Below are 113521 nucleotides of genomic sequence, written 5' to 3'. Positions count from 1 at the left end.
CGCGGGGCTGAACTCCAGGCATCAGTCCACGGCCACGACCGCCTAGGCCTGCCCAGCCGCTACCTTTCCTTACCCGCCCAAACCATCAGCGGCCTGACCAGGCGTCGCCGAGGCCCGTTGCCGCCCGCGCGCCGCCCAGGCAAATGGCCCTGCTCGCGTCGATTCTCAGCTCCTCCAGTTGCCTGTCGCCGCCCCGTTGGCGCCAACAATCGCAACTTGACAGTCCCTCGATAAAAGATAAAGGTAAATCTCCTTTAAATAACTTTTATCGAATGGAGATAACAATGAGCGACATCCTGATCGATATCCAAGGCGCGGTTGCGGTCATCACGCTCAACCGCCCCGCCAAACTCAACGCCTGGACCACCCCCATGCGTAACGAGATCATCGACGCGCTCGAACGCTTCGAGGCGGACGACGCCATCCGGGCCATCATCATGACGGGTGCCGGTGACCGGGCCTTCTCCGCTGGCCAGGACCTCTCCGAAGCGCACGACTTCGACGGCGAGCGCGCCGTCGCCTGGGTGGGTGAATGGCAGCGCTACTACGCCGCCCTGCGTGGCCTGTCCAAGCCGCTGGTGATGGCCTTGAACGGCACTGCGGCGGGCTCTGCCTTTCAGGTGGCCCTGCTGGGTGACATCCGGATCGGTCATCCAGGCGTGCGCATGGGTCAACCCGAGATCAATGCCGGGATCGCCAGCACGACCGGCCCTTGGATCATGAACAGCATGCTTGGCATGTCCCGCACCATCGAACTGACCCTGACCGGCCGTCTGATGGAAGCCGACGAATGCCACCGCATCGGCCTGATCCATCACCTCGTCCCGGCTGAGGAGGTGTTCGCCAAGGCCTTGGAAGTGGCCGAAGCCCTGGCGGCGAAACCGCCGGTGGCGATGCGCCTGGACAAGCAGCGTTTCCGGGAAATGACCGAAGCCGGCTTCCAGGACAGCATCGAGGCGGGCACCCGCATCCAGCGCGAGGCCTACGAATCCGGCGAACCCGCCCGGATGATGGAAGCCTTCTTCCAGCAACGCGCCAAGTAAGAGCGCGGCCGCCCCTGACCGGGAACGCCACCCCCCACGCCTCGCCCACGAGGCCTTCCGCTATCTCTGCCGACGACAGGGGTTCACCGCTGCCGGGCGTTTACGGCACGGCACGACCTGCAAACGAGCTTTCGTTGCCAAGGAGTCAGTCCAGATGAGTCAATTCCAGAATCCAGGTCGCCGACAGGTGCTCAAGGCCGGCGCCCTCCTGGCCGCCGCGGCAGGCCTGCCGCGCATCGTTTTCGCTCAGGATCAGCGCCTCGTGGTCTCGGACCCTGGCGGTCCCTATACCGAGGCTTATCGCCGGGCCTTCTACACGCCCTTCGAGCAGGCGACCGGTATCAAGGTCATCAGCGTGGCCCGCGAATCCCAGCCGGTCGCCCAGTTCTCGGCCATGGTGCAGACCCGCAACTACGTCTGGGACGTCACCACCCTGACGATTTCGGCAGACATTCCCTTTCTCGAGGAAAAGGGCTTCCTGGAACCCATCGGGCTCAAGGCGGAGGACTATCCCGATCTCCTCCCCGAGGCGGTCACCCCCAACTGGCTGGGTGTGGACGTCTATTCCACCGTCCTCGCCTACCGCACCGACACCTTCGCACCCGGCAAGGGCCCCCAGTCCTGGCGCGATTTCTGGGATGTCGAGAAGTTTCCCGGTCGCCGCTGCCTGAGACGCAACCCGCTGGATACCCTCGAACAGGCACTCATGGCCGACGGGGTCGCCATCGACGACCTCTATCCGCTGGACGTGGACCGTGCGTTCAAGAGCCTCGATCGCATCAAGCGCCACGTCGACATCTGGTGGACCTCCGGTGCCCAGGCCATGCAGGCCATCCAGAGTGGCGAGGTCGACATGATCTCCACCTGGAATGGTCGCGCCCAGGCGGCCATCGACAATGGCGCCCCGGTCGAGATCGCCTGGAACCAGGGCCTCTACTCTATCGAAGGCTGGGCGATTCCCAAGGGCACGCCGCGCGCGGACCTCGCCAAGCAATTCGTCCGCTTCTGCGCAGATGCGCAGCGCCAGGCCGAACTGACCAAGACCCTGGCCTACGGTCCCACCAACCGCAAGGCCTTCGACAGCATCCCCGCCGAGCGCGCGCGCCTGCTGCCCACCGAGCCGGGCAACCTGCAGCACATGCGGCTGCCCAGTCCGCAGTGGTGGGCGCAAAACCGCGCCGCGGTGACCGAGCGCTTCAACGCCTGGATTCTGTCCTGAGGGGAGCTGGAGATGGCCATGAAATTAGCAACCGTCGGCCTCGGCAAAACCTATGGGGACGCCGTTGCGCTGCAGCCCACCGACCTGACCGTGCAGGACGGCGAATTCCTCACCCTGCTCGGCCCTTCCGGCTCGGGCAAGACCACGCTCCTGCAGATGATCTCGGGGCTGGTCCAGCCCTCGATGGGTACCTTGCTCATCGATGGCAAGGACGCCACCCGCACGCCGCCAGGCGAGCGGGGGATCGGCCTGGTGTTCCAGAGCTATGCGCTGTTCCCGCACCTGAGCGTGTGGGACAACGTCGCCTACGGGTTGCGCATGCGCAAGCGGAGCAAGGTCGATACCGCGAAGGCGGTCGACGACGCCCTGGACATGGTGCGGATGCGGGACTTCGCGCGTCGTTACCCACAGGAACTCTCCGGCGGCCAGCAGCAACGCATTGCCCTGGCGCGCTGCTTCGTCTACCGCCCCTCGGTGATCCTGCTGGACGAACCCCTGGGCGCACTGGACAAGAATCTGCGCGAGCACATGCAGCTGGAGATCCGCCATCTGCATCGCGAGCTGGGTGCCACCTTCATCTATGTCACCCATGACCAGGAAGAGGCCCTCACGCTGTCCGATCGCATCTGCCTGATGAATCAGGCCCGCATCGAACAGCTGGGAACACCCGAGGACCTCTACGACAGACCGGTCAGCCGCTTTGCCGCAGGCTTCATCGGCCACTCCAATCTGCTGGAGGGCCGCTTCGTCGGCGAACGCAGGCTGCAGGTCGAAAACGCCACCCTGGACCTCGACGCCCATCAGGGATACGAGGGCAGTGAAGGCCTGCTCCTGGTCCGCCCGGAAGCCGCGCGGCTGACGGCGCCAGGGGATGGACTGCTGCAGGGTCTGGTGGACGAGTGCGTCTTCCTGGGCAGCGATCTGCGCGCCCAGGTCAGATTGCCCTCGGGCAAGGCGTTCAACGTCAGGTGCCCGCGGCAACTCACCGTCAGACCGGGTGATGCGGTGGGCATCACCTGGGACGCGCGCCAGGCCGCGCTGCTGCCGGCGGAGATCCGCCCATGAGCCTGCGTCGAGGTCTGCTACCCGCACTGCCAGCCCTGCTGTTTCTGGGCGCCTTCTTTCTGCTCCCGGTCGCCGAGATGCTGGTGGGCAGCGTTCAGGGCAACGCCGGCGAACTGACCCTGGCCAATTTCGAACGGATCGCCTCGACGCCCATCTATGCCCGAGTGCTCTGGATCACCTTCTGGATTTCCGCCCTGACGGCGGTGCTCGCGGTCCTGCTCGCCTACCCCATCGCCTACCTGCTGTGTCGCCTGTCGCCTCATGGGCGGGAACGTTGGCTGCTGTGGATCATGCTGCCGTTCTGGACCAGCTATCTGGTGAAGACCTACGCCTGGATGCTGCTGCTCAGTCGCAAGGGTTTGCTGACGACGATTGCCGCCAAGGTCGTCGACGATCCATCGGGACTGGTGCCGGCGCTGTCCGGCACCCTGATCGGCATGGTCCACGCCATGCTGCCGCTCGCGGTGATCACCCTGCTGCCGATCATGAGAACCATCGACAAGCGCCTGATGCCCGCCGCGGAGACCCTGGGCGCCAGCAGGACGATGAGTTTCTTCAGTGTCTTCCTGCCCCTGTCCGGGCCCGGCGTCGCCGCGGCGAGCCTGCTGGTCTTCATCACCAGTCTCGGCTTCTTCATCGTGCCGGCCCTGCTCGGTTCGCCCCGCGAAATGATGGTGGCGCAGCTGGTCATCTCTTCCGTACTCGACCTCTTCGACCTGCATTTCGCCGGCGCCCTGTCGGTCGTGCTGCTGGCCTGCTCGCTGCTGGTGTTCTGGCTGTTCGATCGCGTGGCCGGCCTGTCTTCACTCAGCGGCGAGGCGCCGAAGAATCGCCGCGCCGGGGTGTCCCAACGCCTGCTGATCGGCCTCGGCCATGCCCTGTCGGGATTGATGCCGCGGCGGTACGGCCAGGGAGACAGCCTCATCCTTACCGGCTACAGCGTGCTGCTGGTCGCCCTGCTGATCCTGCCCGTCCTGGTGGTGATTCCCCTGGCCTTCACCAGCGCACCCTATATCGCCTTTCCACCCAAGTTGTTCAGCCTGAAATGGTTCGCCGAGTTCTTCTTCTCGCCGGTCTGGCAGGCGGCGCTCTGGCGCTCGCTGAGCGTCGGGGTGCTCACGGCGCTGCTCGCGGTGGTCCTCGGCTTCGGTGCGACGCTGGCCCTGACCCGATTGCCTTCACGCTGGAACAAGCTGCTGTTCGCGCTGTTCATCTCGCCGCTGATCGTACCGCGCATCGTGATCGCCCTCGGCCTGCTCTATCTGTTTTCGCGCATCGGCCTGGCCGGCCGCGACCTGGGTCTGGTCATAGGCCATACCGTGCTGGCCCTGCCCTATGTGGTGGTCACCCTCGGTGCCGCCTTCAAGCAGTACGACTGGCGGCTGGACGATGCCGCACGGATTCTGGGCGCATCCCCGCTGACGCGCCTGCGGACAGTCACCCTACCGCTGATGTCGAGTAGCCTGGTATCCGCCTTCCTGCTGGCCTTCATCACCTCCTTCGATGACCTGACCATCGCCATCTTCGTCAGCGGCGGCATCAACACGACCCTGCCCAAGCAGATGTGGGACAGCATCCAGCTGGCGCTCTCTCCTACCCTGGCGGCGGTCTCGACCACGCTGGTCGCCTTCATCGTCGTCTTCGCGCTCCTCGCCCGTTGGGTGTCGTCGCGCGCTACCGCCAAACTCCAAGGACGCTGATCCATGCATCCCCATACCGATTTCTTTCCCGCGCGGTCCACGCAGGATCGCCTGGACGTCATCCCGCTCCTCCATGAACGCCTGACCGATACCTCCAGCCGGATCCGCATCGTCTTCGGTGAGCAAGCGCTGGACCGCGAGCCGCTTCGCGCCCGAGTCGCCGCCTTGCAGAGCACCCTGGAGGCGCGTGGACTGAGGGTGGGCAGTCGGATCGCGACGTTCCTCGGCAACAGTGCCGATCAGGTCGCCCTGATCTATGCCATGACGCTGAGCGGCATCACCTGGATCCCGATCAACACCAAGCTGCGGGGCCCGGGACTCGACTATCCCTTCGAACATGCCCAGCCCGACCTGGTGATCAGCGAGCCTGCCCTGCAACCGCTGCTGCAGGCGGGAGCTGCCCACCGCCTGCCCCTGGTGACCCTCGCAGACCTCGTTCGCGAGGCTGAAGCCGTGCCCGCTGCCGAGCTTCGTCCAGAGCAGGTGGCCTTCGACCACCCGCTGTGCATCATCTACACGTCCGGCACGACCGGTCATCCCAAGGGCGTGATCTTTACCCATCGCATGATGCGCATCGCCGGCGAGTCGGTCATCCGGGTGGCCGACGTCCAGCCGGACGATCATCTGCTGATCTGGGAGCCGATGTGCCATATCGGCGGCGCCCAGATGCTGATGGCGCCCCTGCTGACCCCCTGCGAGTTGCACATCGTGCCGCGTTTCTCCGCCAGTCGCTTCTGGGATCAGTGCGCTGCCGCCCAGGCCACCCAGCTGCACTATCTGGGCGGCATCATCGACATCCTGATGCAGCAGCCGCCAGCGGCCTGGCCTGCCCGCCACCCGCTGCGCGTCCTGTGGGGCGCAGGGGTCAGCCTGAATCGCTGGGCAGACACCGAAGCGCGCTTTGGCTGTGCCCTGCGCGAGTGCTATGGCATGACCGAATGTTCGAGCTTTGCCACGCTGAACGAACGGGGAACGCCGGGCTCGGTGGGACGCCCCCTGCCCTGGCTGACCGTCGAACTGCTGGATCCGCACGGTCAAACGGTGGCCGACGGTGAACTGGGAGAAATCGTATTGTCGAGCGCGGTGGAAGGCGCCTTTCTGCCAGGCTATCTCGACAATCCCGCGGCGACCGCCGCCACCCTTCGCGAGGGCCGCCTGTTCACCGGCGACCTGGCCCGGCGCAACGCCGCAGGCGAGCTGTTCTTCGTCGGCCGGAAAACCGACAGCATGCGCGTTCGTGGCGAAAACGTCTCGGCCTGGGAAGTGGAGCGGATTTTCAATAGCCATCCGGCCGTCCATGCCAGCGCGGCGATCGGTGTCGCCTCCGCGATCGGCGAACAGGAAATCCTGTTGTACGTGCAGGCCAAGCCTGACACCGCGCTCGACTTCGCCGCCCTCGCGGCCTGGTCCGCCGACAAGCTCGCTTCCTATCAGCGACCGACCTTCTATCAGGCGGTCGACGCCTTCGACCTGACACCTAGCGAGCGCATCAGAAAGCATCTGCTGAGCCGCTCGACGGCAGACGCCTGGAGGTGCTGAGAGAGGACGCAGGACTGGTTTTATCGAACTGCGATAGAAAAATAGCGCTGGCGACCCGATAATTCGCGCCCCCCAAGCAGGAGTCTCTCCATGAGTGATCCGCGACGTCCGCGCAAGGACCCCACCGCCTCTTCGCTTTACGTGCAATCCGTCGAGAAGGCGATGAAGGTCCTGACCGCGTTCGATGGCAGCAAACGCCATCTTTCGCTCTCGGAAATCGCCGGGCTCGCCGATATGGACATCAGCGCCGCCCAGCGCTTTACCCATACGCTCAGTACCCTTGGCTACCTCACGAAGGGCGCCGACAAGAAATACGAGCTGTCACCCAGGCTGCTCGACTTCACCTTCCACTACCTGTCGTCCAGCGAACTGGTCAATCGAGCCGCACCCTACCTGCAGCAACTCGGCAGCGAGACGGAAGAAGCCACCAACCTGACCGTCATGGACGGTACCGACATCGTCTATGTCGTACGTATCGTCAGCCGCCACGTGTTCAACGCCAACGTCATCGTCGGCAGTCGGCTTCCCGCCTGGTGTACCGCACCCGGACTGGCGATTCTTTCCACCTATGCGGATGACGAGGTCGACGACATCCTCGATCGCAGCGAGCTGATCGCCTATACCCCGGCGACGGTCACCGATCGCGACAAGGTCTGGGAAAACATCCGGCAGGCTCGCCAGCGGCGCTACGCCCACGTCGAGGACCAGTTCTTCTACGGTGATACCTCGACCGCGGCAGCGATCGTCGATGCAGCAGGCCGCGGGATAGGGGCGGTCAACGTCGCGGTGACCCGCGCGCGCTGGAATGCCGAGCGCGACGAAAAGCGCATGGCGGACCTGCTCATTTCCACCGCGGCGGCGATCTCGGCCAAGCGCAAGGGCTAGCGATGGATAGTTGTGGGCAAGCCGACTCCAGTGGCCTCAGACCGAAATCCCAGCTGACGCCAGCGCCTCGGGCGACAGCCTGATCATCGGGCGATCGAGGTCACCAGACACCCTCATTCCAGCAACAGGCGGATCGCCCGCTCGATCCGCTCCGCCGCCTGCGCCTGCAGTCCCTCTGGATCATCACCCAGCAGCGCCCGCAACTGATGCGGCGCGAAGACCAGATCGATGAATCCCTCCAGCAGCCGCTCGACGTCGGCCGGCCGATCCGGGCCCGCCTCGATGGCCTGCCGCACCCGCAGGCGCCCTGCCTCCCAGCCGATCCGCGTCGCCTCGGCCGCCACTGCCGGAAAGCGATCGGCGGTGGCGATCACCAGTCGCATCATCGCCAGGGTCTCCGGTCGCGAGGCGTGTTCCAGCATGTCCTGGCCGGCCAGCCGCAGGCGTTCCGCGAGCGGCAGGCCGGAGGGCAAGGGCTCGAGCTGCGGCAGTGTTCCCGAATGACGGCGGATCACCGCCTCGAATAGCTGATCCTTGTTGGCGAAGCGGGCATAGAGACTGGCCTTACCCGCTCCGGCCTGTCGCGCCACCGCCTCGCAGGAGGTCCCGGCAAAGCCTTGGGCTAGGAACAGTTCGAAGGCGGCGTCCAGCAGGCGACGATCGACATCGCCCGCCTCTTCGCGGCGCGGTCGCCCACCGCGGGGTTTGGTTATCTCGTTCATGGGCGAACCTTAAGCGGATTGACAGACCCTGTAAACTGAACGATAACGTTCAGTTATCTGAGTTCGTCCCTTCACTGCGAGAACTGCCATGACAGACCTCATCCAGCCCTTCCCCATCGACGTCCCGCAAGCCCAGCTCGATGACCTGGCCGTACGCCTCAGACTCACGCGCTGGCCCGACCGCGAGACGGTCAGCGATGGCAGTCAGGGACCGCAACGCGAGCGTCTGCACGCGTTGGTGGAGCGCTGGAGCAGCGGATACGACTGGCGGGCGGCCGAGGCCCTGCTGAACGGTTGGGGCAGCAGCCGCACCGAGATCGACGGCCTGGGCATCCACTTCCTGCATGTGCGCTCCGCCGAACCGGCGGCCACGCCACTGCTGCTCACCCACGGCTGGCCGGGCTCGGTGCTGGAATTTCGCGAGGTGATAGGTCCACTCACCGATCCGGTCGCCCATGGCGGCGAGCCCGCCGACGCCTTTCACCTGGTCATTCCCGCACTGCCCGGCTTCGGCTTCTCGGACCAGCCCCGCGAGCCCGGGTGGGGAGTGGGCCGCACCGTCCTGGCCTGGGTCGAACTCATGCGCCGACTCGGCTACGGCGAGCTCTGGCTGGCCCAGGGCGGCGACTGGGGCGCCGCGGTGACCACGGCCCTGGCGCACATGCGTCCGACTGGCCTGGCCGGCGTGCACCTGAACATGGTGATGTTCCAACCCACTGCGCAGGAGGTGGCCGAGGCTACGCCGGCCGAGCAGCAGATGCTCGCCGACGCCGCGCGCTACGAGCGCGAATACGCGGGCTACATGAAGCTGCAGACGACCCGTCCGCAATCGGTGGGCTTCGCCCTGGCCGACTCGCCCGTAGGCCTGGCGGCCTGGATCTACGCCCTGTTCCAGGACGTCTCGGACAGCGCGGGCGAACCCGAGCGCGTCCTGGCGCTGGATCATCTGCTCGATGACATCATGCTTTACTGGCTGCCCAATACCGGCGCCAGTTCGGCGCGTTTCTACTGGGAAGCCATGCGCGAGTTGGCGAACGGCATGCCCAGCGCGCCGCTGCCCCTGCCCGCGGGCGTCAGTATGTTCCCCGGCGAGCAGCTGCGGCTGTCCCGCCGCTGGGCCGAACGTCGCTTCGCCGATCTGCGGTTCTTTGGCGAAGCCGAGCACGGCGGCCATTTCGCGGCGATGGAGAATCCGCAGCAATTCGTGGCGGACCTGCGCGAGACCTTTCGAACGCTGCGCTGAGGGCGTCCGCTCCGAGGCTGCGCCCTAGCAGCCTGGCGCAAAGGCCCTGGGCCGCGCTTTAACACTTGTTTACAAGCGTTCAGGAAGTTTTACACGCGGCCTTTCATCGCTCGATACCCTTAACCCCCGGCGATCATTCACTGAATGCTGTTTCGCGTAGAGGGCTACTGAGGTGAAGCTTGTGGTGAAGAGTATCGGCGCTATCGCGATGCTACTGGGCTTGGCGGCCGTCCTTCTGGGATGGCTGATCGATCCCTCCCTCTCCCTGCAGCGCGGCATAAAGCTCGCTTATATAAGGCGCGAGTTCCTGCAGACGGACCTCTTCCTCTGGGGCGCCCTGCTGTTCGCTGCCGGGTTCAATGGCTATGCGCTGCACACCGACCTCTGACGGCCGCCGCAGGGCCACTGACCAGGCGTAGCCAGGCTCGCCGACGATTGTCTTTTCGCTCGCTTCACTGCAGGGTGATCCGCCCACGCTGACCGGGACGCCTGCCTTGCCCCCTACCCTCCACATCGCCGCCGCCATTCTCCTGAACGATCGCCAGCAGCTGCTGCTGGTGCGCAAGCGTGGCACCACCGCCTTCATGCAGCCGGGCGGCAAGGTGGATCCGGGGGAGCAATCTTTGGAAGCCCTGATCCGCGAACTGCAGGAAGAACTTGGCCTGGTCATCACGGCAGAGGCTGCGACCTTTCTCGGCAATCACCAGGCGCCCGCCGCCAACGAATCCGGTTTCAGGGTCGAGTGCGCGCTGTATCAGGTCGCCATGCGCGCGGGAGACCAGGCGGTGCCAGCCGCCGAAATTGAAGAGGCGGTGTGGATGGCAGTGGACGAACCCGACGATCTGCCGCTGGCGCCCCTGACCCGCGACGTGATCCTTCCACTGCTGCGGCAGAAACTGCTGACCCCTTAACAAGCGGCCTCACCCCCTTGATCAAGAAGGCAGCTTTGCCATGCCAGGCCGCCTGGAGTATCGGGCAGCCTGGCGCCAACAAGCGTCAGACCCTGGGCAACGGCTGCCACCCTCCGGCCGTGCGCACCTCAAGGCAGGCCGGCAGGCCATACAGACGCAGCAGGTGCAGCCAGCCGTTGCGCACCAGATCGCGCACGACGGTGTGGTTGGCGACCACCTGATCGATCATGGCGCGCGGCGCCTCGATCACCACGTGCAGACGCAGCGGACGATGCATCCACTGCTGGCCATCGTGCAGCGACTGGCGCGCCAGACCGATGCGCAGATCGCCGCCGTTGCCTTCGAACACGCCGATAAGGCCGCCCACCACGTTGTGCAGGAGCTTGTTGCCGCTGCCGAAGCGCAGGTTGTCGGTGGTCGAGGTGAAGTACTGCAGGTTGATCCAGTGCGCCACCACCATGGGTGCCGTCATGATCAGCTCCAACACCTTGCCCTCTCCGTCCTGCCGCCAGTCGTAGTCGTGCAGGAAGGCGCGGCCCTCCAGGTCCACCGCGCGGGTACGCGCCCGCGGCGCGGCGATAAAGGCCGTGTTGCCGGCGAGGCCCCATTCCGGCCGGGTCTGCGCCCAGTCCCGAGCGCGCCGGCGCAGCTGGCCGAGCAATCTTTCCGGCTGCGCCGGCAGCGGTGCCAGGCCCAGTTTGCCCGCCCGCTGCCGCCGGACCTCGGCGCTGGCGCTGTCCAGTGCCAGCCGCAGGCGCCGCCAGCTGGGCTGGAGCTCTGCAGGAAGCGCCTCGTGCCCGAAGACCTGCACCTCATCCGTCGTGGTGTTGTGCAGCCCGGCCAGCACCTGGCAATGCGGCGGCAGGACGAGGCCGCGCACCCGCAACCCGTCGCGTACCTCGGGATCGTTGAGCAGGCCGGCCAGCAGCCGCGCATTGATCTCGCCGCTCTGGCCACAGCAGGCACCGCAGTCCAGACCCGCTGCCTGAGGATTGTTGGCGCTCTGGCTGCCATGGCCGAGCAGGACCAGCAGGGGCGGCACCGACCCGTTGAGCCCCATGGCCTGGAGAATGCGCTCGGCCAGGTCGACCTGCTGCAGCCGTGACAGCGCCGGCAGCTGGGGTTGCAGCTGTTGCCGTTCGTGGCGACGCCAGGCGCTGAGTTCGGGCGAAGGCGCGCCACCGGCCAGGCCATAGGTCCGTCCCAGCAGCGCACCGGCATAGCCCAGCCCGACGCTTTCCACCAGGGTGAAGGTCGACGCCGGCAGCCGCTCGAACAGCCGCCAGCGGCCCTGCCGTGCCAGGCGCGCCTGACGCACCTCTACCAGCTGCCGGTCCAGGTCGGCATCGCCACTGCCCTCGCTGACCTGCAGGTGCGGCGCGAGCAGGCCCGGCAACTGCGGGCGCGTGGCCTGGGTCCCCAGCGGCGTGAAGGCGATTGGCAGACCGAAGAAGCCGGCGAAACCGCCGGTTTCCAGTATCGGGCAGGTCTGCTCCAGGGCACGCCTGAGGGGCTCGGAGCGTACGTCGATACAGAAGAACAGCTTGGCCAGCGGCGCCGGGGGCAAGGCGGCCGGTATGCCCCGGCACAGCGCCTGCTGCAGCTGCTCCTGCCAGGCCAGCTCGTCGGCGCGTTGCCACAGCTGCAGGGCCTGCCAATTGGCCGAGGGCGCCTGCTGCAAACCCTCCTGCCAGGCGGCTCGCCAGCACTGCCAGCGGCTATCGGCATCGCGCCGACGATCATCCACCAGCCACTCCCAGGCCGCGCGAATGGCCAGCAACTCCAGCAAGGTCTGGTCGTCCTCTCCCTGCAACCGGGCCTGCCAGCGGCGATAGGCGCACCAGGAAGCCCAGCCCAGGTTGCGCAGCAGCAGGCAGTCGAACCAGGCGGCCCAGTCTCCCTCCGCTAGCCCCAGGCGTTCGACCGCCGCCTCCAGGGCCGCCTCGGGTTGCGCCGGCAATTCCACGATCCGCTGGTGCAGCTCGCGACAACCGCGGAGCACGCTCAGGCCACGGTCCGCCAGCAGGCTGGTGCGCCAGGTCTGATAGAGCCCGCCACCCTCTGCCGGCCGCCAATCCGCCTGTTCGTGATCGAACCAGGCCGCGCAACTCTGGCCGATCTGGTGGGTGATCAGCGCCGGCCAGCCCGGAAGCGGAATCCCTGGCTCGGCCAGGTCTTCCAGCAGCGGTAACCCCTGGCCGACCTCGGCGGGGGTGTCCAGCGCCTCCAGGAGCCGGGTCAGCGTGCAGGACACCCCCGGCTCGGCCAGCGCCGCCTGCAGATGACGCTCGGCGATGCGACCCTCCCGCCAGGCCTGGCGATAGTCGGCCGCGTCCAGGGTCAGGCGGCTGCCGGCCCGTTGCCAGAGTTGCGCGGCCACGGCCTTCCAGGCCTGATCGCGCCGCTCCCATAGCGGGTTCACAGCGATCATGCGATCCAGCGGCCAGGTGGGCGCGATGCGCGCACAGGCCTGGCGGGCCGCCGCGTGCAGCGCCGGGTGCTCAAGGCTGGAAAGCGTTTCAAGGGCGGTCATGCGCGGTCTCCAAGGGTTGCGTTCAGGGGCTGGGGCGCACGCGCCGGCCACAGGTGAAAGGTCAGGCGGGTGAAGTGCTCGTCCAGGTAGAAGCCGGCAAAGGCCAGGGGGTAGAGCCGTTGTGCCAGGGCGCCGCGCGGGCGCGCCAGCAGCATGCCCTGCACCAGGTAAAGGCCGACCAGCATGACCATCGCCACCACGGCCAGCGGCAGCGGCGCCGTGGCGAGGTGCTGGTCGAGAATCCAGCCGGCCGCCTGATGCCACAGCAGGTAAGCGCCGAGCAGCAGGCCGAACATGAGCAGTCCATAGGCGGGCTGGTCGCGGCGCAGAGTCCAGGGCGCCAGGCCGATCGCCAGCAACGTCAGGGTCACCAGGGGCAGCTCATGGCTGGGCAGCAGCCAGCCCCAGAGGCCCTGCAACAAGAGCAGTGCCAGCGCGGCGAGCAGCAGCGCGCGCAACAGGCCGCCCAGCTCGAGCGCGGGTGCCGGCGGCTGCAGGGCATGCTGGCGAGCGTGGGCCACCGTCTCGCCGGCGGCGAGGAAGGCATGGGCCTTGTAGAGCGAGTGGGCCAGCAGGTGCACCAGCGCCAGTTCGTACAGCCCCAGACCGCATTCCAGCAGCATCAGGCCCATCTGCGCGCAGGTCGACCAGGCCAGGCGGACCTTGATGCTGATGCGGGTCATCATCACCAGCGCGGCCAGGACCGCGGTCAGACCGCCAACCAGCACCAGCAGGCTCTGCGCCGGTACCGCGGCGGAAAACAGCGGGGCGAAGCGCAGCAGCACGAAGCCGCCCAGGTTGACCACCCCGGCATGCAGCAGAGCCGAGACTGGCGTGGGGGCCTCCATCACCTGGATCAGCCAGCCATGCACCGGCAATTGTGCCGATTTGAGGATCACCGTCAGCGCCAGCAGCAGCGCCGCGCCCTGCCATTCCCAGCCGAGCGGCCCTCCCGCCTGCACCTGGGCCTTCACGGCGGCGAGGATCAGCGAGATCTGGCTGCTCCCGCCGGCTTGCACCAGCAGCAGGGTCGCCAGCAGCAGACTGACATCGGCCAGGCGGCTGGCGAGGAATTTCTTGTGGGCGGCGACCACGGCCTGGGGCCGTTCGCGGTAGAAGGTCAGCAGCAGATGCAGGCACAGACTGGACAGGATCCAGGCGCCTGCCACCAGCACGAGGTTGCCGCTGGTGACCACTGTGGCCACCGCCGCCAGGGTGCCCAGCAGCGCGAGCACATAGCGCCGCTGCCCGACCTCCCCCTCCAGATAGCGCCAGGAATACTCGATGATCACCAGTGCCAGCAGGCTGATCAGTCCGGCCATCGCCAGGCCCAGGCGGTCGGGGTGCCGGGCGTCGTAGAGCGTCTGTAGCCCGGCCGCCAGCACCAGGAAGACGCCCAGGTAACCCGCGATTCGCGCCGGTACCCAGAGGCGGCTCGGTGAAGTGAGGAAAGCCGCGGGCAACAGCGCCAGGGCATAGACCCAGGGCAACAGGGGAGCCAGGGAAAACAGCAGGCTAGACATCGTGCACACTCCATGGACACCAGATACCGATAGTGTCCGGATGTGTACGAATTATTTAAAATAGATTGATCAGAACCTAACGTTCACTTTTGAAGAACGAAGCATGCGCCGACTCAATTTTCATCATCTGCACTACTTCTGGGCCGTGGCCAAGGAAGGCAATCTCACCCGCGCCGCCGAGGCGCTGCATGTCTCCCAATCCGCCCTCTCCACCCAGATCCGCGTGCTGGAGGATCAGCTCGGCCATCCGCTGTTCATCCGCTCCGGACGCAGCCTGCGGCTGACCGAGGCCGGGCAGCTGGTCCTGGACTACGCCGAGACCATCTTCGCACTGGGTAGCGAGTTGCAGGACACCCTGCAGAACACCCAGGAAGCCAACCAGACACTGCGCATCGGCTCCGTGGCGACGCTCTCGCGCAACTTCCAGGAAAACCTGCTGCGTCCCTTCCTCGGTCGTGAAGACCTGGTGCTGACTCTCGAATCCGGCAGCGTGGACGAATTGCTGGAGCGCCTGGCCCTGCACAAGCTGGACGTGGTGCTGACCAACCAGGCGGTGAGCGCCGACAGCCAGCGCACCTGGCAATGCCGCCTGCTGCATCGCCAGCCGGTGTGCCTGATCGGCCCACCGCGCCAGGACAGTCGCCCCTTCGATCTTCAGCGCGACCTGCAACAGGCCCGCCTGATCGTGCCCGGTCGCAGCAGCGACGTGCGCAGCCAGTTCGACGTCTATTGCAGCGGCCAGGGGCTGACACCCCGCATCTGCGCCGAGGTCGACGACATGGCCCTGCTGCGCCTGCTCGCCCGCGACTCCGGCGACATGGCCCTGCTGCCCGCCGTGGTGGTGCAGGACGAACTGCGCAGTGGCGCCCTGCAGCTCTACGCCGAAGTCCCCGAAATCGCCGAGCGCTTCTATGCGGTGACCCTGCAGCGGCAGTTCAGGCTGAGCATTCTGGAGGAGTTGCTGGGACAGCCAGCGGTGCCGGAAGCCGTCTGATGGCCAGAGGCGCTTGAATCTGCGTCAGGAGACGCGGCCTGACTCCGCCATTGCGGTGGAGTCAGGCCGCTGTGCAACGCGGAAGCGCTAGCCGCATTGAGTGTTGAAGCCCCGCGTCACTCGCAACGCCGTTGCGCGCGCAAGCGGAGCGTCAGCCCAGGGTGACGGGCCGCGATGCCAGCACCGGCTGCCGTTTGGTATTCGCGACCGCAGGCGCCGTTTCCGGCATCCGCAGCGCACAGAGCGTGGAAATGACGCCAAGCGAACTGAACAGCAGCGCAGGCCCCATCCAGCCCACCACCGCGAACAGCCCGGTCGCGAGGAATGGCAGCAGTCCGGCGATCATGGAGGCGCCGTTGTAGCCCAGGGAAATACCCGAAGAACGCACATTGGGCGGGAACTGCTCGGTGAACCAGCTGGCTTCGACGGCAAAGATCGGATCATGGCTAAGCAGCAGGGACAGCGCCACTGCAACGATGACCATGACGAAGACCCCACTGTTGATCAGCAGGAACAGCGGTATCCCGAACGCGATGGTGAACAGGGATCCCAGGAGGAACACCGGCTTGCGCCCGATCCGATCGCTCAGGGCACCGAACAACAAATGGCTGAGCAGGCCCAGTGCCGACCCTATCATGGTGCCCCAAAGCACGTTTTCCTTGGTCGCAACGCCTGCCAGCAGGACGTAGGAGAGCATGAAGCTGGTCGCCAGGTAATAGCCGCCGGTTTCGGCAAGGCGCAGACCGATGATTTGCAGAATCTTTCTCCAGTCGTTGCGAATCACCTCGAGCGCCGGCTGTTTGACCAGCTTGTTCTCCGCCTTCATCTTTTCGAATTCCGGGGATTCGCTGACACCCATACGGATATACATGCCCACCCCGACCATCACCACCGATGCCAGGAATGGCGCTCGCCAGACCCAGTCACCTTCGAATAGCGCCCCGGAGGCCAGGAAAGCACCGTTCGCCATCAACAGGCCCAGTGGGATACCGATCTGCGGCACGGCGCCAAAGAAACCGCGGCGATGCGGTGGAGAGTGCTCGCAGGCCATCAGGACGGCGCCACCCCATTCGGCACCGAAGCCGATTCCCTGGATCATCCTGAGCAGGATCAGCAACAGTGGCGCGACCACGCCCGCCTGCTCGTAGGTCGGCAAGGCGCCGATCAAAACCGTGGCGCCGCCCATCGCGATGAGCGACCAGAGCAGAATGGCTTTGCGTCCGATGCGGTCTCCGTAATGGCCGGCCAGATAACCACCCAAGGGGCGCATGAAGAAGCCCACCGCCATGGTGGCGAAGGCGGCAAGGATACCAACGATGGGTTCAGTCGTATGGAAGAACACGCTACCAAACCAACCGGCGGCGGCCGTCCCGTAGATGAAGAAGTCATAGCTCTCCACCGCCGAGCCGATCATGGAGGCGAAAGACACTTTTCCGGCACTGTCCCGGGCCGGCATGGCCTTGCTATCTGAAGGGTGCATGGATAACTCCGCTACCTATTGTTGTTGTAATGAGGCAGGTGTCTGCCTCTGGTGGTGAAGCCGAGAAACTATGAATTGTCGGCGCTAGCACCAGGTCTCGATGACGCGACTGTCATCTCGCTGACCAAGTCCCGCTGCGGCTGCTGCCTGGAAACGGGCATGGGCCGTGTCGAGCAGCGGTACCGCGGCCCGACAGGCCAGGGCGGCTTCGGCGACCAGACCACTGTCTTTCACGAAGATGTCCACCATGCTGGTCACACGGGCGTCCGTGCCCTCCAGCATGCGCGGGCCCCGATCGCTGAGCATCCAGGAGCCGCCCGCGCCCTTTTCGACCAACTCCAGCACCTGCTTCGGCGGCAGCCCAAGGGCGCGTGCCAGGCTCAGCGCCTCGGCAGCTGCCACCAGGTGCACGGAGCACAGGTGCTGGTTGACCACCTTGATGGCCTGGCCATCGCCGACCTGGACGCCAGCATTCTTGACCTCGCCCATTGCCTGCAAGACCGGCTCGCAACGGGCTACGGCTTCAGATGCACCCGAGGCGAAGATCAGCAAGCTTCCGGTAAGGGCGCGGGCCACCCCGCCGGTGACCGGTGCGTCCACGACCTGGACACCTTGCGCCTGAAGACGACTCTCCTGCTCACGAGCGCACGCCGGTCCCACGGTGCTCATGACGATCCAGTGCTGGCCGGCACGCAGCCCACTGCACTGGCTGACCAAAGACGCCAACTGCGCCGGCGTCGCAACCATCACCACCACGACGTCGGCATCGATCAGCGCCTGCCACTCGGCGACCGCTTCCAGCCCTTCCGCTGCGGCCCGTTCCCGGGACGCCTCCGACAGCTCGATGCCGATCACCCGGTGCCCGGCGCGCTGAATCTGTACCGCCATGGGCAAGCCGATAGCGCCCAGTCCTACGAAAGCTACGTTCATGCTGCCTCCTAACCCAACCAGCTTTGAATGCGGGCGACCATGGCGGTCGTGGAAATGCCGTAGCGATCGTGCAACGTGGGCAAGGCGCCGGCGTCGAGAAACTGATCCGGCAAGGCGATCTGCCGAAATTCCGGGTGCACGCGAGCGCGCAACAAGGTCAGCGCGACCGCCTCACTCAAGCCACCTACGGTGCTGTGATTCTCCGCCACTATGACCAGCCGTCCGCTACGGCGGCATTGCTCGATGAGGGTGGCCTCGTCCAGCGGCTTGATGGTGGGTACATGCAACACCGCTACGTCGGCAGTGCCATCCGCCATGGCTTCAGCGACTTCCAGCGCCCGCATGGTCATGATGCCGCTGGACACGATCAGCACATCGCGTCCGTCACGCAGCAACTTGGCCTTGCCCAGCTCGAACTGGTAGTCGTACTGATCCAGGACCATCGGCACCTTGCCCCGCAGCAGGCGCATGTAGACCGGCCCCTGGTGAGCGGCGATGGCCGCGACCGCCTGGGTGGTATCCAGCGCATCGCAGGGATCGACCACGGTCAGACCAGGTATCGCGCGCATCAGCGCAAGGTCGTCGGTGGCCTGGTGGCTCGGACCATACCCTGTGGTGAGCCCTGGCAGGGCCGCGCAGATCTTGACGTTCAGATGTTCCTCGGCGATGACCTGATGGATGAAGTCATACGCCCGGCGGGTGGCGAACACCGCATAGGTCGTGGCGAACGGCACCAGGCCTTCCTTCGCCAGCCCCCCGGCAGCGGCCATCAGGAGCTGCTCCGCCATGCCCATCTGCAGGTAACGCTTGGGAAACTCCCTGGCAAAAAGGTGTAGGTCGGTATACTTGGAAAGATCCGCCGTCATGCCGACGATGCGCTCATCCCGCGCGGCTGCCGCGATGAGCGCCTGTCCGAAGGGCGCCGATTCAGTACGTTGTCCCTCGCTGGCGATAGAGGCGATCATCGCCGAGGTGGTGAGGCGTGGCTTTTTGAGAGTATCGACACCCATGTCACTGCGCTCCCTGGTGGTAGTGGCGATCGAGCACCTCGAGCGCCTGCTGCCACTCATGGGGCTCGACGCGGATGAAGTGGTTCTTTTCCCGGGCTTCGAGAAAGTCCACGCCCTTGCCCATCAGAGTGTCGAACAGGATGACCCGGGGCTTGAGCTCGGTCAGCGCCATGGCGCTATCGAACGCCGCGAGCACGGCGGTCAGATCATTGCCGTCCACGCGCTGGACGTGCCAGCCGAACGCCTGCCATTTGTCCACCAGCGGTTCGAATCCCAGGATGTCGTTGGAATCACCATCGGCCTGCTGTCTGTTCAAGTCCACCAGGACAATGAGGTTGCTCAAACCATGGTGAGCAGCCGACATCGCGGCCTCCCAGGTCGCCCCTTCGTCGAGTTCGCCATCGGACATGGAGTTGAAGACCCACGCCGGGTTGTTCTTCAGCCGCAGTCCCAGCGCCATGCCAACTCCAATCGCCAGCCCTTGGCCAAGCGATCCACCAGAGATTTCCATGCCTGGTGTGTAGGTAGCCATTCCCGACATCGGCAGCCGACTGTCATCCGCGCCGTAGCTCTCCAGCTCACTCTCGGGAATCACCTGCGCCTCCAGCAAGGCGGCATAGAGCGCTATCGCATAATGGCCATGGGAGAGCAGAAACCGATCCCGACCCTCCCACTCAGGATCGCTGGGGTCGAGATTCATGGCGTGGCAATAGGCAACGGCCAGGACGTCGGCCCAACCGAGGGCCTGGCCCACATAACCCTGGCCCTGAACTTCACCCATACGCAGGGCAAAACGGCGGATACGCCAGGCGTGATAGGCCAGACGCTCGAGCGGTTCCACTGCCGGAGCGGTGGCCTCAGATCTTATTGTCATTATGAATTCCTCGATGTGCAGATCCGCTTACGACAGGTGCTTAGAATTCATCCTAAACAAGGTGAGCGGCCTGAAAATCAAGCTACCATCGGGAAAACAAGACCGGCAAAGGAGTTTTTAACAGCAGTGGATGAATTCAGTTCACGCATAAGCCTGCTTAGACGTGTGCCGTTGACGACCCTCAGGGTCTTCGAGGCCGCTGGCAGAACCGAATCCTTTGCCATGGCCTCACAGGAGCTGGGCATCACCTCCAGCGCGGTCAGTCACTCCATTCGCAAACTCGAGGAAAGCATCGACTTCACGCTGTTCGAACGCAGTACGCGCGAAGTCCGCCTCACCAACAAGGGCCGCCTCTTGCTCGAACACGTTCAGCGCGGACTGGGCGAGATGTACCGCGGACTTTCGCTCATTCAGGCGGATGAACCGCCGCCGCTGCGCCTGCACACCGCGCCCAGCTTCGCGACCCAGTGGCTATTGCCCAGGCTGCCGGACTTTGTGAAGAAGTATCCCCACATCGATCTGCGCTTTTCGGCGAGTACCGACTATGCACGATTCGAGAATGACGATTTTGACCTCGACATCGTCTACGGCGAACCGCGGCAGGATTTTTGCGAACATGTGCCGCTGGCCGTCGAACACCTCACACCTCTGTGCTGCCCCGCACTGGCCGAAGCCATCAAGGCGCCGCAGGACCTGCACCAGCACACCCTGATCCAATGCGATGTGCAGATGCTGCAATGGAAGGGCTGGTTCGAGGCCAACCACCTGCTGCCCGTTCACCACTATTCTCTGCGCTTCGACCGTAGCGCCATGGCGATTGCCGCCGCGGTCAATGGCATGGGCGTGGTCCTGGAATCCACGCTGCTGGCCGAACGGGAATTGCAGGAGGGTCGTCTGATAGCCCCCTTGCGCAGCCTGACTCACGACATCCAGTACGTCGGCCACTATCTCGCCTATCCGAAAAGCCGGACCCGCAATGAAGCGGCGGAAGTGTTCAAGAAATGGCTGCTGGACGAGTTGGGCGTTCGTTGACCCAGAAGAAGGCTCGCTCAGATCGGCAAGACCGCCGAGCGATGAGTTTCGCTCGACGCTGCCCCGCTACCTCACCACGCCATTCGCCTTGAACAACCAATCGAAAGCCTGGTCCAGGGTCGGCGATGCCGTGTCGACAGGCTCGCGTGCCAGCTGCGCGGATGTCCGAGCGAATACCTCCCTCACCCCGGGTAGCACCGCCACCGGCAGCTCGGCGGCCCGCAGTTGGCGTTCGGCCTCTTCCACTTCCTTGAGACGGCGTGGGGCATGGACGACATGCGTCCTGATGAGGGCGCCGAGAAAGTCTCTGAGCGAGGCCTGGTCGATATCGCTCAGGGCATCGTGGAGCTTTTCCGTGACGCCCTGTTTTTCGGCCGCCATGAAGCACTCGATGGTCAGGGCTTCCAGTCCCTTGGTGAACACGCTGCGCAGGATCTTCAGGGCGGCTGCATCGCCCGCGGCGCCGCCCTCGACGGGCTTGAGCGGTGCGCCGGCTTCGGCAAAGAGGACGACCGCGCGCTCCAGGCCGATGCCGGCGCCCAGCAGATTGGTTTTCGCGTGCGTCAAGGCGATGGCCCCCAGGATGGCCACGTCCACATAGGGAATGGAGCGCTCGGCCGCGATGGCCGCGGCTCGTCTGATCTGCTCCGGATCCGCGGTGGTCATGTCGATGAACAGCGCACCCGCCCGCATAAGGGCGAGCGCCTGCTCGGCGACTGGCAGCGAGACGGTGCCGAATACGCAGGAGACGACGACGTCGCAATCGACTACCCCATCCTCCATCGAGGTGACGAGTGCCACGTCATGCTCTTTCGCGAAGGCCTGGGCTTTGGGTGAAGGCTTGAGGTCGCACAGGAGAATCTCGTGGCCCGCCGCCACCCAGGGATGCGCATAGGTAAGGCCCACTTCGCCTGCGCCGATAATTGCTAGCTTCATTTGCGTGTTCCGTAATCAGTGGGCCGCGTAGGCGCCCCGGTAGGTTCCAGCGGCAATCTGCGCGAGCATCTCCGCTTCCTTGCGCTCGGTCGCCAGGCAACGGTCGAGCAGCTCCGCCGCCTGGGCCAGGGGAAAGGCGACGATACCGTCATGGTCACCCACGACGAGGTCTCCTGGTGACACGATCATGTCGCCGATGCTCACCGGCACGTTGATCTCCCCCGGGCCGTTCTTGTAGGGGCCACGGTGATAGCCCCCGCGAGCGAAGATGGGGAAGCTGCCCTTGCTGATCGTCGCCAGGTCGCGAATCGCTCCATCGACAACGACTCCCGCGGCACCGCGTTTTTCTGCGATAGCCGCCATGATGTCGCCCATCAGGGCGCGACTCAGGTCGCCGCCGCCATCGACCACCAGCACCTGGCCAGGGACGAGGAGCTCCAGCGCCTGGTGGATCGCCCGATTGTCGCCGGCGGGCACTTTGACAGTGAGCGCTAGGCCCGCCATGGTGCCTTCGATCCGGTGGAAGGGCCGCAACGGAGCGCCTGGAAGCCGGTCGAGACAGTCGCTGATGATCGAGGTAGAGGTGCGGGCGAAGGCTTCGACCAGCGCGGTCGGACTGGAATCTTTGACGTTCATAAGGGCTCCTCTTGTTGGATAACGTCGAGGATAGGCCGGTGGCCAAATAGAAAAAGCGATATTAAGGTATGGCCACTCATGCCCTGGAGGAATGCCAATGGTCACGCTACGCCAGTTGCTGGCGCTGCACTGGATCGAACGTTTGGGTACCTTCGAAAGGGCCGCCGAGCATCTCAACACCACCCAGTCAGCCATCTCGAAACGGGTGCAGGAACTGGAGTCCTCCACCGGCCTGCAATTGTTCGATCGCTCGCAGCGGGGTGCCCGCTTCACCGCCGAGGGCGAGGAACTGCTGGTCATCGCGCGCGAGATGCTCGATCTGAACGAGCGCATCACCTCGCTCAAGGACGGCAAGCACGTCACCACGCGCCGCCTGCGACTCGGCGTTACCGAACTCACCGCCTGGACCTGGCTACCGCGCCTGGTCACGCGACTGGTCGAGGACTTTCCCGGACTGACCGTGGAGCCCGAGGTCGACATGAGTCGCAACCTGCACGAGCGGCTGATGGACGACCTGGTTGACCTCATCGTGATCCCGGACACCTTCACGGCCCCCGAGGTCACCAGCGTACCCCTCGCGACCGTGGAGAATGCCTGGATGGCCGCGCCGGGACTGGTGCGGAATTCCGGCGTGGTGAGCCTGGCCGAGCTGGCCAAGTATCCCATGCTGATGCAGGGCAAAAAGTCGGGATCGGGCCTGTTCGTGAATCGCTGGCTGCATGCCCGCGGGATAGAGCTGCCCAGGATTCTCTCCTCCGACAGCCTCACCGCCATGCTTGGTCTGGCCTCGGCGGGCCTGGGCGTCACCTACCTGCCACGCGAATGTTTCCGCCCGCTGGTGGACGAAGGCAAACTCGTCATCGTCGAGACCGATCCCGAGCTGCCACCGGTTCCCTACATGGCGATGTACCGCAATGATCGGCCCTCGACCTTCGTCGCCGAGATCGCCCAGCTGGCGACGCAACTCTGCGACTTCACGAAACAGTTGCAGCGTTAGCCCGCTATCGCCAGACCGTCCTGCGGCTACCAGAACGGCGGCGCAACAGACGGCCGTGATCGTGAACCAAGGTTGCGCCCCTAGGTAGCAGAGGCCTCGACCGGCGCGGTAGCCGGTTCGGAAATGGTCAGCACGAAGGCCAGCGCGGCCAGGGAGCAGACGCCGAGGAAGATGAACACCGCCGTCCAGCTATAGCTATCCAGCAGGAAGCCGGTGATCAGCGGCGCCATGGCGCCCCCCGCCTGGCCCGCGCTGTTGACCACGGATGCCGCCACCGGATAGGTCGATCTGGTGGTCAGTCCCATCGAATAGACCGAGAACGACGAGTAGCCGATGTTGAGCAGAAAGCCGGTACCGAACAGCAACAGACTGACCGCGAGCAGCCCATTGGGTGCGTAAACCAGAGCGACCATCATCACGCAGGTCGCTACCGCGCTGATCATCATGGTCGGTTTGCGACGGCGGTCCAGGATTCGATCCGACAGCCAGCCGCCGACGATATTGCCAAGCACCCCGCCAACAAAGGGCAAGGACGCCACGAAGCCGACCTGCATCAGTTCGAAGTGCTTTACCTCACCCAGGTACTTGGGGAGCCAGGCCAGGAGCACGTTCACCACTCCGGTCATCAGCAGATAGCCCAGACCACAGCCCCAGATATTCCAGGACCTGAACACGGAGCGGGACGTATCCAGGAGTGGGGTGCGCTCATAGCGCAGCGCGCGGTCGAGCCTGCCGAAGTCCCGGTGCTTACGGACCGACTCGCTGTGCGCGGTCGTCTGGTCTTCGATGTGCTTGGCTTCGGCATCACTGACCTGCCTACAGGCTCTCGGATCATTGGGGACGAGCCACCACCACAGCAAGGCGAGCAGCACGCCTGGCAGGGCGAAGGCGATGAACATGGTGCGCCAGCCATCTAGCAGAATCAGCGCTGCCCCCAACGGCGGTGCGATCACCGCGCCCATCTTGGCGGCGGACAGGAACGCCCCGGTAGCCGTGCCCTTTTCCCGCGGCGGAAACCAGCGGTTGATGGTGCTCAACATCGACAGGGGCAAGGCAGCTTCTGCGACGCCCAGAGCCGAGCGATAGATCTTGAGCATACCGATGCTGTGGGAGGTGCCGATCAGCAGCGTCACGAGCGACGTCAGGCCAATCGCCGCGGGAGCGACCACGCGCACGCTGACCTTGCTCAGCAGAAAGCCTGCCGGTATCTGACCGAGCGAGTAGAACAGGAAGAAGGCACTGACCAGCAGACCCACCTCGGCATTGGTCGCGCCGAACTCCTTCTGGATATAGGGCAAGGCGATGCCGATATTGGCCCGATCGGCTGCAGCGAGCATGTACACGACCACGATGACCGCCAGTACCACCCAGCGATAGCGGGTCCTAGACCGCGTCTGTAGCGCTGCCCGTTCCGCCACTGCCGGTTCCGGCTTTGAAGCCAGGGATTCGGTCATGAGTCCTCCGATTTTTATGTTTATTAAAGGTGACGGAGGTTTTACGACGGTCCATTAATGGAAAAAAGCGATAAAGAGGCACAGGCATTCATTCCCCTTAGGAATGCGCAGCACTCGCAGTCGGCGTGATAGCGATGCTTGAGCCCTTGGCAGCCAGCCTGCGGGTCGCGATTGCTGCACTCCTCGGTCAGGAATAAGGGGCGGAAACACGGATAACCGTCGGTCAGCCGGCGGGTCTGTGAATCCTGCCCCGGTTGATAGGCTGGCCCCACCACCCAGCACCCCAGGCGTGCCCTCCTCCCCCTCGCCCGCTACAATGCGCGCCTTGCCGTGCCACGCCTGATCGAGAAGAACCGCCATGTCCCTGCCGAAGCACCATCTGGAATTGCTCAGCCCTGCCCGCGATGTCGGTATCGCCCGGGAGGCCATCCTGCATGGGGCCGACGCCGTCTACATCGGCGGGCCGAGCTTTGGTGCGCGGCACAATGCCTGCAACGAGGTCAGCGAGATCGCCGAGCTGGTGACGTTCGCTCGCCGCTACCATGCGCGGGTGTTCACCACGATCAACACCATCCTGCATGACGACGAGCTGGAGCCGGCGCGCACGCTGATCCACCAGCTGTACGACGCGGGCGTGGATGCGCTGATCGTGCAGGATCTCGGCGTGCTGGAACTGGACATCCCTCCGATCGAGCTGCATGCCAGCACCCAGACCGACATCCGCACCCTGGCGCGGGCCAAGTTTCTCGACCAGGCCGGCTTCTCCCAGCTGGTTCTGGCGCGCGAACTGAATCTGCAAGAGATCTCCGCCATCGCCGCCGAGACCGATGCGGCCGTCGAATTCTTCATCCATGGCGCCCTGTGCGTGGCCTTCTCCGGCCAGTGCAACATCTCCCATGCCCAGACCGGCCGCAGCGCCAACCGGGGCGACTGCTCCCAGGCCTGCCGCCTGCCCTACACCCTGAAGGATGACCAGGGTCGGGTGGTGGCCTTCGAGAAGCACCTGCTGTCAATGAAGGACAACAACCAGAGCGCCAACCTGCGCGCCCTGGTCGAGGCCGGCGTGCGCTCCTTCAAGATCGAGGGGCGCTACAAGGACATGGGCTACGTGAAGAACATCACCGCCTACTACCGCCAGCTGCTCGACGAGATCCTTGAGGACCGCACCGACCTGGCGCGCGCCTCCAGCGGCCGCACGGCGCACTTCTTCGTGCCCGATCCGGACAAGACCTTCCACCGCGGCAGCACCGACTACTTCGTCACCGACCGCAAGGTGGACATCGGCGCCTTCGACTCGCCGACCTTTACCGGGCTGCCGGTGGGTCAGGTGGAAAAGGTCAACAAGCGCGACTTCATCGCCATGACCGAGGAGCCGCTGTCCAACGGCGACGGCCTCAACGTGCTGGTCAAGCGCGAGGTGGTGGGCTTTCGCGCCAACGTCGCCGAGCTCAAGGGTGAATTCGAAGAGGACGGCCAGAAGCGCTATCGCTATCGCGTCGAACCCAACGAGATGCCCGAGGGGCTGTTCCGCCTGCGTCCGAATCATCCGCTGTCGCGCAACCTGGACCACAACTGGCAGCAGGCCCTGCTCAAGACCAGCGCCGAGCGCCGCATCGGCGTGCGCTGGCAGGCCGAGCTGCGTGAGCAGCGGCTACAGCTGACCGCCACCAGCGAGGAAGGCCTCAGTGTCTCTGTCGCCCTGGACGGTCCCTTCGGCGTGGCCAACAAGCCGGAGCAGGCGCTGGAGGGTCTGCGCGATCTGCTGACCCAGCTGGGCACCACCGAATACCACGCTTTGGATGTGACCCTGGATGCACCCCATGCCTTCTTCGTGCCCAATTCGCAGCTCAAGGCGCTGCGCCGCGAGGCCATCGAGCAGCTGACCGCCGCCCGCGTCGCCGCCCACCCACGCGGCCGCCGCAAGGCCGAGAGCTGTCCGCCGCCGGTGTACCCCGAGTCGCACCTGTCGTTTCTCTACAACGTCTACAACCAGAAGGCCCGCGACTTCTATCATCGCCATGGCGTGCAGCTGATCGACGCGGCCTACGAGGCCCACGAAGAGCCCGGCGAGGTGCCGGTGATGATCACCAAGCACTGCCTGCGCTTCTCCTTCAACCTCTGCCCCAAGCAGGCCAAGGGCGTCACCGGCGTACGCACCAAGGTCGCGCCCATGCAACTGGTCCATGGCGACGAGGTGCTGACCCTGAAATTCGACTGCAAGCCCTGCGAGATGCACGTGGTGGGCAAGATGAAGGGCCATATCCTCGACCTGCCGCTGCCCGGCAGCCAGGCCGCGGCCAAGGCGCTGGCCAGCATCAGCCCGGAAGACCTGCTCAAGACCATCCGCAACAAGCCGACCGGATACAGTCACTGAGCCCTGACGGGCCCAGTGCGTCCGCCCCGGGCTGACGTCAGCGACTGGCCTGTGGCGCCTGGCGCGCCACGCCATCGTAGGCGTCGAGCATCCGCCCACACCAGGCAGTGATGGGATCGTCCTGGGCCAGCAGGGGTTGGGCACTGACGATCCGCGCCCACTGAAAGGCGCCGAAGACGATGTGATCGGCATAGGCCGGGGTCTCGCCAGCCAGGTAATCCTGCAGTGCCAGGGTGCTGCGCAGGGGCTTCAGGACTTCGCGAAAGGCCTGCAGCGCGGTCTCGCGCTGTCCGGCCAGGGCCTCCAGAGAGACGCCAAATGCCGCCTCGCGGGTTCGCTTGAAATAGTCCTGGTCGGCTTCATCCAGCACCGCATGGACGTCGGGCAGGATCAACCGCGCCAGCGCCGGATGGACACTGTCCGCGACCCACTGATTGATGAAGCGCGTCGTGGCCTTCAGCGAAGCATCGCCCAGCAGCGACGGACGCTCGGGGTATTGGCGATCGAGGTATTCGGCGATGGCCCAGCTGTCGCTCACCCACTGGTCGCCATCCACCAGCACCGGCACCTTGCCCTGCCCGGAAGCGGCGATGGCTTGCTTCTCGTGAAAACGCCAGGCCACGGTCTCGACCGGCAGCCCCTTGTGGGCCAGCGCCAGCCGTATGCGCCAGCAATAGGGGCTGAAGCGGCAGCTGTCGTCGGCACCGGTCAGTTCGTACAGGCGTAGTGGAAGGGTCATCAGGAGGTTCCTCGTCGTTGTTCATCAGGTCATCCAGGAACGGCAGCCTGCAGGAAGGTTGGTCCACCGCGGCGGCTCATCACACCTTCCTAAGACCACGCCTCGACAGCAAGTGTCCAGGTCGCATGGGATCGCCACGCCACGGGCAACCGCTCTCCGAAAGGGGCTACCAGGGTATGCATCACCGCGGAGATCGGACCCTCGAGGTAACTGTCATGTCATGGCCTGAGCGCTGACCGCACCGAGACGGCCTTCACGCAGCGGACCTGACCTTTCAGGGTATCCGGATAGCATCGTTCAGTGACGTTCGCCGCTCTATCCATTCGCCAGCCCAAGCTATCAAATCGACAGGTCATACCTGGCTATTTTCAATTACTTACCGGCAAAGTGACCTATTTCGCCGGGTACTGCCCTGCACAACGCCTCCCTACAATGGCCTCACAACAAGAAAAGCGCCAAGCGCGTGAGGACCGAGCCATGTATCGCGACCACATCGTCAAACCTCGTGCGACAGATAGCCTTCCCTTTATGGCCATGGTAGCCGTCGCAGTCTTTTTCCTGGCCTGCGTCTATGGCGTCGGAGAAGGCGGTCTGGCCCGCCTCATGGGGCCGATCGTGCTCGACCTCGAAGCCCCGATGCTGCGCAACATCGCGGTCTCCGGGACCCTGACCCTAACCCTGATGCTGAACCTGTTCATCCTCGGCCGGTTTCCGCTGAAGGCTCAGGTCGTCACCGTCTGGTGCGAGTTGCTGCTGCTGTTCCTGCTGTTCTTCGATACCTTCGATCTGTCCTACAGCTTCATCTTCAGCAAAGTCGGCTTCATGATCACCCAAGGGGTGTTCACCACCGTCTACGTCTCGGCGCTTTCAATCGCCATCGCCTTCGTGCTGGCCTTGCTCGGCGCCACCGCGCGCCTTTCAGCCAATGGCTTTGCCGTCGCCATCGCGAGTTTCTACACCTCGTTCTTTCGCGGCGTACCCCTGCTGATCCAGATCTACCTGATCTACCTCGGCATTCCCCAACTGGGTTATGTCGTAGGCGCAGTGCCGGCGGGGGTGCTCGCTCTGTCGCTGTGCTATGGCGCCTACATGACCGAGATCTTTCGCGCCGGAATCAGCAGCATCCCGCGCGGGCAATGGGAGGCCTGCCGGGCAATCGGCCTTACTCCCTTCCAGGCCATGACCCGCGTGATCCTGCCGCAGTCGATGCGGCTCATCATTCCGCCGACCGGCAACCAGTTCATCTCGATGCTCAAGGACAGCTCTCTGGTATCGGTGATCGGGGTCTGGGAGCTGATGTTCCTGGCGCGTACCCAAGGGCGTGCGGAGTTCCGCCATCTGGAAATGCTGATCACGGCCGCGGTGCTCTATTGGGTGCTGTCGATCCTGCTCGAAACCGTGCAGGCCCGCCTGGAAAAGCGCTTCGACCGCGCCCATCGCTAACCCGGGAGCAACCCATGCATCAGACCTCTGCTTCATCCAACCTCAACGCGGCCGTCTCGGTGCGAGATCTGCAGAAGTGGTACGGCGACTTCCAGGTCCTCAAGGGGATTGATCTGCACATCGCCAGCGGCGAGATCGTCGTGATCTGCGGCCCCTCCGGTTCGGGCAAGTCGACGCTGATCCGCTGCCTGAACCTGCTGGAAGACTTTCAGCGAGGCGAGATACGAATTGCCGGCCAGGTGCTGACCCGCGAAGCGGCCAGCGTGGCCAGTATCCGCCGACAAGTCGGCATGGTGTTCCAGCAGTTCAATCTCTTCCCGCACCTGACGGTGCTGGAGAACCTGATGCTGGGGCCGCGACTGGCCGGCAAACTCGATCAGACCGAAGCTCGAAAACTTGCTCTGCAGTACCTGGCGCGGGTGCGGATCGCCAACCAGGCGGACAAGTATCCCGGCCAGCTATCCGGTGGTCAGCAGCAGCGGGTTGCCATTGCCCGTGCGCTGTGCATGAAGCCACGCATCATGCTCTTCGACGAACCGACCTCAGCGCTCGACCCGGAGATGGTCAAGGAAGTCCTGGATGTGATGGGCGAACTGGCTCAGGACGGCATCACCATGCTCTGCGTGACCCACGAGATGGGCTTCGCCCGCAAGGTCGCCGACCGGATCATCTTCATGGACCAGGGCCAGATCATCGAAGAGGCCCGTCCGGACGAATTCTTCGATAACCCACGCCAGCCACGGGCGCGCGAATTTCTCTCGCAGATCCTCAGTCACTGACCACAGCCGCTACACCCCTCACGACAACAACAAACGTGTATCCGGAGACATCACCATGACCCCAGCCGCTCGCCTTCTCACCGCTCTCGCCGCCGCTACAGCCCTGGGAGCCGCCCTGCCCTCCGCCTGGGCCGGCGCGACCCTTGACCGCATTCACCAGACCAAGGTCATGAAGGTGGCCACCGCAGCCAATTGGCCACCGCAATCCTTTCTCGGCGAGGACAATCAGCTGCGCGGCTTCGACATCGACGTGGCGACCGAGATCGGGCGACGACTCGGGACCAAGGTGAACTTCGTGACCCCCGAGTACGGCATCATCACCGCCGGTCGTTGGGCCAATCGCTGGGACCTCTCCGTCGGCTCTATGACACCGACGACCGCCAGGGCGCGGGTGCTCGATTTCCCTGCCGTCTACTACTACACGCCCTATGTGTTCACGGTGCACAAGGACGCCGCCAAGACGACGCTCTCCGAGCTGAATGGCAAGAAAATAGGGGTGGAGGCCGGTACCACTTCAGAGGATTACATCAACAGGCGTCTGAAGATCGATGCCGCCGATGTACCCGCGTTCACCTACGAGGTGGAGCCTGGCGAAGTCCTGACCTATGGCGACAGCATGGGTCCGCTCGACGACCTGCGCATGGGCAACGGCACCCGGCTGGACGCCACCCTGTCTGCGCTACCGACCGTATTAGGGGCTATCAAGGCCGGTTACCCCATCACAGCCGTGTCGGGCAAACCGGCCTACTACGAACCCCTCGCCATCGCGGTCGACAAGGGCGACGAAGCCTTCAACGCGGAGTTGACCAAGGCCGTCACCGATATGAAAGCCGACGGCACGCTCAAGCAACTCTCGCAGAAATGGTACGGCACTGACCTCACCCTGATTCAGTAACCATCGTTCCAGATGCCCGTGCCCGTCATGCGGCGGGTACGAGGACCACTGCTGCCCGAAAAAGGACACCCACTGATGGCTGCCTACAGCAACAACTACTACACCGGAACCATGCGTGCGACCACGCAACGCGCGCCTTTGCTAGGCAATTTAGTGGCGGACGTCTGCGTCATCGGTGGCGGCCTGGCCGGTTTGAGTACGGCCCAGGAGCTGTCAGCACGTGGCCGTTCGGTGGTCTTGCTGGAAGCGAATCGCGTGGCTTGGGGAGCCTCCGGCCGCAACGGCGGATTTGTGCTGCAGGGCTGGTCGGAAGGTCTGTCCGCAATCGAACGGCGCTGCGGTCGTCAGACCGCAGCCGCCTTGTTCAAGCTATCGCTGGAAGGTGTCGACATCGTCCGTGACACCATCGCTCGCCACCAGTTGCCCAGGTGTGCGCCCACGTCCGGCAAGCTCAGCGTGGTGCGCTACGAGGATGGCATCAATCTGCAACGGACCCGCGATCGCATGGCGCGGGACTTCGGTTTCGAACTGGAGTATCTGGACACCGAGCAGATCCGTGAGCGTCTGAAGACAGATCGCTATTTCCAGGCGCTGCGCGACACCCATGGCTTTCACTTCCACCCCTTGAACTACTGCCTGGGGCTGGCGGAACTATTCGAGGCCGGCGGCGGCGTGATCCACGAGCGCACGGCAATGCGCGAGGTGGTGAGCCAGGCGGACCGGCACCGGGTCACGACCGACCAGGGTTCGGTGACCTGCCGCGACGTGGTCTACTGCTGCGGAGGCTATGGCGGTACGGAGTTTGGACGACTCCGCCGCGCCTTTCTGCCGATTGCCACCTATGTGGTGCTGACCGAGCCTCTGGGTGAGCGGCTCGCGACCGCCATGACCACCACGGATGCGGTCGGCGACAACCGACGCGCCTCGGACTACTACCGCATCGTCGAAGGCGATCGTCTGCTCTGGGGTGGCCACATCACCACCCACAACCTGCAGGACGAACAACGCCTGGGGCAATTGCTCACCCGCGACATTCTCGCAGTCTATCCCCAGCTGCAGGGCCTGAAGATCGCCAAAGCCTGGTCCGGACTGATGGGCTATGCGCGCCACAAAATGCCGCACATCGGTCGCCTGGCGCCAGGCGTATGGACCTGTACTTCATTTGGGGGCCATGGTATGAACACCGCACCGATCGGGGGTCGCGTCATAGCGGAAGCCATCTGTGGCGAGACGGATCGTTATCGGCTGTTCTCCGCCTATGGCCTCGAATGGAACGGCGGTCCCGTCGGGCCAGCGGCCGCGCAGACCGTCTATGCCTATCTCAAGCTGATGGACAAATTCCAGGAAGCCCGGGCGCACGGACACCGCTGAGCCGAGGAAAGGTCATGGATGCACGCAATACCGGAGCGCTGTTTCAACTGACGGAGAAGGATCGGCAGCTGCTGACTCTGTTGCAAGCCAATGCCCGCGAACCCACTGCGGCCCTGGCGCGCAAGCTGGGCGTCTCGCGCTCCGCCGTACAGGAGCGGATCACCCGCCTGGAGCGGGCCGGTGTGATCACCGGCTACAGCGTTCGCATCGATCAGGATCGCCTGCAGCAGGTGATCAACTGCTTCACCATGACCTCCTGTACCAACAAGAGCTACACGGATGTCATGACGCACCTGCGCAATATGGACTCGGTACAGGCCGTGTACGCCGTGTCGGGTGAGTCCGATTTCATCATCCATCTCGCCACTCACACGCTTGGCGAGCTGAATGCGGAGCTGACCCGCATCAACATGATCAAGGGTGTCGCCCACACGGCCTCGCACATCGTGATGGAAACCAAGTTCAGCCGGAAACTGACGGTCTGAGCGAGCATTAGCGCGCCAGAGCGCAGTCTCGATAGCAACTGCCTCACCAGTAGCTCACGTGTTGCTTCGCTGCAGTGCAGCAACCAACGGCAGTCCCAAGCTCGTCTCCCCCGACAGCCGTCCACCCATGATCTCGATGACCTCCCGTTTCCTGGCTCTGAGGAAAGTTGTGCTCGCCGGCCGGACTCTCCGTCTGGCTGGCGAAAGTCGCGAGCCAGGCGACTACTGCAGAAGTCCTTCCTCAAGCCGCGCTCTCGCCCCGCGTATCGGCTACAGTTCAGCCAACCCTTTGGCTACCGCGAACGCTCGGCGCCAGAAGACCCGCGCGAGAGAAGGCGCGCAGAGCACAACGAACCAGGAGTCACGCATGGAGCAGGACAACCACGAGCAGGACTACATCACCTCGCTGGAGACGCTGGAAGGCCTCTACGGCCAGGTCGCGGCGCCGTCGATCCTCAAGGAGGTCGACCATATCCACCCCGCTTACCAGCCCTTCATCGAAGCCGCGTCCTTCGTGGTACTGGCTTCATCGGGACCCCAGGGACTGGATGCATCGCCGCGCGGCGATGCGCCGGGTTTCGTGCATGTCGAGGACGCCAGGACGCTCTACCTGCCGGACCGCCGGGGCAACAATCGCCTGGATACGCTGCGCAACATCCTCCAGGATCCCCAGGTCGCGCTGCTGTTCCTGATTCCCGGCATTGGCGAGACGCTGCGGATCAATGGCACCGCCCGTATAGCCGTCGACCCCGCACTGCTGGCGCGCTTCGAGGTCAAGGGTCAGCGCCCGCGGACGGTGCTGGAGATCAACGTCACCAGTGTCTACTTCCAGTGCAGCCGCGCGGTGATCAGGGCCGGCTTATGGGATGCCTCCAGACACCTGCCGCGCAGTGCGCTGCCTTCTCCCGGGTCGATCCTCAAGCAGCTCTGTCCTACCCAGATAGACGGCGATGCCTATGACCAGGCCCTGCCACAGCGGATCGCCAGCACCCTCTACTAGGCCGCCCCGCCCCGCTTCCAGACCCAGCAAGGACCTCCCATGACCTTCACGGATATTCTCGTTCCCACCTATACGAATCTGCTCGGCGCCCTGTCGGCCTGGCTCGGCAAGGCCGAGGCTCAGCGGCCGGACGGTGCCGCCGAGGCGCTGCTGGTTGCCCGCCTGGCGCCCGACATGTTCCCGCTCGCCACCCAGATCCGCTTCGCCTGCGTCCAGGCCCAGGAAGGGATGTTGCGACTGCACGGCCAGGCCTTTCCGCCCGAACTGACAGACCTGCTCAACGAAGGCCGCCACGCCGCCGAAAACCCGGGCACCCTCGCCCAGGCGCAGGCCCGCATCCGCGAAACCCTGGAGCGGGTGCAGACGATCACGGGCGCAGGCTCTCCGCTCAAGGAGGGTGCGCCGGTCGCTCACGAACTGCCCCAGGGACTGGTGTTCGACTTCACCGCCGACCAGTACGTCCGCGACTGGGCGCTGCCGCAGTTCTACTTCCACGTGATGACCGCCTACGCCATCCTGCGCACCCAGGGCGTGGAGCTGGGCAAGGCCGACTATGTCGCCCATGTACTGCCCTTCCTGAGGCCCGGGGCGTCGTCCTAGCCGCCAGGCGGCCAGCGCCCGAAGCCGCATCGCCTGGATCCGAGACAGGCCGCCAAAGCCCTGGTCGTCAGCCCTGGAGATCAGCTGACCGCCAGGCGCGGCCTGAGCTTCAGGGCCGCGTACTGCAGCAGCATGATGGTCTTGCCGTCGCGAATGGTCCCGGCATCGATCATCGCCAGCGCCTCGCCCAGGTCGACCTCGAGCACGGCGATGTCCTCGCCTTCCGCGACATTGCCACCCCCGGCCGACTTGCGATCGCCAGGGGCGTATTCGCTGACGAAGAAATGCAGCCGCTCGGTCACCGAACCGGGACTCATGAAGGCATCGAACACCTGCCGCACTTCCCGCACCTGAAAGCCCGTCTCCTCCTCGACCTCGGCGCGGATGCGCACCTCGGGCTCAGCCGCATCCAGCAGGCCGGCAGGCGCCTCGATCAGCAGGTCGTCGTGCCCGTTCACGAAGGCCGGATAGCGCAGCTGGCGCGTCAGCACCACGGTGCAGCGTCGGGGATCGTAGAGCAGGATGGTCGCGCCATTGCCGCGATCGTAGGTCTCCCGTGATTGCCGCTGCCAGGTGCCGTCACTGCGCAGGAAAGCGAAGGTGGTTTTCTTCAGGACGAACCAGTCATCAGACAAAACCTCGACCTCTTCAACACGAATACGCGGGGCGATGCTCATGGGCGATCCTCTGGGTTGGCGGGCGGTGTTTACCGTCCTGGGGCTTCGCGCTAGAATTCGTGCAGTTTCGTGCAGTTTCGTGCAGTTTCGTGCAACGTCAAGAATTTTCGTGCAGGAGTATCCGATGCTGACCCGTGAACGCAAGGCGCTTATCCAGCAGGTACTGCGCCAGGAAGGCCGGCTGGTGGCCAAGACCTTCAGCCAGCAGCTGGGGGTCTCGGAAGACACCATTCGCCGCGACCTGCGGGAGCTGGCGGCTGAAGGTGTGCTGCAACGCGTGCATGGCGGCGCCTTGCCGGCGTCGGCTGCCGTCGCGGACTACGCCAGGCGCGAAGAGGCGTCCACGGCCAGCAAGGTGGCGCTCGGCCAGGCGGGTAGCCGACTGATCCAACCGGGACAGATCGTCTTTATCGATGGCGGCACGACCAATGTCCAACTCGTCCGCCACCTGCCCAGGGAGCTTGAGATCACCGTGGTGACCCATAGCCCGAACATCGCGGTGGAGCTGGTCGAGCATCCGCTGATCGAGGTCGAGCTCACTGGTGGCCGCCTGTTCAAGCACTCCATCGTGACCCTGGGCGCGGCCTGTGCGGAGGCCATCGCCCGGGTGCGGGTCGACAGCTACTTCATGGGCGTGACCGGGCTGCATCCCGAGACGGGCGCCACCACCGGCAATGCCGAGGAAGCCGCGATCAAGCGCATCATCAGCCGCCAGGCGGCGGAGACCTTTATCCTGGCGACGCGAGAAAAACTCGGCACGGCCTCTCCCTACGGCATCATCCCGCTGGCGGATGTCAGTACCCTGGTAACGGATGCGGCGCCTGCCGACGAGGCGCTCGGGGCGCTGCGTGCGGCGCTTTCCGTGATCCACACCTGACGCCCCTACCGCCCTGGCATACCCTTCGCCTGATAAGCTGAGCCGCAGTTGCGTGTTTCGGCCCTGCAATAAACGCGGGTCGACGCCTGACACCGCTTGCCACTCCCTGAGTCCATTGCCGAAGAGTCCCGCGGATGACGCTTTCAACTGGAGCAAGACGCGTCGTGTTCGCCCTGCTCTGTCTGGCCGGTCTCTTGCCACTGGCCCTGGCTACCCAGGCGCCCACCGTGGCGGTGGCCGTCTACCGCGGCCCCGCGGGGTGCGACGACTGCTCCGAAACGGTCCGGACGGCCCTCGAACGGCTGGACCCCCGCTATCACGTTGACTTCGTCGGCCCGGCGGAACGCATCGACATCACGCCTGCCAACCTGCGCCGCTACAGCCTCTATGTACAACCGGGCGGTGGCCAGGATATTCCCGCCGCGCTGGCCAGCCTTGGGGATGCGCGCAGCGCCGCGCTGCGTAACTACGTCGCCCAGGGTGGACGCTATCTGGGGCTGTGCATGGGCGCCTACCTTGCCGATGCCGGAAACCTCAGGCTCATACCCGACGATCTGGACTCGGAGGTGGGACGTCCCGGCTTTCCCGTGACCACCATCGACGACGCCGCGGTCGCGGTTCGCTGGGCAGGCCATGATGACCACGTCTTCTACCAGGACGGCCCCTACCTACCGCCCAGTCATGCACCTGGCGTTCGCGTGCTGGCGACCTATGCCAACGGGGACATCGCCGCGGCCCGCTATCCCTTCGGCCGTGGCGTGGTGGCCTTGAGCGGACCGCATCCGGAGGCCGATGCGAGCTGGTTCGAACAGGCCGACATCCCACCGGCGAGCCGGCCTCGGACGTCCCTGTTCAAGAGCCTGATGGACGAAACCCTGCGCTGAGGCCGTGCTCTAGCGGCCCTGCAGGAAGGGTGCGCAGTTCGACGCCATTGCCCGTCGGAATGGCGAGGTCAGTGGGATTATGCAGCGCACTTCGGTGGATTTTAGCGAACATGACCTTGCTGCTCTTGCTGTGTCCCTCCCGTCCAACTACCGAACGTTCAAACACCTATTATCCCGCCAGCGCCCAGATATAGATAAACATTGGAAACACTGCGGACATATCCATCGATATAGAACTGCCAACTAAAACTTTTGTAGTTTGGCCAACTGATTTGAAGCACCACCCTAGCCTGCAACTCGCTGCCCCTATTCGTAATTTCATCGCTGAACTTGCGAGCAGTGGCTATGAACCTGCCCACCTCCCGCGCTGCGTCCAGACTGCGCCGGCATCCAGCACTTTTCGCTACGCAGAGCGCCGCTGGGTGCGATCCCTGAAGACGCGATTTCACTATCGGAACCGCCTTTCGGCGCAACGCCTGTTGCCCGTTTCGCTTACCCCTGCGAGTGCGCGGGCCATTGACCTCGCATTGTCCCAACGCAACGCCCTGGAACTTCGCGATGACTCACCGTTATCGTGAAAACCATTATCGAAAGAATATTAACGCTAACTACAACAACTGTTTTTATTTGATGAACTGGCGCTAGGCCACTATAAATTTCCAACTGTCCGCTCCGAAAGCCTAACTATTGACGTCACTATTCCGCCGTCAATCCTGGCTAGTCGCAAACACTAGCCTTTCCCGAGGAGCTTTCAGATGTTCAAGAATTTCCGGATTGGCACCCGCCTTATCGTGTCCTTCATCGCCGTGGCATCCATCAGCCTGGTGGTGGGATTGGCAGGCCTGAGCAACAGCAGTCAGATCAATGATCTGGCGACTCAGCTTTATCAGAACGAGCTGCTCGGGCTGTCCTATATCAAGGAGGCCAATCTGAATCTGGTCTTTATCGGTCGTGCGCGCAGCAACTACCTGCTGGCAACCTCCGAAGAGGATCGCAACCGGGCTCAGGCGGAGGTCAAGCTGGGCCTGGCCAACGTGCGGGACAATCTCGCCAAGGCCCGCCCCCTCTTTAGCAGCGAAGCCTCGGCCGCCAATTTCCGCCAGATCGACGAGTTGCTCGGCAGCTACACCTCCCAACTGGACCAGGCGATGGCGATCGCGGGCAAGCGGACGCTGCGGGACGCGGATCCCGAGCTGGACACTCAACTGGTCAGTGTCCGCCGCTATGGCGACCAGGTGGGCGTGCTGATGACCGAGCTGTCCAAGCGCAAGGAGCAGAACGCCAGCGACGCCAACGACCTCACCGACCAGATCTATGCCCGCAGCCGGGTCATGCTGATCGGCATCATCGCGGGGGGTGTGGCCTTTGGCATCCTGCTCGGCTTCCTCATGAGTCGCAGCATCACCCGACCCCTGCGCGCCGCGGTCGAGATCGCCGATCGTCTGGCCGCTGGCGACCTCACCCAGCGCATCGACGCCGAGGGCCGTGACGAGACTGCCGCCCTGCTGCGCGCCATGGAGGGCATGAACCAGCGCCTGTCGCAAATCATCAGCGATGTCCGCAGCGCCTCCGATGGCCTGGCCAGTGCCTCGGAAGAGATCTCCGCCACTGCCCAGAGCATCAGCCAGGCCAGCACCGAACAGGCCGCCTCCGTCGAGGAGACCAGCGCCAGCGTCGAGCAGATGTCGGCCTCCATTGCCCAGAACACCGAGAACGCCAAGGTCACCGACGGCATGGCCGGCAAGGCCAACCGCGAGGCCAACGAAGGCGGCCAGGCCGTCAGAGACACCCTGGTGGCCATGAAAACCATTGCGGCCAAGATCAGCATCATCGACGACATCGCCTACCAGACCAACCTGCTGGCTCTCAACGCCGCCATCGAGGCGGCGCGGGCCGGCGAGCATGGCAAGGGCTTCGCCGTGGTGGCTTCGGAGGTGCGCAAGCTGGCGGAGCGCAGCCAGGTCGCCGCCCAGGAGATCAGCAACGTCGCCCAGGGCAGCGTGGCCCTGGCCGAGCGCGCGGGCTCGCTGCTGGACGAGATGGTGCCCTCCATCAGCAAGACCTCCGACCTGGTGCAGGAGATCACTGCTGCCTCGGAAGAACAGACCTCCGGCGTCGAGCAGATCAACAGCGCCATGCTGCAGCTCAGCCAGGTCACCCAGCAGAACGCCTCGGCCTCCGAGGAACTGGCCGCCACCGCCGAAGAGATGAGCAGCCAGGCCGAATTGCTCCAGCAACTGATGGAGTTCTTCACCCTGAACAGCACCCTGGCTGGCCAAGAGCTACCGCGTCCCGCTACCAAACGCTCGGGACCGGGGCTGGCCAAGCGAGCCGCTGCGCCGATCGACAACTCGCGGCATGCCAGCCAAGGCGGCATCCCCTTCGGCTATGCCCGTTTCGAAGAGCCGGCCTGAGACCGGTCCGGTAATACGGTCCCCTTCGGCGAGGTGTTCACTCCGGGTGAGCACCTCTGTCTGCAAGACGGCGGGTGGACACTAGTCAGCAAGCCTCAGCGGCTTACGCCGAGAAAGGCTTTGAGGTCGAGCATGATAGCCGTGACCTCTTTCTTATCGGTGAAGCCGATCCGCGGCCAGTCATAGCGACTGTCCCGTTCGGTGGGGTGGCCACTGTCGACTTTCAACTGTCTGAAGAACTGTCGGGTTTCGACGATCCCTCGGCCCGCGCGCCTGGCATGGGATTCGATCTCGAAGGCGATCTCGCCCAGATTGCCCTCGGCCAGTCCGGCGACTGGGCGATACAGGAAGATCTGGCCTCGTTCGGCCTTCACGCACCTGAAGCCATGCCCGCTTTCCAGCTCGTACAGCGATCCGTAGATATCCGTCAGCAATCGTCTGGCCGTCTCGAATACATAGATATCCATCTCTCCCGCCCCCAGTTTTCGGCACACCATCACCGCAACAACTGCTTGAGCGCAGATGAATGGGAAACCCTAGCAGCCACCCAGGAATTAACTCCTGGCGGAAACATCGCCTCACAGTTGCGGGACAGCGCTAGCGAAGGACGCCAGCCGACTCCCGCTCTGACTATGGGGTTTCAGCGTCTACCGTGGAAGGGCGAGACTTTTCGACAGACGCGCCGATGCGCTGCAGCGGCTCCAGAATCCGGTGCAGACAGTCGGCGGGTAGCGGTAGGTATTAATGACGAAACAGCACGGCGGGCCATCGAACAGGCCCGCGCCGGCGGCAAGGGCTAGAGCTAGCCCTTGAAGCCCTTGCCCACCAGATAGACCTCGCGCGAGCGGGGGCGCGAGGCTTCGGGCTTGCGGATCGACACCTTCTCGAAGGAGGTACGTACGTCTTTCAGGAAGACATCGGAGCCTTCGCCCTGGAACACCTTGACCACGTAGTTGCCGCCAGGCTTGAGCACCTGGCGCACCATGTCGAGGGTCAGCTCCACCAGGTACATGGCGGCGGCCTGGTCGGCGGCCGCGACGCCGCTGATGTTGGGCGCGATGTCGGAGACGATCAGGTCGGGCTGGCGGCCTTCGAGCATGCCGAGGATCTTCTGGAAGACGGCATCGTCGGTGAAGTCGCCCTGGACGAAGTCGACGTTGTCGAGGGCCCCCATCGGCAGGATGTCAGTGGCCACCACCCGGCCCTTCTCGCCCACGATGCCGCCGGCCACCTGCGACCAGCCGCCGGGCGCGGAGCCCAGGTCCATGACCAGCATGCCGGGCCGGATCAGCTTGTCCTTCTCGTTGAGCTCGATCAGCTTGTAGCTGGAGCGCGAGCGCAGGCCGTCTTTCTGAGCGCGTTTGACATAGGGATCGTTGACGTGTTCATCCAGCCAGCGACGGCTGCTTTTGGATCTTTTCATGTTGGAGCTACCACGGGAAAGCGGGTGAGGAGCGGACGCGCGCCAGGTCTGGCCGGCCGCAAAGTGGCGGCGATTATAAGCCGATAACGCCCGGGGACGAATCGGGGATCGCCCAAGCGACCGCCAGGCCGCCCAGTGGAGCGCCCATCGTCCCGGCCTGACAGCGCTGGAGCCGCCGGGTACAATCGCCGCCCTACCCCTCCTCGTCCCTTCCTTTGCCGGAGTCACCGGCCAGGATTACTGTCATGATTCGCATCAACGAACTGTCTCTGCCGCTTGACCACACCCCCGCCGAGCTGCGCCAGGCCATCCTGGAACGCCTGAAGCTGAGCGACGCCGACCTCCTCGATTTCACCGTGTTCAAGCGCAGCTACGATGCGCGCAAGAAGAACAGCGTCATCCTGTTCATCTACATCATCGACCTGGAAGTGCGCGACGAGGCGGCGGTGCTGGCGCGCTTCGCCAATGACCTGCACGTGCGTCCGGCGCCGGACACCGGTTACTACCCGGTCGGCCAGGCGCCGGCCAACCTGACCGAGCGCCCGCTGGTGGTGGGCTTCGGTCCCTGCGGCCTGTTCGCCGCCCTGCTGCTGGCCCAGATGGGCTTCAAGCCCATCGTGCTCGAACGCGGCAAGGACGTGCGCAGCCGCACCAAGGACACCTGGGCGCTGTGGCGCAAGAAGGTGCTGAGCCCCGAATCCAACGTGCAATTCGGTGAAGGCGGTGCGGGGCTGTTTTCCGACGGCAAGCTCTACAGCCAGATCAAGGATCCGAAGTTCTACGCCCGCAAGGTGATGCACGAATTCGTCCGCGCCGGCGCGCCGGAAGAGATCCTCTACGTCAGCAAGCCGCACATCGGCACCTTCCGCCTGACCGGCGTGGTCGCCGCCATGCGCGAAGAGATCATCGCCCTCGGCGGCGAAGTCCGCTTCGAGAGCAAGGTGACCGACCTGGTGATCAACGACGGCCAGCTCGAAGGCGTGGTGCTCGCTAGTGGCGAGACCCTGCACAGCCGCCACGTGGTGCTCGCCCTGGGCCATAGCTCGCGCGACACCTTCCGCATGCTGCACCGCCAGGGCGTGTACATCGAAGCCAAGCCCTTCGCCGTCGGCTTCCGCATCGAACACCCCCAGGGCATGATCGACCAGGCCCGCCTGGGCAAGTACGCCGGCCACCCGGAACTGGGCGCTGCCGACTACAAGCTGGTCCATCACGCCAGGAACGGCCGCGCCGTCTACAGCTTCTGCATGTGCCCGGGCGGCACCGTGGTGGCCGCCACCTCCGAGCCGGGCCGCGTGGTCACCAACGGCATGAGCCAGTACTCGCGCAACGAGCGCAATGCCAACTCCGGCATCGTGGTGGGCATCAATCCCGAGCAGGATTTCCCCGGCGATCCGCTGGCCGGCGTCGAGTTGCAGGAGCGCCTGGAATCGCGCGCCTACGAACTGGGCGGCAGCGACTATTGCGCGCCCGGCCAACTGGTCGGCGACTTCATTCGCGGCGTGCCCTCCACCGAATTCGGTGAAGTCGAGCCCTCCTACAAGCCCGGCGTACGCCTGGGCGATCTGGCGCCGTCGCTGCCCGCCTATGCCATCGAGGCCATTCGCGAAGCCCTGCCCGCCTTCGGCAAGCAGATCCGCGGCTTCGACCGCCATGACGCCATCCTGACCGGCATCGAGACCCGCACCTCGTCGCCAGTGCGCATCACCCGCGACAACGACAGCCTGCAGAGCCTGAACCTGCGCGGCCTGTATCCGGCCGGAGAAGGCGCCGGCTACGCTGGCGGCATCCTCTCTGCCGGCGTGGACGGCATCAAGGTCGCCGAGGCCCTGGCCAAGGCGATGCTCGCGGAAGGCGACGCCCAGGACGCGCCGCTGGTTCGGGCTGCGGGTTGATGAAGCTCGACGACATCAAGAAGCTCCACCAGAAGAAGTACCGCGCCGAATTCGGCCACTTCCTGGTGGAGGGCGAGCACCTGGCGCTGGAACTGCAAAAGGCCGCGCTGCAGCATCCCGCGCTGCAGCGCGCCGAACTCTATGTGACGGGCGCCTACGAACACTGGCAGAGTCCGTTCCGCACGCACCTGATCAGCGATCGCCAGATGGCGCAGCTCGCCGACACCAAGACCCCGCAGGGCATCCTTGCGGTGGTGCCCATGCCCCGGGAGCCGGTGGCAGCAGCGGTGGAGGGCGAGCGCGCCGTCTATCTGCACGAGATCCAGGATCCGGGCAACCTGGGCACCATCCTGCGCACCCTGGCCTGGTTCGGGCGCTTCCGCTGCCTGCTCAGCCCGGGCAGCGTCGACCCCTACAATCCCAAGGTGGTCCGCGCCAGCATGGGCGCCATCTTCCACACCCCGCTGGAGCTCGACGTCGAACTCGCCGGCCTGCAGGAGCGCTTCCCCCGCCTCGCCTGCCTGGACATGCAGGGTACGCCGGTGCAGTCGGCTGCCTTCCAGGCCTTCGACTGCTACCTGTTCGGCAACGAAGCCCGCGGCGTTCCGCGCGAGCAACTGGCGGCGCTGAACGCCCAGCCCTTCACCATTGGCGGCTCGGGCGCCATCGAGTCCCTGAATCTGGCGGCCACGGTGAACATATGCGCCTATGAGTTGAGTCGGTAGCGATCAGCCACGGGTACCGGGCGCGGTAGCGTCTGGAGGTTAGAGGACGCGTTACCAGTCCCCTTGCCGAGATGAGCACCACTGAGTGGCCATATCCCGGTCGGCGTTAGCGACCACTCGACGCCATGCCGCTGTGGCAAGCGGCACCAGGTGTCCGCTCAGGGTGTTCAGAAGCGCCAGCACCAGTGTCCCGCCTACCTGGGAATAAGGCTGCTACCCACCTGGCTGGCGGTTTGCGGATTCTAGATCGATCCGCCATCACGAACAGTGGCAAGCCCGCTGTGCGGCTTCACACGGCGGGCATTCCAGGTAGGCACCCAGGGCTAGTCTTGCGCCCTTCAGCCAGGCACAATCCAATAGTCATACGATGACAGACAAGACTCTGTGATCTGTGACGTTCGCCATTTGGCGTTTCCAACAACTACAACAAAAGGATGCGAGCATGAAAAAGCTCAAGCTAGCGGTAGGTTTCCTCTGCCTGTTCAGTGGCTATGTCGCGGCAGCGACGAATGATGAGAGTGATGTCGCCACCGCGGTCGACCAGCTGACCCAGGCCATGTGGCACAAGGATATCGCGCAGCTTAAGGCGCTGACCGCAGACAACCTGACCTATGGCCATTCGAGCGGCAACATCCAGGACAAGCAGGCATTCATCGCCGATATCGAGACGGGCAAGAGCGCGTTCAACGAGCTGAAGATGCTCAACCAGAAGATCACCCTGTCCGGGGACGTCGCTCTGGTGCGCAACCACTTTTCAGCTCAGGCCGTTAACAGTGGCAAGGTGGTGCCGACTGAAATCGAGAACTTTCAGATCTGGCAAAAACAGAAGGGCCATTGGCTGCTGATCGGTCGCCAGGCCTTTCGCTTCTGATCCACCCAGGAGTCCGCCGGTGTATCGCCCGCGCTGACTGAGCGTCGCGAGGCCTCGGCGTCGTTATCGCTGCATCACGAGCCGCGCGAAGGCCGGCCGAAACGGATCAACCTCGCACCTTGCGCCTTGTTTCCCGGCAAGCCGTAAGGTGCGACGGTGATGCACGAGAAACGCCCCTGGCTCGCTCCGCTTGACGTGGTTCGATCGACTGGGTGGCTTGACGTCGCCCTTTTCCGCACCGCCAGGCTTCGACGACGGCCGGTAACGCAGCGCACGCCGTGGCTACTCGCCTGGGAGCCAGCTGTGGACCCGGTAAGCTGAACAGTCCCGCCCCCAACCGGTCCGAATGGGAACAACTGCCGGGAGAATCGACCATGACGACAGCCAGCAATCTCTTGTGGGGCGCCTTGGCCATAGGTGTGGTGACAGGCATGCGCAGCATGCTGGCGCCAACCCTGGTCAGCGAGGCACTGGCAGCACGTGAGGATATCGCAGGCGCTGCCGAACCCGCACGTATCCTCGCGTCGCCTCGGGTACGGCAGTACGTGATACCCCTGGCGGCGGGAGAGCTGCTGGGCGACAAGCTGCCCTTCGCCCCGGACCGCACCATCGCACCCTCGATGCTGGTCCGTGCCCTGTCCGGTGGCGTCAGCGCCGCGGCACTCGCCGGCGCGCAGCGGCAACCGCGACTGTTGCCTGCCCTGATCGGGGCGACCGCCGCCTGTGTCGCCGCCAGGGTAGCGATCGATCTGCGCAAGGGCTACGCCAGCAACGCCTGGCTCAATGCCGGACTCGGCTTGGCCGAGGACTGCCTGGCCTTCTCGCTGGCCAGGGCCGGGTTGCGTCGAGCGCTGCGGGATAGCTAGGCCAGGGGTAGTACCTCGTTCGCAAGCCTTGTTTCAACGCGGCATACCTGGCTAGCCGCTGCGCTCGGCATTGGCCCGGCAAGGCCCTTTTTCGTATGATGCCAGGCCTTAACAGACGGAAGCTCAGGTGTGGACGCCTCGGCAAAACCGGCTTCTCCAAGCCAACCTGATCAGGCTGCAGCCCGCTGGGATGTGGGGGCGGCGGTCAGCCAGCTCTCCTGGGACGACCTGCGCATCATCAAGGCCCTCAGCGAGTCCGGCAATCGCGCGGCGACCGCCAAGAAACTGGGCATCAACGTCTCCACCGTTTCCCGACGGGTCGCGCAGGTGGAAAAAACCCTGGGCGTCGCGCTGTTCGACCATCGTCGCTCCGGCTACCAGCTAACCGTCGAAGGCGAGGAGCTGCGCGCCCTGGGCGAACGCGTCGAGCTGGATATCGTCAGCGTCGCACGGCGCGTATCCCGGGCTGCCCAGGGCCCACTCGGCAAACTGCGGATCACTACCAGCGACTCGCTGCTGCTGTACTTCCTGACCCCGATCATCGCCGACTTCAAGGCGGCGAACGAGGGCATGACCATCGAGGTGCTGGTGGGGAATCAGACCTTGAGTCTGGCCCGCGACGAGTCCGATATCGCGATCCGGGCCACCCGAAAGCCCGCCGACAGCCTGGTCGGGCGCAAGCTGGCCACCATCGCCTGGGCTGCCTATGGCAGTCGCCACAAGGCGCGGCAGGAGGATCCCTATGCGGCCGGTCAGGCCTGGGTGTCCTATGCCTCCGCCCTGGCCAACCTCAAGGCCGCTGCCTACCTGGAATGCCGGGTGGCGCCTGAGGATGTCTCCTACCGTACCGATTCGGTTGCCGCTGCGAGTGCGGCCATCGTGGCGGGGCTGGGCTTTGGCTTTCTGCCCTGCATGCTGGGCGACAGCACGCCCGGTCTGGTGCGCGTGGGGCCGGTGGTGGCGGAGCTCAACGACGAACTCTGGCTGCTGACCCATCAGGACATCCGCAAGTCCTGGCGGGTAAAGGCCTTCATGGCCTTTTGCGCGGCGGCGGTGGCCGAGCAGAAGGCGCTGGTGGAAGGCCAGCGCCCGCGGGAAGAGCGCGCAGACCCTGCCTAGGACGCACGACTGCCGATCACGGCCCGGCAGGCGATCTCGATCAGCTGCGGGCGCTGGGCCAGCCGCGAAACACCGATGATGTTGCTGGCGCAGCGCGGGGCCTCGCAGCCGTAGGCCGCCTTGCGCACCTTGCCGACGACGGCGAAGGCGGCATCCATGTCCAGCACATAGAGGGTTTCCTCGACGACGTCTTGCAGCGTCGCGCCATAGAGCGCTAGCAGTGTGCTGATGTTGTCGTAGGCGGTGCGCATCTGCTCGCCCATGGTGGAAAAGTCGCTGGGGCGACCCTCGCCGTCCAGCGGTGCGGGCGCTACCACATTACCGTCTGCGTCGTGATTGAACTGCCCCGAGACGAAGATTTCGTCACCTACCCTACGGGCCTGCGGATAGCCGTAAGCCTGCTCCCAGGGTACGCCCCAGTACGCCGTGTCCCTGTCCTTCAATTGTGCTGCTGCCATTGCCTGTTCCTCGCGGAAAGTGGATTCGCGATGACCGAATCCGGGTGATTAGAAGGCCAGACCCTAGCAGCATGCCGGCGCATCCGAAGGCGCAAATTTGCGCTTTCAAAGGCGCAAAAGTGCACAAGCATAACCTCGATCGATCCCTTACCTTGGATAGCAGTTCCGGTCACAACCGCTGCGAACGAGGCCACCGCCCCCTTGAAGGCGAGCCGCCGAGATCGCCGCACGGAGCACATCCCAAACCACTCTCAATCGATAGGTGAAGCCATGAACAACGCCAAAACCGAAGTCCTGACCCCCCTGAACAGCCAGCTGATCTTTATCGACCAGCAGCCGCAAATGGCCTTTGGCGTCCAGAGCATCGATCGCCAGACGCTGAAGAACAACACCGTCGGCCTGGCCAAGGCCGCCAGGATCTTCAACGTGCCGACCATCATCACCACGGTCGAAACCGAAAGCTTCTCCGGCCACACCTATCCCGAACTGCTCGCCGTGTTCCCCGAGGCGCCGCTGCTGGAGCGCACCTCGATGAATTCCTGGGACGACCAGAAGGTGCGCGATGCGCTCAAGCGCAATGGCCGCAACAAGATCATCGTCTCCGGTCTCTGGACGGAAGTGTGCAACACCACCTTCGCCCTCTCCGCCATGCACGACGCCGGCTACGAGATCTACATGGTCGCCGACGCCTCGGGCGGTACCACCCAGGCCGCTCACGACTACGCCATGCAGCGCATGATCCAGGCCGGCGTGATTCCGGTGACCTGGCAGCAGGTCCTGCTGGAATGGCAACGCGACTGGAAGAACCGCGACACCTACGACGCCGTCATGGACCTGGTGAAAGAGCATTCCGGCGCCTACGGCATGGGTGTCGACTACGCCTACACCATGGTGCACAAGGCCCCCGAGCGTGTCGCTCACGGCGCCACCCTGGCGCCGGTCGCCGCGGCCCTCTGAGCCACTGCCAGCCCCACCGTCTCTGGCGGGGCTGGCGCTTCCTTAGCCCAGACAGGAGTCCTGCTCATGAATGCCGCTTCCGCACCCGCGACCCTGGTCGTTCGCCACCAGGTTCATCCGCAGCACGAGCAACGCTACGAAAGCTGGCTGCACCAGACCATCGAGGCGGCCGGTCAATTCCCCGGGCACCTCGGGGTGGACGTCGGCCGGGAACGCCATGGCGATGCCCTGCAGTTCACCTCGGTATTACGCTTCGACGAGATGCAGCACCTGCAGCTATGGCTCGATTCCTCGGCCCGTCAGTGGCTCGTCAGCCAGGCACAGGCATGGCTGACTGATGGCGACAACACCGAGGTCCAGCTCGGCAAGGACTTCTGGTTCGCCCCCCGGCAGGCCGAACAGCCACCGCCACGCTGGAAACAGGTGGTCGTCAGCTTCCTGGTCATCCTGCCCCTGAGTCTGCTGGTACCCGCCCTCTGGCAGCCGGTATTCGGCGTCGCCCCCTGGCTGGCCGGCTACCTGATGAGCAACCTGCTGATCACCCTGAGCATCGTGGTGCTGGTGGTGTACCTGTTCATGCCGCTGGCCACCCGGGCGCTGGAGCCCTGGCTGAGCGCTGACCACTCATAACGCGCTGGCCCGGTCCGTCGCCCTTCCCCTTTTCGCCCTCGATAGCCCTTCCGTTCGTTCATAAGGAACACCCATGAGCGCTGATCTGATTCTGTTCAATGGCCGCCTGCACACGGTCGATCCCCAGCAACCCCAGGCCACCGCCGTGGCGATCAAGGATGGCCGCTTCATCGCGGTGGGTAACGATGCCGAAGCCATGGCCTTTCGCAGCGCGGCGACGCGGCTGATCGATCTGCAGCAGCGCTGTGTGATCCCTGGCCTCAATGACTCGCACCTGCACCTGATCCGCGGCGGCCTCAACTACAACCTGGAGTTGCGCTGGGAAGGTGTTCCGTCGCTGGCGGATGCGTTGCGCCTGCTCAAGGAGCAGGCCGATCGCACCCCCACGCCGCAGTGGGTGCGCGTGGTGGGCGGTTGGACGGAATTCCAGTTCGCCGAAAAGCGCATGCCCACCGTCGAAGAGCTGAACAGGGCAGCGCCGGACACGCCGGTCTTCGTGTTGCACCTTTACGATCGGGCGCTGTTGAATCGGGCGGCGCTCAGGGCCGTGGGCTATGACCGCCACACGCCCAATCCCCCCGGCGGCGAGATCCAGCGCGATGCCAAGGGCGATCCCACCGGCATGCTGATCGCCCGGCCCAACGCCCTCATCCTCTACGCGACCCTGGCTAAGGGGCCCACGCTACCGCTGGAGTACCAGGTCAACTCCACCCGGCAATTCATGCGCGAACTCAATCGCCTGGGCGTCACCAGCGCCATCGATGCCGGCGGCGGTTTCCAGAACTACCCCGAGGACTACCAGGTGATCCAGCAACTGGCCGACAACGACCAGCTCACCGTGCGCATCGCCTACAACCTCTTTACCCAGAAGCCCAAGGAGGAGCTGAACGATTTCAAGCACTGGACGAGCAGCGTCACCCTGCACCAGGGCACCGACTTCCTCCGGCACAACGGCGCCGGCGAGATGCTGGTGTTCTCCGCCGCCGACTTCGAGGACTTTCTCGAACCCCGGCCGGATCTGGCGCCGAGCATGGAAGACGAGCTGGAGCCGGTGGTGCGCCACCTGGTCGAGCAGCGCTGGCCCTTCCGGCTGCATGCCACCTATGACGAGTCCATCTCGCGGATGCTCGATGTCTTCGAGAAGGTCGATCGCGACATCCCCTTCAACGGTCTGCCGTGGCTGTTCGATCATGCCGAGACCATCAGCCCGCGCAACATCGAGCGCGTCCGGGCCCTGGGCGGCGGCATCGCCATTCAGCACCGCATGGCCTTCCAGGGCGAATACTTCGTCGACCGCTACGGCGCCAAGGCGGCCGAGGCCACGCCGCCCATCAAGCGCATGCTCGCCGAAGGGGTGCCGGTCGGAGCCGGTACCGATGCCACCCGGGTGGCCAGCTATAACCCCTGGACGGCGCTCTACTGGCTGGTGAGCGGCAAGACCGTCGGCGGCATGACGCTCTATCCAGAAGGCCTGCCACGGGCCACCGCCCTGCAGCTCTTCACCCATGGCAGCGCCTGGTTCTCCAGCGAGCAAGGCAAGAAGGGGCAGCTCAAGGTCGGCCAACTCGCCGACCTGGTGGCGCTCTCGGCTGACTTCTTCAGCGTCGAGGAAGAGCAGATCAAATGGCTCGAATCGGTGCTGACCGTGGTCGGCGGCAAGGTCGTCCATGCCGCCGGAGAATTCAGGGACCTGGCTCCGCCCACCGTACCGGTGATGCCGGACTGGTCCCCGGTGGCCATCGTCCCTGGCCACTGGCGACCTACCGCCCCGATGGCGGCCAGCCTCCACCAGTGCCTGGGCTCCTGCGCCGTGCACCAGCACGAGCACGATCGCGCACGCCGCAGCTCGGTGCCGGTCAGCGACCACCAGGGGTTCTGGGGGGCGTTCGGCTGCTCGTGCTTCGCCTTCTAGACCCGCCCGGGTCCAGCACCTGAGTCCTGGCGGAACAGGCCGGTGTCGCAACCAGGGCACCGCTGGCGGATCGCGAACCAGGCGGTAGCCGCCGCACCTCGTCGCTACCGCTCGCCGCCCTCCTCCCGTCCTTCGCTCTCCCTCGCCTGATCATAGGCACGCTGCGCCTCTTCCAGGGCGCCCCGGTGGGTCAGCGACCAGGCATAGAGGGCGGCAAAGGGTTCGCGCAACGAGGAGCCAAGGGCCGTGATTCGATACTCGACACCGATCGGCTGGGTCGGCAGGACCTTGCGACTGATGAGCCCGTTACGCTCCAGGCGCTTGAGCGCCTCGGACAGCGATTTATGGGTGATGCCATGGAGACGGCGCTTGAGGTCATTGAACCGCGCCGGCTGCGTGCACAGGACACTGAGGATCAACACGGTCCACTTGTTGGCTATGTGCTCCAGGATCGGTCGCGTTGCGCCGACATCGAGCGGCAGTTCGAGCTCGTCTTTCGACATGGGTATCCACCAGGCTATCTAGGCACCCTCAGGTGCGTTCTTGCGATCAGATATACGAATGATACCGTGCTCCTGGACATCCACAGCAACCTGGTGAGGATCCATGAACATGCTTTCAGCAAAAGTCGCGGTCGTGATCGGTGGACATGGCGGGATCGGTGGGGCCATCGCGGAGCGCTTCGTGGCCGAGGGCGCCACCGTCTACGCCACCAGTCGGCGTACCCCGGCTTGCGATGTCGACCTCGGCGCGGGTACGTTGCATGAGCGCAGCCTCGATGCGTCCGATGTGACGGCGCTCGCGGCCTTCTTCGACAGCGTGCGGCGCGAGGCCGGGCGGGTGGATGTGCTGGTGGTGAACGCCGGCCTCTCGGAGTTCGCGCCGCTAGAGGCCATCAGCGCAGAGCACTTCGACCGGACCTTCGCGCTCAACGTACGCGCCCTGCTCTTCGCCACCCAGGCGGCGACGGCGAGCATGCCCAATGGCGGCGCCATCGTCTTGATCGGCTCCATCGCCGCGGCGATCGGCACCCCGGGCTATGGCGTCTATGGGGCGAGCAAGGCCGCGGTGCGCTCCTTCGCGCGCACCTGGGCCAATGAACTGGCGCCCCGCAACATCCGCGTCAACGTCGTCGCGCCGGGCCCCACGGACACCGCCATGATGGCCGCGACCTCGGCGGAGGTACGTGAGCAGCTGAACAGGCTGATCCCGCTCGGCCGGATGGCACGCGTCGAGGAAGTGGCCTCGGCCGCGCTCTTTCTCGCCAGCGACCAGAGCAGCTTCATCACCGGCGCCGAGTTACCGGTCGACGGGGGCATGGCGCAGGTCTGAAAGGCGGCTCGCGCCTGGACGATCAGGCGCGTCCCACGGATGAAGCGCGTCCTGGCGCGGGCGGGCAGGCACGCGCCGTGGCCAGGAATCCCGCTCGCGAACGTCCGGAGCTTATCGCCGGAATCAGGGGTCCACTTTCCTAGCCTCGCCTCCAGGAATGAGCCTCCATGATCACCCTCAACAGCTACACCACGGTCAAGCGCCGCGAGCGCGTGCCCCATGACCTGTTCGCGCACTACTGGCGTGACGTGCACGGCCCCTTGTGCGCCCGCCTGCCGGGGCTCGGTCACTACGTGCAATACCATTTCGACCGAGAGCAGGACGCCCATCTGTGGCCGCTGGCTGAGGGCATCCGGGAGATTTCCGACTACGAACTGGATGGGATGGTGGAGATCGGCTTCGCTGACGAGGAGCATCAGCGTACCTTCCAGGCCGCCAGCCCCGTGCTGTTCAGCGACGAGCAGAACATGTTCGCCGAGACGCTCGCCTATGATCTGCCCCATGGCTCGCAAGCCTTCAAGAACACGCTGGCGGACGAGCAGCACAACGGTCCCGACCAGCTGGATCGCCTCCAGCTGCACCTGCATCCCCGCGTCAGCCTCGAGGACCTGAACAATTATCTGCTGAACCAGCTGGGGCCCTGGCTGACCGCACAATCGGCCGTCCTGAAGGTGCGCGTGCACCCATGCGTGCCCTTCGTCAACGACGGTCAACATCCACCGTCGCCCGACGTGGCGCATAAGGCCGATGCCATCCGCGCGGCGCTGTCGATGGTGGAGATCGTCTTCGCCTCACCACTGGAACGCCGAAGTTTCTTCGCCAGCAAGACCTTCCGCAGCAGCCTGCCCGAACAGGCGCGGCACATCGCCTGTATCAAGGCCTTCGCCGTGTCCGGGGTATACACCTACGTCCATGCCGGCCAGCTCACCACCGCCGGCCTGCGCGGCAGTCGCGCGGCCGAACTGATTGAACGCCTCGGGGCGGTCAACCAGATTCAGGATGAGGTCGTGCATCTGCTTCGTCACGGCGCGTTACCGGAAGACGATGCGCCCTCCTCGGTACCGACTCCACGCCAGGACTGAAGGCCCTCGGTCCCACTTCCGGCCGGCTTGGTTTTCCGCCTCATGCTCGACAGCGGTGCCGTGCCGGCCGCCAGGGCCCGACGAGGAGACCTCCGTCTCGCCAACGTCTGCCAGCCCGGCTGCTCGAGCTGGCAGGCTGGCCATTGCAAACAACAAAACGAAATGACATTCTAAAAAACTAACTCATAGCTGGTTGTTACCCTGCAATTTAAAACGGACGGCCTGATGACGGGTTCTGCGCGCTGTCCGCCCTGTATGGCATGAGCGCCCAGGGTCGCCGCCCTAGTCCTAAACATTGCCGTGCTGGTTGTAGCGGTGCCGCACTTGACCTGCCGGACCGGCCGCTGCCTGCCGAGTCAATCTGGAGACAGCCTTCTTGGCGAAACCTGCACAGCCCTCCCGTTGGCCCACCGCCGTACGGGCGCTCGCCCATCGTGACTTCCAGATCTACTTTGCCTGCCAGGGCGTGTCGACCCTGGGCAAATGGGTGCAACAGGTGGCGCTGTCGTGGATGGCCTACCACGTCACCGCTTCCGCCACCCTGCTGGGCGTAATCACCTTTCTGACGCTCGCCCCGCAGCTGCTCGTAGGCCCGATCGCCGGCGCCTGGATCGACCGCCACGACAAACGCCGCTGCCTGATCGCGGCGCAGTCGCTGCTCGCCATCCAATCGCTGTGGCTCGCACTCTTGAGCTGGCAGGGCTGGATCGACGCGCCGATTCTGATTGCCATGGCCCTGTTCCTCGGTTTACTGAATGCCGTGGAAACACCGCTCAGACAGGCCCTCATCGGTAGCTTCGTGGCCGACGTCAGCGATTTGCCCAATGCCCTCGCGCTCAATGCCATGCTGATCAACGCCGCGCGCTTCATCGGTCCGCCGTTGGCCGGCGCCCTGATTGCCGCCAGTAGCGAAGCGCTGTGCTTCCTGATCACGGCGATTGCCTTCGCCACCTTGTTGCTGGGCCTGACGAAGGTCCAGGGCAGCGCGACCGCCAAGGCCAGCGGTTCGACCAGTCAGATGTTTCGCGAAGGCCTGGACTACGTCTGGACTACCTTCTCGGTCCGACGCCTGATGCTCGGAGTGATCGCGGTCAATCTGCTCGCCTCCAACTACAGCGTCTTGCTGCCGGTACTGGCCAAGACGCTCTACCTCGGCGATGCCCGGATGCTGGGCTGGCTATGGGGTGCCGCCGGCGCCGGAGCCTTCGTCGCCACGATCATGCTCGCCTTGGTCGGCGCCTTGCACCGCCTGAGACGCGTGATCTTCATCGCCGAGCTGTGCTGCGTCCTGGCGCTTTGCCTGCTGGCGTTCAAGCTGCCGCTTCCCTTCGCGCTGCTGTTGCTGGCCCTACTGGGCTTCGGCATCACCGCCAACAACGTCAGCACCAACATGCTGTTGCAGGGCGATGCCCCGGCAGCGCTACGTGGCCGCGTGATCGCCCTGTACATCGCCATGCGCTTCGGTTTCGAGGCCGTGGGTGGCCTGCTCGCCGGCTTGCTCGCCAGCGCCATAGGCGCCACCCTCACACTCGGCATCGCCGGTCTGCTGTTGCTGACGTTCCGCGCGGCGGAAAGCCATCTCAATGCTGCTAAGGAATGAACTGCCGATTCGAAGGTATGGCTTGCCACGATTAACGCCCCTCTGAACGCTGAATCGAAGTGGCAAGAATATGGTAGACGCGTGCCAGACGGACGTCAGGATAGGCAGTACCCGCATCTCTTGATGGCGGCAACCATCGCCAGCCGCGTTCGCTAATTGAACAATGTCAGCCGCCGAGGATGGTGATGCGACCATCCTCGGCAGGCTCGGATACATAGCACGCACAGAGTCGGTATCCCCTCAGCGTTCGCCATAGCGACTGCCATCGAAGCAGGCGGGATCCTCATCCAGATAGCGCCGCATCCGCCGCCAAAGGGTCGCCGTACTGATGCCGAGCCGAGCCGCGGCTTGCTTGCGGTTGCCGCCCACGGCGCTCAGGGCCGCATGCAGGATCGCGCGCTCATCGGGTAACGCCGTTGCCCGCGCTACCGCAGGCGACGCCTTGGGCTGGGGCAGGTCGCCGAGCAATTCATCGAGCAACTCGTCGGCAGGCAAGTCACAGGAGAGCATGACGCCCAAGCGCTCGACCAGATTGGCGAGCTGGCGCACGTTGCCTGGCCACGGGTAGTCGGCGAGTCGAGTCAGCAAGGTCTGGGTAAGTGCCCGGGTCACCGCGGAGGGCTCGGCCAGGAGCCGGTCCAGCAATTCGGGCAGATCGTCACGGCGCTCGTGCAACGGTGGCAGCGTCAGGCGCAGGACGCAGAGCCGGTAGTAGAAATCTTCCCGGAACAACCCCTTGGCGACCTGCTCCAGCAGGGGTTTGTTGCTGGCCGTGATGATGCGGATGTCCACCGGTGTGACCTTGTGGTCGCCAATGCGGACGACCTGTCGCTCCTGCAGGGTGCGCAGCAGTTTGAGCTGGATATCCGCGGAGGTTTCGCTGATCTCGTCGAGGAACAGCGTACCGGTATGGGCCAACTCGAAGACGCCGATGCGGCCTTCGCTGGACGCCCCGGTAAAGGCGCCCCGGACGTAGCCGAACAGCTCACTTTCCAGCACCCCGGGGGCGAAGGCAGCGCAATTGATGGCCACGAAGGGGCCATGGCGGCGCGCCGAGGCATTGTGGATGCTCTGGGCGAAGAGTTCCTTGCCGGTACCGGTCTCGCCTTCGATGATCAGGGTGCTGTCGGCACTGGCGTAGGCCTGGGCCAGCCGCTTCGCCCGCTGCAGGGCGGGACTGCTGCCGACGATGTCGGCGAAGGTGCGCCGCGCCAGGTGCTGGCCGGCGAGCGCTCGCCGCATCTTGCGCTCGAGGGTCCTGATGTCCGTCTGCTTCTGCAGGGTGGCGACCGCGCCGATGACCTGGCCATCCAGCTCGACGGGGGCGATGCTTAGCGTCAGGGCGTGGCGACCGATGTCCAGCAAGGCTCCGCGAACCGCCTTTCCCTGCTGCAACGCCGGCTCGAAATAGCGCCCGATGGGCAGGTCGAGGATGGGATCGTCACAGGCGAGATCTCCCATGTAGGACTGCGCGACCTGGTTCAGACGGGTTACCCGGCCCGCGCCGTCGACGCTGAAGATGCCTTCGGACACGCAATCGAGAATCGCCTGGATCATCTCGTAGCGACGCTGCAGTTCCTGGCGCTGCCCGCGGCGTTCATCCTCGATCTGGAGCAGATGCAGGGCTTCGTCGAGGGCCTCGGCGGCGGCGTCGCCATCGGTATCCGACATCACGAAATGCAGACCGCGGGCGGTAACCGCATCGGCGAAGGACAGCCCGCCAATGGTGACCTCGATGCCCTGGGCCTGCAGTTCGTCCAGGCGGGTTTCGATCTCGCGGCTGCTGGCGAGCGGGTCTATCACACAGATGTGGGCGTCGGGCATGAAGGCATGGGATCTGGCGAGAATCCGCGCGTAGCCGTCCGAGGTGGCGAGAAACGCGACGCGGGGCGAGAGGCGCAACGCCTGACGATAGGCATTGATGCAATCGAAGAAGGTGTGCCTGAGCTCCACCACCGGCACGCGAAAGTGCTCCCGCAGGCGGTGGGCCGTTTTGCCACGGCTGATCAGGACCACGGCGCCCTGGTCCAGCAGGTGCTGGGCGGTGCGCAGGGCGTCGCCCTGTACCGCTTCCACCACGGGCAGCGCCAACCCGCGCCGGGCGAGCAGTGCTTCCATGGTCAGGGTAAGGGTACGCGAGGGTGCGATGACAGCGATCCGACCGGACAGATCGACGGACACGGAAGGGTTTGGCTCGGCATTCATTGACGTTCTTCTTGTTTCAGGCCTTTCACCAGCTTGAAAGCTTTTGCAAGCTCGTGCCATGACTTTCGCTTCGCAGCATTCGGCCAAAGAGGCGCGTTTTCCTCCTATCTCTTTGATTGCATTATTTTTTTCAGTTCGGCCTGACACGACTGAGCGATCTGGCACAGGCCTTGCGCCGCTACTGGGCAAACAACACCAAGAAGGTAGCTGGCAATGAAAATGGTCTTCATAGGCTTCGGCGAGGCCGCCTATCACCTGGCCCTCGGCCTGGGCGCCGCAGAAGGACTGCAACTGGGCGCCTACGACGCCTATCGCGACGATGCCAAGGCGGGGCCGCTGATCCGGCAGCGCGCTGCCCAGGCCGGGGTGGAACTGTTCGACAGCCCCGAGCAGGCCTGCCAGGCAGCACGCTTCGTACTCTGCCTCACCAGCGCGAGCAGCGCCCTGGCGCTGGCTGAGCGCATCCTGCCACTGCTGACCGCAGGCCAGGACTACCTGGACCTGAACTCGGCGGCGCCCGCGGTCAAGCAGCACATCGAGCGGCTGCCACGGGCCACCGGTGTGGGCTTTTGCGATTGCGCCGTGATGGGCACCGTGCCGGGCAACAATCACCGCGTCCCGATGCTGCTGGCCGGCAGCGCGGCGCCGGCCTTCGCCGCCGCCCTCATCCCTTACGGCATGCGTCTCACCGTGCTGGACGCCGAGCCCGGCGCCGCCTCGGCCATCAAGATGCTCAAGAGCGTGGTGATGAAGGGGCTGCCGCAACTGTTCCTCGAATCCTTTCAGGCGGCCGAGCGCTTCGGGGTGCTCGACACCCTGGTCGCCTCTCTCGGCGAGTCCCTCGATGGCAAGACGGTGACGCAACTGGCCGACACCTTCACCGCCCGCACGCTCATCCACGCCAAACGTCGCGCCGCCGAACTGGACGACGTCGTCGCGACCCTGCAGGCGGTGGGCGTTGATGCCAGCATGTCCATCGCGACCCGCGATCAACTGTTGAAACTGGCGCAGCAGGACTGGCACGCCGAACTCGGCCCCGGGGGCAGCGAGCTGGACTACCGCACCGCCATCGCCCATTTCACCCGCGCCAAACAGGAGTCGTCGCGATGAACACCGATCAGTACCTGCCGCTACCCGAACTCATTCCCGCCGCGCTGCTCGAGCGCTTTCGCGCCCTCAGCCCGGCGCAGCTGTGCGATGGTATGCAGAGCCTGGGCATCCCCCGCAGCGGCTGCATGGATCATGACCTGCTGCCACTGGACCCAAACAAGCTCCTGCTGGGCACTGCCTGCACCGTGGATACCGAGGATGGCGACAATTTTCCCATCCATGTCGCCATCTATCAGGGACAACCGGGCTACGTGCTGGTAGTGGCCGGCAAGGCGAACCGGGAGCGTGCCTACCTCGGCGACCTGATGGCCGGGGCCGCCCAGGCGGTGGGTCTGGCGGGTCTGGTGGTCGACGGCTGCGTGCGCGACCGGCGTCCGCTGGAGGAGCTGGACATCCCGATCTACGCCAAGGGCTTCATGCAGCGCAGCCCGGCCAAGCATGGACCGGGTCGGATCAACGTGCCGGTCCAGTGTGCGGGGGTCGAGGTTGCCCCGGGCGATCTGGTCTTCGGCGACTACGACGGCATTACCGTGGTGCCCCGCGCCCGCCTGCTGGAGGTGCTCGAAGCCGCGGAGAAGAAAGACGCCTACGAGGCGCAGCGCCGCACGGTCATCGCCGACTATGCCCGCTGTCGCGCCCAGAGTGAGCCGCTGCCGCCCCTGGCGCCCGACTGGGTGACCGAGCTATTGGAAAAGCGCTGACCGTCGCCCGAGGAGTCCACCACCAGGGCTCCTCCCGTTCCACTCGTCTCGCGTCCCGATAACAATAAAACTGGGAGTTGCTCCGAATGCTGACCTTCCTCGGCTATGCGCTGATCATCGCCTTTCTGTTCCTGGTCATCCGGCAGAAGCTGTCACCCTTCACCGGCCTGATCGTGGTCTCACTGGCCGCCGGCGCCCTGGCCTGCATCGCCAACGGCGTCCCCTTCGAATCCCTGGTCACCTGGATTCGCGAAGGCCTGTTCTACTCCACCAGCCAGAGCGGCAAGGTGGCGCTGGGCACGGTCAACCCCACCGTGATGATCCTCTTCGCCATCCTCTACTTCAGCCTGATGATGAACGTGGGGCTGTTCGATCCGCTGTGCACCTATCTCATCCGCAAGGCCAACGGCGATCCCCTAAAGATCATCCTGGTGACGGCCTTCACCTCCTCGGTGGTGACCCTGGATGGCGATGGCACTACCACCATCCTGATCATCACCAGCGCCTTCCTGCCGCTTTACAAGCAGATGGGGCTGAAGCTGTCGAACCTGGCCATGCTCATCATCCTGCCCTGCGGCCTGGGCAACTGCCTGCCCTGGGGCGGCCCGCTGGCACGCGCCGCCGCGGTACTGAACGTGGAGGTGAACACCCTCTTCGTGGCTATCCTGCCGATCCTGGGCGTGTCCTTCGTCTATGTGTTCTGCATGGCCTATCTGATGGGGCGCAAGGAACGCGCGCGGCTCGGCTACATCCCCGGCGAACGCGCCATCGTCACGCCGCAGCAGATCGAGGACATGGTCACCGTCATCCAGGAGAACGACCGGGAATTCAAGCGCCCCCGCCTCTTCCTGTTCAACCTGGCGCTGACCGTGATCATGCTGGTCACGCTGCTGGCCGGCTGGGCCAGTGGCGCCATCGTTTTCATGCTGGGAACCGCCATCGCCCTGGCCGTGAACTACAACGCCACCGAACAGCGCGAGCGCATCACGGCCAATGGCGGTGACGCCATCGCCGTCGCGTCCATCATTCTGGCGGCGGGCTGCTTCCTCGGCATCTTCAACGGCAGCGGCATGGCCGCCGCGGTGGCCACCAGCATCGCCGGGCTGATTCCCGAGTCCATGGGCAGCCACACGGCGCTGGCCTTCGCCTTCCTCGGCGCCATCGCCTGCTATGCGCTACCAGTGGACGCTTACTACTTCGGCATCCTGCCGGTGGTGGCACCCATCGCCTATCAATTCGGCATTACCCCCACTGAGATCGGCGTGGCCTCGTTCATGGGGCAGGCCCTGCGTTATGCGAGTCCGACCGTCGCCTGGCTGTTTCTGCTGATGAATCGTACGGAAATGACCTTCGGCGAGTACCAGAAGGAATTCTTCAAGTGGTCGCTACCGATGTTCGGCCTATTCATCATCACCGCCATCGTGACCGGTGAACTGCCCATCGGCTGACGCCCTGATGCCAGTCGGCTGTTATCTGGGATGGTGAGCGGTGAGGTACCGCGGCTGGTCTTGGGCCAGACGTAGAAGCGTACGCAGCCGAATGCCGAGCGAATGATCCCGGCATTCGGCGCAGCCATACGCAGTCGCGAGACATGCAGCCCGTTAAAGGTCCTTATCGACGTTCCCCTGGGCCAGGGCTGGACACTGACCGCCACGACGACTCTCCCGCGGACTTGTCCATTCAGCCACTCGACAGCTGGACCGGACATTTACGTATGGGTCCGGCGGCACAAGGAAGATTTGGTTATCCCTTGCATCGAGCCGCTCAGCGTGGGAGGCGGAGTATCGGGGCAGGCGCGGAGTGACATCCCCAACGCGCTGCCGCGGTGCAACCTGGCTCCATCCTGGCGCAGTGCCTTTCGACTAGCCGGGCAAAGGTTCACCCAAGCGTGAACCAATGTCGCGGGTCCGGTCCGCGAGCGGAATCGAGGCATCGCGCCAGAGCCTCGCGCCGAAAGAACCAGCGAACCAATTTCAAATGGCATCGGCCTTGCACCCGCCTCTGGTATCCGGATCTTCCCTGCGATCGCGTTGCTAGCGCATTTCGCAGCAGGAGACAGCCCAGACCTAAGAGGCAAAGGTTCGATGCAAATCCATACCGATGACAGCGCCCGCCTGGCCCTGGATGCCTTGCGCAACCTGGTCGCCCAGCAGAGCAGCCTACCCGACAAGCCATTGCCACCCGAGCGCGAGCTGGCCGGTGAATTCGGGGTCAGCCGCCGTTCCATCCGCCGCGCCCTGGCGGTGCTCGAAGCCGAGGGCCAGGTCTGGCGCCGCCAGGGCAAGGGCACCTACGTCGGGCCCACGCCGCCGAGTGCGGCCCTCACCCTCACCCAGCTCTCCGCGCGCACCAACTTCAGCGAGGTGATGGAAGCACGGCTGCACCTGGAGCCGAATCTCGCCGCCCTGGCCGCCCAGCGCGCCAGTGGCGAACAGCGCGCCCTGATCCGCCGCATGGCCGAGCGCACCGCCTTCGAGCGCCTGGGCAGCAGCGAGGACGCCGACGCCATCGAGCTGTGGGACAGCGCCTTCCACCGCAGCATCGCCGAGGCCGCCGGCAATCGCCTGCTGCTGGATCTCTTCGAGATGCTCGACGCCATCCGCCTGGACCCGACCTGGCGCGACCTGCGCCACCGCGCACGTAACGCGCAGCGCCTGCTGGCGTATCACGACGACCACCAGGCCCTGGTGGAAGCCCTCGACGCCCGCGATCCGGTCCGCGCCGCGGCGGTGATGCGCGCCCATCTGCGCGCCCTGCAACTGGCCCTGGACAGCGTGCTGCAGCAGAACCTGGAGCAGGCCCTATGAGCGCCCCGGTACTGGTGGTGGATCACCTCAGCGTGCGTTTCGCCGGCGCCCCGGCGGCGGTGGTGGAAGGCCTGAGCTTTACCGTGGCGCCGGGCCGTACCCTGGCCCTGGTGGGCGAATCCGGCTGTGGCAAGAGCGTGACCTCCATGGCCCTGATGGGGCTGCTGCCGGCCAGCGCCCAGGTCCGCGCCCGCCAGGCCAGCTTCATGGAGGAGGACCTGCTGACCATGCCCGAGGCACGCCGCCGCGACCTGCGTGGCGATCGGCTGGCCATGGTGTTCCAGGAGCCGATGACCTCGCTGAATCCGGCCTTCACCGTCGGCGAACAGCTGATGGAGACCGTGCTGCGCCATCGGGGTGGCAGTCAGTCGGCTGCCCGCCAGCGCGCCCTGGAGATGCTGGAGAAGGTGCGGGTGCCGGCGGCGGCCCAGCGGCTGGCGGCCTATCCCCACGAACTCTCCGGCGGCATGCGCCAGCGGGTGATGATCGCCATGGCGCTGGCCAACGATCCGGCGCTGATCATCGCCGATGAGCCCACCACGGCGCTGGACGTGACCATCCAGGCGCAGATCCTCGAACTCATCGCCAGTCTGCAGGCCGAGACCGGCAGCGCCATGATCCTCATCACCCACGACCTCGGCGTGGTCGCCGAGGTGGCCGACGAGATGGCGGTGATGTACGCCGGCCGGGTGGTCGAGTCCGGTCCGGTGGCCCAGCTGTTCGACGATCCGCAGCATCCCTACACCCTCGGCCTGATGGGCTCCATGCCCTCGCTGGGACCGCGCACGGGCCGCCTGGCGACCATCGCCGGCCGGGTGCCGACGCCCGCCGAAATGCCGCCTGGCTGCCGCTTCGCCAGCCGCTGCCCCTTCGTCCTCGACGCCTGTCGCCTGGCCCCGCCGCCACTCGTGGAACTCGCTCCGGGCCAGCAGGTGGCCTGTCTCCGCGCGCCCCTGGAGCAGCACCTGGAGACCCCTGCATGAAAGCCGTCGAACGTCCCATTCTCGAGGCCATCGGCCTGACCAAGCACTTCGGCGGCCAGGCCGGTTTCCTGCAACGGCCGCGCCCACCGGTACAGGCGGTGAGCGACGTCTGCTTCACCGTGCGGCGCGGCGAGACCCTGGCCCTGGTGGGCGAATCCGGTTCGGGCAAGTCGACCCTCGGCCGCCTGCTGCTCAACCTGCTCGCCCCCACCGCCGGCGACGTCATCTACGAAGGCCGCAACCTGGGCAACCTCAGTCCGACGGCGCTGCGTCAGGTGCGCCAGGAGCTGCAGATCATCTTCCAGGATCCCTTCGCCTCGCTGAACCCGCGCATGAGCGTGGCCGACATCGTTGGTGAGCCCGTGTGGCTACACAAGGCGCTGGATCGGGGCCAGCGCGCCGAGCGGGTGGCGGACCTGCTGCGCACCGTGGGCCTGGCGCCGGAACTGGCGGGGCGCTATCCCCACGAATTCTCCGGCGGCCAGCGCCAGCGCATCGGCATCGCCCGGGCCCTGGCCGCCGAACCGCGGCTGCTGCTCGGCGACGAACCGGTGTCGGCGCTGGACGTCTCGGTGCAGGCCCAGGTGGTGAACCTGCTGGAAGACCTCAAGGCACGCTTCGGCCTGACCCTGATCATCGTCGCCCACGGCCTGGGGGTGATCCGCCACATGAGCGACCGGGTGGCGGTGATGTACCTCGGCGAGATCGTCGAGCTGGCGCCGGTGGAGGCGCTGTTCGAGACGCCCCTGCACCCCTATACCCAGGCGCTGCTGGCCGCGGTGCCGGTCAGTCATCCGCGGGCGCGGCGACCGCGCACCCTGCTCGGCGGCGACCTGCCCAGCCCCACGGCGCCACCCAGCGGCTGTCGCTTCCACACCCGCTGCCCCCATGCCCGGCCCCTGTGCCGCGAGGCCAAGCCCGTGCTGGAGCCCGCTGCCGGGGAAGGCCAGGTGGCCTGTCATTTCTGGAGCGAAATCGCCGGGGCCGGTGCCTCGCCGCCGCCGCTGATCGCCACCAGCGCGGCCTTCAGCCGCCGCCTGGCCCTGTTCAACCGTCATCAGTCCCTTCTGGAGTCCACCCCGTGAAAGCCTCCGCCTGGCTCACCGCCACCCTTCTGCTCCTGGCCGGCGGCTCCGCCCTGGCCGAGACCACCCTGCGCATCGGCATCCAGGACGATCCCGACGTGCTCGATCCGCACCGCTCGCGGACCTATTCCGGGCGCCTGGTCTACACCGCCCTGTGCGACAAGCTGGTGGACGTCTCGCCACAGCTGGAGCTGGTGCCCCAGCTGGCCACCGCCTGGCAGTGGGGCGACGACAACCGCAGCCTGACGCTGCAATTGCGCCCGGGGGTGACCTTCCATGATGGCGAGACCTTCGACGCCGCTGCGGTGAAATTCAACCTGGACCGCGCCCGCAGCCTGCCGGACTCGCTGCGCAAGAGCGAACTGGCCTCGGTGGATACCGTGGAGGTGGTCGACCCCCAGACCGTGCGCATCCGCCTCAAGCAACCCGACGCCACCCTGCTCGCCCAGCTCTCCGACCGTGCCGGCATGATGCTCGCGCCCAAGGCGTCCGCGGGCGACGTGGGCAGCAAGCCGGTCTGCTCCGGCCCCTATCGCTTCGTGCAGCGGGTGCAGCAGGACCGCATCGTGCTGGAGCGCTTCCCGCAGTACTGGAACGCCAGCGCCTATCACTTCGACCGACTGATCTTCCTGCCCATCCCGGACACCTCGGTGCGCCTGGCCAACCTGCGCTCGGGCGACCTGGACATCGTCGAGCGGGTCGCGCCCACCGACGTCAAGGGCCTGCAGGGCCAGGCCGGCTTCACCCTCTACAACACCCCGGGCCTGGGCTACATGCAGCTGATGGTGAACATGGCCAACGGCGACCGCGCCAGGAATCCCTTCGCCGGCGACAAGCGCGTACGTCAGGCCTTCGACCTGGCGCTGGATCGCGAGGCGCTCAATCAGGTGGTGTTCGAAGGCCTCTATGCGCCCAGCGTGCAGCCCTTCCCGCAGAGCAGCCCCTACTACGACAAGGCCTTCGCCGTGCCGGCCCGCGACGTGGCGCGCAGCCAGGCGCTGCTCAAGGCGGCCGGGGTCGCCCTGCCGGTCAAGGTGGAGCTGAAGATCGCCAACAACCCCATCGCCCAGCAGGTGGGCCAGCTGATCCAGGCCATGGCCGCCGAGGCCGGTTTCGAGGTCAACCTGGTCGCCACCGAATACGCCACCCTCCTGGCCGAACAGCATGCCGGCAACTTCCAGCTCGGCCTGAGCGCCTGGTCCGGCCGTCCCGATCCGGATGGCAACGTGCATCAGTTCGTCACCTGCAAGGGCAACCAGAACGATGGCCGCTACTGCAACGCGGCGCTGGATCAGCTGCTCGACCAGGCCCGTACCATCAATGACCAGGCCCAGCGCCAGGCGCTCTATGCCCAGGCCCTGACGCTACTGCGCGAAGAGCTGCCGGTGTTCTATCTCTATTTCGACCCGCGCATCATCGCCACCCGTGCCGACCTCAAGGGCTTCATCCCCAACCCCGACGGCCTGATTCGGCTGGCCGGCGTCACCCGCGGGCAATAGCCATGCTGCGCCTCTTCCTGCGTGGCCTGCTGAGTGCCCTGCCGACCCTGCTGCTGGTGTCGCTGTTCGTCTTCACCCTGCAGCAACTGCTGCCGGGCGATCCGGTGCTGGCCATGGCCGGCGAGGAGCGCGATCCCCAGGTGCTGGAATTCCTGCGCGAGAAATACCGGCTCAACGACCCCGTGCCGGTGCAGTACCTGCACTGGATGGGCGGGGTGCTGCAAGGTGACCTGGGCATCTCGCTGCGCACTGACCAGCCGGTGACGGCGCTGATCGCCGAAAAGCTGCCGGTGACCCTGGAGCTGTCGCTGCTGGCCATCGTCATTGCCCTGCTCATCGGCATCCCCACCGGTATCCTCGCCGCAGTACGCCGGGGCACGGCGGTCGACTACGGCGCCAACCTGGTGGCCCTGTCCGGCATCTCCATCCCGCACTTCTGGCTCGGCATCCTCCTGATCCTGCTGTTCGCGGTGAAGTTGCAGTGGCTGCCGGCCTCCGGTTTCGTGCCCTTCCACGAAGACCCGCTGCGCAACCTGCGCACCCTGATCCTGCCGGCCTTCGTCCTGGGCGCCGGCCTCTCCGGCACCCTGATGCGCCACACCCGGGCGGCCATGCTGGAGGTGCTGCGCACCGACTACGTGCGCACCGCCCGGGCCAAGGGCCTGCGCGAGCGGGTGGTGATCCTGCGCCATGCCCTGCGCAATGCGCTGATGCCCATCGTCACCCTCACTACCCTGCTGTTCGGCGAATTGCTCGGCGGTGCGGTGCTCACCGAGCAGGTCTTCAGTATCCCCGGCTTCGGCAAGATGATCGTCGACGCCGTGTTCAACCGCGATTACGCGGTGGTCCAGGGGGTGGTGCTCTGCGTGGCGGTCGGCTTCGTGCTGCTCAACCTGGCCGCCGACCTGCTCTACCGCCTGATCAATCCGCGCCTGAGGCAAGCCGCATGAATGCCCTGACCCTGCCCCGCCCGGCCACCCTGCGGCCCGCGCGCTCGCCCTTCTGGCGCAAGTTCAGCGCCAATCGCGGCGCGCTGCTCGGCGCCGCGCTGATCCTGACCTTCGCCCTGGCCGCCCTGCTGGCGCCCTGGCTGGCCCCCTTCGACCCGCTCAAGACCAGCTTCCTGGCGGTACGCAAGGCGCCCTCGGCGCTGAACTGGCTCGGCACCGACGAACTCGGCCGCGACCTGCTCTCGCGGCTGCTGTGGGGCGCGCGCAGCTCGCTGCTGGCGGGCGTGGTCTCGGTGGCCATCGCCCTGCTGGTGGGTGTCCCCCTGGGTCTGGTGGCCGGCTACTTCGGCGGCTGGCTCGACGCCCTGATCTCGCGCCTGGTGGAGGCGTTGCTGTCCTGCCCCTTCCTGGTCCTGGCCATCGCCCTGGGCGCCTTTCTCGGCCCGAGCCTGGGCAATGCCATGATCGCCATCGGCCTCTCCGCCATGCCGGTGTTCGCCCGGCTGACCCGTGGCCAGGTGCTCGCCATCCGCCACGAGGACTATCTCGAAGGGGCCCGCGCCATCGGCCTGCCGGATCGCTGGATTCTTTGGCGCTACGTCCTGCCCAACATCCTCTCGCCGCTGGTGGTGCAGGCCACCCTGACCATCGCCGCCGCCATCCTCGCCGAGGCCAGCCTGTCGTTTCTCGGCCTCGGCCAGCAACCGCCGATGCCCTCCTGGGGCTCCATGCTCAACACCGCCAAGAATTTCATGGAGCAGGCGCCCTGGATGTCCATCGCCCCGGGCGTCTGCATCTACCTCACCGTCCTCGGCTTCAACCTGCTGGGCGACGGCCTGCGCGACGCCCTCGATCCTCGTCACCAATGAGACCCTTCGCCATGCCCGATCTGGACTATCACAACCCCTATTCCTCGGCTCGCTCGCCGGTCATGGGCCGCAACCTGGTGGCCTGCTCGCAGCCGCTGGCCGCCCAGGCCGGGGTGGAGATGCTGCGCCGCGGCGGCAATGCGGTGGACGCCGCGGTGGCCGCTGCCATGGTGCTCACCGTGGTGGAACCCACCGGCTGCGGCATCGGCAGCGACGCCTTCGCCATCGTCTGGGACGGCGAGAAGGTGCAGGGCCTCAACGCCTCCGGCCGTGCGCCGCGGGGCTGGACGCCGGAATTCTTCGCCGGCCAGAACGCCATGCCGGCGCGCGGCTGGGGCGCGGTCACGGTGCCCGGCGCCGTCTCGGCCTGGGTCGCCCTGGCCCAGCGCTACGGCAAGCTGCCGCTGACCACCCTCGCCGCCCCGGCGATCCACTATGCCCGCGACGGCTTCCTGCTCACCCCGGTGATCGCCGAACTCTGGCGCCGCGGCGCCGAGCAGCTCAAGGACCAACCCGGTTTCGCCGCCTGCTTCCTGGCCAACGGCGTGCCCCGCGCCGGCACCCTGGTGCGCCTGCCCGACCATGCGCGGACCCTGGAAGCCATCGCCGAAAGTGACGGTGCTGCCTTCTACCAGGGCGACCTGGCCCAGGCCATGGCCCGCCATGCCCGGGAGCACGGTGCGGTGCTGGACGAGGAAGACCTGCGCGCCCACCGGGCCGACTGGATCGACACCCTCTCGGTGCCCTTCGCCGGCGCCGTGGTGCACGAGTTGCCGCCCAACGGCCAGGGCATCGCCACCCTCGCCGGCCTGGGCATTCTCGAAGCCGCCGGCATCGGCGCGGATCCCGTGGACAGCCCCACCACCCTGCACCGGTCGATCGAGGCCATGAAGCTGGGGCTGGCCGATCTCTACCAGCACGTCACCGATTCCGCGCACATGCGCATCCAGGCCGAGCACCTGCTGGACCCGGCCTACCTGCGTGAACGCGCCGGACTGCTCGGCCCGCGCGCCGGCGATCCCGGCTATGGCGCGCCGCGGCCCGGCGGCACCGTCTGCCTGTCGGCAGCTGATGAGAGCGGCATGATGATTTCCTTCATCCAGTCCAACTACATGGGCTTCGGCTCGGGCGTGGTGGTGCCGGGCACCGGCATCAGCCTGCAGAATCGCGGCGCCGGCTTCACCCTGGCGCCGGATCACGTCAACAGCGTGGCGCCGAGCAAGCGGCCCTTCCACACCATCATTCCCGGCTTCGCCATGAACGCCGACGGCACCCCGCTGATGGCCTTCGGCCTGATGGGTGGGCCGATGCAGGCCCAGGGGCACCTGCAGCTGATGCTGCGCATCCTCAAGTACCGGCAGAATCCCCAGGCTGCCGCCGATGCACCGCGCTGGCGCCTCGAAGGCGGCCGGCGGGTCGCGGTGGAAAGCAGCCTGGATCCGGCCACCCTGGAGGCGCTGCGGACCCTGGGCCACGAGGTGACCGTGGAAGAGCCCTCCGGCGTGTTCGCCTTCGGCGGCGCCCAGATCATCCAGCGCGTCACCGGCGGCTACGTGGGTGGCTCCGATCCGCGCAAGGACGGCCTGGTGGCGGGTTACTGAGGCCGAGAGCGATGCCGAGCACCCCAGGCTGCTTGGCTTTAGCCTGAAGCTCCGCTCCTGGGAGACCACGCTCTGGAAGGGCGCAGCTGCACCCTCCGGAGATCCTCCAGGCTCGGGCATGGCACCTCGGGGCTGGAGATCTCTGAAGAGGCATCCAGCCTCTCGTGGAGATCCGGATACGCCTGCCGCTGCCATCACCCGCCTGTTAGCGGATCAGCTGCAACCCCCCGCAATCCGTCTCCCCAGGCGCTCGACCCAGGCAGCCAACACGCCTAGGCGCAGCCGCCACTCGTCGCAAGGTAGCGACACCGCCCCAATGTTTATTGCGATATCTAAACGACCACGACATAGTGGCTCGGCGCCATCAATCCAGAGTGGAGTCCGAGAACCCTTATGCATCCTGATCCCCAGAGCCACGCCCGCGAAGCGCTACTTGGTCTTCACCGCCAGCTACAGGAAAACGCCAAACGGCTGGGCACCGTGAACTGCGACGATCCGGACGTCCGCGCTGTCCTGCAGGCCGTGCAGGATCTCAATGAGCGGGTGGCCGACATGGTGGCCGAGACGGCCCTGCTGGCGCCTCTGGACGTGGGCGCGGTCGCACGAAGCAGCGCTCACGACGCTACCGGTCAGCGCTGACCCACCGCACGGTTCTGACTGGACGCCGCGGCGCCCTGGCTGCCGTCCGGGAGCACAAGGCGGCGAAATCAGTCGCTGAAGAGAGCCGTCAGACCGGGTCGGTCTGCAGCCGAAACCGGGCCAGCACGGAGATGCCTATCGGTCGGCGTCCTTGCCCGGCAGCCGCTGGAAGGCTCGTGCCCATTTGAGCAGGGAATTTTCCTCGTCGGTACGGTCGTCCACCCCGCACTCCTCCAGCACGGTCACCACGCGATTCATGAAGTCCCGATCGACGCGAGCCTGCTCCATGATCCTATCCAGATTCAGCTGACCGAGTTGCTGGAGGGTGGTCTGAAATTCGTTGTCTTCCATGCCCATGACGTTCGTCCCTGTAAGCACGGCTGCCGAGCGCCGGCTGGCCTAGTGCTATCATCTTTCGCGCGGGCGTTACGCACATAACGGTTATCGCATGAAGTGTCGAGAATGATGACTGAGCGGCAGTTGGCAGCGCCTCGAGGTCATCGGCCCAGGGGTTCCGGACGGCCTACCCCTGCTGGGAGGTGCTGGCGCTCAGCCGAGCACCAGCGGCAGCACCAGCGCGGTGACGATCCCGAGCAGGATCATGCCCAGCGCCGAGAACGCCGCCGTCTCCTGGCTTTCTCGCACCGCATGGGCCGTGCCTATGGCATGGCCGTTCATGCCCAGGGTCAGACCGCGAGCGGCGGGATCCTCGACCCTGAAGACCTTGAGCAGCGGCAGCGCCAGCGAGGTGCTGATCACGCCGGTCAACATCACGATCACCGCGGTCAGGGGCGCGATGCCACCGAAATGATCCGACAGGGGCAGGGCGATCGGCATGGTCACCGACTTCGGCAGCAGACTCATCAGCAGCGTTTCCGGCAAGCCAAAAAGCCAGCCCAGGGCGAGGGTCAGGGAAACGCCCACGACGCCACCCACCGTGAGGGTTATCAGCAGCGGCTTGCAGAGCGCCGTCACGCGCTGAACGTTCTTGTAGAGCGGAACGGCCAGGCCCACGGTGGTGGGTCCGAGCAGCATCAGGAGCAGGCCGCTGGCGCTTCGATACTGCTCGTAGGGAATCCCGCCGACCCAGAGCACGGTCGCGACGATGGCGGTGGTGATCAGCACCGGTTGCAGCATGACCAGGCGCAGGCGCTGCTGCAGCACGAGCGCCAGCTGATAGGCGGCGAGCGTCAGGGACAGGGCCAGCAGGGCTGCGAGAACGGGGTCAGACATGGTCCTTGCCTCTACCGATCAGGTATTGCAGCAGCCAGCCACACAGGGGCACGGTGACCAGCAGGGACAGGGCGATGACCAGCACCAGGCGCAACCACATTGAGGCTTCGAGACCGCTGAAATCGACGATGCCAACCGCGGGCACCACGAGCATCAGCGGTAGGTACTTGAGCAGGTTGCCGGCCATGGTCTCCACGGCTTCCGGCACTCGACGCAGCAGCATCAGTATGGCGAAAAGAATGATGATCCCGATGACGCTGGCCGGAATGCCGCCTATATAGCTCGTCAAATAGACGCCCACCAGATAGCAACCCACCAGCATCAAGAAGCCCGCTATAGGCATAAGCACCCCATTGCCTTGTTGTTCTGAACGGCCCGCACTACCAGGCTGCGCAGCCCTGCCTGGACGCACGCGCCGAACCGGGCCGTTGGCTGCCACACGCTCCGCAAGAGCGGCGATCACTGCCGCCAGGGCTGTCTGACTTTCATCTGCCACGCGCGGCCTCACTATAGGCGCATCTGAAAATAGCTGGGCAAATCCCTGCTGAGATTAGCAAAGGGTGCCTGCCTCTTTCGGCTCACTATCGGGTTGGCGCCGCGATCCGCTTCGCCTTCCCCCTGCCCTTGCAATCGGCTCGCCGTACAACCCGCCACCCTCCCCGAGCGAAACCTGTCGAGACGCCAGTCTATCCGGGAAGGCAACGCCAAGGCTGATAAAGCCGCTTGCGCCTCATGTCGGCAACGCGCGCATGCCCTCGAAGATCAGGCGCGTGGTGTTGCGCACGGTGGCGGCGTGGCTTTCGCGATCCAGCTGGTCGCTGGCCGTCAGGCGCAGCAGTTGCAGATGCGAGTAGTCGTTGAGCAGGAAGGCGGCCAGTTGCACATCCAGGTCGGGGCGCAGCTTGCCGGCAGCCTGCAGCTCGCGCAACACTTTGGCGATCTCGTCCTGCAGGCCGCGGTTCATCTGCCGGTAGGCCTGGGGCAGACCGCTGTCGCCCCCCACCAGCACCAGCGGCAGCAGTTCGCGCCAAAGGGCCGCAGGCAAGACATCCAGCGCGTAACTGACGAGCAGGTGTTCGAGATGGCAGAGCGCATCGACGGGATCCGCGAAGTCGCGGATGTGCCGGCGCACGTCGATCAGGGCGCGGCGATCGGACTCTTTGATCATCTCCAGGATGATCTCGTGCTTGCTGCCGAAATACTTGAACACCGTGGGTGCCGAAACACCGGCCTCACGGGCGATCTGCTCGACGGTGGTCTCGCGAAAGCCCTGGCGCTGGAACAGCATGACCGCCACGGCCGAGATGGCGGTGCGGCGTAATTCCTTCTGACGTTCGCGTAGCCCGCTCACCGTCGCTCCTGATTCCTGAGGTGCCAGTGAGGATAGCTGGCCAGCCTTCGGTACAGAAAATATTTTATTGACCAAAGAAATTAACAGGGTTAATTATTTTCCTGTACCTGCTCTACGCAGGGCCACTGCCAGGATGAGTCTGATGAGCCAGAGCCTCGACCGCTCCCTGGTTTCCCGGAGTCGGGAAGTCAGCGAGATGTACGACCAACAAGAACAAGAGCCCGTACTGATGCAGGGTTTCCCAGCCGAGCCGGACCGGCGCGTGACCTGGGCCAACTGGATGTCACCGCCGTTCAATCGCTGGGGCTTCCGCAATCTGGCGCGCCTGCGCCCTACCATCGAGGTGGCGGCCGGACCGCGACCGGACAAGGTGCTGGCCCATGCACCCGTGGCCCTCGAAGAACTGAGATTCGAAAGCAGCTGCGGCCGCAGCGTCAGCGCCCTCGACCATCTGCAGGCCAGCAAGACCGACGGCTTCCTGGTATTGCACCAGGGAAGGGTGGTGTACGAGCGCTACTTCAACGGCCAGACTGCTACCGACCGCCACATCATGTTCTCGGTCACCAAGTCGCTGATCGGGGTGCTCAGCGAGCAACTCCTCCACGCCGGTGTGCTCGATGCCCAGGCGCCGACCCAGCGCTATGTGCCGGAATTGGCTGGCAGCGCCTTCGGCGACGCCAGCGTCCGCCAGTTGCTCGACATGGCCGTGGGTGTCCACTACACCGAGCTCTACGACGATCCCACCTCGGAAAGCTCGCAGTACGGCTATGCCTGTGGCTTCAAGCCCGCGCCGCCCGAGTACGCCCAATACGAGTCGCTGTACCAGTACCTGCCGTCGCTACGCAAAAGGTGTGAGCACGGCGGCCTCTTCCACTACGTGACCGCCACCACCGAGGTGCTGGCCTGGGTGATGGAGCGCGCCAGCGGCCTGGGCTGCGCCGAACAGTTGCAGCGGCTATGGCAGCAACTCGGCTGCGAGCGCGACGCCTACTTCATGGCCGATCCCTGGGGTCGCAGCGTCGCCGGCGCCGGCTTCAACGCCACCCTGCGCGACATGGGCCGCTTCGGCCTGATGCTGGCCAACGGCGGTCTGGTCGACGGCCAGCAGGTCATCGACCAGGCGGTGATCGAGGCCATCGCGGCCGGTGGCGATCCGGCCCTCTATGGCGTGCATCAGGATTTCGCTGACTGGACCCCAGGCGCCTCCTACCGCAGCCAGTGGTACGTCTTCAACGACCACAGTCCAGCCATCTTGGCCAGCGGCATCCACGGCCAGTACCTGTTCGTCGACTTCGCCTCGGAGGTGGTGATCGTCAAGCAGTCGTCGCTGCCCGAGGCGGTCACCGAACTGGACATCGACACCGTACGCCTGCTGCGCACCCTCACCGCTCAGCTGCATGGCTGAGGCGACCCATTAGAAGATCGAAGAGCGCCGGCTCGCCGGCGCTCCCACCTGCTGCGACAGGTATCCGGTGGTCGCCTTGGCCACCCATCACTGCCCTGTAATACAAGAAAAATAGTCAGGAGCTCCACATGTGCACAACCAAGCGCCTCTCCGGCGTGCTGCTGGCGCTCGGCTTGCCGCTGGCCAGCCAGTCGGCCCTGGCGGGCTATCCATTCGAAAACGAAAACCTCAAAGGCGCGTTCAACCTGACGCTGGGCGCCGGTTCCATCACCACCTGGGGCGTCAACTTCGGCGCTGATCGCGTGGATGCCCGCAGCGGCAGGAACGACGGCAGCCGCATTGCCTGGCAGGAGGTCTACGTCAAACCCGGCATCAGCCTCGACTATTCGCTCGGCGACAGGCTCCATCTGCTCGCCGGTGGCTCGGTGGTCGGCGCCACCACCCTTGGCGACGGGGATGCCGGTGGCTTCACCCGTCGCTCGGACGGCCGTTTCGCCCCCGAAGAAGGCTACGCCGGAGTCCAGGTGGGCGACTGGAAGTTCACCGCCGGCCGCCAGAACTTCATGGTCGGCACCGGCTTCATCGTCATGGACGGCAATCTCGATCTGTTTGGCGATGGCGCCTACTGGCTCGGCCCACGCACCGCCTTTCGCGACTCGGCGATCCTGGCGTGGAGCCAGGGTCCGGCCCAGGCGCAGGCCTTCACCCTGCGCACCGACGATCACTACGGCGACTTCCGCCTGCGCGGCGCCAACCTGGATTACGACCTCGACGGCCAGGTCACCCTCGGCGCCCTGGCCATGACGGTCGATACCCTGGCCAGCAGCGACAGCACCGTAGTCCGCCGCGATGGCATGCAGGTATACAACCTGCGCGCCTTGCGCGGTCACCTGCCGGGCCTGCAGAACCTGACCCTCAACGGGGAATACGCGGTGCAGCGCGGCGGTGACGGCGCCCTGACCTACGACGCCAGGGCCTGGTATGCCCAAGCCGACTACCAGTTCCACGACCTGCCCTTCACCCCCACCCTCGGCTATCGCTACGCCGTCTTCTCCGGAGACGACAACCCAACCGACAACCGCCAGCAGGCCTGGGACCCGCTGAGCAAGGGGTTCACGGACTGGAGTACCTGGCTGATCGGCGACGTGGTGGGCAACTACCTGCTGTTCAACAGCAACGAGCGCGTCCAGCAGTTCTCACTGAAGAACCGCCTCAACGACACCCTCACCCTCGGCGTCATCCACTACCAGTTCTGGCTCGACCAGGCCAACTTCCGCGGCGCCGCGGTCAGCGATCGGCGCTTCGCCGACGAGACCGCGGTGTATCTGGACTGGACGCCCAACCGGCAGTTCTACGGCTCGCTCTCGTACAACTGGGTGCAGGCCAGGTCGGCCGCCCGCCAGGCGTTCGGCGACAACGAGCGCTTCAGCGCCCTCGAGCTGTATTTCACCTATCGCTACTGACCACCAGCCACCACTGCCCCCCGGGGGCACAGGAGAGCGTGATGAATACCAAGACAACGACCGGAATCGCCGTACCGACGCTGGAATGGGTGCTGAGCTTGCATGTCCTCATCGATCCGGCCGATGGCCTGGGCGCCTGCACGGATGGCCAGCGCAGCAACTATCGGATCACCGGCGGGCATTTCGAGGGCCTGAACGTGCGCGGCGACGTGGTCGCCGGCGGCGCGGATTTCTATCTGCTGCGCAGCGACGGCGTGGGTGAGCTGGACGCGCGCTACAGCCTGCTCAGCGATCAGGGCGAGTGGATCAACATCCACAACACCGGCGTGATCACCTTCAGTGACAGAGGGCACGCGCAGGTCGACCAGGGCATCTGGCCCATCGCTGAGGAGGACTACCGGTGCAGCTGCTCGCCGCGCTTCCAGGTGGCCAGCGGCAGGCTCGACTGGCTGACCCGCAGCGTGATGATCGGCAAAGTGGATTATCCCGCCATCGACCAGGTCGCCATCCATTGCTATCGCCTCGCCTAACCGCCCACCCCTATCGCATCAAGGCTTTTCACTGAAGCGGCAGGCCATCCGGTGGCCGAGCCGGCAGGTAAATGACCATGACCATGACCATCGCCAACCAGACCCTGGTACGCGCCGCGTGCATCGCTATCGCCGCCGCCTCGATCCTCGTCATCGGCGTGCAGCCGATCTTCATCGGCCTGCTGACCGAACGCCTGGGCCTGACCCTGGCGCAGCAGAGCTGGACCCTGTCCGTCGAGATGTGCGGCTCAGTCGTCGGAACGCTGCTGTACCTGCCGCTGATCCGCGTCCTCGGCCCGCGCACCCTCGCCTTGAGCGTGGCCCTGCTGCTGCTGTTCGCCAACGCCGCGACCGCTGGGGTCACCACTCTCGATCCGCTGCTGGCACTGCGCGGTCTCTCCGGCCTCTGCTCGGGCGTGCTCTACTCCTATGCCATCTACTGGCTGGGCAGCATGCCGGGGCAGGACAGGTCGTTCGGCATCCTGCTGTTCGTGCAGACCGCCCTGTTCGCCAGCAGCGCGGTGATCATGCCGATGATCGCCCAATGGCAGGGTTTCGCCGGGGCGATCTACTACCTGGCGGCCTGGTTCGCCCTGGTCTGCCTCATGAGCCTCTGCCTGCCGGCCAGGCAGAGCCCGGAAGAGCGATCCGTCTCCCAGGCGTCGCTGCGCTCTGGCCTGACGATGATCGGCGTCTGCTCGCTGCTCGGCATGATGTTCCTGCAGCTGTCGATCTATTCGCTGTGGGGCTTCGTCGAAGGCATCGCCAGCGACGCCGGGGTGGCACCGGTGGATAGCGGCTGGGCGATCAGCATCGGCCTGCTCGGCGGCCTCCCCGGTGCGGCGCTGCCGAGCGTAGCCGGGCGACAGCTGGGCCGCGTGCCCATGATCCTCACCGGCTCCCTGGCCGTCCTGGGCGCCATCTACCTACTGGCCACGCGCATCCACACGGCCTCGGACCTGATGATCGCGGTGTTCCTGATGAACTTCGGCTGGAACCTGGCGCTGTCCTACTACATGTCGTCGGTCGTAACCCACGATCCGAGCGGTCGCCTGACCAAGCTGGTCGGCGTGGTGCAGGTCGCCTCGGCCGCGGCGGCGCCGACCCTGCTGGGCCTGATCATCGAAGGTAACGACCGGCGCAGCCTTTTCGTGCTGTCCTCAGGGGCCATCCTCATCGGCTGCGTCCTGGTGATCGTCATGCTGTCCTGCGGACGGCGCCGGGTGCCGGGCAAGGCGCTGGACTGCTCGGTCTGAGCGTTGGGCGCCTGGTAAGAGGTCCGCGCGGATCTCTCGGCCTTCTGCGCAACCAGGCGACAACCTCCATGACCGATTTGTCATCCGCCGGTCAGGCTGGTGTCCCCCCTGTCCTCCTAGAGTGGCCCGGTCAGCGAATAGCTACCCACCCCTTCAAGAGGACTCTCCATGAAAGCGCTGCTGCTCGGCCTCTTCGGCCTGCTCGCCACCGGCTCCGCCCTGGCTGCTCCCGATCATCCCGCTCTGGTTCACGACAAGCCCGGCTTCTTCGTCCCGCTCGACGTCGCCAAGGTCGTCAGCCAGACCGACCTCGACGCCCAGTGCGGAATCGTGCCGGCCCGCCTCGATTACCTGGATCACGCCGGCCGGGAGCACGAGCTGGACTACCTGGTGTCTGGCAACGGCTGCTACAACCAGAACTGAGGCGTTGTTCGACCCAGTGCCGAAGCGCGGCGGCCACCGCCGCGCCGACCAAGGGAGCGCCTGAACAGGCACCTCCCTGCGCTGGAATCCGGGCGCCTCACGCCAGGCGCCGGCAGCCGGACGCTAGAAAAACCGATAGGCCTTGGCCAAAGCCCGCTCCAGCACGGCGATACAGGCGTGATCGTCGGCATAGGAGAGGAACTGGCACTGAGCATCGGCCTGGGCCTGGGCCAGACGCGTCTTTCGCTCAGCCAGCTCCTCTTCCAGCACCGAGGTGCTCATGCCACCCAGGTCACAGCAGGGGTTGGGGCCATTCATGGAAAACTCCGAACAGATTTGCAGATTGCGTCATGAGACAAGTTTTTGAGATTTGGTTCACAAATCGTAGCAAGTCTCATTGTTGCTGAATGCGCGTTCCGACGCGGTGTTTTCCAGACCCCTGGCGCTAGAGCGCCTCCCTTAGGAATCCGCATCCTTCACCCGCCATCAACCAGGCAAAAGCTTTACAATTTGGCGCCCTAAATAACCCCGTGAAGATTCATGCGCCTTTTGCTTTCGCTCCTCCTGGCCACGCTGCTGGCCTCCTCCGCATTCGCCGCAGCGCCCGATACCTTTGTCGAAGCCAAGGTAATCGCCAAACAAAAAGTCTATTTCGACCAGAACACCAGCGCCCAGGGCGACCTTTATTGCGGCTGCAAGTGGGAGTGGGTCGGCAAGTCCGGAGGACGAGTCGATGCCGGTTCCTGCGGCTTCCAGGCGCGCAAGCAGGAAACCCGCGGCGAACGCACCGAGTGGGAACACATCGTGCCGGCCTGGACCTTCGGTCATCAGCGCCAGTGCTGGCAGAACGGCGGACGGGAACACTGCGTGGCGGATGACCCGGTGTTCCGCGCCATGGAGGCCGACCTCTTCAACCTCTACCCCGCCGTGGGCGAGGTGAATGGGGACCGGGCCAATTTCAATTACGGCATGGCCCAGGGCGTGCAGCCGCAATACGGTCGGTGCACGACGAAGATCGACTTCCAGGAACGCGCCGCCGAGCCGCGCGACGAGGTCAAGGGCCTGGTCGCCCGGGTCACCTTCTATATGTTCGATCGCTACGGCCTGAACATGTCGCGCCAGCAGCAACAACTGCTCATGGCCTGGGACAAGCAGCAGCCGGTCACTGCCTGGGAACGCGAACGGGATAGCCGCATCGCCGCGGTGATGGGCCATGGCAATCCCTTCGTGTCCGGCGAGCGGCACTGGACGCTGGGCTACCAGCCAGTTGGCGACGGCATCGTCAGCCCGCTTCCGGCAGCCAAGCCAGCACCCTCAGCGCCGTCAGCACCCTCGGCACCCTCGGCACCGGCCAAGCGCGATAGCCCCGCCGCGGCCAGCCAGGGCGCGATCATCGGCAACCGCAACAGTCACGTCTATCACCTGCCGCAAGGCTGCCCGAGCTACGCGCAGGTGTCGCCGAAGAACCAGGTCAGGTTCGCCTCCGAAGCCGAGGCGAAGGCGGCAGGCTTCACCAAGGCAGGAAATTGCGCGCCCTGAGGCCCTGATCGCTGCCCCCTGGGCGCTGCCCTGCAGCACCCAGGGGTCTTGAACCGCTTTGGCAGCTACTGCGCCTTGGACAACTCCACCAGCATCCGGGTGAGCAAATAGATGCGCGGCGTTACGCTGTCCAGTTCCACATATTCCTCGGCGGTATGCAGCTTGCCGCCGACGATGCCGAAGCCGTCCAGGGTGGGCACGCCGGCACCGGCGGCGATGCTGGCATCCGCAGCGCCGCCACTGCCCTCGACGGTCAGCGTGCGACCCAGCTCGCCATAGATGCCCTGGGCCATGGCCAGCAGCCGATCGCTCGCCGCGGTCTGCGGCATCGGCGGCAGGCCGCGCTCCAGCCGGGTGGTCACCTCGGTATCAGAGATCTGCTTGTTGGCGGCGATCCGCGCCAGGTCCTTTTCCACCCGGTCGAATTCTTCGGGCAGCGCGGCGCGGACGTCGGCCTTGGCCACGGCGTGATCGGGAATCACGTTGATGCGCTCGCCCGCCTCGATCACGGTGAAGTTGACCGAGGTCTTCTTCTCCGCGTCGCCCAGGTTGCCCAGCTGCAGCACCTGATGTGCGACCTCGGTGGCGGCGTTGCGCCCCAGCTCCGGGGAGACGCCGGCATGGGAGGACTTGCCCTTGACCTCCACCACGGCGGTGGCGCTGCCCTTGCGCCATACCACCAGGCCATCGGCCGGCCGACCGGGCTCCAGATTCAGCGTCACGTCATGCTGCTTGGCAGTGCTGGCGATCAGCTCGGTGGCCGCCTGGGAGCCGGTTTCCTCGCTGGCGTCCAGCAACAGGGTGATCTGTCCGTAGTCCTTGAAGTCGAGCTTCTTGAGGATTTCCAACGCCGCCAGGGCGACCACGATGCCTCCCTTGTCGTCGGACACGCCCGGGCCATAGGCGCGTTTCTCATCGGTGCGATACGGCCGGGCCTTGGCCGTGCCCTCCTTGAACACCGTGTCCATGTGGGCCAGCAAGAGAATCTTCGCCTTGCCGCTGCCCTTGAGCGTGGCGATCAGGTGCTGGCTCTTATCCGGCGCGGTATTGGGCACCTCTTGCACCGTGGCGCCGAGTTTCTTCAATTCCGCGCTGACGAGCGTGCCCACTTCGGTCAGGCCCGGCTCGTAGCCGGAGCCCGAGTCGATGTTCACCAGTTGCTCCAGCAACGTGAGCGTCGGCGCCTTGGCCTGCTCCGCGGCGGTCTGGATGCGCGCATCGAGCGCAGCGCTGGCGGGCACGGCGATGCAGCAGGTGAGAACGGCAGCGAGGGTGGTGCGCAAGAACGGAGCGGACATCGGATTTTCCTTGTTGGCCTTGTTGGATTAGTCAGACAACTGTAGTCGCAACAAGGACATAGAGGAAATCGAAACTTACCGGGTGTTTCTCCCCGTAGCATCTCATAGCTAGTAATACCAGACCGACACTGAGAAATGGCTACCCATGGACTGCCAGTTCTAATCAAGGGCGGGTTCGCTGCACACCTTGATTTTTCATCCCTTCGCTGGCCCTTGATGACTGCTATCCAAAAGTAGCTCTCAGGCAGACCCGCAACTACGCAGGGATAAATAGCCTTTCCTCCGCAGCGCTGACGGCAATCCTTCGACGAGTACGAGATCCGACGCTATTTAGAATCCAGGCATCCATCAAGAAAACGGACATACGCTCGATAACAAAGCGTAGTGGCCTGTAATCCGAAGACAGTACCGCTTAGCCAGACCCGATACAGGCTTCGGATTCCGAAGCAGGAGCCGATACCCGACTGTGAATGCAGCATTCGGAATCCGAAGAAGGACCGTACTGTACGTACAGTACGTATAAAGATATAAATACGTACTAGGACGGTCTTGCCGGAACCTCTCTCACTGGGCCTATGCGCACTGACCTGTACGGGTGCAGCAATCTAGCAATCAGGCTATCTTAAGCTCAGTGGAGCTTACGCTCCCTACGACCTATCCCCAGGGGATAGGTTGGTCTTGCCTAAAGATAGGGCTTTCGCATATGGCTGTAGCACTCATCCGAGTCCTTCGAGGACCTCGGTTGCTGCCGCGACTGACTGCGTACGCTGCCCCGAGCTATCCCCTGGGGATAGCTTGATGTTCCATGCCAACGAAATATCTCGATTACTGCCGCGGTCAATCGCGCGTGCCATGCTGAACTATCCCCTGGGGATAGCTCAGGTCGTTGGAGGGCACCGCTAGCATCGCGCTAGCTCGATAGCTCGATAGCTTGGGTCGCCAATCGCTTGCGCGGCTCCAACCTACCCCCCGGGGATAGCTCAGGTCGTTAGGGGTCCTATAGCGTCGCGTTACGTGGACTAGGTATAAAACGACCACGTTTGCTGATTCGAGCTATCCCCGGGGGATAGCTGACGACACGTGAAGAAGGCCAGCTCAATTAGAGTATGTGAGGTCAGGTTACGTGCTGCTCTTGAGGGTCAATCCTTCAACGATCTCTGGTAAGACTACGGCCGCCTCTCGCTCTACGACAGGGATGAGCACGTCTTCCACAACCCTAGCGATTTCCGAGCGATTGCTAGCAAGCCTGGTAAGCGACTGGCCAGAACCGATGGATGTCTAACAAAAACCAATAGGGCTCAAGTGCGTATTCATAGCGCTGTAGAGCCATTAGGTTTCGTAGCATAGGGACTCGTGTGGTTTTGGGGAGCATCAATGTGTCAGCGTAGAGTTGCTTCGCTCAATCGGATCGCGTATCGAAGCCTGACAAGCACGGCGAAGCTACGCCTACAAAATGCTGAGGCGCTGACACCCCACCCATTAAAATCTGCCCCCATTTTTCAAGACCTAATAGGTCTTGAAGTAGACCATTTCAGTCAGCCACTTTACCCATACCTCGAATAAGATGCTGGCACCGCCGCGGTCGCGGTCCGGAGCAGCGCTAAGCGCTGAGGGCATGTAACGCTTATAAATCAATATTGGAGCTGGACAATCGCCATGTCACGTCTCGCAGATTTTCGTCGCGCTGAATACGCACTTCGTGAACAACTTCAAAAACTGGAATCCATGAAGGCCGATACAAGCCTAACGCGGGAGCTGGAATTTTCTGAAAAGCTCAAATCCCTAATGGCGGAGTATCAGCTTACCGCCAACGAGGTTTTCGCAATCCCTGACCCTAGCATGGCCCTTCAAATCAAAGGAGAATTGAAAACAAAGCGCCGGCCCCGCCGCACCAAGATCTATCGAAATCCTGATACTGGCGCGACTATCGAGACGCGAGGCGCCAACCACAAGCTACTCAAGCAGTGGAAGGCCGAGTATGGCGCTGCAACAGTAGAAAGCTGGTTGCAGTTGTAGTCTAGAGGCGACCTGGTCATGGATACTCCGCAGCCAGGTCGTTTGGCTTCGTGACTTGAGCTTCTTTCTAACCTTCCTTAAGCCAGCGCTCGAACGTCACGTTCTGTGCCCCATCCAGGTGTGGAGCGTAGTAAACCAGCCGTAGATGTCGGTCCACATCTACTGTAAGCGTCGTATGCTCAAACACCATCTGGCCTATTCCATCGAGTCGGAAGTATCGAATCCCTTGGCAGGGCCCATGGATGTCCTGGCGATTCCACCAGTCACAGAATTCTGGGGCTACCCGCTCCAAGTCCTTTACCAGTCCCACGATGTCTGCGTCTTGGGTTCCCTGAACAAAATCGCGCCGGAAGCTCGAAAAGATCTGGACTGCCTGGCTCTCCCACGGGTCGAGAAGCTGGCGTAGCCGCTTGGACGTAAACAGCATCCAAAGCAAATTACGTCGCTCAGGAATCTGCTCCGAAAAGCCAAACAGTCGGTCGGCCGCGCCATTCCAAACCAACACATCCCAGCGCAGGTTCAAAACGTAGGACGGGCGAGCATCCAAATCCTCTATCAACCGAATAATCAGGGGCGGAACTACGCACCACGTCCTGCCGGGCTCACACGGTGGCCGCTGTTGGGCGAGTAGATAGAGATGACGACGCTCCGTGGCATCGAGCTTGAGTGCACGGGATAGATTGTCCAAAAAAGTCGAGGACACGCTGATTTCTCGGCCCTGCTCGAGCCAGGTGTACCAACTGAGACCCACTCGTGCCAGCGTCGCTACCTCCTCACGCCGTAGCCCAGGTGTCCGCCGTCGCCCGCCGGAAGGCAACCCAACCTCTTCAGGCGTCAGCCGCTCCCGGCGACTTCTTAGAAACTCTGCAAGCTCAATCCGAGAACGTTCCAAAGACCGTGCCGCCGGCATGCCATTACTCCTAGTAACAGTATAAGCAACCAAATTGTAACAGGCTTAAAAGGGTGCGAAGAATAGCGCGTCCTGGCGCCGAGTGCCTTATGTCAGGGCTGTCGCGCGAGGAGGAACAGACGCGCTTGCTATTACTGTCTAGGAGTCAAACGGATGTACAACACGCTCTTGCATCAGAAGTTGGAAGCCCTCAAACAGGCTAACCAGTACCGCACCTTTACAACCTTGGACCGCTTATGTGGCCGCTACCCTCTGGCTCGCCTGGCCGACGGTTCGCAATCATCAGTCGTGATGTGGTGCAGCAATGACTACCTGGGCATGTCCCAGCATTCCAAGGTACGGAGCGCCATGCACGAGGCCTTGGATGCCTACGGTGCAGGTTCGGGAGGTTCGCGCAACATTGGGGGCTCTCATGCGTTATACGGACAATTAGAACAAAGCTTGGCCGACTGGCACGGTAAGGAAGCGGCACTGGTGTTTCCTACCGGCTTCGGGTCTAACGAGGCCACCCTACAGTGTCTGCTGCGGGAGCTGCCCGATTGCGTGGTGATCAGTGATGAGCGTAACCATGCCTCGATCATCAACGGCATCCGCTCAACTTCGAATGAGCGCCATATCTTCCGGCACAACGATCTCGAGCACTTGGAGCAACTGCTACAAACCTACTCCCATGACCGACCCAAGATCATTGTCTTCGAGTCTATTTACTCCATGGACGGCGATGTCGCACCCGTTAGAGAAATTGTTGCGCTGGCCAAGCGATACAACGCTCTAAGCTACCTCGACGAAGTACATGCGGTAGGGATGTATGGGCCTAGGGGTGCCGGTGTTGCGGCTGAACTAGGCGTTGCGGAGCAGGTAGACATTATCCAAGGCACTATGGCTAAAGCCATTGGTGTCATCGGTGGCTATATCGCCGCAAGCTCCGTCATCATCGATGCTGTACGTTCCTTCGCAACAGGCTTCATCTTCACCACGTCGCTGCCGCCCGCGGTAACGGCGGGCTGCCTTAAGAGTATCGAACACCTCAAGGACAGTGACGCAGAACGGCAGCGACTGCACGCGCATACCGCCAAGCTGCGCGGCAAGCTTCTGGAACAGGACATCCCCGTCATGCCCTGCTCACGCACCCACATCTTGCCGGTACTAATCGGCGATGCCGAGCGTTGCAAAGCGGCTGCAGGACGCCTATTGCAAACCCATCACATCTATCTCCAGCCGATCAATTTTCCTTCGGTCGCCGTAGGCACGGAACGCTTCCGCGTTAACGCAACGCCCAACCATAGCGATGAGCAGATTGAGCAACTAGCCCTTGCCCTACGGGAAACCTTCGAGCACTTCGCCATTCCTTTTGCCTCCCAGCGGGTTGGTGCGGAGGTTGCGTGATGAGCATCTCCTACGACATCCGTCGTGCTACGCCTGACGACATCCCTGCGCTCATCGAGCTCAGAGCCCATCTACTCGATGCCGGCGGAGCGCCTTACGCCAGCCGTACATCTGCAGACACTGAGCGTTGGCGCAGGGCCTACCCGCTTTGGCTGGCCACCTGTCTTGAAGTGTCAGATCGGGTACTCATCCTGTGCGCTGAGCATAAGCACACCCAAGCCATACTCGGCTGCGCCACAGGCATCATTGATGACCGTGCCCCGGCTCCCGACTGTCTTAATGGCCGCTCGGGTTGGGTTCAATCGGTTGCCGTAGCGCCTGAGCTACGCCGCTGCGGTATCGCAAAGGCACTCATGCAGCGGCTTCTAGACTGGTTCAGGACGCGCCAAGTGAACTCAGTCGCTCTACAAACTACGCCTGCTGCTACCTCGCTCTACCAGAGGCTCGGATTCGCCTCGACTGGCGAAGTCCTATTGGTACGTGCGGAGGGCCGGCCATGAACGTCCTGATCATCGGTCTGGGCTATGCCGGTCATCGTTTTTGGCGTGCCTTTGAACACCTGTCCGTCAGTACTGGCATGCCCTTGCGCTTGGCGTATATTGATCGGAAACCCAAGGCACCAGAACTGCCATTCTTTCCTACGGTGGCGTCCGCGCTTCATCACTTCGAGCCCGACATCATCGTGGTCAGCGTCAACGATGAAAGTCATGCACGAATCTTGGCGGAGCTAAGCGGATATCGTGGCTTCGTGCTGTGCGAGAAACCACTCGTTACTCCCGCTGACGACCTGACACTTGTTGCCGAGCAGCTAAGTCAGGTGAGTGGTTTTGCCTTGGACTTGGTAGAACGGTACTCACCCGCCACACAATCTCTGCGTCGGCAGATCAGCGCACAGGGTTGGTCGCTGGTGAGGGCCAGCTTTCACTGGGGTAAGGACCGGCTCAATGACTACCGCCCTACCTGCGGTGTCACCAGTGAAGTCATCCATGCGCTGGATCTGGTGTCGTGGATCTGCTCCTCTGCTGATCCTTTGCAGATTCACGATGTGCTCGGAGTACGTTCGGACTTCTCGATTTCCGGACATTCCGTGCTGGATACCGTCTCTCTCACCGGAACGTTGGGCCAGGCCACACTCGCAGGCTATGCCAGCTTCGTGAACATCATGCGTCAGCGCACGGTGGACTTCAGCTTCATCGATCAAGAACAGCGAGTCATTCAGGCGCGCCTCGTCTTCGATACGCCGTCCTGGGATCAGGATCACCTGCGAATTTGGACGCGCAATGATCAAGGGCGGGAGCAACTGATCGATGAACAGTGTTTTAGCCCTGCCCAACCCGGACTCGAAACCCTACACAAGCTGAGTCGCCTCTGCCGCCACGTAGTGCGATGGGTATCCCTTCGCGAGATGCCCTCACAGCCCTTTGCCGACCTGCAAACGGCTATCGCTCTACAGCACCAGCTTAACCTGATTGAGTCCTCAGCCCGCTGCCCTGCTCCGGCCTGCTATGTCCCTTACGGGAACCGCAGCCTGCTGCCGGAAACGAGTGACTTGGAAACTTTGGGCTGATTTCAAAGGAGACCGCCAATGTGTGGCATTACTGGCTGGCTGTCTTTCAGCCAAGATCTTAACTTCCAGCGTTCTATCTTGGAGCGCATGACCGCAACGATGACGCGACGAGGACCTGACGCGGGCGGCCTATGGATTGATGGACCTATTGGACTCGGACATCGACGCCTCTCCATCATTGACCTCGAAGGCGGTCGCCAGCCAATGACGGCAGGCTTCGGCAACGACCCTGAAGCGGTAGCCATCACCTACAGCGGCGAGGTCTATAACTTCCAGGACCTCCGGCGTGATCTGCAAGCACTCGGACATCAGTTCGAAACTCGCAGCGACACCGAGGTAGTCCTGCACGCCTATCTGGAGTGGGGCTATGACTTCGTCGAACGACTCAATGGCATGTACGCCTTCGCGATCTGGAACAGACGCAAGCAAGAACTGCTACTGGTCCGTGACCGGATGGGGGTCAAGCCGCTTTATTACTTTCCAACTGCCGATGGCGTGATTTTTGGCTCCGAGCCCAAAGCCTTGCTGGCGAACCCTCTGGTACCTCGCAAGATTCAAGCAGACGGTCTGCGTGAAATTCTTGAGATGGTGAAAACCCCAGGGCAGGCCATCTTTGCTGGCATGCGCGAAGTGCTACCCGGCGAATGGATCAGGATTGCCCGCAGTGGTCTGCAACGGCAGCGTTACTGGAAGCTTGAAGCACGGGAGCACGAGCACTCGTTAGATCAGACCATCGGCCATACACGTGATCTACTTGAAGACATCGTTAAACGTCAGGTCGTTTCGGACGTGCCCTTGTGTAGTCTGCTTTCAGGCGGACTCGACTCTTCTATCATCACAGCGCTGGCATCGCGCAAGCTGCTTGCAGCGGGAAAAGAGAACATCCGTTCTTTCTCGTTGGATTTCGCTGATCATGGCCAGGGCTTCGCAAGCGATGCTGTTCGAGGCACGGCCGATGCACCCTTCGTGAAGGACTTAGTGCAGCAGATCCAGTCCCACCATGGTGAGGTCATCCTAGACAGTCGGGAACTTGCCGATCCGCAGCTGCGAGCGCAGGTTATCCGAGCGTTGGACCTACCTCCCGCCTTTTGGGGCGATATGTGGCCGTCGCTTTACCGACTCTTTGAAGAGGTCCGACGGCATTCTACTGTCGCCTTGTCCGGAGAAAGCGCAGACGAAGTATTCGGCGGCTACCGCTGGTTCCACGATCCAGTTGCCATCCAAGCGCGCACTTTTCCCTGGTTGACTTCCGTGACGGAAAAGTATTTCGACGGCAAGACGTTGTTCGATCCAGGACTGCTAAAACATCTGGATATGCACAGCTTCCTGCAGGACAGCTATTCGCAGGCTATTGCTGAAGCGCCCGACTTGCCGGGTGAGGCCGCCGGTGATCGCCGGATGCGGGAGATGAGCTACGTCAACCTGACCCGTTTTGTACAGACGCTACTAGATCGCAAGGACCGGATGAGCATGGCGGTTGGACTGGAAGTAAGGGTGCCATTCTGTGACCACCGCTTGGTCGAATATGCATTCAACATCCCCTGGCAGATGAAGGCCTTCGACGGTAGAGAAAAGAGCATTTTGCGCGCGGCGACACGCGACCTTCTGCCAGCGTCCATCGTCGATCGCGTGAAGAGCCCCTACCCCTCGACACAAGATCCCGCCTACGAGCAAGGGCTACGCAGAGCTCTAGCCGCTATCCGGGATGACTCGAATGCGCCTGTCCGCTCCTTCCTCGACTTCACCCGTGTAGAGGCAGCGTTAGAAAGGCCCCTTGGCGCCCATTCGCCTATGTATGACCGCATGGGTATGGAGCTCGCGGTCGGGCTTGATACTTGGCTACGCGAGTACGACGTCAGCGTCGAGCTTTTCTAGCTACCTGGGCGACCGCCGCGTCGCCCCTTCACTTCCTATTCACCGACTCACCTCCGTGAGGACTTTGTCATGCCTTCAAATCGTACGTCACCCACCTATCTCATCGCCCTGGGCGCATTCGCCCTTGGGATGGCCTCCTATGTGACAGCAGGGCTCATCCCGCTCATCCAAAGCTCCCTCTCAGTATCGGTGGCCATGGCGGCTCAACTGGTTACCGCCTTTACCCTTGCTTATGGCATCGGTTCGCCCGTGTTCGTCGCCCTCGTGCCCCCCAGCCGGCAGCGTGCCGGACTGTTACTTGCTCTACTGGTCTTCGTACTGGCAAACGCAGGAAGCGCCCTCTCTGATAGCTTTCTGACACTTGTGGTTTGCCGCGCAATCGCCGGTATCGGTGCCGGTGTTTACCTCGCCATGGGCATTGCTGCTGCCGCATCGCTCTCTACTCCGGAACGCCGCGGCAAAGGTATAGCCGTAATTTTAGGTGGGATGGCCAGTGGTGTAGTGCTGGGTGTACCTCTGAGTTTGCTATTGGCTGACCAGTGGGGTTGGCAAGCAGCTATTTGGTTGATCACGGTACTGGGCGCTGTGAGCTGGGCGGGTCTTTACTTGCGTCTACCAGCGCTGCCCGAAGCGACTGCCAGCTCCCTGGGCCAAAAACTTGCCATGCTTGGTGACGGCCGAGTCCTGACCATTTTGCTCGTGTCGTTGCTAGCGGCCGTATCCAGCCTCGGCATGTATACCTTCATCGCCCCTCTGCTGTCTGACCCCGCCTACGGTGGTATCCAGTCTGTTACGCCTTATCTCTGGGTATGGGGTATCGGAGGTGTACTAGGAAGCTTCCTAATTGGCCCCTTGGTTGATCGCGTTCGTGGTGCGGTGCTGACCCTAGGGATCATGGTCGTTCTGGCACTGTCGCTGCTCTTTCTTCCTCAAACCGCAAAGTTGAATCAGTGGCTTGTCATGCTGCCCATTGCCGCATGGGGCGCGGTCGGCTGGGCCCTGCAGGTACCGCAGAACAACGAACTGATCCGGGCGCGCCAACACCATGGTGATGGCAACCTTGCAGTGGCCTTGAATGAATCAGCCTTGTACTTGGGTAGCGCCCTTGGTGCGGCTGCAGGCGGGTTTGTTCTACTGCTCGAACAACCTGTCGGTAGTCTGGCGCTCTACGCTGCCGGCGTTGCCGCGCTTGGCGCCGTTGCCCAATTGTTCCTGCTACGACGAAAGAGCACGGTGTTCAATCATGCCTATCTCGATTCCAAGCGCTAACAGCAGGAGAATGGCTATGGAACTGCGCCACTTACGCTGTTTCATTGCCGTGGCAGAAGAACGTCATTTCGCCCGGGCGGCGGCACGACTGCATATTGAGCAGTCGCCGCTGTCCCGTACCATTCGGGAGCTGGAAGAACGCCTAGGCGTGCAGCTGTTTGACCGCTCCAACCGAAGGACTGAACTTACCTGGGCTGGCCATATGATGCTCGAGGAAGCACGACGGATCATCGCCTTCGTCGAGCAAGCAAAAGCCAAAGCCCGTAGCGCTGCTGCAGGCTATCGAGGCCGGCTCCGGATCGCACTCTCGGATGGTGTTCCTTTGGCGCGACTGACCGAGATGCTCGCTCGTAGCCGCGAGGAAGAGCCTGAAGTTGAAATAGCGCTGTTTGAGGTACCTTTGGGCGAGCAACTGCGCGGCTTAGCAGAGGGACTGTTCGATGCAGGGCTTGCGCAATCCACCGACTCGCTTCCTGGCATTACTGTGACGAAATTATGGCGGGATCCCATGATGATTGTGGTGCCGTCGAGACACCCATTGCTCAGATATTCCCGCGTACCACTTACAGACGTTTTGAATTATCCGCTGGTCTTGTGTGATCCGCACGTCTGCCAAGGTATGTGGCGAAAACTGCAGCGATTGCTATGCAAACATGACGCCTGCCCTCGAGTCGCGCATCAGGTCCCCACGCTGGATTTAATGTTGGCCTTGGTGGCAGCAGGTTACGGCCTTGGGTTTGGCAGCCAAACCAAACTGGCTGAGCATCCTACCACTGATGTCACAGTCAGGCCCTTAGACGATCAATCGGCTGTCATGACAACCTATCTGCTTCATCGGCAGACACCGGGGCATACGGCTGTTTTGAGGCTTATAGACAGGTTGTCACCTGGCGATAACGTAGTCGCTGATCAGGCGAACCATCTGGGAAAACGGGATCTCGCGGAATGCACCTAGGAAGAGGGTCGATCTGCGCCCTGTCTACGCGCACCAGGGTAGCTGACAAAACCTACCTCTAAGTCCGAGGGGTAACCGGTCCCATCACATTCAAATTTATCCTGGATGGGACCGGAGCTTCTTCCACCTCGTCGGGGCGGATGATTTTAGGTGAAGCAAGCCAGCACTTGCTTGATACCCATCAGCATGTCTCTGCGTTATCAAGTACTGCCGGTCCATTAGCAAGCACGTCATTGGCTCCTAGTATCAAACGACTTCGCCCCAAAAAATATTATTGCAATAAGTGCCCCAAACGCTTGAGACGAACGTTTTGTGCATCATTTTCACGCACGAACACTACCAGCAGCCAGAGACGTCTGGCGCGGGCCTTTTAGTTACGTATTGCCCGTCAAAACCAACCTCCAAACTCGTAAGCGAGGCACCCACAAGAAGATCTCGCACGATTTTGGAGCAAAAAATCCAATAAAATTTATTGTTGAATAAATTATTTCACAGCCTTACTCTCGATCCGACGTCGTAAGGAAAAAGCCACTGACCGCACCGAAAAATAGGGAGTGAAGATGAAAGCGAAGATAGCGTTGGGCGTGCTCATGACCGCCGCAGTAGCCCTGCCCGCCTGGGCGGCCGACTGGACGGTGGGGGCCAATGTCGGCAACGTGCCCTGGGAGTTCCAGGACGCCAAGGGGGACTTCGTCGGCTTCGAAGTCGATGTGGTGAAGGAAGTGGCGAAGCGGGCGGGCAAGAGCGTGGATTTCGTCAACATTCCCTTCAACGGGCTATTCAGCGCGGTGCAGTCGAAACGCGTCGACATCGCGATTTCGTCCATCACCATCACGCCCAAACGCCTGGAATCGGTCGCCTTCGCCCAACCCTACTTCGACAGCGACCAGTCGCTGACCGCCCTGACCAAGTCCAAGGTGAAAAGCCTGGCGGACATGAACGGCAAGGTCGTGGGTGTCGATACCGGCTCCACCGGCGACATGTGGATCGGCCAGCACCAGAACGAATACAAGTTCGCCGACGTCTCGCGCTACGAAGGGCTGTCACCGGCCATGCTGGACCTGGGCTCCGGGCGCATCGATGGCTACCTGAGCGATATCCCCGCCGTCCTCTACTACATCAAGGACAAGCCGCAATTCACCATCGTCGCCCGCATCCCCACAGGTGAGCGCTATTCGCTGATGCACGCCAAGGGCTGGCCCATGAGCGATCAGGTCAACGACATCATCAGCAAGATGAAGGAAGACGGCACCCTGGGCGCCATCCACAAGCAGTGGTTCGGTACCGAGGCGGACAAGGAGTCGAGCACCCTGAAGGTCTCCGCCGCGCCCAAGTAAGCCCTGCCGCAGCTGCATGCCCGGGGCGAGGTCCGTTCGCCCCGGGCAGTGACCGAGGTATCCCATGGATCTTCTGCAAACCTTCTTCAACTGGAACGTGCTGGTCGAATCGCTCCCCCTGATGATCCGGGGCCTGGGCGTGACCGTTCTGCTGGGCCTCGTGAGTATCGTCCTGGGCCTGGTCGGCGGACTGCTGCTGGCGCTGCTGCGGCTGTATTCCTACGCGCCGGTGCGGCTGCTGGCGCGCACCTACATCGACATCATGAGGTCCATCCCGCTGTTGGTCCTGCTGGTCCTGATCTATTACGCGCTGCCCTTCGTCGGGATCCGCCTGTCCTCCTTCGCGGCAGCGGCCAGCGCGCTTTCCCTCGTGTCCTGCGCCTACAGCGCCGAGATCTTCCGCTCGGGCATCGAAGCCATTCCCCGCGGTCAGTTCGAGGCGTCGGCCGCCCAGGGCATGAGCTTCTTCGACACCATGCGCGACGTCGTGCTGCCCCAGGCGATCCGCATCGTGCTGCCGCCCATGACCAGCAACTGCATCAACGTCATGAAGGACACCGCCCTCGCCTCGGTGGTGGCGATGCCCGACCTGCTCAAGCAGGCGACCCAGGCCCAGGCCCTGGCGGCCAATCCCACCCCGCTGGTGGGCGCCGCCCTGCTCTATCTGCTGCTGCTGTTGCCCATGGTGCAACTGGTCAGCTGGGTCGAGAGACGCAATGGCGCCGGAGGCAAGACCGCATGAGCACCCTGATCGACATCGAACACCTCGACAAGTACTACGGCAATTTCCAGGCGCTGAGCGACATCAATCTGCAGGTCGAGGAAGGCGAGGTGGTGGTCATCCTCGGCCCGTCCGGCTCCGGCAAGTCGACGCTGATCCGCTGCATCAACCTGCTGGAAAACTACCAGCAGGGCCATATCCGCGTGGCGGGCGAACGGGTCGAGAACGGACCGCGCCTCGCCGGTATCCGCAGCGAAGTGGGCATGGTCTTCCAGAGCTTCAACCTCTATCCCCACCTCAGCGTCCTCGACAACGTCTCGCTGGCGCCGATCCGGGTGCGCGGCCTGAGCCGGCGCGAGGTCCACGCCCGCGCGCGGGATCTGCTGGTCAAGGTCGGCATGGGCGATCACGCCCACAAGTACCCGAGCCAGTTGTCCGGCGGCCAGCAGCAGCGGGTCGCTATCGCCCGCACCATGGCCATGGAGCCCCGCGCCATCCTCTTCGACGAGCCCACCTCGGCGCTGGACCCGGAGATGGTCGGCGAGGTGCTCGACGTCATGCAGAACCTGGCCCGCTCGGGCGTCACCATGGTCGTGGTGACCCATGAAATGGGCTTCGCCCGGCGCGTCGCCGATCGGGTGATCTTCATGGAGAGCGGCCGCATCGTCGAACAGAATACCCCGGAACCCTTCTTTACCGCCCCTCAGGAACCCCGCACCCGGGCCTTCCTGCAGGCCATCCTGCACCACTGATCCTGGCTGGAGAGAGTCGCGTGAATTCCCTCGATATCGCATACGTTCGCAAGCAGTTTCCCGGTCTGGCCGGCGACTACGTCTTCATGGACAACGCCGGCGGCTCCCTGGTGTTGCAAGGGGTCGCCGACCGGGTGGCCGACTACCTGCTCAACAGCAGCGTCCAGCTGGGCGCCTCCTACCCGCCCTCGGTCGCGGCCGGCGAACGGGTGATGCAGGCGCGGCACTCGGTCATGCAACTGATCAACGCGGCCCATCCCGACGAAGTCATCATGGGCGGCTCGACCACCCACCTGCTGCAGATACTCTGCCGCGCCATCGCGCCTTCGATCGCGCCCGGTGATGAAATCATCGTCACCAACTGCGACCACGAGGCCAACATCGGCCCCTGGGTCCGGCTCTGCGAAGACCGCGGCGCCACCCTGCGCGTCTGGCAGGTCGATCCCGACAGCCTCGAACTGGAACTGGACGACCTGCAGGCGCTGCTCGGCGACCGGACCCGCTATGTGGCCGTGACCCACGCCTCCAACATCCTCGGCTCGATCAATCCCGTCGCCGAGATCGCCCGCCGCGTCCATGCGGTCGGCGCGCAGCTGTGCGTGGACGCGGTGGCCTATGCGCCACACCGGCTGGTCGATGTGCAGGCCAGCGGCGCCGACTTCTATGTCTACAGCTTCTACAAGACCTTCGGCCCGCACTTCGCCGTACTCTGGGGCCGTCGCGACCTGCTGCTGGAATTTCCCAGCCTCAACCACTTCTTCATCGGCCAGGACGTGGTGCCCTACAAACTGCAGCCCGGCAACGTCAACTACGAGCTGTCCTTCGGCTGCATCGGCATCTCCGACTATCTGCTCGACATCGCCGACAGACTGGGCACTCAGGGTAGCGAGCGCGAGCGGATGCAGGCAGCATTCGACGCCTTCGAGATCCAGGAAGATGCCCTGGCCGAGCGGCTGCTGGACTTTCTGCGCCAGTGCCCTGGGGTTCGGGTCATCGGCAAGACCAGCGTCCAGGCGCGCGTGCCCACGATCAGCTTCGTGGTGGAAGGTGTGCGCTCGGAAGCCGTGGTGCTCAAGGTGGACGAGCAGCGCATCGGCATCCGCTTCGGCGACTTCTATGCCCGACGCCTGATCGAGGCCCTGGGCCTGGCGCCCCTGGGTGGGGTAGTGCGGGTATCCCTGGCGCACTACAACACGCTCGAAGAGATCGACCGTCTCATCGCCGCGCTGGATCAGGCAATCACCGAATTGCGCTGACCGGCGCCTCCACTTTCCTCTGCCGAGCGTTTTTCATGGCCTTACCGGAAACCCTTGCGGAGCTGCGCGACTGCCTGGCCGCCCAGCACGAACACCTGTCGGAGCGGCTGCGCGATGCGGCCCGCTTCCTCATCGACAATCCGCACGAGATCGCCCTCAGCACGGTCGCCGAGCTGGGCCGGCGCTCCAACATCGCCCCGGCGGCCTACATCCGCCTGGCCCAGGCGCTGGGTTTCGCCGGCTTCAAGGATCTGCAGCGGCTGTTTCGCGCGCCGCTGCAACAGGCCGCCGATACCCACAGCGAACGCATCCGGCATTATGGCGGAGAAAAGCTGCTGGACGATCCCAGTGACGTCGGCGCGATCCTGCGGGAATTCAGCCAGGCCAATATCGTGTCCCTGGAACACCTGGCGGAAGGCGACCAGCAGGCCAATATCGAAGCCGCCATCGCCCACCTGCAGGTCGCGCGCACGACCTTCGTCATCGGCCTGCGCCGGGCCTTCCCGGTGGCCGCCTACCTGAGCTACGCCCTGAGCCGGGTGGGCCGCCGCGCCGTGCAGATCAGCGGCGGTGGCGGCACCCTGCCGGAACAGGTCAGCGCCATCGCCGATGACGATCTGCTGATCGCCGTGAGCTTTCCGCCCTACGCCAAGGATACCGTCGAGGCCTGCCGGCAGGCGCGCGAGGCGGGCGTGACCCTGGTGGCCATCACCGACACCGTGTTGAGTCCGATCGGCAAAATGGCGGAGACGGTGATAGAGGTCAACGATGCAGAGCTGCTCGGCTTTCGCTCCCTCACCGCCTCCTTCTGCATCGCCCAGACCCTGGCCATGGGGCTCGCCTTCAGCCAGGGCGATACCGATTGCACCTTCGATCATGAACGACTGAAGGACATCGACTGCTGAGCCCGCGCTCACCTTGTAGTTCACAACTATCACTTCAGGAGTAGATCCCGATGCTGTCACCTGCACGCGATTTGGTGGGTTATGGAAGACAACGCCCGCAAGGCACCTGGCCCAACGGCGCCCGTCTGGCCATCAGCCTGGTGATCAACTACGAGGAAGGCTCCGAGCGCTCGCTCGCCATGGGCGATCCGGACCAGGAGTCGATGACCGAATGGGGCAGCTACGCCATCCCCGCCGGCACCCGCAACCTTGCCATGGAATCCATGTACGAATACGGCTCCCGCGTCGGCATCTGGCGGATTCTCGACATCCTCGACAAGCAGTCGGTGCGCGCGACCTTCCATGCCTGTGCGGTGGCCTTCGAACAGAATCCCGACGTCGCCCACGCGGCCGTCGCCGGTGGCCACGAAATCTGCAGCCATGGCTATCGCTGGGAGGAAGTTTTCCGCCTGAGTGAAGAAGAGGAACGCGAGCACATCCGCCTCGCCGTCGAATCCTTCGAGCGCACCTGTGGCAAGCGGCCGGTCGGCTGGTACTGCCGCTATGGCGCCAGCATCCACACGCGCCGGCTGGTGGCCGAGGAAGGCGGCTTTCTCTACGACTCCGACGCCTACAACGACGACGTCCCCTACTTCGTCGAGGTGGAGGGCAGGCGCCATCTCGTCGTGCCCTATACCGCCGACGTCAACGACTTCCGCTACTGGAATTCGCCCGGCCTGTCCCAGGCCTCGGATTTCTTCGAATACATGAAGGAAAGCTTCGAGGTTCTCTACGAGGACTCGGCGACCGGACCGCGCATGATGTCGATCGGACTGCACCCGCGCATGGTGGGCCGTCCGGGACGGGTCCGGGCGATCAAGAGGTTCATCGAATACGCCAGGCAGTCCGAGGGGGTCTGGTTCGCGACCCGCGAAGAGATCGCCCGCGCCTGGCTGGAAAGGGCTGACGGCTAGGCTGATCCCGGCGCATCTGGAGGCGCATCGAAGGTCGCCACGCGGTCGTCACCGTCCAGGCGCGGTGACGACAGCGCTCCTGGCCGGGAACGCGGGAGCCGCCCCGCGCCAGGGATCATCGGGGTGCCGCTTCAGAACCGGGCAATCAGGACGACCCCGGCGATCATCAGGATCGCGCCCAGCAGCCGCCAGCCGTTGACCGCATGCTGTTCCATGGAAAACAGGCCGAAGTGATCGATGGCCAGGCTGGCGATGAGGTTGGCGGTGATGGTGACGCCGTTCACCGGCGCCGCGCCGAGGCGCTGGATGAACAGCAGACCGGCGAAGACCGCCACCGCGCCGGCGATACCACCCAGGGGTGCCCACCAGGGCATGTCGCCGATCTGGCTCACCGAGGGCAGCGGCCTGGGCATGCAGATGAACAGCCCGATTGCGACGAAGGTGACCATCACGAAGGACACCGAGGTCGCCAGCCAGGGATTGACCAGCGCCTTGTTGAGCGAGCCGTTCATGGCCGCACCGGCAGCCTGCAGGAATCCGGCAACGACGATAAGGATATAAGCCCAGTTCGCAGTATTCATCAGGAGTCGTCTCGGAGCGGAGCATGGAGGAGGCGCGGGGCCGATTCAGTGGCCGAGCGAGGCCTGAGTTACGACTGGACACATCTTGTAAAAGTGCCGTCTCGCTCGTGCCTGAAGGCTCTACACCGGGATATTGGCCGCTTTTTCGACCATCGGGCCTGACCGCCGTCTGGTTCGAAGCCGGTCCCGTCAGGCGATTCGCGCGCAAGCCCGCTGCGGTCCTGCGCCCTCCTCCGCCAGGGTCGACGTCGGCGTCAGGTGCCTGCCTGGCCCAGGCACCCTTTCTCCCAGATCCCGGCCGAACCAGGGCAGGCCTATTTGACGATGGCCTTGACCGCCGCCAGGACATCCCGGGTGGCCTGCCGGGTCGCCTCCGCATCAGGCCCGACCTTGGGCCCCAGCACGACGCAGCTGTCTTGGTAGGAAAAGACCTTGCCGGTCTGCTGGTTGATCAACTCGCCCCTGGCGTTCTCAGCGATCCGGCAATCACGCACGGTCTGGCTGCCCTTCGCGACCACCACCGGACTCCAGGCATAGGGGCTGTCGAAGCCATGCTCGGCATGGGGATAGGTATGCACCCCGAGGTCGGCCCCTTGCTGCTTGAGCGCCGCGAAATAACCCTCGCAGCGGGAATAGGGATCGTAGTTGTCGGCCAGGCCGTGGTAGACGCGCAGCGGCTTGGCGACGACCTGACTCTGCTCGCGAAAGGTGATTGAGCAGTCGGGATAGAACGACAGGTAGCCGGCGAACTGGAAATCCTGGCTTTTCCAGCGTCTGTCGAAGCGCTCCATGGCGGCATAGAGCGACGCCTGCCCGCCGCGGGAAAAGCCCATGAGCAGGATCTTGCCTGGATCGATCCGCGCGTGCCGCGCGAGCAGGGCGCCGGCGCGATAGTCATCCAGGACGAAATTGAGCCGCCCCAGTTGGGCCTGGTCGGTGGCGGTGCTGGTGATGCCCCGGCCGGAGAAGCCATCCACGGCGAAGGTGGCGATGCCGACCTGATTGAACTGCCGCTGCCAATAGGTGATGTTGGCACCCACCCCTCCCGAGCCATGCTGAAGAATGACCACCGGCACCTTGCCCTCGCCGGGAGGCAGCGACAGCACGCCACCGAGCAGGACCTGGCGGCCACCCTGGTCCCCCGTCAGGAACTGCTGATCGCTCAGGGTCAGCGACGTGAAGGTCAGCACCTCCTGGCGCGCGGGGATATCGATTGCCGGCGAGGCGGCCGCGCAGGCCGTGGCACTGGCCAGGCCGATAATGACCGCGAGCGAGGAGCGCAAAGATCCAGCGGACAGATAGCGCATCGGTTGCATCCTTCTTGTTGGGTCTTCCCAGGGTAGCCAATCGGCGTCGCGCTGTAAGAGTGGTCGCGAGCAGAACAAACCGCACTAGCCAGAATTGGCACCTTTGGCCTGTAATCCTGCCTTGAGGTACGAAACTTGTAGCTCCAGCGCCACTGGCCCTTGGCTACCCAAAAGGTTTCCTAAATGCACCAAGACGGCTCCCTCGCGTTACCGCCGCGCGTCCGGCATCGGTATACCGGTGACATCGACGAGCACGCGCTCTGCGTCGAGGGCTGGCGCATGCAATACGATCAGCTGTCGGCGGGCCGCTTCCAGGGCGAGCTCAGCGATCTCTGCCTGGACGACCTCAGCCTGCTGCGAGACAGATCCAACCAGGCCATGCTCAAGAGTGGCGAAGCCCAGGGAGATACCCTGACCTTCAGCCTGCCGATGCGGAACGCGGGCGCCCTGCACTGCGCCGGTCATACCCTGCATGAAGCCCAGTTGCTGGTGGCGCGCGGGGACGACCTGCCGGAGCTGCGCACTCCGGCCAATCTCGAATTGCTCTGCATCAACCTGCAGGAAGCCGAGATGGCGCGTTTGCTGGCCTGCCAGCGCAGCAGCCTGAGCGTACGCGACCTGCCCGGCTGCTATCGGCTGCCGGCGGGAGGGGTTTACCTGGCGTTGGCGCGGCTGGCCCAGGCACTCTTCGCGCCCGAGGCGCGGAGCCTGACCTGGCTGGCGCATCCGCGCGCGCGCACCGCGTTGCGCGATACCGTGCTGATGCACCTGCTCGACCTACTCGATACGGGGGAACCCCAGCAGCTGGCGCCCAGCGCGCGGCTGCGCATGGTGTGGCGGGCACGGGAATACGCCCTGGCGCATCCGGACCAGCCGCCCAGCATCCTCGAACTGTGCAATCGGGTGGGCGCCAGTCGCCGCAAGCTGCAGTACTGCTTCCAGGAGACGCTGGGCCTCAACCCGGTGGCCTATCTGCGTACCCTGCGCCTCAACGCGGCCCATCGCGCCCTGCGCCGGGGGGCAGGCGAATCGGTGCAGGACGTCGCCGCCCAGTGGGGCTTCTGTCACCTCAGCCGCTTCGCTCGCGACTACCAGCGGCTGTTCGGGCAACTGCCCTCCGCCACCCGCAAGGCCGCCACGCAGAAGTGCTGAATCTGGCTAACGACGGGTAGCGGCTTTCCCTCAGGCTCGAGTGGCCAATAAGAAGAGGGAACTCCATGAGCGTTACCCGTCCGCTTCAGCTCCTTGCCGGCGGCCTCGCCGCGCTGGGGATGACCACCGCCAGCCTCGCCACCGAGAGCGGCTCGCCCACCACCGCCTTTGGCGTCTACGACTTCGGCGCCGGCTTCACCCCTCCGCCCACGCCCCACGGCACCCTGGGCCTGCGCAGCAACTTCTATCGCGCCACCTCCATCCGCGACAGCCACGGCCGCGACAACGGCAATGACTTTTCCATCGACGTCCTTTCCCTGGGCCTGGCCTACCTGAGGATGACCGATACCCGGGTCCTGGGGGCCCGCTACGGCTTCGGCGGGGTCCAGCCCTTCTTCAGGATGTACGCGGACCTCACCGTCAAGGCCAACGGCGTGCCGGTGTTTGCCGACAGCGCCGACCTCTTTCGCCAGGCCGACATCCAGGTCGTTCCGCTGATCCTGCAATGGGAGCCTTCCCAACCTGGGGGTGAACTTCTGGTTCCAGGTGCAGGCGCCTACCGGGGACTACGACAAGCGGCGGCTGGTGAATCCGGGCACCAACCACTGGACCGTCTCGCCAATGCTCAACCTGAGCTACATCAGCGATGCGGGCTTCGAGGTCTCGTCCAGCTTCCAGGCCGACTTCAACAGCCGCAACGACGCTACCGACTACCGCAGCGGCACGGAATATCGCCACGAATTCGCCGTGGGCCAGCACCTCGGCCCCTGGACCCTGGGCCTGGGCGGCTACTACTACCGCCAGCTCACCGACGACGACGCCCCCGGCCTCACCCGCGGCAATCGCGCGCGGGTGCTGGCGCTGGGACCGGCGCTGAGCTTCTTCCAGCCTGGCCTGCCGCCGGTCTGGGTGCACCTCTACAAGGAAGTCGATGCCCGCAACCGCGCCGAGGGCTACGCCTTCGCCGTACGGCTCTCCCACAGCTTCTGAGGATCCGCCCATGACCTCTACCGCCTCCTCCCGCCCCACCCCCGGCCGGCGCCAGGGCGCCGTACTCCTGCTCGGCAGCAGCCTGACCATCATGGGTTCGGTGATGGTCGCGCCGATCATCCCCAAGCTGGGCGCCGAATTCGGCCCCGTCGAACCCCACGCCGATCTGCTCATCCCCCTGGCGATGACCGGGCCAGCCCTGGCCATCGCCCTCTTCGCGCCCCTGGCCGGCTGGCTGGCCGATCGCCTGGGGCGCAAGCGTCTGCTGCTGCTGGCGACGCTTTGCTATGCGGTGCTCGGCATGTTGCCGGCGCTGCTGCAGTCGCTGGCGGCCATCACCCTCACCCGCCTGGTCTTCGGCCTGGCCGAGGCAGCCGTGATGACCTGCTGCGTGACCCTGATCGCCGACTACTGGCACGGCAGCCGGCGGCTGGCCTATATCAACGGCCAGGTGATCACCATCAGTCTGGTGGGTTCGCTGTTCTTCGTGATCGGTGGCGCCCTGGGCGAGCATTCCTGGCGCACGCCCTTCTATCTCTATCTGCTGCCCCTGCTGCTGGTGCCCTTCATGCTGCGGCTGCTGTGGGAGCCCGGCCGCGCCAGCGTCCAGAGTCACCTCGACGAAGGCCCGGAGCGCAGTGCGCCGCTGCCACTGCTCGTCAACTACCTGCTGGTCTTCGCCGGCATGGTGCTCAGCGTGGTGGTGCCCATCCAGAGCCCATTACTGCTGGTGCAGCTGGGCGTGACCTCCAGCACCCTGATCGGCGCCTCGGCGGGTCTCGGCCTGCTGGCCACGCTGGGCGGCCCGCTGCTCTGGCCGCTGCTGCGCCGCGGGTGGGGCCTGACCGGCTGCAACGCCGTGCTGCTGGCCTGCATGGGCGGCGGCCTCTGGCTGCTGGTGACCGCGCGCAGCTACGAGGCCGTGCTGGTGGCGGTGACCCTCCACGGCCTGGGCGTCGGCATGCTGGTGCCCAACACCATGGCACCGGTGATGGGCGCCCTCAGCACCCGGGCCCGGGGTCGCGGCATGGGCGGTTACACCGGCTGCCTCTACCTGGGCCAGTTCGCCAGTCCGCTGGTGGTGGCGGTGCTCCTGCCCTTCACTGGCGATCTGCACCTGGCCATCCGCGCCCTCGCCAGCGCCGCCCTGATCGCCGCGCTCGCCTGGGCCGCCGTCGGCCTGCTGCGCCGCAAGACCGCCCAGCCCACTCCATCGCGCTCTTCCTGAACTCTGAACGAGGATCTTCCATGCACAGTCTGCAATCCCTGCTGGATACCCACGACGGCCACGGCCTGGCGACGATGTTGCGGCAACGCGAGATCGCGGCGAGCGAGCTGCTCGAAGCGGTCATCGAACGCCTGGACACCGTGGAGCCGTCCCTCAATGCCGTAAGCGAGCGGCTCTATGACCAGGCCCGCGCCGCGGCCAGGGCCCCGCTCGACGTCAACGCGCCCTTCGCCGGAGTTCCGACCCTGGTCAAGGACCTCTTCACCCCCCTGGCCGGCGCCCGCATGACCAATGGCTCCCTGGCTCTGGGCGAGGCGCGACCGGATTTCGACTGCGAACTGGTGACCCGACTGCGCCAGGCCGGCTGCCTGTTCGTTGGCACCACCACCTCGCCGGAATTCGGCACCTCCTACAGCACCGAATCGCGCCGCTTCGGCGCCACCGCCAACCCCTGGAACCCGGGCCATAGCGCCGGCGGTTCGAGCGGCGGTGCGGCGGCCCTGGTCGCCGCCCGCGTGGTGCCCTTCGCCCATGGCAACGATGGCGGCGGCTCGCTGCGGGTGCCAGCGTCCTGCTGCGGCATCTTCGGTCTCAAGCCCAGCCGCGGACGGATGCCTTCCGGACCCATGGTTGGCGAAGGCTGGGCTGGCATGGGCACGCCCCACGCCATGAGCCTGTCGGTGCGCGACAATGCCCTGCTGCTGGATGCCACCGCTGGCGCCGACCTGGGCGCGCCCTATGCCGCACCGGCCCACGGCGTACCCTTCGCCAGCCTGCTGGAGCGCGATCCCCGCCCGCTGCGCATCGCCCTGGTCGAGCACCTGGCACCCTGGCCGAGCGGACCCGAGGCCCTGGCCGCGGTGCGCCACACCGCCCGACTGTGCGAAAGCCTTGGCCACCACGTCGAGCCGGCGACCCTGCCGGTGGACCTGCCATGCTTCCTCGACCAGGTGTTCGACATCATCGGCCCCAGCACCCGTCACTACCTGCAGGTGCTCGGTGCGATGCGCGGTGCCCCGGTCAGCGACGAGGAGCTGGACGCCCGTACCCGGGTGATCCTGCGCGAACGGGGCGACATCCCCGCCCATCGCTACGCTGCCGCGGTGGAAGGCCTGCATGCCCTGGGCCGGACCCTGGCACGCTTTCTCACCGACCATGACGTCATCCTCACCCCCACCCTGACCCGCGAACCGCCGCGCCTAGGCGAGCTGGATGGCGACCACCCGGAACGCTCGCTGGCCGAGGCCATCGCCGCCTTCCACAGCTATTCGCCCTTCACCGCCCTGTTCAACGCCAGTGGCCAGCCCGCCATGTCGGTGCCGCTCTGGTGGACGCCCGACGGCCTGCCGCTAGGCAGCCATTTCGCCGCGCGCTTCGGCGAGGAAGGCACCCTGCTGGCCCTGGCCGCCCAGCTGGAACGCGCGCAACCCTGGGCGGGACGACGACCACGGTTGATGGGCAGTCGCTGAAGCCCTGGCCGCCGGGCCACGGCGGCCGCGGTCCCGGGTGGCGGACGGAGAGGCTCATCGCAAACTGGATGGCATCCTGTCACCCGCTTCGCTTGGATGCTCGCTATACTGGCCGCGCACGGCCTGTGACGAACACCTCTAGCATCCGTGCTGGAGGCTTCAGCCTGTTGTCGCTCGCCATCTTCCCCGCCACCCCGGCAGGGCACCGTACGAGCGACCCGATGAGCATCCTCACCTCGACTCCAGTCCCCTCGTACCTCCTGTCCCAGGACATCGATCTCATCGCCGAGATCGCCGCGGTACCCAAGATCCTGGACGTGGTCTGCCGGATGACCGGCATGGGCTTCGCCGCCGTGGCCCGGGTGACCGACGATCGCTGGATCGCCTGCAGCACCCTGGACCTCATCGGCTTCGGCCTCCAGCCCGGGGGCGAGCTGGACGTCAAATCGACCATCTGCGACGAGATCCGCGACCATCGCCAGCCGGTGGTGATCGACGACGTGGCGCTGGACGAACTCTACCGCCACCATCACACGCCCCGGCAGTACGGCCTGCGCAGCTATATTTCGGTCCCCATCGTGCTGGAGGATGGCAGCTTCTTCGGCACGCTCTGCGCCATCGATCCGCAGCCGGCCAAACCCAGCAGCCCCGAGATCCTGCCCGCCTTCGAACTCTTCGCCGACATGCTCGCGCTGGAGATCGCCGCCCAGCGCCGCTTCGCCGCCGCCCGCAACGTCCTGCACAGCGAGGGCTTTTCCCGCAGCCTGCTCCAGGCCAGCCTGGATTGCGTCAAGGTCCTCTCCGCGGAGGGCCATATCGAATTCATGAACGCCCAGGGGCTGGAGCTCAACCAGTTGCAGTCCTTCGACCAGGTCGTGGGCTGCGAGTACGCCGCCCTCTGGCCCGACGAGGAAGTCGCGAAGATCCGCCACGCCGTCGCACGCGCCGCAGCCGGCCAGACCACCCGGGTCGAAGGCTTCTGCCCCACGGCCCGCGGCGAGCCGCGCTGGTGGGAGGTGTCCTGTTCGCCCTTCGCGGTGACCGGCACCGGCGAGGTGAAGATCGTCTGCATCTCCCGCGACATCAGCAGTCGCATCCTCGCCCAGCAGGCGCAGCAGGCCCGGGCCGAGGCCATCGCAGCGCTCAACGACGAGCTGGAGCTACGCATCTCGGAGCGCACTGCCGAGCGCGATCAGATCTGGAACCGCTCCACCGATCCGCTGTGCGTGGCCGACCTCGAGGGCTTCTTCGTCAACCTCAATCCGGCCTGGGCGCTGACTCTGGGCTGGTCGCTCGAGGAACTCAAGGCCCAGCCGTTCCTGGCCTTTGTCCACGATGACGATCTCGTTGCCACGCGCCAGGCGTTCCGGGATATCAAGCAGGGCATAGCGCTGGTCAGCTTCGAAAACCGCTATCGCCACCGCGATGGGTCCTACCGCTGGTTTTCCTGGAATGCCACGCGCAACGGCGAACTGATCTATGCCACCGTGCGCGACGTGACCCAGCAACGCCAGCAGACGCTGGATCTGGCGGCCGCCGAAGACGCCCTGCGCCAGGCGCAGAAGATGGAAGCCATCGGCCAGCTCACCGGCGGCGTGGCCCATGACTTCAACAACCTGCTCACCGTCGCCCGCACCTCCTGCGACCTGCTCAAGCGCCCCAACCTCAGCGACGCGCGCCGCGAGCGCTACCTGGAGGCGATCTCCACCACCGTGGATCGCGCCGCTCGCTTGACCGGGCAACTGCTGGCCTTCGCCCGCCGCCAGACGCTGGCGCCCGAGGTGTTTTCCGCCCGGGACAATGTCCTGGCCATGAGCGACATGCTGGAAACCCTGCTCGGCGCACAGGTCGGCATCGCCCTCGAGGTCGGCGACGACCCCTGCCTGGTCTATGCCGACCCCAGCCAGTTCGATACCGCCCTGGTGAACATCGCGGTGAACGCCCGGGACGCCATGGGCGATGCGGGACGCCTGACCATCAGCGTCGGCACCGTCGCCAGCATTCCGGCCACTGCGACCCAGCCCGCCCTGGCCCTCCCGGCCGTGGCCGTCGCCCTGACGGACAACGGCAGCGGCATCGTCCGGGAGCACCTGGAGCAGATCTTCGAGCCCTTCTTCACCACCAAGAGAGTTGGCCAGGGCACCGGTCTCGGCCTGAGCCAGGTGTTTGGCTTCATCAAGCAGTCCGGTGGCGAGGTGCGGGTCACCAGCGAGGTCGGCCGCGGCACGACCTTCCACCTCTATCTGCCGGTGGCGCCGGTAACCGGACAGCCACCGGCCCTGGATGACGCCGCGGCAACCGCCGATGGCGGCGGGGTCACCGTCCTGGTGGTCGAGGACAATCTCGAGGTTGGCAGCTTCGCCGTCGACCTGCTGAGCGATCTCGGCTACCACGCGGTGCTGGCCGCCAACGCCGAGCGCGCCCTCGCCCTGCTCGCCGACCAGCCAGGCCGGTTCGACGTGGTCTTCTCGGACGTCGTCATGCCCGGCATGAGTGGCCTGGAACTGGCCATCGAGATCAGGCGCCTCTATCGCAGCCTGCCGATCCTGCTGACCTCGGGCTACAGCCAGGTGCTGGCGACCAATGGCGCCCAGGGCTTCGAGCTGATCCACAAGCCCTACTCGGCGGACGCCCTGTCCCGCCGGCTGCAGGAGATCCTCGTCGGGTGCGAGACGCACCTGGCCACCTAGCGCGTGGCTGGCTGACCTTCTAAGCTGCGCGCCGGCCGCGACCGCCGCTGGCAGAGCGCCATGCCTGAGAAGACCTGGGCGCGACGGAGTGCCGGAGCGCGCCGACAGCGGCCCCCCACCCGGCCCTGACGATCGGGTAACATGCGCCGCCGCGGGCCAGTGGCCCTCTGTCTATCGGTAAGGAGTCACAGTGTTCGAGACCCAGGTCATCATCATCGGTGCCGGCGCGGCCGGTTTGATGTGCGCCCTGAGCGCCGCCACGCGCGGGCGCCGGGTCCTGGTCCTCGACCACGCCAACAAGGCCGGCAAGAAGATCCTCATGTCCGGCGGCGGCCGCTGCAACTTCACCAACGTCTATTGCGAGCCTGCCAATTTCCTCTCGCAGAACGCGCATTTCTGCAAATCGGCCCTGGCCCGCTATACCCAGTGGGACTTCATCGCCCTGGTGGCCAAGCATGGCGTGCCCTACCACGAGAAGAAGCTCGGCCAGCTGTTCTGCGACAACAAGGCCAGTGACATCCTCACCCTGCTGCTGGACGAGTGCGAGCGCGGCGGCGTCGACATCCGCCTGGAGACCTCGGTGCAGGAGATCGCCCGCCTCGACCCGGGCGGTTATCAGCTGCAGACCAGCCTGGGCCCGGTGCGTGGCGAATCCCTGGTGATCGCCACCGGCGGCCTGTCCATCCCGACCCTGGGCGCCACCGGCTTCGGCTATCAGGTCGCCCGCCAGTTCGGCCATCAGCTACTGCCGACCCGCGCCGGTCTGGTGCCCTTCACGATCACCGATCCGCAGCTCAAGGAATTTTGCAGCGCCCTGTCCGGCACGGCGGTGGAAGACTGCCGGATCAGCTGCAACGGCCAGAGCTTCGTCGAGAATCTGCTGTTCACCCACCGCGGCCTCAGCGGTCCGGCGATCCTGCAGATCTCTTCCTACTGGCAACCCGGCGACAGTCTCAGCATCGACCTGCTGCCGCACCTCGACCTCGCCCAGTTGCTCGCCGAGCAGCGCCAGGCGCGCCCCAACAGCGAGCTCAAGACGCTGCTGGGCGAGCTGTTCACCAAGAAGATGGCCACCCTGCTCGCCGACAGCTGGTTCCACTCAAAACCGCTGAAGCAATACACCCCCGACGAACTCCAGGCCATCGCCGCGCGCCTGCACGACTGGCAACTGGTTCCTGCGGGCACCGAAGGCTATCGAACGGCCGAGGTCACCCTGGGTGGCGTCGACACCCGCGAGGTCTCGTCCAAGACCCTGGAGTCGCTCAAGTCACCTGGCCTGTACTTCATCGGCGAGGTGCTGGACGTCACCGGCCACCTGGGCGGCTTCAACTTCCAGTGGGCCTGGGCCTCCGGTTATGCGGCGGCGCAGTACGTCTAGGCCGGAGACCGCGCCTAGCGTCTGGACTCAGGCAGCCGCAGACGGCCAGGTCTGGCTCGCGATGCGCAGGAAATTCCCGCCCAGAATGGCGTCGATGTCAGCGGCGGTGTAGCCCTGCCCCTCCAGCTGGCGTATCAGTTCAGGTAGTGCCTCGGGTTGCAGCTGGGTATGGCCGTGCGGCTGTCCATAGTGGCGTGCGGGCCACCAGTCTTCAGCGTCGACGCCAGCGGGCAGGTCATGGTCGGCCGGGCACAGCTCGGTATCCAGCCCGATGCCGATATGCCGGGTCCCGACGCGCTCCGCCAGGTAGTCGATCTGGCGGACATAGCTGGCCACCGAAGCCGCGGGATCGCCGAGAAAGATGCCTAGCCCGGTCAGGCCGATCACCCCATCCTGGTCGGCACAGGCGCGGATCTGCCGATCGCTGATCGTCCGGGGATGCTCGTGGAGCGCCTTGATATTGGTGTGGGAAAAGACCACCGGCCGCGTCGACACCGCCATGATCTCCAGGCTGGCACGCTCGCTCGCGTGGGCACAGTCGAGGGTGATGCCCGCCGCATTGCCGGCGGCCACCACCTCGCGACCCAGCGCCGTCAGACCGCCGCCCGCGCCATGGCAACCCCCGGCGCAGGCGTTGTCGCGGTTGTAGGCGAGCAGCATCTGGCGTACCCCGAGGGAGGCATAGAGCCCCACCATCGCCGGGTCGTCGAGCAGCATGGTCGAGCCTTCGAGATCGAAGGACACGGCCAGCTTGCCTTGCTCGCGCGCCCGCTGCAGGTCGGCCACCGCGCCGACCAGACAGAAGTGCGCGTCGTGCCGGGCCAGCCAGGCGCGGAAGCCGGCGAGGGTCTGCAGTACCGTCGCGAAAGGCGTCATGTCCATGCCGACATTGATCGACACGTGATGAAAGCCGGCCGCGCGATAGCGACTCAAGCCGGACATGTCCTGCCCCGGCACCAGCGGCAGGCAGGCATGCGCCTCCCAGCGTAGCGGCTTGAGTCCCGCTTCTCCGGCTGCGACCGTCTGCATCTGTGTTCCCCTACGCACGTCTCGAGGGGTTCAACATAGCATGCGGACCCGCCGCAGGCGCCGCCCCGCCGCTAGCCGAACGTCACGCCCCGCAACAGCGCCGGATCCACGGGCTGCGCCTGATAGCGCACCGAGACCTGGCCATAGGCATGGGGATCGAGCACCTGGTCCCAGCCTGCAGGGGTCACGTTCTGGCTGCGGCTGACGTCCGCTTCGGCGACGGCCGGCTGCGGCGCGGCCTGGGCGCGTCTTTCGTTGATCTCGGCGGCCATGGCGGTGTAGCTGGCGGTGCTGAGCAGGGCGAGAGCGGCCATCTTGTTGAAGACGTTCATGGTGGAGCCTCCTGTCTTGAACACGGGGGCTGGCGTCGCCGCGGAAAGCGGTCCGGCGTCAGTCACGGTTCCACCTTGCGCCCAGGCGTCTTAACGCTGTCTTAACCCCTCTGAACCCCGGCTGAACGACTGCGACAACCTGCCCCAGGCGATGGCCACTGGCCAATTGACCTGGATCAGTTTTGCCCAGGGCCAGCAGGCGCATCCTGCATGCAGCCGCCACTCCGTCCTGGAGGGGCGCCACGGCTCGCGAGGTCGCCATGAACGGACGCCTGGTCAAAGAACTGCTGGTCATCCTGCTGATCAAGCTGGCGCTACTGATGGTGATCAAGAGCCTCTGGTTCAGCGCCCCCACGGTGCCGCCCGACGCCTCCCAGGCGGTCAGCGCCCACCTGCTGGACTAGCACCCCTACCCCCCTTCTGAGGAGATTGCCGGGATGATCTCGGAATCCGTCGTGGACCTGTCACGCCTGCAATTCGGCATGACCGCGCTGTATCACTTCATCTTCGTGCCCCTGACCCTGGGGCTGGTGGTGATCCTGGGGATCATGGAGTCGGTCTATGTGATGACCGGCAAACAGGTCTACAAGGACATGACCCAGTTCTGGGGCAAGCTGTTCGGCATCAACTTCGCCCTGGGCGTCACCACCGGCCTGACCATGGAGTTCCAGTTCGGCACCAACTGGGCCTACTACTCCCACTATGTCGGCGACATCTTCGGCGCGCCCCTGGCCATCGAGGGCCTGATGGCCTTCTTCCTCGAATCGACGCTGATCGGGCTGTTCTTCTTTGGCTGGGAGCGGCTGTCGAGAGGTCAGCACCTGCTGGTGACCTGGCTGGTAGCCCTGGGCTCGAATCTTTCCGCGCTGTGGATCCTGGTGGCCAACGGCTGGATGCAGAATCCGGTCGGCGCCGAATTCAACTACGTGACCATGCGCATGGAGCTGGTCGACTTCGGCGCCCTGCTGCTCAATCCCGTGGCCCAGGTGAAGTTCGTCCACACCGTGGCCTCGGGTTACGTCACCGGCGCCATCTTCGTGCTGGCGATCTCCAGCTACTACCTGCTCAAGGGCCGCGACATCGGCTTCGCCCGGCGTTCCTTCGCTGTGGCCGCCGCCTTCGGCATGGCCGCGGTGGTCTCGGTGATCGTGCTGGGCGACGAATCCGGCTATCGCGTCGGCGAGGTGCAGAAGGTCAAGCTGGCCGCCATCGAAGCCGAATGGGACACCGAAGCAGCGCCAGCCTCCTTCACCCTGTTCGGCATTCCCAACCAGCAGGAGATGCGCACCGACTACGCGGTGAAGATCCCCTACCTGATGGGGCTGATCGCCACCCGCTCCACCAGCGAGCCGGTCACCGGCATCAGGGACCTGGTCAGCCAGTACGAGGCCCGCGTCCGCAATGGTGCCCAGGCCTATGCCCTGCTCGAACGCCTGCGCGCCGGCGACGATTCCGCCGCCACCCGCGCCGCCTTCGACGCCCACAAGCAGGACCTGGGCTATGGCCTGCTGCTGAAGAAGTACGTCAACGATCCCGCCACGGCCACCCCCGAGCAGGTCCGCCAGGCCGCGCGGGACACCATTCCCGGCGTCGCCAGCCTGTTCTGGACCTTCCGCATCATGGTCGCCTCCGGCGTGCTGATGCTGGCGCTGTTCGTCTGCGCCTTCTGGGCCTCGACCCGCCGCAACGAACTCAGGAAACCCTGGTTGCTGAAGTGGGCGCTGCTGAGCCTGCCGCTGCCCTGGATCGCCACCCAGACCGGCTGGTGGGTCGCCGAGCACGGTCGCCAGCCCTGGACCATCAGCGAGGTCCTGCCCACCCACCTGTCGGCCTCGACCCTGGCTGCGGGCGACCTCCTCGGCTCCATCGGCGCCCTGGTGACCTTCTACACCCTGCTGCTGATCGTGGAGCTGTACCTGATGATCCGCTTCGCCCGCCTCGGCCCGAGCAGCCTGCATACCGGCCGCTACTTCCATGAACGCGCCGCCCAGGTCGGCGACGCCCTGCGCCAGGCCGCCGTGGCCAGGCCCGCTGCCCCGGCCAACGTCTGAGGAGACCGCCATGTTCGACTATGAAGTCCTCAAGCTCACCTGGTGGGTGCTGATCGGCGTGCTGCTGATTGGCTTCGCCCTTACCGACGGATTCGACATGGGCGCCATGATCCTGATGCCCCTGATCGGCAAGACCGACAAGGAACGCCGCGCCGCCATCAACAGCATCGCCCCGCACTGGGACGGCAACCAGGTCTGGTTCATCACCGCCGGTGGCGCCCTCTTCGCCGCCTGGCCGATGGTCTATGCCACCGCCTTCTCCGGTCTCTACTGGGCCCTGCTGCTGGTGCTCTTCGCCCTGTTCCTGCGCCCGGTGGGCTTCGACTACCGCAGCAAGCTGGACAACACCCGCTGGCGCAGCGCCTGGGACTGGGGTCTGTTCACCGGCAGCCTGGTCCCGGCGCTGGTGTTCGGCGTGGCCTTCGGCAACCTCTTCCAGGGCCTGCCCTTCCAGCTCGACGACACCCTGAGATCCAGCTACCACGGCAGCTTCTTCGCCCTGCTCAACCCCTTCGCGCTGCTCTGCGGGCTGGTCAGCCTGGCCATGCTCTGCGCCCACGGCGGCAGCTGGCTGATGCTGCGCACCCATCAGGCGCTGGGCGAGCGTGCCCGTCGCGCCACCGGTCTGTGCGCCCTGCTCCATCTCGTCACCTTCGGCCTGGCCGGCGTCTGGCTGGCCTATGGCTTCGACGGCTATGTGCTGATCAGCCAGGGCGATCCGGGCAGTGCCCTGAATCCGCTGCACAAGGTGGTGACCGCGGGCAATCCGGGCTGGCTGGCCAACTACCACCAGCAGCCGCTGACCCTGATCGCCCCGGTCGTGGCGGTGCTCGGCAGCGTTTTGGCGCTGCTGGGCAGCAGCTGGCGGCAGGCGGGTCTGGCCTTTACCGGCACGGCCCTGGCCATCGTCGGCACCCTCGCCACCGCCGGCTGCGCACTGTTTCCCTTCGTGCTGCCGTCGAGCCTGGACCCGGCCTCCAGCCTGACCGTCTGGGACGCCGTCTCCAGCCACAAGACCCTGGGCATCATGTTCGTCGCCGCGGCGCTCTTCGTGCCGCTGATCCTCGCCTACACCCTGTGGAGCTACGCCCGGATGTGGGGCAAGGTCGATGACCGCTTCATCGACGCCAATCCCCACGGCCTCTACTGATCGGCCCCTCTCAAGGAGACCTGCCATGTGGTACTTCACCTGGATCCTCGGCGTCCTGCTCGCCGCCAGCTTCGGCATCATCAACGCCCTCTGGCTGGAAAGCACCCGGGAGCTGGATGTCCATGACGATGCCGAATGCTGAAGTCCTGCCCCGCGTCCATCCGCTGGGGCGCACGCTGTCGCTGCTGCTCGCAGCGCCCCTGGCCCTGCTGCTGCTGATCCATCCGGGGCTGATGCTCGACGCCAGCGGCCACTACAGCCATCCGCTGCTGATGGCGGTCATGCTGGGCGTCTCCGCCGGACTGGTGCATGGCGTCGGCTTCGTGCCGCGCCTGTGGCTCTGGCGCCTGGTGTTCGGCCCGGTGCTGGGCTGGCCGCTGCTGGTGCTCGGCTACGCCCTGCTCGTCAAGGCGCACCTGGGTTGATTGACGTCTGACCATAGCGCCCGGCCTCCCCGGGCGCTGCGCTCCTCACCCGGCGTACCGCCTGGCCGCGTGCCGCGCGCCGCGCCACTCACGCCGATGAATAACCTGACTATCAAGGTTCGTCCGCGGGTGCCGACATAACCGGAATCGATCTTGCCCGCGCCGGCTTCCCCCTTGCCGCCGACGTACCCGCTGAACGCCTCAGAGAATGCCACGATGCTCAGGAATGCCCCCCTAAGTACCAAGCTCCTGCTGATCCTGCTCCTGCCGCTGGCTGGATTCCTGGTGATCTCGGGCCTCTACACCGCCGATCGCTACGAAACCTTCAAGGACATGGAGCACACCGTGACCGCCAGTGCCACGGCCCAGCGCATCAGCGCCGTGGTCACCAGCCTGCAGCGCGAACGCGGCGCCAGCGGCGTCTTCCTGGGCAGCGGCGGCAAGTCCATGCAGGACAAGCTCAAGACCTTCCGCCAGGACAGCGACCAGGCTCATGGCGCGCTCAAGGCCCTGGCCAGCGGTAGCGACGCCGCTCTCCAGAGCCTGCTGCGCGCCCTGGACGGCCTGACCGATCTGCGCACCAGCGTCGACGGCCTGGCGCTCAACAGCACCCAGTCCGGTGCGGCCTACACCGATTTGATCAAGACATTGATCGGCTACACCCATTCGCTGGAAGCCGGGGTCGACGATCCGGCCATCCTGCGCGCCCTGGGCGCCCTCAATCTGTTCGTCGAGATGAAGGAGCGCGCCGGCCGCGAGCGCGTCCTGCTGGGCCTGGCCTTCAACCAGAATCGCTTCGACGCCAGCCTGCTGTCGCGCTTCGCCCGCAACCTGGGTGAATTCTCCGCCTATGCCGACGCCTTCGAGCGCAAAGCCACGCCCGACTTCATCCGCCAGCTCGACGACACCTTCAAGCAACCCAGCGCCCAAGAAGTCAGCCGCCTGCAGCAACTGGCCTTTACCGTCCCCCTGGGCGACGCCCTGGGCGTCAAGCCGGAAGACTGGTTCAACCTGGCCACCCAGCGCATCGACCTGATGGGCAAAGTCGAGGCGGATCTGGGCGCCAGCGTTGGCGCCCAGGCCGAGCAGGCCCGCGCCAAGGCCAGTCGCGACCTCTGGATCACCCTCGGCCTGGTGCTGCTGGTGCTGGTGGCCGTCTCGGCCCTGGCCTGGGTGATCATCCGCAACATCAAGCAGGCGGTGGAACAGGTCAACGCGACCCTCACCCGCCTCGCCACCCGCGACCTCACCGCGCGCTGCGCCTATCAGGGCAAGGACGAGTTCGGCGCCATCACCGGCAACCTCAACCTGATGAGCCAGGAGCTGGGCCAGGTGATCCAGGAGATCGGCGCGGCCACCGTGCAGGTCGCCACCGCCGCCGAGGAGGCCTCGGCCGTCGCCCTCCAGACCAGCCAGAACGTCGCCCAGCAGCGCCTGGGCACCGATCAGGTCGCCACCGCCATCGCCGAGATGAGCGCCACCGTCAAGGACGTCGCCCGCAGCACCACCGAAGCCGCCGAAGGCTCGCGCCAGGTCGAGGGCAACACCAGCCAGGGTCGTCGCGAATTGCAGGCCACCATCGGCCTGGTACAGGGGCTGTCGGTGCAGGCCGAACGGACCTCGGAGATCATCGCCGAACTCAAGCACGAGAGCGACGCCATCTCCTCGGTACTGGACGTGATCCGCGGCATCGCCGAGCAGACCAACCTGCTGGCCCTCAACGCCGCCATCGAAGCCGCCCGCGCCGGTGAAGCCGGGCGTGGCTTCGCCGTGGTGGCCGACGAAGTACGCTCCCTGGCACAGAAGACCCAGCAATCCACCGGCAGCATCCAGCAGATGATCAATAATCTGCAGAACGGCTCCGATCGTGCCACCCAGGCCATGCAGGAAACCCTGAGCCAGGTGCAGACCGGCGCCAGCAACGTGGTTCGCGCCGGCGAGCTGCTGGGCGAGATCGCCGAGGGGGTGACCCTGATCAACGACCGCAACATCCAGGTGGCCTCGGCCGCCGAGCAGCAGAGTCAGGTCGCCGAAGAGATCAGTCGCAACGTCAACGACATCAACGACCTGGTGATCCAGGTTAGCGCCGGCGCCGAGCAGACCGCCGTCACCAGTCGCGAACTGGCGCGCCTCGCCGAACAGCAGCAGGCGCTGGTGGGTCGCTTCCGGGTGGCTTGACTCCATGAATTCGCAACGGTCGGTGCCTTTGCAAGCACTGGCCGTTCGCTCGAGCCTCCTTCGCCCAGGGCATTCCTCACCACCGCTAACGGTGCTCTTCAGTCGACCACGGCCAACGCCAATGCGGAAAAAGCGGAAGAGCGGGAGGCTCTTCCGTCGGGTTCAAGCCTCTTCAGAAAGGTACAGGGACGCACCCTTCCACTCGTGCACGCTAGCCCCAAGAACTCATTGACGTGCGGTAGCAGCCCACCTGCCGTACCTGCTCACGCCCTGGTCCAACGCCTGAACAGGGCGCTGGCGTTCACGCCACCAAAGCCGAAGCCATTGGACAGGGCGTATTCGAGCGGCAGCCGGCGCGCCCGCAAGGCCACGAGATTCAGGCCATCGGCGGCCTGATCCGGGTGGTGTAGATTCAGCGTCGGCGGCACGATCTGGTCACGCAGGGCGAGTACGGTGAAGATCGCCTCGATACCACCAGCGGCGCCCAGCAGGTGCCCGGTACTGGACTTGGTCGAGGTAATGGCGACCGGCGAGTTATCACCAAAGACTGCCCGAATGGCCGCCAGCTCCCCCTTGTC

General features: G+C 64.8%; 104 protein-coding genes and 1 pseudogene (1 of these 105 only partly in view). 76 read left to right on the top strand and 29 right to left on the bottom strand.

Annotated elements, in window-relative coordinates; all coding sequences use genetic code 11:
* The first annotated feature begins 284 nt into the window (after positions 1 to 284).
* From FHR73_RS04120 to FHR73_RS04095, 6 genes are all read left to right on the top strand, one after another.
* Positions 285 to 1043, top strand: coding sequence for an enoyl-CoA hydratase/isomerase family protein (locus FHR73_RS04120; protein ID WP_183629693.1), 759 nt, complete (start codon positions 285 to 287; stop codon positions 1041 to 1043).
* A 154-nt stretch (positions 1044 to 1197) separates the two neighbouring features.
* Positions 1198 to 2262, top strand: coding sequence for an ABC transporter substrate-binding protein (locus FHR73_RS04115; RefSeq protein WP_183629692.1), 1065 nt, complete (start codon positions 1198 to 1200; stop codon positions 2260 to 2262).
* Positions 2263 to 2280: 18 nt separating this feature from the next.
* Entirely contained in the window at positions 2281 to 3327 is a 1047-nt protein-coding gene (locus FHR73_RS04110) for an ABC transporter ATP-binding protein (RefSeq protein WP_221191404.1), read from the top strand.
* Positions 3324 to 5027 carry an ABC transporter permease subunit gene (locus FHR73_RS04105; RefSeq protein WP_183629690.1) on the top strand — a complete coding sequence of 568 codons (1704 nt, stop codon included), beginning with the start codon at positions 3324 to 3326 and terminating at the stop codon, positions 5025 to 5027. The genes FHR73_RS04110 and FHR73_RS04105 overlap by 4 nt, the downstream gene beginning before the upstream one ends.
* A gap of 3 nt (positions 5028 to 5030) precedes the next feature.
* On the top strand, positions 5031 to 6566 hold the full coding sequence (locus FHR73_RS04100; protein ID WP_183629689.1) for an AMP-binding protein: 1536 nt from the start codon (positions 5031 to 5033) through the stop codon (positions 6564 to 6566).
* Positions 6567 to 6656: 90 nt separating this feature from the next.
* The gene (locus tag FHR73_RS04095; RefSeq protein WP_221191403.1) at positions 6657 to 7451 is read left to right on the top strand and encodes an IclR family transcriptional regulator; all 795 of its coding nucleotides are present in this window, start codon (positions 6657 to 6659) and stop codon (positions 7449 to 7451) included.
* Between the two features lie 113 nt (positions 7452 to 7564).
* On the opposite strand, the gene FHR73_RS04090 is transcribed toward FHR73_RS04095, so the two are convergent.
* Positions 7565 to 8173, bottom strand: a complete 609-nt coding sequence (locus FHR73_RS04090) for a TetR/AcrR family transcriptional regulator (protein WP_183629688.1) — start codon at positions 8171 to 8173, stop codon at positions 7565 to 7567.
* An 88-nt stretch (positions 8174 to 8261) separates the two neighbouring features.
* On the opposite strand from FHR73_RS04090, the gene FHR73_RS04085 reads away from it, so the two are divergent.
* The 3 genes from FHR73_RS04085 to FHR73_RS04075 all read left to right on the top strand — a co-directional run bounded on the left by FHR73_RS04085 (position 8262) and on the right by FHR73_RS04075 (position 10327).
* Entirely contained in the window at positions 8262 to 9416 is a 1155-nt protein-coding gene (locus FHR73_RS04085; RefSeq protein WP_183629687.1) for an epoxide hydrolase family protein, read from the top strand.
* Between the two features lie 181 nt (positions 9417 to 9597).
* Positions 9598 to 9804 carry a hypothetical protein gene (locus tag FHR73_RS04080; RefSeq protein ID WP_311628925.1) on the top strand — a complete coding sequence of 69 codons (207 nt, stop codon included), beginning with the start codon at positions 9598 to 9600 and terminating at the stop codon, positions 9802 to 9804.
* 106 nt (positions 9805 to 9910) lie between these two features.
* Complete coding sequence (locus FHR73_RS04075; protein ID WP_183629685.1) at positions 9911 to 10327, top strand: NUDIX domain-containing protein; 417 nt, start codon at positions 9911 to 9913, stop codon at positions 10325 to 10327.
* Between the two features lie 85 nt (positions 10328 to 10412).
* Here the strand turns inward: FHR73_RS04075 and FHR73_RS04070 are convergent, their stop codons facing one another.
* On the bottom strand, positions 10413 to 12860 hold the full coding sequence (locus FHR73_RS04070; RefSeq protein WP_183629684.1) for a YbcC family protein: 2448 nt from the start codon (positions 12858 to 12860) through the stop codon (positions 10413 to 10415).
* Entirely contained in the window at positions 12857 to 14383 is a 1527-nt protein-coding gene (locus FHR73_RS04065) for an NADH-quinone oxidoreductase subunit L (protein WP_183629683.1), read from the bottom strand. The genes FHR73_RS04070 and FHR73_RS04065 overlap by 4 nt, the downstream gene beginning before the upstream one ends.
* Before the next feature lie 103 nt (positions 14384 to 14486).
* On the opposite strand from FHR73_RS04065, the gene FHR73_RS04060 reads away from it, so the two are divergent.
* Entirely contained in the window at positions 14487 to 15377 is an 891-nt protein-coding gene (locus tag FHR73_RS04060) for a LysR family transcriptional regulator (protein WP_183629682.1), read from the top strand.
* 151 nt (positions 15378 to 15528) lie between these two features.
* Here the strand turns inward: FHR73_RS04060 and FHR73_RS04055 are convergent, their stop codons facing one another.
* From FHR73_RS04055 to FHR73_RS04040, 4 genes are all read right to left on the bottom strand, one after another.
* A complete protein-coding gene (locus tag FHR73_RS04055) occupies positions 15529 to 16857 on the bottom strand; it encodes an MFS transporter (RefSeq protein ID WP_183629681.1) in 1329 nt (442 codons plus the stop codon).
* Positions 16858 to 16941: 84 nt separating this feature from the next.
* Positions 16942 to 17787 carry an NAD(P)-dependent oxidoreductase gene (locus FHR73_RS04050; RefSeq protein WP_183629680.1) on the bottom strand — a complete coding sequence of 282 codons (846 nt, stop codon included), beginning with the start codon at positions 17785 to 17787 and terminating at the stop codon, positions 16942 to 16944.
* Between the two features lie 8 nt (positions 17788 to 17795).
* Entirely contained in the window at positions 17796 to 18797 is a 1002-nt protein-coding gene (locus FHR73_RS04045) for a transketolase family protein (protein WP_183629679.1), read from the bottom strand.
* Position 18798: 1 nt separating this feature from the next.
* The gene (locus tag FHR73_RS04040; protein ID WP_183629678.1) at positions 18799 to 19671 is read right to left on the bottom strand and encodes a transketolase; all 873 of its coding nucleotides are present in this window, start codon (positions 19669 to 19671) and stop codon (positions 18799 to 18801) included.
* 126 nt (positions 19672 to 19797) lie between these two features.
* Here FHR73_RS04040 and FHR73_RS04035 point away from each other — a divergent pair, with 126 nt between their 5' ends.
* On the top strand, positions 19798 to 20703 hold the full coding sequence (locus FHR73_RS04035; protein WP_311628920.1) for a LysR substrate-binding domain-containing protein: 906 nt from the start codon (positions 19798 to 19800) through the stop codon (positions 20701 to 20703).
* Positions 20704 to 20769: 66 nt separating this feature from the next.
* Here FHR73_RS04035 and FHR73_RS04030 read toward each other — a convergent pair whose 3' ends face one another.
* Positions 20770 to 21639 carry an NAD(P)-dependent oxidoreductase gene (locus tag FHR73_RS04030; protein WP_183629677.1) on the bottom strand — a complete coding sequence of 290 codons (870 nt, stop codon included), beginning with the start codon at positions 21637 to 21639 and terminating at the stop codon, positions 20770 to 20772.
* A 15-nt stretch (positions 21640 to 21654) separates the two neighbouring features.
* The gene (locus tag FHR73_RS04025) at positions 21655 to 22275 is read right to left on the bottom strand and encodes an RraA family protein (protein ID WP_183629676.1); all 621 of its coding nucleotides are present in this window, start codon (positions 22273 to 22275) and stop codon (positions 21655 to 21657) included.
* A gap of 97 nt (positions 22276 to 22372) precedes the next feature.
* Between FHR73_RS04025 and FHR73_RS04020 the strand changes: the two genes are divergently transcribed.
* Positions 22373 to 23272, top strand: a complete 900-nt coding sequence (locus tag FHR73_RS04020; protein ID WP_183629675.1) for a LysR family transcriptional regulator — start codon at positions 22373 to 22375, stop codon at positions 23270 to 23272.
* Between the two features lie 80 nt (positions 23273 to 23352).
* Here FHR73_RS04020 and FHR73_RS04015 read toward each other — a convergent pair whose 3' ends face one another.
* The gene (locus FHR73_RS04015) at positions 23353 to 24726 is read right to left on the bottom strand and encodes an MFS transporter (protein WP_183629674.1); all 1374 of its coding nucleotides are present in this window, start codon (positions 24724 to 24726) and stop codon (positions 23353 to 23355) included.
* A gap of 358 nt (positions 24727 to 25084) precedes the next feature.
* Here FHR73_RS04015 and FHR73_RS04010 point away from each other — a divergent pair, with 358 nt between their 5' ends.
* Positions 25085 to 27100 (top strand): U32 family peptidase, encoded by a 2016-nt coding sequence (locus FHR73_RS04010; protein ID WP_183629673.1) that lies wholly within the window; start codon positions 25085 to 25087, stop codon positions 27098 to 27100.
* Between the two features lie 37 nt (positions 27101 to 27137).
* Here the strand turns inward: FHR73_RS04010 and FHR73_RS04005 are convergent, their stop codons facing one another.
* On the bottom strand, positions 27138 to 27839 hold the full coding sequence (locus FHR73_RS04005) for a glutathione S-transferase family protein (RefSeq protein WP_183629672.1): 702 nt from the start codon (positions 27837 to 27839) through the stop codon (positions 27138 to 27140).
* Between the two features lie 477 nt (positions 27840 to 28316).
* On the opposite strand from FHR73_RS04005, the gene FHR73_RS04000 reads away from it, so the two are divergent.
* The 7 genes from FHR73_RS04000 to FHR73_RS03970 all read left to right on the top strand — a co-directional run bounded on the left by FHR73_RS04000 (position 28317) and on the right by FHR73_RS03970 (position 34412).
* Positions 28317 to 29282, top strand: a complete 966-nt coding sequence (locus FHR73_RS04000) for an amino acid ABC transporter permease (RefSeq protein WP_183630184.1) — start codon at positions 28317 to 28319, stop codon at positions 29280 to 29282.
* Positions 29283 to 29296: 14 nt separating this feature from the next.
* Entirely contained in the window at positions 29297 to 30061 is a 765-nt protein-coding gene (locus FHR73_RS03995; RefSeq protein ID WP_183629671.1) for an amino acid ABC transporter ATP-binding protein, read from the top strand.
* A 55-nt stretch (positions 30062 to 30116) separates the two neighbouring features.
* Positions 30117 to 30956: a transporter substrate-binding domain-containing protein gene (locus tag FHR73_RS03990; RefSeq protein WP_183629670.1), complete on the top strand. Its 840-nt coding sequence runs from the start codon at positions 30117 to 30119 to the stop codon at positions 30954 to 30956.
* 75 nt (positions 30957 to 31031) lie between these two features.
* Complete coding sequence (locus FHR73_RS03985) at positions 31032 to 32327, top strand: FAD-binding oxidoreductase (RefSeq protein ID WP_183629669.1); 1296 nt, start codon at positions 31032 to 31034, stop codon at positions 32325 to 32327.
* 14 nt (positions 32328 to 32341) lie between these two features.
* A complete protein-coding gene (locus tag FHR73_RS03980; RefSeq protein ID WP_183629668.1) occupies positions 32342 to 32812 on the top strand; it encodes an Lrp/AsnC family transcriptional regulator in 471 nt (156 codons plus the stop codon).
* 367 nt (positions 32813 to 33179) lie between these two features.
* Positions 33180 to 33812, top strand: coding sequence for a pyridoxamine 5'-phosphate oxidase family protein (locus FHR73_RS03975; protein ID WP_183629667.1), 633 nt, complete (start codon positions 33180 to 33182; stop codon positions 33810 to 33812).
* Positions 33813 to 33851: 39 nt separating this feature from the next.
* On the top strand, positions 33852 to 34412 hold the full coding sequence (locus tag FHR73_RS03970; protein ID WP_183629666.1) for a DUF1993 family protein: 561 nt from the start codon (positions 33852 to 33854) through the stop codon (positions 34410 to 34412).
* 80 nt (positions 34413 to 34492) lie between these two features.
* Here the strand turns inward: FHR73_RS03970 and FHR73_RS03965 are convergent, their stop codons facing one another.
* Positions 34493 to 35089, bottom strand: coding sequence for an NUDIX domain-containing protein (locus tag FHR73_RS03965; protein ID WP_183629665.1), 597 nt, complete (start codon positions 35087 to 35089; stop codon positions 34493 to 34495).
* A 124-nt stretch (positions 35090 to 35213) separates the two neighbouring features.
* Here FHR73_RS03965 and FHR73_RS03960 point away from each other — a divergent pair, with 124 nt between their 5' ends.
* The 3 genes from FHR73_RS03960 (at position 35214) to FHR73_RS03950 (ending at position 39264) form a co-directional block, all read left to right on the top strand.
* Positions 35214 to 35966, top strand: a complete 753-nt coding sequence (locus tag FHR73_RS03960; protein ID WP_183629664.1) for a DeoR/GlpR family DNA-binding transcription regulator — start codon at positions 35214 to 35216, stop codon at positions 35964 to 35966.
* Between the two features lie 134 nt (positions 35967 to 36100).
* Complete coding sequence (locus FHR73_RS03955) at positions 36101 to 36850, top strand: BPL-N domain-containing protein (protein WP_183629663.1); 750 nt, start codon at positions 36101 to 36103, stop codon at positions 36848 to 36850.
* A 755-nt stretch (positions 36851 to 37605) separates the two neighbouring features.
* Positions 37606 to 39264, top strand: a complete 1659-nt coding sequence (locus FHR73_RS03950) for a methyl-accepting chemotaxis protein (RefSeq protein WP_183629662.1) — start codon at positions 37606 to 37608, stop codon at positions 39262 to 39264.
* 95 nt (positions 39265 to 39359) lie between these two features.
* On the opposite strand, the gene FHR73_RS03945 is transcribed toward FHR73_RS03950, so the two are convergent.
* Both FHR73_RS03945 and rlmE read right to left on the bottom strand, forming a co-directional pair.
* Complete coding sequence (locus tag FHR73_RS03945) at positions 39360 to 39731, bottom strand: hypothetical protein (RefSeq protein ID WP_183629661.1); 372 nt, start codon at positions 39729 to 39731, stop codon at positions 39360 to 39362.
* A gap of 335 nt (positions 39732 to 40066) precedes the next feature.
* Positions 40067 to 40687, bottom strand: coding sequence for a 23S rRNA (uridine(2552)-2'-O)-methyltransferase RlmE (rlmE, locus tag FHR73_RS03940; RefSeq protein ID WP_158890506.1), 621 nt, complete (start codon positions 40685 to 40687; stop codon positions 40067 to 40069).
* Between the two features lie 245 nt (positions 40688 to 40932).
* On the opposite strand from rlmE, the gene FHR73_RS03935 reads away from it, so the two are divergent.
* The 5 genes from FHR73_RS03935 (at position 40933) to FHR73_RS03915 (ending at position 46163) form a co-directional block, all read left to right on the top strand.
* On the top strand, positions 40933 to 42582 hold the full coding sequence (locus tag FHR73_RS03935) for an NAD(P)/FAD-dependent oxidoreductase (RefSeq protein WP_027601995.1): 1650 nt from the start codon (positions 40933 to 40935) through the stop codon (positions 42580 to 42582).
* Positions 42582 to 43307: an RNA methyltransferase gene (locus tag FHR73_RS03930; RefSeq protein ID WP_183629660.1), complete on the top strand. Its 726-nt coding sequence runs from the start codon at positions 42582 to 42584 to the stop codon at positions 43305 to 43307. The genes FHR73_RS03935 and FHR73_RS03930 overlap by 1 nt, the downstream gene beginning before the upstream one ends.
* Before the next feature lie 442 nt (positions 43308 to 43749).
* Positions 43750 to 44178: a nuclear transport factor 2 family protein gene (locus tag FHR73_RS03925; protein WP_183629659.1), complete on the top strand. Its 429-nt coding sequence runs from the start codon at positions 43750 to 43752 to the stop codon at positions 44176 to 44178.
* Positions 44179 to 44552: 374 nt separating this feature from the next.
* Positions 44553 to 45044, top strand: a complete 492-nt coding sequence (locus tag FHR73_RS03920; RefSeq protein WP_183629658.1) for a DUF4126 domain-containing protein — start codon at positions 44553 to 44555, stop codon at positions 45042 to 45044.
* A gap of 192 nt (positions 45045 to 45236) precedes the next feature.
* Positions 45237 to 46163 (top strand): LysR family transcriptional regulator, encoded by a 927-nt coding sequence (locus FHR73_RS03915; protein ID WP_311628908.1) that lies wholly within the window; start codon positions 45237 to 45239, stop codon positions 46161 to 46163.
* On the opposite strand, the gene FHR73_RS03910 is transcribed toward FHR73_RS03915, so the two are convergent.
* Positions 46160 to 46621, bottom strand: coding sequence for a Rid family hydrolase (locus FHR73_RS03910; RefSeq protein ID WP_183629656.1), 462 nt, complete (start codon positions 46619 to 46621; stop codon positions 46160 to 46162). The genes FHR73_RS03915 and FHR73_RS03910 overlap by 4 nt on opposite strands.
* 270 nt (positions 46622 to 46891) lie before the next feature.
* Between FHR73_RS03910 and FHR73_RS03905 the strand changes: the two genes are divergently transcribed.
* The 3 genes from FHR73_RS03905 (at position 46892) to FHR73_RS03895 (ending at position 50120) form a co-directional block, all read left to right on the top strand.
* Positions 46892 to 47578 carry a hydrolase gene (locus FHR73_RS03905; protein ID WP_183629655.1) on the top strand — a complete coding sequence of 229 codons (687 nt, stop codon included), beginning with the start codon at positions 46892 to 46894 and terminating at the stop codon, positions 47576 to 47578.
* A 66-nt stretch (positions 47579 to 47644) separates the two neighbouring features.
* Entirely contained in the window at positions 47645 to 48208 is a 564-nt protein-coding gene (locus tag FHR73_RS03900) for an antibiotic biosynthesis monooxygenase (protein WP_183629654.1), read from the top strand.
* A gap of 73 nt (positions 48209 to 48281) precedes the next feature.
* Positions 48282 to 50120: an amidohydrolase gene (locus FHR73_RS03895; protein ID WP_183629653.1), complete on the top strand. Its 1839-nt coding sequence runs from the start codon at positions 48282 to 48284 to the stop codon at positions 50118 to 50120.
* Positions 50121 to 50224: 104 nt separating this feature from the next.
* Here FHR73_RS03895 and FHR73_RS03890 read toward each other — a convergent pair whose 3' ends face one another.
* Entirely contained in the window at positions 50225 to 50623 is a 399-nt protein-coding gene (locus tag FHR73_RS03890) for a helix-turn-helix domain-containing protein (RefSeq protein ID WP_183629652.1), read from the bottom strand.
* 103 nt (positions 50624 to 50726) lie between these two features.
* On the opposite strand from FHR73_RS03890, the gene FHR73_RS03885 reads away from it, so the two are divergent.
* From FHR73_RS03885 to FHR73_RS03875, 3 genes are all read left to right on the top strand, one after another.
* Complete coding sequence (locus FHR73_RS03885; protein WP_183629651.1) at positions 50727 to 51452, top strand: SDR family NAD(P)-dependent oxidoreductase; 726 nt, start codon at positions 50727 to 50729, stop codon at positions 51450 to 51452.
* Positions 51453 to 51619: 167 nt separating this feature from the next.
* The gene (locus FHR73_RS03880) at positions 51620 to 52534 is read left to right on the top strand and encodes an EthD domain-containing protein (RefSeq protein WP_183629650.1); all 915 of its coding nucleotides are present in this window, start codon (positions 51620 to 51622) and stop codon (positions 52532 to 52534) included.
* A 376-nt stretch (positions 52535 to 52910) separates the two neighbouring features.
* The gene (locus FHR73_RS03875; protein ID WP_183629649.1) at positions 52911 to 54134 is read left to right on the top strand and encodes an MFS transporter; all 1224 of its coding nucleotides are present in this window, start codon (positions 52911 to 52913) and stop codon (positions 54132 to 54134) included.
* Positions 54135 to 54374: 240 nt separating this feature from the next.
* Here FHR73_RS03875 and FHR73_RS03870 read toward each other — a convergent pair whose 3' ends face one another.
* On the bottom strand, positions 54375 to 56315 hold the full coding sequence (locus tag FHR73_RS03870) for a sigma 54-interacting transcriptional regulator (RefSeq protein WP_183629648.1): 1941 nt from the start codon (positions 56313 to 56315) through the stop codon (positions 54375 to 54377).
* A gap of 237 nt (positions 56316 to 56552) precedes the next feature.
* Here FHR73_RS03870 and FHR73_RS03865 point away from each other — a divergent pair, with 237 nt between their 5' ends.
* The 11 genes from FHR73_RS03865 to FHR73_RS03815 all read left to right on the top strand — a co-directional run bounded on the left by FHR73_RS03865 (position 56553) and on the right by FHR73_RS03815 (position 68583).
* Positions 56553 to 57449, top strand: a complete 897-nt coding sequence (locus FHR73_RS03865) for a DUF1932 domain-containing protein (protein ID WP_183629647.1) — start codon at positions 56553 to 56555, stop codon at positions 57447 to 57449.
* Positions 57446 to 58150 (top strand): RraA family protein, encoded by a 705-nt coding sequence (locus FHR73_RS03860; RefSeq protein WP_183629646.1) that lies wholly within the window; start codon positions 57446 to 57448, stop codon positions 58148 to 58150. The genes FHR73_RS03865 and FHR73_RS03860 overlap by 4 nt, the downstream gene beginning before the upstream one ends.
* Positions 58151 to 58236: 86 nt before the next feature.
* A complete protein-coding gene (locus tag FHR73_RS03855; RefSeq protein ID WP_183629645.1) occupies positions 58237 to 59598 on the top strand; it encodes a CitMHS family transporter in 1362 nt (453 codons plus the stop codon).
* Between the two features lie 636 nt (positions 59599 to 60234).
* Positions 60235 to 60957: a FadR/GntR family transcriptional regulator gene (locus FHR73_RS03850; RefSeq protein ID WP_183629644.1), complete on the top strand. Its 723-nt coding sequence runs from the start codon at positions 60235 to 60237 to the stop codon at positions 60955 to 60957.
* The gene (locus tag FHR73_RS03845) at positions 60954 to 61940 is read left to right on the top strand and encodes an ABC transporter ATP-binding protein (RefSeq protein ID WP_183629643.1); all 987 of its coding nucleotides are present in this window, start codon (positions 60954 to 60956) and stop codon (positions 61938 to 61940) included. The genes FHR73_RS03850 and FHR73_RS03845 overlap by 4 nt, the downstream gene beginning before the upstream one ends.
* Positions 61937 to 63025, top strand: a complete 1089-nt coding sequence (locus FHR73_RS03840) for an ABC transporter ATP-binding protein (protein ID WP_183629642.1) — start codon at positions 61937 to 61939, stop codon at positions 63023 to 63025. The genes FHR73_RS03845 and FHR73_RS03840 overlap by 4 nt, the downstream gene beginning before the upstream one ends.
* The gene (locus FHR73_RS03835) at positions 63022 to 64524 is read left to right on the top strand and encodes an ABC transporter substrate-binding protein (protein ID WP_183629641.1); all 1503 of its coding nucleotides are present in this window, start codon (positions 63022 to 63024) and stop codon (positions 64522 to 64524) included. Before FHR73_RS03840 ends, FHR73_RS03835 begins: the two co-directional genes overlap by 4 nt.
* Positions 64525 to 64526: 2 nt before the next feature.
* On the top strand, positions 64527 to 65474 hold the full coding sequence (locus FHR73_RS03830) for an ABC transporter permease (protein ID WP_183629640.1): 948 nt from the start codon (positions 64527 to 64529) through the stop codon (positions 65472 to 65474).
* The gene (locus tag FHR73_RS03825; RefSeq protein ID WP_115945423.1) at positions 65471 to 66343 is read left to right on the top strand and encodes an ABC transporter permease; all 873 of its coding nucleotides are present in this window, start codon (positions 65471 to 65473) and stop codon (positions 66341 to 66343) included. The genes FHR73_RS03830 and FHR73_RS03825 overlap by 4 nt, the downstream gene beginning before the upstream one ends.
* Positions 66344 to 66354: 11 nt before the next feature.
* The gene (locus tag FHR73_RS03820; protein ID WP_183629639.1) at positions 66355 to 67944 is read left to right on the top strand and encodes a gamma-glutamyltransferase family protein; all 1590 of its coding nucleotides are present in this window, start codon (positions 66355 to 66357) and stop codon (positions 67942 to 67944) included.
* A gap of 393 nt (positions 67945 to 68337) precedes the next feature.
* Positions 68338 to 68583: a hypothetical protein gene (locus tag FHR73_RS03815; RefSeq protein ID WP_183629638.1), complete on the top strand. Its 246-nt coding sequence runs from the start codon at positions 68338 to 68340 to the stop codon at positions 68581 to 68583.
* 135 nt (positions 68584 to 68718) lie between these two features.
* On the opposite strand, the gene FHR73_RS03810 is transcribed toward FHR73_RS03815, so the two are convergent.
* The 4 genes from FHR73_RS03810 to FHR73_RS03795 all read right to left on the bottom strand — a co-directional run bounded on the left by FHR73_RS03810 (position 68719) and on the right by FHR73_RS03795 (position 71167).
* Positions 68719 to 68940, bottom strand: coding sequence for a hypothetical protein (locus FHR73_RS03810; protein ID WP_183629637.1), 222 nt, complete (start codon positions 68938 to 68940; stop codon positions 68719 to 68721).
* A 192-nt stretch (positions 68941 to 69132) separates the two neighbouring features.
* Positions 69133 to 69816: an LrgB family protein gene (locus FHR73_RS03805; RefSeq protein WP_183629636.1), complete on the bottom strand. Its 684-nt coding sequence runs from the start codon at positions 69814 to 69816 to the stop codon at positions 69133 to 69135.
* A complete protein-coding gene (locus tag FHR73_RS22430) occupies positions 69809 to 70105 on the bottom strand; it encodes a CidA/LrgA family protein (RefSeq protein ID WP_221191402.1) in 297 nt (98 codons plus the stop codon). The genes FHR73_RS03805 and FHR73_RS22430 overlap by 8 nt, the downstream gene beginning before the upstream one ends.
* A 441-nt stretch (positions 70106 to 70546) precedes the next feature.
* Entirely contained in the window at positions 70547 to 71167 is a 621-nt protein-coding gene (locus FHR73_RS03795) for a TetR/AcrR family transcriptional regulator (RefSeq protein ID WP_183629634.1), read from the bottom strand.
* 142 nt (positions 71168 to 71309) lie between these two features.
* Here FHR73_RS03795 and FHR73_RS03790 point away from each other — a divergent pair, with 142 nt between their 5' ends.
* From FHR73_RS03790 to FHR73_RS03770, 5 genes are all read left to right on the top strand, one after another.
* A complete protein-coding gene (locus tag FHR73_RS03790; protein ID WP_183629633.1) occupies positions 71310 to 72572 on the top strand; it encodes a serine hydrolase in 1263 nt (420 codons plus the stop codon).
* Positions 72573 to 72700: 128 nt separating this feature from the next.
* Positions 72701 to 74035: an alginate export family protein gene (locus tag FHR73_RS03785; RefSeq protein WP_183629632.1), complete on the top strand. Its 1335-nt coding sequence runs from the start codon at positions 72701 to 72703 to the stop codon at positions 74033 to 74035.
* A gap of 41 nt (positions 74036 to 74076) precedes the next feature.
* Complete coding sequence (locus FHR73_RS03780; protein ID WP_183629631.1) at positions 74077 to 74565, top strand: DUF3237 domain-containing protein; 489 nt, start codon at positions 74077 to 74079, stop codon at positions 74563 to 74565.
* 77 nt (positions 74566 to 74642) lie between these two features.
* The gene (locus FHR73_RS03775) at positions 74643 to 75821 is read left to right on the top strand and encodes an MFS transporter (RefSeq protein WP_260175589.1); all 1179 of its coding nucleotides are present in this window, start codon (positions 74643 to 74645) and stop codon (positions 75819 to 75821) included.
* A 168-nt stretch (positions 75822 to 75989) separates the two neighbouring features.
* Complete coding sequence (locus FHR73_RS03770) at positions 75990 to 76244, top strand: DUF2790 domain-containing protein (protein WP_183629630.1); 255 nt, start codon at positions 75990 to 75992, stop codon at positions 76242 to 76244.
* 123 nt (positions 76245 to 76367) lie between these two features.
* On the opposite strand, the gene FHR73_RS03765 is transcribed toward FHR73_RS03770, so the two are convergent.
* Positions 76368 to 76562, bottom strand: a complete 195-nt coding sequence (locus FHR73_RS03765) for a hypothetical protein (protein WP_183629629.1) — start codon at positions 76560 to 76562, stop codon at positions 76368 to 76370.
* 231 nt (positions 76563 to 76793) lie between these two features.
* Here FHR73_RS03765 and FHR73_RS03760 point away from each other — a divergent pair, with 231 nt between their 5' ends.
* The gene (locus FHR73_RS03760) at positions 76794 to 77783 is read left to right on the top strand and encodes an endonuclease (RefSeq protein ID WP_311629219.1); all 990 of its coding nucleotides are present in this window, start codon (positions 76794 to 76796) and stop codon (positions 77781 to 77783) included.
* Positions 77784 to 77848: 65 nt separating this feature from the next.
* Here FHR73_RS03760 and FHR73_RS03755 read toward each other — a convergent pair whose 3' ends face one another.
* Positions 77849 to 79081: a glutamate carboxypeptidase gene (locus tag FHR73_RS03755; protein WP_183629627.1), complete on the bottom strand. Its 1233-nt coding sequence runs from the start codon at positions 79079 to 79081 to the stop codon at positions 77849 to 77851.
* A gap of 1656 nt (positions 79082 to 80737) precedes the next feature.
* Between FHR73_RS03755 and FHR73_RS03750 the strand changes: the two genes are divergently transcribed.
* Positions 80738 to 81097: a histone-like nucleoid-structuring protein, MvaT/MvaU family gene (locus FHR73_RS03750; RefSeq protein WP_183629626.1), complete on the top strand. Its 360-nt coding sequence runs from the start codon at positions 80738 to 80740 to the stop codon at positions 81095 to 81097.
* A gap of 67 nt (positions 81098 to 81164) precedes the next feature.
* On the opposite strand, the gene FHR73_RS03745 is transcribed toward FHR73_RS03750, so the two are convergent.
* Positions 81165 to 82007 (bottom strand): helix-turn-helix transcriptional regulator, encoded by an 843-nt coding sequence (locus FHR73_RS03745; protein ID WP_183629625.1) that lies wholly within the window; start codon positions 82005 to 82007, stop codon positions 81165 to 81167.
* A 153-nt stretch (positions 82008 to 82160) separates the two neighbouring features.
* On the opposite strand from FHR73_RS03745, the gene hemA reads away from it, so the two are divergent.
* From hemA to FHR73_RS03685, 12 genes are all read left to right on the top strand, one after another.
* Positions 82161 to 83393: a 5-aminolevulinate synthase gene (gene hemA, locus FHR73_RS03740; protein ID WP_183629624.1), complete on the top strand. Its 1233-nt coding sequence runs from the start codon at positions 82161 to 82163 to the stop codon at positions 83391 to 83393.
* Positions 83393 to 83893: a GNAT family N-acetyltransferase gene (locus tag FHR73_RS03735; protein ID WP_183629623.1), complete on the top strand. Its 501-nt coding sequence runs from the start codon at positions 83393 to 83395 to the stop codon at positions 83891 to 83893. Before hemA ends, FHR73_RS03735 begins: the two co-directional genes overlap by 1 nt.
* The gene (locus tag FHR73_RS03730) at positions 83890 to 84960 is read left to right on the top strand and encodes a Gfo/Idh/MocA family oxidoreductase (protein WP_183629622.1); all 1071 of its coding nucleotides are present in this window, start codon (positions 83890 to 83892) and stop codon (positions 84958 to 84960) included. Before FHR73_RS03735 ends, FHR73_RS03730 begins: the two co-directional genes overlap by 4 nt.
* An 18-nt stretch (positions 84961 to 84978) precedes the next feature.
* Positions 84979 to 86835, top strand: a complete 1857-nt coding sequence (asnB, locus tag FHR73_RS03725; RefSeq protein ID WP_183629621.1) for an asparagine synthase (glutamine-hydrolyzing) — start codon at positions 84979 to 84981, stop codon at positions 86833 to 86835.
* Positions 86836 to 86904: 69 nt separating this feature from the next.
* Positions 86905 to 88104 (top strand): MFS transporter, encoded by a 1200-nt coding sequence (locus FHR73_RS03720; protein WP_183629620.1) that lies wholly within the window; start codon positions 86905 to 86907, stop codon positions 88102 to 88104.
* Between the two features lie 16 nt (positions 88105 to 88120).
* Positions 88121 to 89059 (top strand): LysR family transcriptional regulator, encoded by a 939-nt coding sequence (locus tag FHR73_RS03715; protein ID WP_183629619.1) that lies wholly within the window; start codon positions 88121 to 88123, stop codon positions 89057 to 89059.
* A gap of 560 nt (positions 89060 to 89619) precedes the next feature.
* Positions 89620 to 90396 (top strand): transporter substrate-binding domain-containing protein, encoded by a 777-nt coding sequence (locus FHR73_RS03710; protein WP_183629618.1) that lies wholly within the window; start codon positions 89620 to 89622, stop codon positions 90394 to 90396.
* A 64-nt stretch (positions 90397 to 90460) separates the two neighbouring features.
* Positions 90461 to 91138, top strand: coding sequence for an amino acid ABC transporter permease (locus FHR73_RS03705; protein WP_183629617.1), 678 nt, complete (start codon positions 90461 to 90463; stop codon positions 91136 to 91138).
* Positions 91135 to 91869, top strand: a complete 735-nt coding sequence (locus FHR73_RS03700; protein ID WP_311628884.1) for an amino acid ABC transporter ATP-binding protein — start codon at positions 91135 to 91137, stop codon at positions 91867 to 91869. Before FHR73_RS03705 ends, FHR73_RS03700 begins: the two co-directional genes overlap by 4 nt.
* 20 nt (positions 91870 to 91889) lie before the next feature.
* Positions 91890 to 93125, top strand: a complete 1236-nt coding sequence (locus FHR73_RS03695) for a cysteine desulfurase-like protein (RefSeq protein WP_183629616.1) — start codon at positions 91890 to 91892, stop codon at positions 93123 to 93125.
* 35 nt (positions 93126 to 93160) lie between these two features.
* Positions 93161 to 94030 carry a MurR/RpiR family transcriptional regulator gene (locus FHR73_RS03690; RefSeq protein WP_183629615.1) on the top strand — a complete coding sequence of 290 codons (870 nt, stop codon included), beginning with the start codon at positions 93161 to 93163 and terminating at the stop codon, positions 94028 to 94030.
* A 50-nt stretch (positions 94031 to 94080) separates the two neighbouring features.
* Complete coding sequence (locus tag FHR73_RS03685) at positions 94081 to 94983, top strand: allantoinase PuuE (protein ID WP_183629614.1); 903 nt, start codon at positions 94081 to 94083, stop codon at positions 94981 to 94983.
* A 131-nt stretch (positions 94984 to 95114) separates the two neighbouring features.
* Here FHR73_RS03685 and FHR73_RS03680 read toward each other — a convergent pair whose 3' ends face one another.
* Together FHR73_RS03680 and FHR73_RS03675 are read right to left on the bottom strand one after the other, a co-directional pair.
* Entirely contained in the window at positions 95115 to 95564 is a 450-nt protein-coding gene (locus FHR73_RS03680; protein WP_027599759.1) for a DMT family transporter, read from the bottom strand.
* Positions 95565 to 95878: 314 nt separating this feature from the next.
* Positions 95879 to 96871: a dienelactone hydrolase family protein gene (locus tag FHR73_RS03675; protein WP_183629613.1), complete on the bottom strand. Its 993-nt coding sequence runs from the start codon at positions 96869 to 96871 to the stop codon at positions 95879 to 95881.
* A gap of 183 nt (positions 96872 to 97054) precedes the next feature.
* Here FHR73_RS03675 and FHR73_RS03670 point away from each other — a divergent pair, with 183 nt between their 5' ends.
* The 6 genes and pseudogenes from FHR73_RS03670 (at position 97055) to FHR73_RS03645 (ending at position 105778) form a co-directional block, all read left to right on the top strand.
* Positions 97055 to 98023, top strand: a complete 969-nt coding sequence (locus FHR73_RS03670; RefSeq protein ID WP_183629612.1) for a helix-turn-helix domain-containing protein — start codon at positions 97055 to 97057, stop codon at positions 98021 to 98023.
* Between the two features lie 65 nt (positions 98024 to 98088).
* Positions 98089 to 99013, top strand: a pseudogene (locus tag FHR73_RS03665) (transporter).
* A gap of 10 nt (positions 99014 to 99023) precedes the next feature.
* On the top strand, positions 99024 to 100241 hold the full coding sequence (locus FHR73_RS03660; protein WP_183629611.1) for an MFS transporter: 1218 nt from the start codon (positions 99024 to 99026) through the stop codon (positions 100239 to 100241).
* A gap of 20 nt (positions 100242 to 100261) precedes the next feature.
* Complete coding sequence (locus tag FHR73_RS03655; RefSeq protein WP_183629610.1) at positions 100262 to 101710, top strand: amidase; 1449 nt, start codon at positions 100262 to 100264, stop codon at positions 101708 to 101710.
* A gap of 221 nt (positions 101711 to 101931) precedes the next feature.
* Positions 101932 to 104400, top strand: coding sequence for a PAS domain-containing protein (locus tag FHR73_RS03650; protein ID WP_183629609.1), 2469 nt, complete (start codon positions 101932 to 101934; stop codon positions 104398 to 104400).
* A gap of 190 nt (positions 104401 to 104590) precedes the next feature.
* Positions 104591 to 105778, top strand: a complete 1188-nt coding sequence (locus tag FHR73_RS03645) for an NAD(P)/FAD-dependent oxidoreductase (protein WP_183629608.1) — start codon at positions 104591 to 104593, stop codon at positions 105776 to 105778.
* A 27-nt stretch (positions 105779 to 105805) separates the two neighbouring features.
* Here FHR73_RS03645 and FHR73_RS03640 read toward each other — a convergent pair whose 3' ends face one another.
* Together FHR73_RS03640 and FHR73_RS03635 are read right to left on the bottom strand one after the other, a co-directional pair.
* Positions 105806 to 106807: a dipeptidase gene (locus FHR73_RS03640; RefSeq protein WP_183629607.1), complete on the bottom strand. Its 1002-nt coding sequence runs from the start codon at positions 106805 to 106807 to the stop codon at positions 105806 to 105808.
* 71 nt (positions 106808 to 106878) lie between these two features.
* Positions 106879 to 107139: a hypothetical protein gene (locus FHR73_RS03635; RefSeq protein WP_183629606.1), complete on the bottom strand. Its 261-nt coding sequence runs from the start codon at positions 107137 to 107139 to the stop codon at positions 106879 to 106881.
* A gap of 260 nt (positions 107140 to 107399) precedes the next feature.
* On the opposite strand from FHR73_RS03635, the gene cydP reads away from it, so the two are divergent.
* The 6 genes from cydP to FHR73_RS03605 all read left to right on the top strand — a co-directional run bounded on the left by cydP (position 107400) and on the right by FHR73_RS03605 (position 112943).
* Entirely contained in the window at positions 107400 to 107543 is a 144-nt protein-coding gene (cydP, locus tag FHR73_RS03630) for a cytochrome oxidase putative small subunit CydP (RefSeq protein WP_183629605.1), read from the top strand.
* 33 nt (positions 107544 to 107576) lie between these two features.
* Positions 107577 to 109190 carry a cytochrome ubiquinol oxidase subunit I gene (locus FHR73_RS03625; protein ID WP_183629604.1) on the top strand — a complete coding sequence of 538 codons (1614 nt, stop codon included), beginning with the start codon at positions 107577 to 107579 and terminating at the stop codon, positions 109188 to 109190.
* Between the two features lie 10 nt (positions 109191 to 109200).
* The gene (gene cydB / locus FHR73_RS03620; protein ID WP_183629603.1) at positions 109201 to 110340 is read left to right on the top strand and encodes a cytochrome d ubiquinol oxidase subunit II; all 1140 of its coding nucleotides are present in this window, start codon (positions 109201 to 109203) and stop codon (positions 110338 to 110340) included.
* A gap of 25 nt (positions 110341 to 110365) precedes the next feature.
* Positions 110366 to 110482, top strand: coding sequence for a cytochrome bd-I oxidase subunit CydX (cydX, locus tag FHR73_RS03615; RefSeq protein ID WP_007158843.1), 117 nt, complete (start codon positions 110366 to 110368; stop codon positions 110480 to 110482).
* A complete protein-coding gene (locus FHR73_RS03610; RefSeq protein WP_183630181.1) occupies positions 110469 to 110765 on the top strand; it encodes a cyd operon YbgE family protein in 297 nt (98 codons plus the stop codon). The genes cydX and FHR73_RS03610 overlap by 14 nt, the downstream gene beginning before the upstream one ends.
* Positions 110766 to 110981: 216 nt before the next feature.
* Positions 110982 to 112943: a methyl-accepting chemotaxis protein gene (locus tag FHR73_RS03605; RefSeq protein WP_183629602.1), complete on the top strand. Its 1962-nt coding sequence runs from the start codon at positions 110982 to 110984 to the stop codon at positions 112941 to 112943.
* 263 nt (positions 112944 to 113206) lie between these two features.
* Here the strand turns inward: FHR73_RS03605 and fabF are convergent, their stop codons facing one another.
* Positions 113207 to 113521, bottom strand: the 3' portion of a protein-coding gene (fabF, locus tag FHR73_RS03600; RefSeq protein ID WP_183629601.1) for a beta-ketoacyl-ACP synthase II. 972 nt of this gene lie beyond the right edge of the window; 315 of the gene's 1287 nt are visible here — the last part of the coding sequence; the start codon falls outside the window, past its right edge — the gene reads right to left on this strand; the stop codon is at positions 113207 to 113209.

The organism is Pseudomonas sp. AS2.8, from assembly GCF_014190935.1.
Taxonomy (GTDB): Bacteria; Pseudomonadota; Gammaproteobacteria; order Pseudomonadales; family Pseudomonadaceae; genus Chryseomonas.
Note: the sequence above shows the minus strand (reverse complement) of the source record. Positions and strands in the feature narration are given on the sequence as shown.

What these genes read in the sequence shown, in the direction of transcription:
- FHR73_RS04120 (WP_183629693.1), top strand. Translation starts at nt 285, where the DNA reads ATGAGCGACATCCTGATCGATATCCAAGGCGCGGTTGCGGTCATCACG.
- FHR73_RS04115 (WP_183629692.1), top strand. Translation starts at nt 1,198, where the DNA reads ATGAGTCAATTCCAGAATCCAGGTCGCCGACAGGTGCTCAAGGCCGGC.
- FHR73_RS04110 (WP_221191404.1), top strand. Translation starts at nt 2,281, where the DNA reads ATGAAATTAGCAACCGTCGGCCTCGGCAAAACCTATGGGGACGCCGTT.
- FHR73_RS04105 (WP_183629690.1), top strand. Translation starts at nt 3,324, where the DNA reads ATGAGCCTGCGTCGAGGTCTGCTACCCGCACTGCCAGCCCTGCTGTTT.
- FHR73_RS04100 (WP_183629689.1), top strand. Translation starts at nt 5,031, where the DNA reads ATGCATCCCCATACCGATTTCTTTCCCGCGCGGTCCACGCAGGATCGC.
- FHR73_RS04095 (WP_221191403.1), top strand. Translation starts at nt 6,657, where the DNA reads ATGAGTGATCCGCGACGTCCGCGCAAGGACCCCACCGCCTCTTCGCTT.
- FHR73_RS04090 (WP_183629688.1), bottom strand. Translation starts at nt 8,173, where the DNA reads ATGAACGAGATAACCAAACCCCGCGGTGGGCGACCGCGCCGCGAAGAG.
- FHR73_RS04085 (WP_183629687.1), top strand. Translation starts at nt 8,262, where the DNA reads ATGACAGACCTCATCCAGCCCTTCCCCATCGACGTCCCGCAAGCCCAG.
- FHR73_RS04070 (WP_183629684.1), bottom strand. Translation starts at nt 12,860, where the DNA reads ATGACCGCCCTTGAAACGCTTTCCAGCCTTGAGCACCCGGCGCTGCAC.
- FHR73_RS04065 (WP_183629683.1), bottom strand. Translation starts at nt 14,383, where the DNA reads ATGTCTAGCCTGCTGTTTTCCCTGGCTCCCCTGTTGCCCTGGGTCTAT.
- FHR73_RS04060 (WP_183629682.1), top strand. Translation starts at nt 14,487, where the DNA reads ATGCGCCGACTCAATTTTCATCATCTGCACTACTTCTGGGCCGTGGCC.
- FHR73_RS04055 (WP_183629681.1), bottom strand. Translation starts at nt 16,857, where the DNA reads ATGCACCCTTCAGATAGCAAGGCCATGCCGGCCCGGGACAGTGCCGGA.
- FHR73_RS04050 (WP_183629680.1), bottom strand. Translation starts at nt 17,787, where the DNA reads ATGAACGTAGCTTTCGTAGGACTGGGCGCTATCGGCTTGCCCATGGCG.
- FHR73_RS04045 (WP_183629679.1), bottom strand. Translation starts at nt 18,797, where the DNA reads ATGGGTGTCGATACTCTCAAAAAGCCACGCCTCACCACCTCGGCGATG.
- FHR73_RS04040 (WP_183629678.1), bottom strand. Translation starts at nt 19,671, where the DNA reads ATGACAATAAGATCTGAGGCCACCGCTCCGGCAGTGGAACCGCTCGAG.
- FHR73_RS04030 (WP_183629677.1), bottom strand. Translation starts at nt 21,639, where the DNA reads ATGAAGCTAGCAATTATCGGCGCAGGCGAAGTGGGCCTTACCTATGCG.
- FHR73_RS04025 (WP_183629676.1), bottom strand. Translation starts at nt 22,275, where the DNA reads ATGAACGTCAAAGATTCCAGTCCGACCGCGCTGGTCGAAGCCTTCGCC.
- FHR73_RS04020 (WP_183629675.1), top strand. Translation starts at nt 22,373, where the DNA reads ATGGTCACGCTACGCCAGTTGCTGGCGCTGCACTGGATCGAACGTTTG.
- FHR73_RS04015 (WP_183629674.1), bottom strand. Translation starts at nt 24,726, where the DNA reads ATGACCGAATCCCTGGCTTCAAAGCCGGAACCGGCAGTGGCGGAACGG.
- FHR73_RS04010 (WP_183629673.1), top strand. Translation starts at nt 25,085, where the DNA reads ATGTCCCTGCCGAAGCACCATCTGGAATTGCTCAGCCCTGCCCGCGAT.
- FHR73_RS04005 (WP_183629672.1), bottom strand. Translation starts at nt 27,839, where the DNA reads ATGACCCTTCCACTACGCCTGTACGAACTGACCGGTGCCGACGACAGC.
- FHR73_RS04000 (WP_183630184.1), top strand. Translation starts at nt 28,317, where the DNA reads ATGTATCGCGACCACATCGTCAAACCTCGTGCGACAGATAGCCTTCCC.
- FHR73_RS03995 (WP_183629671.1), top strand. Translation starts at nt 29,297, where the DNA reads ATGCATCAGACCTCTGCTTCATCCAACCTCAACGCGGCCGTCTCGGTG.
- FHR73_RS03990 (WP_183629670.1), top strand. Translation starts at nt 30,117, where the DNA reads ATGACCCCAGCCGCTCGCCTTCTCACCGCTCTCGCCGCCGCTACAGCC.
- FHR73_RS03985 (WP_183629669.1), top strand. Translation starts at nt 31,032, where the DNA reads ATGGCTGCCTACAGCAACAACTACTACACCGGAACCATGCGTGCGACC.
- FHR73_RS03980 (WP_183629668.1), top strand. Translation starts at nt 32,342, where the DNA reads ATGGATGCACGCAATACCGGAGCGCTGTTTCAACTGACGGAGAAGGAT.
- FHR73_RS03975 (WP_183629667.1), top strand. Translation starts at nt 33,180, where the DNA reads ATGGAGCAGGACAACCACGAGCAGGACTACATCACCTCGCTGGAGACG.
- FHR73_RS03970 (WP_183629666.1), top strand. Translation starts at nt 33,852, where the DNA reads ATGACCTTCACGGATATTCTCGTTCCCACCTATACGAATCTGCTCGGC.
- FHR73_RS03965 (WP_183629665.1), bottom strand. Translation starts at nt 35,089, where the DNA reads ATGAGCATCGCCCCGCGTATTCGTGTTGAAGAGGTCGAGGTTTTGTCT.
- FHR73_RS03960 (WP_183629664.1), top strand. Translation starts at nt 35,214, where the DNA reads ATGCTGACCCGTGAACGCAAGGCGCTTATCCAGCAGGTACTGCGCCAG.
- FHR73_RS03955 (WP_183629663.1), top strand. Translation starts at nt 36,101, where the DNA reads ATGACGCTTTCAACTGGAGCAAGACGCGTCGTGTTCGCCCTGCTCTGT.
- FHR73_RS03950 (WP_183629662.1), top strand. Translation starts at nt 37,606, where the DNA reads ATGTTCAAGAATTTCCGGATTGGCACCCGCCTTATCGTGTCCTTCATC.
- FHR73_RS03945 (WP_183629661.1), bottom strand. Translation starts at nt 39,731, where the DNA reads ATGGATATCTATGTATTCGAGACGGCCAGACGATTGCTGACGGATATC.
- rlmE (WP_158890506.1), bottom strand. Translation starts at nt 40,687, where the DNA reads ATGAAAAGATCCAAAAGCAGCCGTCGCTGGCTGGATGAACACGTCAAC.
- FHR73_RS03935 (WP_027601995.1), top strand. Translation starts at nt 40,933, where the DNA reads ATGATTCGCATCAACGAACTGTCTCTGCCGCTTGACCACACCCCCGCC.
- FHR73_RS03930 (WP_183629660.1), top strand. Translation starts at nt 42,582, where the DNA reads ATGAAGCTCGACGACATCAAGAAGCTCCACCAGAAGAAGTACCGCGCC.
- FHR73_RS03925 (WP_183629659.1), top strand. Translation starts at nt 43,750, where the DNA reads ATGAAAAAGCTCAAGCTAGCGGTAGGTTTCCTCTGCCTGTTCAGTGGC.
- FHR73_RS03920 (WP_183629658.1), top strand. Translation starts at nt 44,553, where the DNA reads ATGACGACAGCCAGCAATCTCTTGTGGGGCGCCTTGGCCATAGGTGTG.
- FHR73_RS03910 (WP_183629656.1), bottom strand. Translation starts at nt 46,621, where the DNA reads ATGGCAGCAGCACAATTGAAGGACAGGGACACGGCGTACTGGGGCGTA.
- FHR73_RS03905 (WP_183629655.1), top strand. Translation starts at nt 46,892, where the DNA reads ATGAACAACGCCAAAACCGAAGTCCTGACCCCCCTGAACAGCCAGCTG.
- FHR73_RS03900 (WP_183629654.1), top strand. Translation starts at nt 47,645, where the DNA reads ATGAATGCCGCTTCCGCACCCGCGACCCTGGTCGTTCGCCACCAGGTT.
- FHR73_RS03895 (WP_183629653.1), top strand. Translation starts at nt 48,282, where the DNA reads ATGAGCGCTGATCTGATTCTGTTCAATGGCCGCCTGCACACGGTCGAT.
- FHR73_RS03890 (WP_183629652.1), bottom strand. Translation starts at nt 50,623, where the DNA reads ATGTCGAAAGACGAGCTCGAACTGCCGCTCGATGTCGGCGCAACGCGA.
- FHR73_RS03885 (WP_183629651.1), top strand. Translation starts at nt 50,727, where the DNA reads ATGAACATGCTTTCAGCAAAAGTCGCGGTCGTGATCGGTGGACATGGC.
- FHR73_RS03880 (WP_183629650.1), top strand. Translation starts at nt 51,620, where the DNA reads ATGATCACCCTCAACAGCTACACCACGGTCAAGCGCCGCGAGCGCGTG.
- FHR73_RS03865 (WP_183629647.1), top strand. Translation starts at nt 56,553, where the DNA reads ATGAAAATGGTCTTCATAGGCTTCGGCGAGGCCGCCTATCACCTGGCC.
- FHR73_RS03860 (WP_183629646.1), top strand. Translation starts at nt 57,446, where the DNA reads ATGAACACCGATCAGTACCTGCCGCTACCCGAACTCATTCCCGCCGCG.
- FHR73_RS03855 (WP_183629645.1), top strand. Translation starts at nt 58,237, where the DNA reads ATGCTGACCTTCCTCGGCTATGCGCTGATCATCGCCTTTCTGTTCCTG.
- FHR73_RS03850 (WP_183629644.1), top strand. Translation starts at nt 60,235, where the DNA reads ATGCAAATCCATACCGATGACAGCGCCCGCCTGGCCCTGGATGCCTTG.
- FHR73_RS03845 (WP_183629643.1), top strand. Translation starts at nt 60,954, where the DNA reads ATGAGCGCCCCGGTACTGGTGGTGGATCACCTCAGCGTGCGTTTCGCC.
- FHR73_RS03840 (WP_183629642.1), top strand. Translation starts at nt 61,937, where the DNA reads ATGAAAGCCGTCGAACGTCCCATTCTCGAGGCCATCGGCCTGACCAAG.
- FHR73_RS03830 (WP_183629640.1), top strand. Translation starts at nt 64,527, where the DNA reads ATGCTGCGCCTCTTCCTGCGTGGCCTGCTGAGTGCCCTGCCGACCCTG.
- FHR73_RS03825 (WP_115945423.1), top strand. Translation starts at nt 65,471, where the DNA reads ATGAATGCCCTGACCCTGCCCCGCCCGGCCACCCTGCGGCCCGCGCGC.
- FHR73_RS03820 (WP_183629639.1), top strand. Translation starts at nt 66,355, where the DNA reads ATGCCCGATCTGGACTATCACAACCCCTATTCCTCGGCTCGCTCGCCG.
- FHR73_RS03815 (WP_183629638.1), top strand. Translation starts at nt 68,338, where the DNA reads ATGCATCCTGATCCCCAGAGCCACGCCCGCGAAGCGCTACTTGGTCTT.
- FHR73_RS03810 (WP_183629637.1), bottom strand. Translation starts at nt 68,940, where the DNA reads ATGGGCATGGAAGACAACGAATTTCAGACCACCCTCCAGCAACTCGGT.
- FHR73_RS03805 (WP_183629636.1), bottom strand. Translation starts at nt 69,816, where the DNA reads ATGTCTGACCCCGTTCTCGCAGCCCTGCTGGCCCTGTCCCTGACGCTC.
- FHR73_RS03790 (WP_183629633.1), top strand. Translation starts at nt 71,310, where the DNA reads ATGAGCCAGAGCCTCGACCGCTCCCTGGTTTCCCGGAGTCGGGAAGTC.
- FHR73_RS03785 (WP_183629632.1), top strand. Translation starts at nt 72,701, where the DNA reads ATGTGCACAACCAAGCGCCTCTCCGGCGTGCTGCTGGCGCTCGGCTTG.
- FHR73_RS03780 (WP_183629631.1), top strand. Translation starts at nt 74,077, where the DNA reads ATGAATACCAAGACAACGACCGGAATCGCCGTACCGACGCTGGAATGG.
- FHR73_RS03775 (WP_260175589.1), top strand. Translation starts at nt 74,643, where the DNA reads ATGACCATGACCATCGCCAACCAGACCCTGGTACGCGCCGCGTGCATC.
- FHR73_RS03770 (WP_183629630.1), top strand. Translation starts at nt 75,990, where the DNA reads ATGAAAGCGCTGCTGCTCGGCCTCTTCGGCCTGCTCGCCACCGGCTCC.
- FHR73_RS03765 (WP_183629629.1), bottom strand. Translation starts at nt 76,562, where the DNA reads ATGAATGGCCCCAACCCCTGCTGTGACCTGGGTGGCATGAGCACCTCG.
- FHR73_RS03755 (WP_183629627.1), bottom strand. Translation starts at nt 79,081, where the DNA reads ATGTCCGCTCCGTTCTTGCGCACCACCCTCGCTGCCGTTCTCACCTGC.
- FHR73_RS03750 (WP_183629626.1), top strand. Translation starts at nt 80,738, where the DNA reads ATGTCACGTCTCGCAGATTTTCGTCGCGCTGAATACGCACTTCGTGAA.
- FHR73_RS03745 (WP_183629625.1), bottom strand. Translation starts at nt 82,007, where the DNA reads ATGCCGGCGGCACGGTCTTTGGAACGTTCTCGGATTGAGCTTGCAGAG.
- hemA (WP_183629624.1), top strand. Translation starts at nt 82,161, where the DNA reads ATGTACAACACGCTCTTGCATCAGAAGTTGGAAGCCCTCAAACAGGCT.
- FHR73_RS03735 (WP_183629623.1), top strand. Translation starts at nt 83,393, where the DNA reads ATGAGCATCTCCTACGACATCCGTCGTGCTACGCCTGACGACATCCCT.
- FHR73_RS03730 (WP_183629622.1), top strand. Translation starts at nt 83,890, where the DNA reads ATGAACGTCCTGATCATCGGTCTGGGCTATGCCGGTCATCGTTTTTGG.
- asnB (WP_183629621.1), top strand. Translation starts at nt 84,979, where the DNA reads ATGTGTGGCATTACTGGCTGGCTGTCTTTCAGCCAAGATCTTAACTTC.
- FHR73_RS03720 (WP_183629620.1), top strand. Translation starts at nt 86,905, where the DNA reads ATGCCTTCAAATCGTACGTCACCCACCTATCTCATCGCCCTGGGCGCA.
- FHR73_RS03715 (WP_183629619.1), top strand. Translation starts at nt 88,121, where the DNA reads ATGGAACTGCGCCACTTACGCTGTTTCATTGCCGTGGCAGAAGAACGT.
- FHR73_RS03710 (WP_183629618.1), top strand. Translation starts at nt 89,620, where the DNA reads ATGAAAGCGAAGATAGCGTTGGGCGTGCTCATGACCGCCGCAGTAGCC.
- FHR73_RS03705 (WP_183629617.1), top strand. Translation starts at nt 90,461, where the DNA reads ATGGATCTTCTGCAAACCTTCTTCAACTGGAACGTGCTGGTCGAATCG.
- FHR73_RS03700 (WP_311628884.1), top strand. Translation starts at nt 91,135, where the DNA reads ATGAGCACCCTGATCGACATCGAACACCTCGACAAGTACTACGGCAAT.
- FHR73_RS03690 (WP_183629615.1), top strand. Translation starts at nt 93,161, where the DNA reads ATGGCCTTACCGGAAACCCTTGCGGAGCTGCGCGACTGCCTGGCCGCC.
- FHR73_RS03685 (WP_183629614.1), top strand. Translation starts at nt 94,081, where the DNA reads ATGCTGTCACCTGCACGCGATTTGGTGGGTTATGGAAGACAACGCCCG.
- FHR73_RS03680 (WP_027599759.1), bottom strand. Translation starts at nt 95,564, where the DNA reads ATGAATACTGCGAACTGGGCTTATATCCTTATCGTCGTTGCCGGATTC.
- FHR73_RS03675 (WP_183629613.1), bottom strand. Translation starts at nt 96,871, where the DNA reads ATGCGCTATCTGTCCGCTGGATCTTTGCGCTCCTCGCTCGCGGTCATT.
- FHR73_RS03670 (WP_183629612.1), top strand. Translation starts at nt 97,055, where the DNA reads ATGCACCAAGACGGCTCCCTCGCGTTACCGCCGCGCGTCCGGCATCGG.
- FHR73_RS03660 (WP_183629611.1), top strand. Translation starts at nt 99,024, where the DNA reads ATGACCTCTACCGCCTCCTCCCGCCCCACCCCCGGCCGGCGCCAGGGC.
- FHR73_RS03655 (WP_183629610.1), top strand. Translation starts at nt 100,262, where the DNA reads ATGCACAGTCTGCAATCCCTGCTGGATACCCACGACGGCCACGGCCTG.
- FHR73_RS03650 (WP_183629609.1), top strand. Translation starts at nt 101,932, where the DNA reads ATGAGCATCCTCACCTCGACTCCAGTCCCCTCGTACCTCCTGTCCCAG.
- FHR73_RS03640 (WP_183629607.1), bottom strand. Translation starts at nt 106,807, where the DNA reads ATGCAGACGGTCGCAGCCGGAGAAGCGGGACTCAAGCCGCTACGCTGG.
- FHR73_RS03635 (WP_183629606.1), bottom strand. Translation starts at nt 107,139, where the DNA reads ATGAACGTCTTCAACAAGATGGCCGCTCTCGCCCTGCTCAGCACCGCC.
- cydP (WP_183629605.1), top strand. Translation starts at nt 107,400, where the DNA reads ATGAACGGACGCCTGGTCAAAGAACTGCTGGTCATCCTGCTGATCAAG.
- FHR73_RS03625 (WP_183629604.1), top strand. Translation starts at nt 107,577, where the DNA reads ATGATCTCGGAATCCGTCGTGGACCTGTCACGCCTGCAATTCGGCATG.
- cydB (WP_183629603.1), top strand. Translation starts at nt 109,201, where the DNA reads ATGTTCGACTATGAAGTCCTCAAGCTCACCTGGTGGGTGCTGATCGGC.
- cydX (WP_007158843.1), top strand. Translation starts at nt 110,366, where the DNA reads ATGTGGTACTTCACCTGGATCCTCGGCGTCCTGCTCGCCGCCAGCTTC.
- FHR73_RS03610 (WP_183630181.1), top strand. Translation starts at nt 110,469, where the DNA reads ATGCCGAATGCTGAAGTCCTGCCCCGCGTCCATCCGCTGGGGCGCACG.
- FHR73_RS03605 (WP_183629602.1), top strand. Translation starts at nt 110,982, where the DNA reads ATGCTCAGGAATGCCCCCCTAAGTACCAAGCTCCTGCTGATCCTGCTC.